This is a genomic window from Lentibacillus sediminis, assembly GCF_002763455.1.
GTDB lineage: Bacteria > Bacillota > Bacilli > Bacillales > Amphibacillaceae > Lentibacillus_D > Lentibacillus_D sediminis_A.
Genome location: NZ_NIXK01000006.1, coordinates 57,672 through 173,014, shown reverse-complemented (window position 1 = coordinate 173,014; position 115,343 = coordinate 57,672). Strand labels below are relative to the sequence as shown.

Annotated in this window: 113 protein-coding genes, 2 tRNA genes, 1 pseudogene and 3 other annotated features (1 of these 119 only partly in view); of the genes and pseudogenes, 100 read left to right on the top strand and 16 right to left on the bottom strand. The window is 44.2% G+C overall.

Annotated features, from left to right (window positions below; genetic code table 11):
• The first annotated feature begins 72 nt into the window (after window positions 1-72).
• The 13 genes from CEG13_RS11625 (at window position 73) to CEG13_RS11560 (ending at window position 11,986) form a co-directional block, all read left to right on the top strand.
• Window positions 73-768, top strand: coding sequence for a response regulator transcription factor (locus CEG13_RS11625; protein WP_100012049.1), 696 nt, complete (start codon window positions 73-75; stop codon window positions 766-768).
• Window positions 765-2,156, top strand: coding sequence for a two-component system histidine kinase PnpS (gene pnpS, locus CEG13_RS11620; RefSeq protein ID WP_100012048.1), 1,392 nt, complete (start codon window positions 765-767; stop codon window positions 2,154-2,156). Before CEG13_RS11625 ends, pnpS begins: the two co-directional genes overlap by 4 nt.
• Window positions 2,157-2,717: 561 nt before the next feature.
• The gene (polA, locus tag CEG13_RS11610) at window positions 2,718-5,363 is read left to right on the top strand and encodes a DNA polymerase I (protein ID WP_100012046.1); all 2,646 of its coding nucleotides are present in this window, start codon (window positions 2,718-2,720) and stop codon (window positions 5,361-5,363) included.
• Between the two features lie 13 nt (window positions 5,364-5,376).
• Window positions 5,377-6,201 (top strand): DNA-formamidopyrimidine glycosylase, encoded by an 825-nt coding sequence (mutM, locus tag CEG13_RS11605; RefSeq protein WP_100012045.1) that lies wholly within the window; start codon window positions 5,377-5,379, stop codon window positions 6,199-6,201.
• Between the two features lie 22 nt (window positions 6,202-6,223).
• A complete protein-coding gene (gene coaE, locus CEG13_RS11600; protein WP_100012044.1) occupies window positions 6,224-6,826 on the top strand; it encodes a dephospho-CoA kinase in 603 nt (200 codons plus the stop codon).
• A 587-nt stretch (window positions 6,827-7,413) separates the two neighbouring features.
• Window positions 7,414-7,752 (top strand): hypothetical protein, encoded by a 339-nt coding sequence (locus CEG13_RS11595; RefSeq protein ID WP_100012043.1) that lies wholly within the window; start codon window positions 7,414-7,416, stop codon window positions 7,750-7,752.
• Between the two features lie 65 nt (window positions 7,753-7,817).
• A complete protein-coding gene (locus CEG13_RS19360; RefSeq protein WP_420843799.1) occupies window positions 7,818-8,129 on the top strand; it encodes a TIGR04104 family putative zinc finger protein in 312 nt (103 codons plus the stop codon).
• A gap of 154 nt (window positions 8,130-8,283) precedes the next feature.
• Complete coding sequence (locus tag CEG13_RS11585; protein WP_239984633.1) at window positions 8,284-8,607, top strand: hypothetical protein; 324 nt, start codon at window positions 8,284-8,286, stop codon at window positions 8,605-8,607.
• Between the two features lie 378 nt (window positions 8,608-8,985).
• Entirely contained in the window at window positions 8,986-9,327 is a 342-nt protein-coding gene (locus CEG13_RS11580; RefSeq protein ID WP_143469673.1) for a GNAT family N-acetyltransferase, read from the top strand.
• 289 nt (window positions 9,328-9,616) lie between these two features.
• On the top strand, window positions 9,617-9,919 hold the full coding sequence (locus tag CEG13_RS11575) for a DUF5316 domain-containing protein (protein WP_100012040.1): 303 nt from the start codon (window positions 9,617-9,619) through the stop codon (window positions 9,917-9,919).
• Window positions 9,920-10,342: 423 nt separating this feature from the next.
• Window positions 10,343-10,837: an NUDIX hydrolase gene (locus CEG13_RS11570; protein WP_100012039.1), complete on the top strand. Its 495-nt coding sequence runs from the start codon at window positions 10,343-10,345 to the stop codon at window positions 10,835-10,837.
• Between the two features lie 60 nt (window positions 10,838-10,897).
• Entirely contained in the window at window positions 10,898-11,209 is a 312-nt protein-coding gene (locus tag CEG13_RS11565; protein ID WP_100012038.1) for a hypothetical protein, read from the top strand.
• A gap of 117 nt (window positions 11,210-11,326) precedes the next feature.
• Window positions 11,327-11,986, top strand: coding sequence for a hypothetical protein (locus CEG13_RS11560; protein ID WP_100012037.1), 660 nt, complete (start codon window positions 11,327-11,329; stop codon window positions 11,984-11,986).
• A gap of 232 nt (window positions 11,987-12,218) precedes the next feature.
• On the opposite strand, the gene CEG13_RS11555 is transcribed toward CEG13_RS11560, so the two are convergent.
• Window positions 12,219-13,079, bottom strand: a complete 861-nt coding sequence (locus tag CEG13_RS11555; protein ID WP_158234675.1) for a LysR family transcriptional regulator — start codon at window positions 13,077-13,079, stop codon at window positions 12,219-12,221.
• Between the two features lie 112 nt (window positions 13,080-13,191).
• Here CEG13_RS11555 and CEG13_RS11550 point away from each other — a divergent pair, with 112 nt between their 5' ends.
• The 19 genes from CEG13_RS11550 (at window position 13,192) to CEG13_RS11460 (ending at window position 27,314) form a co-directional block, all read left to right on the top strand.
• Window positions 13,192-14,337 carry an MFS transporter gene (locus tag CEG13_RS11550; RefSeq protein ID WP_100012035.1) on the top strand — a complete coding sequence of 382 codons (1,146 nt, stop codon included), beginning with the start codon at window positions 13,192-13,194 and terminating at the stop codon, window positions 14,335-14,337.
• Window positions 14,338-14,606: 269 nt separating this feature from the next.
• Window positions 14,607-15,095 (top strand): hypothetical protein, encoded by a 489-nt coding sequence (locus CEG13_RS11545; protein ID WP_239984632.1) that lies wholly within the window; start codon window positions 14,607-14,609, stop codon window positions 15,093-15,095.
• Between the two features lie 208 nt (window positions 15,096-15,303).
• Window positions 15,304-16,053 (top strand): 2-phosphosulfolactate phosphatase, encoded by a 750-nt coding sequence (locus tag CEG13_RS11540; RefSeq protein WP_100012034.1) that lies wholly within the window; start codon window positions 15,304-15,306, stop codon window positions 16,051-16,053.
• Between the two features lie 141 nt (window positions 16,054-16,194).
• Window positions 16,195-17,484 (top strand): FAD-dependent oxidoreductase, encoded by a 1,290-nt coding sequence (locus tag CEG13_RS11535; RefSeq protein WP_100012033.1) that lies wholly within the window; start codon window positions 16,195-16,197, stop codon window positions 17,482-17,484.
• A gap of 196 nt (window positions 17,485-17,680) precedes the next feature.
• A complete protein-coding gene (locus tag CEG13_RS11530; RefSeq protein WP_100012032.1) occupies window positions 17,681-18,217 on the top strand; it encodes a nucleoside/nucleotide kinase family protein in 537 nt (178 codons plus the stop codon).
• Between the two features lie 134 nt (window positions 18,218-18,351).
• Complete coding sequence (locus tag CEG13_RS11525) at window positions 18,352-18,678, top strand: hypothetical protein (RefSeq protein WP_100012031.1); 327 nt, start codon at window positions 18,352-18,354, stop codon at window positions 18,676-18,678.
• Window positions 18,679-18,801: 123 nt separating this feature from the next.
• Entirely contained in the window at window positions 18,802-19,749 is a 948-nt protein-coding gene (locus tag CEG13_RS11520) for an ABC transporter ATP-binding protein (protein WP_239984631.1), read from the top strand.
• 4 nt (window positions 19,750-19,753) lie between these two features.
• On the top strand, window positions 19,754-20,518 hold the full coding sequence (locus CEG13_RS11515; protein ID WP_158234674.1) for an ABC transporter permease: 765 nt from the start codon (window positions 19,754-19,756) through the stop codon (window positions 20,516-20,518).
• Window positions 20,519-21,304: an ABC transporter permease gene (locus CEG13_RS11510; protein ID WP_100012029.1), complete on the top strand. Its 786-nt coding sequence runs from the start codon at window positions 20,519-20,521 to the stop codon at window positions 21,302-21,304.
• A gap of 89 nt (window positions 21,305-21,393) precedes the next feature.
• On the top strand, window positions 21,394-21,738 hold the full coding sequence (locus CEG13_RS11505) for an ASCH domain-containing protein (protein WP_100012028.1): 345 nt from the start codon (window positions 21,394-21,396) through the stop codon (window positions 21,736-21,738).
• Window positions 21,739-21,816: 78 nt separating this feature from the next.
• Window positions 21,817-22,647, top strand: coding sequence for a DUF2268 domain-containing putative Zn-dependent protease (locus tag CEG13_RS11500; RefSeq protein WP_100012027.1), 831 nt, complete (start codon window positions 21,817-21,819; stop codon window positions 22,645-22,647).
• Between the two features lie 35 nt (window positions 22,648-22,682).
• Window positions 22,683-23,096: a hypothetical protein gene (locus tag CEG13_RS11495; protein ID WP_239984630.1), complete on the top strand. Its 414-nt coding sequence runs from the start codon at window positions 22,683-22,685 to the stop codon at window positions 23,094-23,096.
• 285 nt (window positions 23,097-23,381) lie between these two features.
• Window positions 23,382-23,825, top strand: coding sequence for a histidine phosphatase family protein (locus CEG13_RS11490; protein WP_239984629.1), 444 nt, complete (start codon window positions 23,382-23,384; stop codon window positions 23,823-23,825).
• A 95-nt stretch (window positions 23,826-23,920) separates the two neighbouring features.
• Window positions 23,921-24,106, top strand: a complete 186-nt coding sequence (locus CEG13_RS11485) for a hypothetical protein (protein ID WP_100012026.1) — start codon at window positions 23,921-23,923, stop codon at window positions 24,104-24,106.
• A 50-nt stretch (window positions 24,107-24,156) separates the two neighbouring features.
• Window positions 24,157-24,678 carry a GNAT family N-acetyltransferase gene (locus CEG13_RS11480; RefSeq protein WP_100012025.1) on the top strand — a complete coding sequence of 174 codons (522 nt, stop codon included), beginning with the start codon at window positions 24,157-24,159 and terminating at the stop codon, window positions 24,676-24,678.
• A 38-nt stretch (window positions 24,679-24,716) separates the two neighbouring features.
• Entirely contained in the window at window positions 24,717-25,049 is a 333-nt protein-coding gene (locus CEG13_RS11475; RefSeq protein WP_100012024.1) for a MazG nucleotide pyrophosphohydrolase domain-containing protein, read from the top strand.
• 88 nt (window positions 25,050-25,137) lie between these two features.
• Window positions 25,138-25,449, top strand: coding sequence for a hypothetical protein (locus CEG13_RS11470; RefSeq protein WP_192869544.1), 312 nt, complete (start codon window positions 25,138-25,140; stop codon window positions 25,447-25,449).
• 311 nt (window positions 25,450-25,760) lie between these two features.
• On the top strand, window positions 25,761-26,345 hold the full coding sequence (locus tag CEG13_RS11465; protein ID WP_275661807.1) for a RibD family protein: 585 nt from the start codon (window positions 25,761-25,763) through the stop codon (window positions 26,343-26,345).
• Window positions 26,346-26,534: 189 nt separating this feature from the next.
• Window positions 26,535-27,314 carry an HAD family hydrolase gene (locus CEG13_RS11460; RefSeq protein ID WP_100012021.1) on the top strand — a complete coding sequence of 260 codons (780 nt, stop codon included), beginning with the start codon at window positions 26,535-26,537 and terminating at the stop codon, window positions 27,312-27,314.
• A 276-nt stretch (window positions 27,315-27,590) separates the two neighbouring features.
• On the opposite strand, the gene serA is transcribed toward CEG13_RS11460, so the two are convergent.
• Together serA and CEG13_RS11450 are read right to left on the bottom strand one after the other, a co-directional pair.
• Entirely contained in the window at window positions 27,591-29,177 is a 1,587-nt protein-coding gene (serA, locus tag CEG13_RS11455) for a phosphoglycerate dehydrogenase (protein WP_100012020.1), read from the bottom strand.
• Complete coding sequence (locus CEG13_RS11450) at window positions 29,177-30,343, bottom strand: pyridoxal-phosphate-dependent aminotransferase family protein (protein ID WP_100012019.1); 1,167 nt, start codon at window positions 30,341-30,343, stop codon at window positions 29,177-29,179. The genes serA and CEG13_RS11450 overlap by 1 nt, the downstream gene beginning before the upstream one ends.
• 647 nt (window positions 30,344-30,990) lie before the next feature.
• Between CEG13_RS11450 and proB the strand changes: the two genes are divergently transcribed.
• Complete coding sequence (gene proB / locus CEG13_RS11440) at window positions 30,991-32,091, top strand: glutamate 5-kinase (RefSeq protein ID WP_100012018.1); 1,101 nt, start codon at window positions 30,991-30,993, stop codon at window positions 32,089-32,091.
• 1 nt (window position 32,092) lies between these two features.
• A complete protein-coding gene (locus CEG13_RS11435) occupies window positions 32,093-33,340 on the top strand; it encodes a glutamate-5-semialdehyde dehydrogenase (RefSeq protein ID WP_100012017.1) in 1,248 nt (415 codons plus the stop codon).
• A gap of 91 nt (window positions 33,341-33,431) precedes the next feature.
• On the opposite strand, the gene CEG13_RS11430 is transcribed toward CEG13_RS11435, so the two are convergent.
• Both CEG13_RS11430 and CEG13_RS11425 read right to left on the bottom strand, forming a co-directional pair.
• On the bottom strand, window positions 33,432-34,418 hold the full coding sequence (locus tag CEG13_RS11430; RefSeq protein WP_100012016.1) for a methyl-accepting chemotaxis protein: 987 nt from the start codon (window positions 34,416-34,418) through the stop codon (window positions 33,432-33,434).
• Window positions 34,419-34,439: 21 nt separating this feature from the next.
• Entirely contained in the window at window positions 34,440-34,826 is a 387-nt protein-coding gene (locus CEG13_RS11425; protein WP_143469670.1) for an STAS/SEC14 domain-containing protein, read from the bottom strand.
• 249 nt (window positions 34,827-35,075) lie between these two features.
• Between CEG13_RS11425 and CEG13_RS11420 the strand changes: the two genes are divergently transcribed.
• The 12 genes from CEG13_RS11420 to CEG13_RS11365 all read left to right on the top strand — a co-directional run bounded on the left by CEG13_RS11420 (window position 35,076) and on the right by CEG13_RS11365 (window position 46,212).
• Window positions 35,076-36,107: a glyceraldehyde-3-phosphate dehydrogenase gene (locus CEG13_RS11420; protein ID WP_100012014.1), complete on the top strand. Its 1,032-nt coding sequence runs from the start codon at window positions 35,076-35,078 to the stop codon at window positions 36,105-36,107.
• Window positions 36,108-36,303: 196 nt separating this feature from the next.
• On the top strand, window positions 36,304-36,690 hold the full coding sequence (locus CEG13_RS11415; protein ID WP_100012013.1) for a cytosolic protein: 387 nt from the start codon (window positions 36,304-36,306) through the stop codon (window positions 36,688-36,690).
• A 37-nt stretch (window positions 36,691-36,727) separates the two neighbouring features.
• A complete protein-coding gene (gene nrdR, locus CEG13_RS11410) occupies window positions 36,728-37,207 on the top strand; it encodes a transcriptional regulator NrdR (protein WP_100012170.1) in 480 nt (159 codons plus the stop codon).
• A gap of 31 nt (window positions 37,208-37,238) precedes the next feature.
• Window positions 37,239-38,570, top strand: coding sequence for a replication initiation and membrane attachment family protein (locus CEG13_RS11405; protein WP_100012012.1), 1,332 nt, complete (start codon window positions 37,239-37,241; stop codon window positions 38,568-38,570).
• Window positions 38,571-38,597: 27 nt separating this feature from the next.
• Window positions 38,598-39,530 carry a primosomal protein DnaI gene (gene dnaI / locus CEG13_RS11400; RefSeq protein ID WP_100012011.1) on the top strand — a complete coding sequence of 311 codons (933 nt, stop codon included), beginning with the start codon at window positions 38,598-38,600 and terminating at the stop codon, window positions 39,528-39,530.
• Between the two features lie 612 nt (window positions 39,531-40,142).
• Window positions 40,143-40,997, top strand: a complete 855-nt coding sequence (ytxC, locus tag CEG13_RS11395) for a sporulation protein YtxC (RefSeq protein ID WP_100012010.1) — start codon at window positions 40,143-40,145, stop codon at window positions 40,995-40,997.
• Between the two features lie 355 nt (window positions 40,998-41,352).
• The gene (gene thrS / locus CEG13_RS11390; protein WP_100012169.1) at window positions 41,353-43,293 is read left to right on the top strand and encodes a threonine--tRNA ligase; all 1,941 of its coding nucleotides are present in this window, start codon (window positions 41,353-41,355) and stop codon (window positions 43,291-43,293) included.
• Between the two features lie 544 nt (window positions 43,294-43,837).
• Window positions 43,838-43,960, top strand: a sequence feature (ribosomal protein L20 leader region).
• A 70-nt stretch (window positions 43,961-44,030) separates the two neighbouring features.
• A complete protein-coding gene (gene infC, locus CEG13_RS11385; RefSeq protein WP_143469669.1) occupies window positions 44,031-44,534 on the top strand; it encodes a translation initiation factor IF-3 in 504 nt (167 codons plus the stop codon).
• 26 nt (window positions 44,535-44,560) lie between these two features.
• On the top strand, window positions 44,561-44,758 hold the full coding sequence (gene rpmI / locus CEG13_RS11380) for a 50S ribosomal protein L35 (RefSeq protein WP_100012008.1): 198 nt from the start codon (window positions 44,561-44,563) through the stop codon (window positions 44,756-44,758).
• A gap of 53 nt (window positions 44,759-44,811) precedes the next feature.
• Window positions 44,812-45,168: a 50S ribosomal protein L20 gene (rplT, locus tag CEG13_RS11375; protein WP_100012007.1), complete on the top strand. Its 357-nt coding sequence runs from the start codon at window positions 44,812-44,814 to the stop codon at window positions 45,166-45,168.
• A gap of 75 nt (window positions 45,169-45,243) precedes the next feature.
• Window positions 45,244-45,516, top strand: coding sequence for a DUF1294 domain-containing protein (locus CEG13_RS11370; RefSeq protein WP_100012006.1), 273 nt, complete (start codon window positions 45,244-45,246; stop codon window positions 45,514-45,516).
• Window positions 45,517-45,639: 123 nt separating this feature from the next.
• Window positions 45,640-46,212 carry a TVP38/TMEM64 family protein gene (locus tag CEG13_RS11365; RefSeq protein ID WP_100012005.1) on the top strand — a complete coding sequence of 191 codons (573 nt, stop codon included), beginning with the start codon at window positions 45,640-45,642 and terminating at the stop codon, window positions 46,210-46,212.
• Window positions 46,213-46,260: 48 nt separating this feature from the next.
• Here the strand turns inward: CEG13_RS11365 and CEG13_RS11360 are convergent, their stop codons facing one another.
• Window positions 46,261-46,656 carry a sigma-w pathway protein ysdB gene (locus tag CEG13_RS11360; RefSeq protein ID WP_100012004.1) on the bottom strand — a complete coding sequence of 132 codons (396 nt, stop codon included), beginning with the start codon at window positions 46,654-46,656 and terminating at the stop codon, window positions 46,261-46,263.
• A 112-nt stretch (window positions 46,657-46,768) separates the two neighbouring features.
• On the opposite strand from CEG13_RS11360, the gene CEG13_RS11355 reads away from it, so the two are divergent.
• A complete protein-coding gene (locus CEG13_RS11355) occupies window positions 46,769-47,251 on the top strand; it encodes a dUTP diphosphatase (protein WP_100012168.1) in 483 nt (160 codons plus the stop codon).
• 67 nt (window positions 47,252-47,318) lie between these two features.
• Complete coding sequence (locus CEG13_RS11350) at window positions 47,319-48,404, top strand: M42 family metallopeptidase (RefSeq protein WP_100012003.1); 1,086 nt, start codon at window positions 47,319-47,321, stop codon at window positions 48,402-48,404.
• Between the two features lie 533 nt (window positions 48,405-48,937).
• On the opposite strand, the gene CEG13_RS11345 is transcribed toward CEG13_RS11350, so the two are convergent.
• A complete protein-coding gene (locus CEG13_RS11345) occupies window positions 48,938-49,555 on the bottom strand; it encodes a lytic transglycosylase domain-containing protein (RefSeq protein ID WP_100012002.1) in 618 nt (205 codons plus the stop codon).
• Window positions 49,556-49,691: 136 nt separating this feature from the next.
• Complete coding sequence (sspI, locus tag CEG13_RS11340) at window positions 49,692-49,910, bottom strand: small acid-soluble spore protein SspI (protein ID WP_100012001.1); 219 nt, start codon at window positions 49,908-49,910, stop codon at window positions 49,692-49,694.
• A gap of 100 nt (window positions 49,911-50,010) precedes the next feature.
• Between sspI and CEG13_RS11335 the strand changes: the two genes are divergently transcribed.
• The 3 genes from CEG13_RS11335 to pheT all read left to right on the top strand — a co-directional run bounded on the left by CEG13_RS11335 (window position 50,011) and on the right by pheT (window position 54,586).
• Window positions 50,011-50,757 carry a TrmH family RNA methyltransferase gene (locus tag CEG13_RS11335; RefSeq protein WP_100012000.1) on the top strand — a complete coding sequence of 249 codons (747 nt, stop codon included), beginning with the start codon at window positions 50,011-50,013 and terminating at the stop codon, window positions 50,755-50,757.
• Window positions 50,758-51,107: 350 nt separating this feature from the next.
• Window positions 51,108-52,142, top strand: a complete 1,035-nt coding sequence (gene pheS, locus CEG13_RS11330; RefSeq protein WP_100011999.1) for a phenylalanine--tRNA ligase subunit alpha — start codon at window positions 51,108-51,110, stop codon at window positions 52,140-52,142.
• Window positions 52,143-52,156: 14 nt separating this feature from the next.
• Window positions 52,157-54,586, top strand: a complete 2,430-nt coding sequence (gene pheT, locus CEG13_RS11325; RefSeq protein ID WP_100011998.1) for a phenylalanine--tRNA ligase subunit beta — start codon at window positions 52,157-52,159, stop codon at window positions 54,584-54,586.
• 1,574 nt (window positions 54,587-56,160) lie between these two features.
• On the opposite strand, the gene CEG13_RS18970 is transcribed toward pheT, so the two are convergent.
• Together CEG13_RS18970 and rnhC are read right to left on the bottom strand one after the other, a co-directional pair.
• Window positions 56,161-56,328, bottom strand: coding sequence for a hypothetical protein (locus tag CEG13_RS18970; protein ID WP_204758488.1), 168 nt, complete (start codon window positions 56,326-56,328; stop codon window positions 56,161-56,163).
• A gap of 163 nt (window positions 56,329-56,491) precedes the next feature.
• Window positions 56,492-57,427, bottom strand: coding sequence for a ribonuclease HIII (gene rnhC / locus CEG13_RS11320; RefSeq protein ID WP_100011997.1), 936 nt, complete (start codon window positions 57,425-57,427; stop codon window positions 56,492-56,494).
• Between the two features lie 148 nt (window positions 57,428-57,575).
• Between rnhC and zapA the strand changes: the two genes are divergently transcribed.
• The 12 genes from zapA to uvrC all read left to right on the top strand — a co-directional run bounded on the left by zapA (window position 57,576) and on the right by uvrC (window position 71,603).
• Window positions 57,576-57,836, top strand: coding sequence for a cell division protein ZapA (zapA, locus tag CEG13_RS11315; RefSeq protein ID WP_100011996.1), 261 nt, complete (start codon window positions 57,576-57,578; stop codon window positions 57,834-57,836).
• Between the two features lie 6 nt (window positions 57,837-57,842).
• Window positions 57,843-58,397, top strand: coding sequence for a CvpA family protein (locus CEG13_RS11310; protein ID WP_100012167.1), 555 nt, complete (start codon window positions 57,843-57,845; stop codon window positions 58,395-58,397).
• Between the two features lie 93 nt (window positions 58,398-58,490).
• Entirely contained in the window at window positions 58,491-60,209 is a 1,719-nt protein-coding gene (gene polX, locus CEG13_RS11305; RefSeq protein WP_100011995.1) for a DNA polymerase/3'-5' exonuclease PolX, read from the top strand.
• Between the two features lie 572 nt (window positions 60,210-60,781).
• Entirely contained in the window at window positions 60,782-63,133 is a 2,352-nt protein-coding gene (locus CEG13_RS11300; RefSeq protein WP_100011994.1) for an endonuclease MutS2, read from the top strand.
• A 25-nt stretch (window positions 63,134-63,158) separates the two neighbouring features.
• Entirely contained in the window at window positions 63,159-63,566 is a 408-nt protein-coding gene (locus CEG13_RS11295) for a DUF350 domain-containing protein (protein WP_100011993.1), read from the top strand.
• A gap of 437 nt (window positions 63,567-64,003) precedes the next feature.
• A complete protein-coding gene (locus tag CEG13_RS11290; RefSeq protein WP_100011992.1) occupies window positions 64,004-65,701 on the top strand; it encodes a long-chain-fatty-acid--CoA ligase in 1,698 nt (565 codons plus the stop codon).
• Between the two features lie 180 nt (window positions 65,702-65,881).
• Window positions 65,882-66,466 (top strand): TetR/AcrR family transcriptional regulator, encoded by a 585-nt coding sequence (locus tag CEG13_RS11285; protein WP_100011991.1) that lies wholly within the window; start codon window positions 65,882-65,884, stop codon window positions 66,464-66,466.
• A 46-nt stretch (window positions 66,467-66,512) separates the two neighbouring features.
• A complete protein-coding gene (locus CEG13_RS11280) occupies window positions 66,513-67,286 on the top strand; it encodes an enoyl-CoA hydratase (RefSeq protein ID WP_100011990.1) in 774 nt (257 codons plus the stop codon).
• A 17-nt stretch (window positions 67,287-67,303) separates the two neighbouring features.
• Window positions 67,304-68,077: an electron transfer flavoprotein subunit beta/FixA family protein gene (locus CEG13_RS11275; RefSeq protein ID WP_100011989.1), complete on the top strand. Its 774-nt coding sequence runs from the start codon at window positions 67,304-67,306 to the stop codon at window positions 68,075-68,077.
• Window positions 68,078-68,105: 28 nt separating this feature from the next.
• Window positions 68,106-69,077, top strand: a complete 972-nt coding sequence (locus tag CEG13_RS11270) for an electron transfer flavoprotein subunit alpha/FixB family protein (RefSeq protein ID WP_100011988.1) — start codon at window positions 68,106-68,108, stop codon at window positions 69,075-69,077.
• Window positions 69,078-69,234: 157 nt separating this feature from the next.
• Window positions 69,235-69,549: a thioredoxin gene (gene trxA, locus CEG13_RS11265; protein WP_100011987.1), complete on the top strand. Its 315-nt coding sequence runs from the start codon at window positions 69,235-69,237 to the stop codon at window positions 69,547-69,549.
• A 260-nt stretch (window positions 69,550-69,809) separates the two neighbouring features.
• Complete coding sequence (gene uvrC / locus CEG13_RS11260) at window positions 69,810-71,603, top strand: excinuclease ABC subunit UvrC (RefSeq protein WP_100011986.1); 1,794 nt, start codon at window positions 69,810-69,812, stop codon at window positions 71,601-71,603.
• A gap of 417 nt (window positions 71,604-72,020) precedes the next feature.
• Here the strand turns inward: uvrC and CEG13_RS11255 are convergent, their stop codons facing one another.
• Window positions 72,021-72,467: a YslB family protein gene (locus CEG13_RS11255; RefSeq protein ID WP_100011985.1), complete on the bottom strand. Its 447-nt coding sequence runs from the start codon at window positions 72,465-72,467 to the stop codon at window positions 72,021-72,023.
• Between the two features lie 291 nt (window positions 72,468-72,758).
• On the opposite strand from CEG13_RS11255, the gene CEG13_RS11250 reads away from it, so the two are divergent.
• The 4 genes from CEG13_RS11250 (at window position 72,759) to CEG13_RS11235 (ending at window position 76,551) form a co-directional block, all read left to right on the top strand.
• Window positions 72,759-73,379 carry a succinate dehydrogenase cytochrome b558 subunit gene (locus tag CEG13_RS11250; RefSeq protein ID WP_100011984.1) on the top strand — a complete coding sequence of 207 codons (621 nt, stop codon included), beginning with the start codon at window positions 72,759-72,761 and terminating at the stop codon, window positions 73,377-73,379.
• A gap of 86 nt (window positions 73,380-73,465) precedes the next feature.
• Complete coding sequence (sdhA, locus tag CEG13_RS11245; protein WP_100011983.1) at window positions 73,466-75,214, top strand: succinate dehydrogenase flavoprotein subunit; 1,749 nt, start codon at window positions 73,466-73,468, stop codon at window positions 75,212-75,214.
• A gap of 18 nt (window positions 75,215-75,232) precedes the next feature.
• A complete protein-coding gene (sdhB, locus tag CEG13_RS11240) occupies window positions 75,233-76,006 on the top strand; it encodes a succinate dehydrogenase iron-sulfur subunit (RefSeq protein ID WP_100011982.1) in 774 nt (257 codons plus the stop codon).
• A gap of 83 nt (window positions 76,007-76,089) precedes the next feature.
• A complete protein-coding gene (locus CEG13_RS11235) occupies window positions 76,090-76,551 on the top strand; it encodes an acyl-CoA thioesterase (protein ID WP_338033011.1) in 462 nt (153 codons plus the stop codon).
• 38 nt (window positions 76,552-76,589) lie between these two features.
• Here CEG13_RS11235 and CEG13_RS11230 read toward each other — a convergent pair whose 3' ends face one another.
• Window positions 76,590-76,814, bottom strand: coding sequence for a helix-turn-helix domain-containing protein (locus CEG13_RS11230; protein WP_092492397.1), 225 nt, complete (start codon window positions 76,812-76,814; stop codon window positions 76,590-76,592).
• Window positions 76,815-77,192: 378 nt separating this feature from the next.
• Here CEG13_RS11230 and CEG13_RS11225 point away from each other — a divergent pair, with 378 nt between their 5' ends.
• The 13 genes from CEG13_RS11225 (at window position 77,193) to yihA (ending at window position 89,804) form a co-directional block, all read left to right on the top strand.
• Window positions 77,193-77,645: a MarR family winged helix-turn-helix transcriptional regulator gene (locus CEG13_RS11225; RefSeq protein ID WP_100011980.1), complete on the top strand. Its 453-nt coding sequence runs from the start codon at window positions 77,193-77,195 to the stop codon at window positions 77,643-77,645.
• Between the two features lie 22 nt (window positions 77,646-77,667).
• Entirely contained in the window at window positions 77,668-78,492 is an 825-nt protein-coding gene (gene racE, locus CEG13_RS11220; protein ID WP_100011979.1) for a glutamate racemase, read from the top strand.
• Window positions 78,493-79,022: 530 nt separating this feature from the next.
• Window positions 79,023-80,096: a GerMN domain-containing protein gene (locus tag CEG13_RS11215; protein ID WP_100011978.1), complete on the top strand. Its 1,074-nt coding sequence runs from the start codon at window positions 79,023-79,025 to the stop codon at window positions 80,094-80,096.
• Window positions 80,097-80,215: 119 nt separating this feature from the next.
• Window positions 80,216-80,980 carry a ribonuclease PH gene (rph, locus tag CEG13_RS11210; protein ID WP_100011977.1) on the top strand — a complete coding sequence of 255 codons (765 nt, stop codon included), beginning with the start codon at window positions 80,216-80,218 and terminating at the stop codon, window positions 80,978-80,980.
• A complete protein-coding gene (locus CEG13_RS11205) occupies window positions 80,977-81,579 on the top strand; it encodes an XTP/dITP diphosphatase (RefSeq protein WP_100011976.1) in 603 nt (200 codons plus the stop codon). Before rph ends, CEG13_RS11205 begins: the two co-directional genes overlap by 4 nt.
• Window positions 81,580-81,630: 51 nt before the next feature.
• Window positions 81,631-82,140: a YfcE family phosphodiesterase gene (locus tag CEG13_RS11200; protein WP_100011975.1), complete on the top strand. Its 510-nt coding sequence runs from the start codon at window positions 81,631-81,633 to the stop codon at window positions 82,138-82,140.
• 163 nt (window positions 82,141-82,303) lie between these two features.
• Window positions 82,304-82,377, top strand: a tRNA-Gly gene (locus CEG13_RS11195).
• A gap of 14 nt (window positions 82,378-82,391) precedes the next feature.
• Window positions 82,392-82,465: transfer RNA gene (locus CEG13_RS11190), tRNA-Arg, on the top strand.
• Window positions 82,466-82,606: 141 nt separating this feature from the next.
• Entirely contained in the window at window positions 82,607-83,593 is a 987-nt protein-coding gene (locus CEG13_RS11185) for a tetratricopeptide repeat protein (RefSeq protein WP_100011974.1), read from the top strand.
• A 125-nt stretch (window positions 83,594-83,718) separates the two neighbouring features.
• Window positions 83,719-85,008, top strand: coding sequence for a trigger factor (gene tig, locus CEG13_RS11180; protein WP_100011973.1), 1,290 nt, complete (start codon window positions 83,719-83,721; stop codon window positions 85,006-85,008).
• 278 nt (window positions 85,009-85,286) lie between these two features.
• Window positions 85,287-86,564, top strand: coding sequence for an ATP-dependent protease ATP-binding subunit ClpX (gene clpX / locus CEG13_RS11175; RefSeq protein WP_100011972.1), 1,278 nt, complete (start codon window positions 85,287-85,289; stop codon window positions 86,562-86,564).
• 335 nt (window positions 86,565-86,899) lie between these two features.
• Window positions 86,900-89,230 carry an endopeptidase La gene (gene lon / locus CEG13_RS11170; protein WP_100011971.1) on the top strand — a complete coding sequence of 777 codons (2,331 nt, stop codon included), beginning with the start codon at window positions 86,900-86,902 and terminating at the stop codon, window positions 89,228-89,230.
• Window positions 89,217-89,804: a ribosome biogenesis GTP-binding protein YihA/YsxC gene (yihA, locus tag CEG13_RS11165; RefSeq protein ID WP_100011970.1), complete on the top strand. Its 588-nt coding sequence runs from the start codon at window positions 89,217-89,219 to the stop codon at window positions 89,802-89,804. Before lon ends, yihA begins: the two co-directional genes overlap by 14 nt.
• 622 nt (window positions 89,805-90,426) lie before the next feature.
• Here yihA and CEG13_RS11160 read toward each other — a convergent pair.
• A complete protein-coding gene (locus CEG13_RS11160) occupies window positions 90,427-90,909 on the bottom strand; it encodes a LiaF transmembrane domain-containing protein (RefSeq protein WP_100011969.1) in 483 nt (160 codons plus the stop codon).
• 212 nt (window positions 90,910-91,121) lie between these two features.
• Between CEG13_RS11160 and hemA the strand changes: the two genes are divergently transcribed.
• The 8 genes and pseudogenes from hemA to CEG13_RS11120 all read left to right on the top strand — a co-directional run bounded on the left by hemA (window position 91,122) and on the right by CEG13_RS11120 (window position 100,543).
• The gene (gene hemA, locus CEG13_RS11155) at window positions 91,122-92,471 is read left to right on the top strand and encodes a glutamyl-tRNA reductase (RefSeq protein ID WP_100011968.1); all 1,350 of its coding nucleotides are present in this window, start codon (window positions 91,122-91,124) and stop codon (window positions 92,469-92,471) included.
• A gap of 122 nt (window positions 92,472-92,593) precedes the next feature.
• The gene (gene ccsA / locus CEG13_RS11150; protein ID WP_100011967.1) at window positions 92,594-93,412 is read left to right on the top strand and encodes a cytochrome c biogenesis protein CcsA; all 819 of its coding nucleotides are present in this window, start codon (window positions 92,594-92,596) and stop codon (window positions 93,410-93,412) included.
• A gap of 616 nt (window positions 93,413-94,028) precedes the next feature.
• Window positions 94,029-94,958, top strand: coding sequence for a hydroxymethylbilane synthase (gene hemC / locus CEG13_RS11145; RefSeq protein WP_100011966.1), 930 nt, complete (start codon window positions 94,029-94,031; stop codon window positions 94,956-94,958).
• Window positions 94,958-95,665: pseudogene (locus tag CEG13_RS19105) on the top strand (uroporphyrinogen-III synthase); the annotation flags it as partial. The gene hemC and the pseudogene CEG13_RS19105, both read left to right, overlap by 1 nt.
• 54 nt (window positions 95,666-95,719) lie before the next feature.
• Complete coding sequence (hemB, locus tag CEG13_RS19100; RefSeq protein ID WP_239984635.1) at window positions 95,720-96,703, top strand: porphobilinogen synthase; 984 nt, start codon at window positions 95,720-95,722, stop codon at window positions 96,701-96,703.
• A 26-nt stretch (window positions 96,704-96,729) separates the two neighbouring features.
• Complete coding sequence (gene hemL, locus CEG13_RS11135) at window positions 96,730-98,019, top strand: glutamate-1-semialdehyde 2,1-aminomutase (RefSeq protein ID WP_100011964.1); 1,290 nt, start codon at window positions 96,730-96,732, stop codon at window positions 98,017-98,019.
• A gap of 413 nt (window positions 98,020-98,432) precedes the next feature.
• Entirely contained in the window at window positions 98,433-99,449 is a 1,017-nt protein-coding gene (spoVID, locus tag CEG13_RS11125) for a stage VI sporulation protein D (RefSeq protein ID WP_100011962.1), read from the top strand.
• Window positions 99,450-99,529: 80 nt separating this feature from the next.
• The gene (locus tag CEG13_RS11120; RefSeq protein ID WP_100011961.1) at window positions 99,530-100,543 is read left to right on the top strand and encodes a protein kinase family protein; all 1,014 of its coding nucleotides are present in this window, start codon (window positions 99,530-99,532) and stop codon (window positions 100,541-100,543) included.
• Here the strand turns inward: CEG13_RS11120 and CEG13_RS11115 are convergent.
• Window positions 100,540-100,728: a hypothetical protein gene (locus tag CEG13_RS11115; protein WP_100011960.1), complete on the bottom strand. Its 189-nt coding sequence runs from the start codon at window positions 100,726-100,728 to the stop codon at window positions 100,540-100,542. The genes CEG13_RS11120 and CEG13_RS11115 overlap by 4 nt on opposite strands.
• 126 nt (window positions 100,729-100,854) lie before the next feature.
• Window positions 100,855-101,094 (top strand) — a binding site (T-box leader).
• A gap of 63 nt (window positions 101,095-101,157) precedes the next feature.
• On the opposite strand from CEG13_RS11115, the gene CEG13_RS11110 reads away from it, so the two are divergent.
• Window positions 101,158-103,806, top strand: coding sequence for a valine--tRNA ligase (locus tag CEG13_RS11110; RefSeq protein WP_100011959.1), 2,649 nt, complete (start codon window positions 101,158-101,160; stop codon window positions 103,804-103,806).
• Window positions 103,807-103,857: 51 nt separating this feature from the next.
• On the opposite strand, the gene CEG13_RS11105 is transcribed toward CEG13_RS11110, so the two are convergent.
• Entirely contained in the window at window positions 103,858-104,718 is an 861-nt protein-coding gene (locus CEG13_RS11105; RefSeq protein ID WP_100011958.1) for an ATP-grasp domain-containing protein, read from the bottom strand.
• Window positions 104,711-105,631 carry an ATP-grasp domain-containing protein gene (locus tag CEG13_RS11100; protein WP_100011957.1) on the bottom strand — a complete coding sequence of 307 codons (921 nt, stop codon included), beginning with the start codon at window positions 105,629-105,631 and terminating at the stop codon, window positions 104,711-104,713. The genes CEG13_RS11105 and CEG13_RS11100 overlap by 8 nt, the downstream gene beginning before the upstream one ends.
• A gap of 55 nt (window positions 105,632-105,686) precedes the next feature.
• On the opposite strand from CEG13_RS11100, the gene CEG13_RS11095 reads away from it, so the two are divergent.
• The 11 genes from CEG13_RS11095 to rplU all read left to right on the top strand — a co-directional run.
• Window positions 105,687-106,949 (top strand): bifunctional folylpolyglutamate synthase/dihydrofolate synthase, encoded by a 1,263-nt coding sequence (locus tag CEG13_RS11095; protein WP_100011956.1) that lies wholly within the window; start codon window positions 105,687-105,689, stop codon window positions 106,947-106,949.
• 119 nt (window positions 106,950-107,068) lie between these two features.
• A complete protein-coding gene (locus CEG13_RS11090; RefSeq protein WP_100011955.1) occupies window positions 107,069-107,941 on the top strand; it encodes an SPOR domain-containing protein in 873 nt (290 codons plus the stop codon).
• Between the two features lie 244 nt (window positions 107,942-108,185).
• On the top strand, window positions 108,186-108,875 hold the full coding sequence (radC, locus tag CEG13_RS11085) for a RadC family protein (protein WP_100011954.1): 690 nt from the start codon (window positions 108,186-108,188) through the stop codon (window positions 108,873-108,875).
• A 327-nt stretch (window positions 108,876-109,202) separates the two neighbouring features.
• Window positions 109,203-110,243, top strand: a complete 1,041-nt coding sequence (locus tag CEG13_RS11080) for a rod shape-determining protein (protein ID WP_100011953.1) — start codon at window positions 109,203-109,205, stop codon at window positions 110,241-110,243.
• A gap of 12 nt (window positions 110,244-110,255) precedes the next feature.
• Window positions 110,256-111,140: a rod shape-determining protein MreC gene (mreC, locus tag CEG13_RS11075; RefSeq protein ID WP_100011952.1), complete on the top strand. Its 885-nt coding sequence runs from the start codon at window positions 110,256-110,258 to the stop codon at window positions 111,138-111,140.
• The gene (gene mreD / locus CEG13_RS11070) at window positions 111,137-111,679 is read left to right on the top strand and encodes a rod shape-determining protein MreD (protein WP_100011951.1); all 543 of its coding nucleotides are present in this window, start codon (window positions 111,137-111,139) and stop codon (window positions 111,677-111,679) included. Before mreC ends, mreD begins: the two co-directional genes overlap by 4 nt.
• Before the next feature lie 81 nt (window positions 111,680-111,760).
• The gene (gene minC, locus CEG13_RS11065) at window positions 111,761-112,447 is read left to right on the top strand and encodes a septum site-determining protein MinC (protein WP_100011950.1); all 687 of its coding nucleotides are present in this window, start codon (window positions 111,761-111,763) and stop codon (window positions 112,445-112,447) included.
• Window positions 112,440-113,237: a septum site-determining protein MinD gene (minD, locus tag CEG13_RS11060; RefSeq protein WP_100011949.1), complete on the top strand. Its 798-nt coding sequence runs from the start codon at window positions 112,440-112,442 to the stop codon at window positions 113,235-113,237. Before minC ends, minD begins: the two co-directional genes overlap by 8 nt.
• Window positions 113,238-113,374: 137 nt before the next feature.
• Window positions 113,375-114,145 (top strand): peptidoglycan DD-metalloendopeptidase family protein, encoded by a 771-nt coding sequence (locus tag CEG13_RS11055; protein ID WP_100011948.1) that lies wholly within the window; start codon window positions 113,375-113,377, stop codon window positions 114,143-114,145.
• A complete protein-coding gene (locus CEG13_RS11050) occupies window positions 114,129-114,995 on the top strand; it encodes a M50 family metallopeptidase (protein WP_239984627.1) in 867 nt (288 codons plus the stop codon). Before CEG13_RS11055 ends, CEG13_RS11050 begins: the two co-directional genes overlap by 17 nt.
• 100 nt (window positions 114,996-115,095) lie before the next feature.
• Window positions 115,096-115,166: a sequence feature (ribosomal protein L21 leader region), on the top strand.
• A gap of 13 nt (window positions 115,167-115,179) precedes the next feature.
• Window positions 115,180-115,343, top strand: the 5' portion of a protein-coding gene (rplU, locus tag CEG13_RS11045; protein WP_100011947.1) for a 50S ribosomal protein L21. Its footprint extends 145 nt past the window's final position; the window shows 164 of its 309 coding nt (coding positions 1-164); it begins with the start codon at window positions 115,180-115,182; its stop codon lies beyond the right edge, outside the window.

Below are 115,343 nucleotides of genomic sequence, written 5' to 3'. Positions count from 1 at the left end.
TTCACATTCTTTATTTTTCATTGTAAACTAAGGGTAGATACGGTGATAGCTAATAAAGAAATGGGGATATTGATGAAGAAAAAAATACTTATTGTTGATGATGAAGCATCAATTGTGACCTTATTAAATTACAATATAGAAAAAGCAGGATATCAGACTGATGTCGCCTATGATGGCCAAGAGGCCGTACAGAAGGCAGAGGCAAATGATTATGATCTGATTGTTCTTGACCTCATGCTTCCGGAAATGGACGGGATGGAAGTCTGTAAACACCTAAGGAGCAATAAGATCGATACACCGATTCTAATGCTAACCGCAAAAGATGAGGAATTTGACAAGGTGCTCGGCTTGGAACTTGGTGCGGATGATTACTTAACCAAACCATTCAGCCCGAAAGAGGTCGTCGCCCGAATTAAAGCCATTCTCAGGCGGTCAGATAAAACAACGGTGACTAATTTTAAAACATTGCAAGTGGGTGAGCTGACGATTTACCCGGAACGGTATGAAGCGGAAATGAACCGGCAAGTGATTACTTTTACAAGAAAGGAATTTGAACTCTTATATTATCTTGCCAAGCATAAAGGAAAAGTCATTTCCCGTGACCAGCTGCTGAGCGGAATCTGGGATTATGATTTTGTGGGAGACACAAGGATTGTCGATGTTCATATCAGCCATCTAAGGGAGAAAATTGAACCATCAACCAGGAATCCCTCCTATATTATTACCGTGAGAGGGCTTGGGTATAAATTGGAAGAGCCGGGCATATGAGGGCATTTTTCACTCGTCCGTTAAACGTTTATGCAGTGGCTTTTTTCTTTCTTATAGCAGGTGCCGGCATTTTATTAAGCCCGATAACCTCGAATCTGATTATCCTGGCAGCGGTACTGTTCATCCTTTATCTGCTTATCCTGGTTGTTCTCCTCATTTTAAATGATAAATACATGAAGCCGGTCGGCAAAATGTCTAATATGGTAGGGGAGATGCTAAAAGGCAATTATCAGGCGCGCATTCATCAGGCAGCAGATGGGGAAGTTGAGACACTCGGCAATAAAATCAACCAGCTGGCACGGAATTTGAGCGAACTATCCATTCAGGAACAAACCCGTTCCGAGCAGCTGACATCGGTAATTGATAATATGAATAGCGGGCTGATTTTGGTGGATGGCAAGGGATATATTCATTTGGTGAACCGTAAAATTCTGGAACAGTTTGGTGGTACGACGAAGAATTATCACGGCTATTTATACTATGATGTGCTGGAGCATGAGGTCATCCATCAAATGGTGCAGCATACCTTTTTATATGAAAAGAGTTCAAAAGAAGAATTCACCTTAATGGACGGGATCGACAAGCATTACGTGGAGATTGTCGGTGTGCCGGTGTTTAATGAGCGGAATCTCGTTAAAGGTGCTGTGCTGGTGCTGTACGATATCACCGAGATGAAAAAGCTGGAATTGACGCGCAAGGATTTTGTCGCCAATGTGTCCCATGAGCTGAAAACACCGATCACTTCGATTAAGGGATTTGCCGAGACTTTGCTGGAAGGCGACATGAAGGACGAAAAGGCAGTACAGGAATTCCTGCAGATTATCTATAAGGAAAGCCACCGCCTGCAGCTGTTGATTAATGATTTGCTTGTACTGTCGCGACTGGAAAATGAGAACTTTCCGCTCGTTCTTTCAGAAATCCATCCGGAGAAGATGCTCGAGGAAATTATGCCGGCAATAAGACAGAAGGCGGAGCAAAAACAGCTGGATTTATCCATCGACGTGGAAGAAGGCATTGTTTTTAAAGCGGACAGGGACAGAATCATCCAAGTATTCATCAATCTCTTGGATAATGCCCTCAGCTATACACCGGCTGGCGGGGAGGTCGGACTGCATGTAAACGCATTGCAGGACTATGTGCATATCCTTGTGCGGGATTCGGGCATCGGCATCGCCAAGGAAGATCAGCCGCGTATTTTTGAACGGTTTTACCGGGTCGATAAAGCCCGGAGCAGGAACACTGGCGGCACAGGTTTGGGGCTGGCGATCGTTAAGCATATTATTGAAGTGCACGAAGGGAAAATCACCATTGACAGTGAACCGGATCAGGGCACATCCATTCATATTTATCTGCCAAAAGAATCAGCAATATCCGGGCACTCCCAATAAGCGGGGGTGCTTTTTGCGCTTGCCTGTTTTTGAAAGTTTTAGCCCTCGGAGTTGATGTAAACTGTGACATGAGTGCTTGTTGATTTCCGCTACGGCCGGTCGCTTTCCGCGGGCACGGCCTCAGCCTCCTCGAGAAAACCACTCTGCGGAGTCTTCGGACTCATGCTGGGACTGCGATTACTCGCCCCATCGAAAAGATTTGTTCCCGCAGGAGTTGACCGGCCTTCGCTCCAATCAACCATATACAGAGCGGATATCTGTAGTTTAATTAACAAAATACATCGTCAGCGGAGGAAATACCCCAAGACTCCTGCGGGATGATAAGCTTAGGTGAGACCCCGCAGCGCGACAGCGCGAGGAGGCTCACCAGCGCCCGCGGAAAGCGAGGGGTATTTCCGTAGCGGCAATCATAAACCCCAACTGATTTCACGTGGTAGTTTATAGAGATTTTGTGCTATAAACAATCTTTTTTGGAAACACCCTTATACCGTCATTATTTTTCCTTTTCCTCTCCTGGAATGATAAACTAATAGCAGAAAGCTTAGAACGGAGGACATGCATATGGCAAATAAACTCGTACTAATCGACGGAAACAGCATTATTTATCGGGCATTCTTTGCCTTGCCGCTCTTAAATAACGACAAAGGTGTTTATACAAATGCCGTTTATGGGTTTACAACCATGCTATTAAGGATTCTTGAAGAGGAGAAGCCAACACATATGCTGGTGGCTTTTGATGCGGGCAAGACGACTTTTCGGCATGAAACGTATAAAGAGTACAAAGGAGGCCGGCAAAAAACCCCACCGGAGCTGTCCGAACAGTTTCCACTTTTAAAAGAGGTACTTGATGCATTTGGGATACCGCATTACCAGCTGGAACAGTACGAAGCGGATGATATTATCGGAACCCTCGCTCAAGAGACGGAGAACCAAGCGGATTGGGAAACTACCGTTATTTCCGGAGATAAGGACCTGCTGCAGCTTGCTTCCGACAACGTGACTGTTAACCTGACGAAAAAAGGAATCAGCGAGGTGGAAAAATATACACCGGCCCATCTGAAGGAAAAAATGGAGATCACACCGGAACAGATTCTTGATTTAAAAGCACTAATGGGCGACAGTTCCGATAACATTCCGGGGGTGCCGGGTGTCGGGGAAAAAACCTCAATCAAGCTGCTGAAACAATTCGGCACGCTCGAGAAATTGTACGAGCAAGTTGATGAAGTGAGCGGAAAAAAACTCAAAGAAAAACTGACAAATTACCGGGACGAAGCGTTTATGAGCAAGGAACTCGTCACGATTAACCGCACCTCCCCTGTCACCATTAAGCTGGAGAATTTGGGCTACGCAGGCTATCCGTCTCACAAAGTCAGCAGTATTTTTAAAGATCTTGGTTTCCAGTCACTAATTGGCAGGATTGATGGAGAAGCCAGTGAAGACGATGATGCTGGAGCGCTTGAACTGGAAGAGATCGATGTGACAGTTGCCGAGGAAATTCATGATGAGATGTTTAGTGGTGAAGCCGCACTTGTAGCGGAAATGCTCGGTGAAAACTATCATACAGCTAAGGTGGAAGGTTTCGGACTCGTCAATGACAAGGGTAATTATTTTATTCCGACCGACCTGGCAGTGAATTCACCTGTCTTTAAGCATTGGGCCGAGGACAGCAGTCAAGCCAAGTATGTGTTTGACGCCAAGAAAACGGTCGTTGCCCTCTTAAAGCACGGCATCCATGTAAAAGGCATCACCTTTGACATGCTGCTCAGCTCCTATTTGCTGAATCCTGCTGAAAACAACCATGATATCCCGGCAATCGCCCGCCGGATGGGAAAACATCAGGTGCTTTATGATGAAGAGGTATACGGCAAAGGAGCAAAATTAAAGCTGGCCGAAGAACCAGTGCTGGCAGAACATGTTGCCCGAAAAACAAAAATGCTCTTTTCACTGAAAGAAGAAATGGAAGAACAGCTGAAGGAAAATGAGCAGTATACCCTGTACAAGGAACTGGAGATGCCGCTTGCGCTGATTCTTGGTGAGATGGAGCATTTAGGAGTCCAAGTCGATATCAAACAACTGGAGGAAATCGGCACCGACCTGAAAGAGCGCCTGGATGAGCTGGAAAAAGGCATCTATGCCCTCGCCGGAAAAGAATTTAACCTGAATTCTCCAAAACAGCTGGGGCCGATTTTGTTTGAAGAACTGAAGCTTCCGGTAATCAAGAAAACAAAAACCGGTTATTCCACTGCGGCCGATGTGCTGGAGCAGCTGGAATCCGAGCATGAGATCATTCCAAAGCTCCTGCTTTACCGCCAGCTTGGCAAATTGCAGTCCACCTATATTGAAGGATTGTTAAAGGTGGCCGACCCGGAAACAAAGAAAATCCATACCCGCTTCAATCAGGCATTGACACAGACAGGACGGCTCAGCTCGATTGAACCAAATTTGCAGAATATCCCGATCCGCTTGGAAGAAGGCCGGAAGATTCGCAAGGCATTTGTCCCTGCCAAAGAGGATTGGATTATTTTTGCCTCCGATTATTCACAAATCGAACTGCGGGTGCTGGCCCATATTGCAGGTGATGAAAAACTTGTTGCTGCCTTCAATGAGGGAATGGATATTCATACCCAGACGGCGATGGATGTTTTTCAAGTGAATAAAGAGGATGTCACTGCCAACATGCGCCGCCAGGCCAAAGCAGTCAACTTCGGGATTGTGTATGGTATCAGTGACTACGGACTTTCCCAAAGCCTTGGTATCACAAGAAAAGAGGCCAAGCAGTTTATTGATAATTATCTGGACAGCTATCCTGGGGTGAAGGCTTACATGGAGGATATCGTTCAGGAAGCCAAGCATCAGGGTTATGTCACAACACTTATGAAGCGGAGAAGGTATCTCCCGGAAATTACAAGCAGAAACTTTAACCGCAGAAGCTTTGCCGAGCGTACAGCAATGAATACACCGATTCAGGGCAGTGCTGCGGATATTATCAAAAAAGCCATGATCGACCTGCATGGAAAGCTGAAGCAGGAAAAGCTGCAGGCACGGATGCTCTTGCAGGTGCATGACGAATTGATTGTGGAAGCACCAAAGGACGAACTGGAGATACTGAAGGAAATCGTGCCGGAAATGATGGAAAACACGGTCGACCTGGCCGTGCCGCTTAAGGCTGATTACGCTTATGGCGACAGCTGGTTTGATGCAAAATAAGGGAGAATGAACGATGCCGGAATTACCAGAAGTAGAGACAATCAAGAATACATTAAAACAGTTTGTGATTGATAAAAAAATTGCCGATGTCGCCGTTTACTGGCCGAACATTATAAAAGCTCCTGAAGATGTGGAGGAATTTAAAACCAATCTGCTTGGTCAGACGATCCGGGATATCGGGCGCAGAGGGAAATTTCTTCTGTTTCAGCTGGACGATGTGGTGCTTGTTTCCCATTTGCGCATGGAAGGGAAATACAGCATCCATCCGAAAGAGGAACCAGTGAAGAAACATACGCATGTGATTTTTTCCTTTACCAATGGGGAGGAATTGCGTTATAACGATGTCCGCAAATTCGGCACGATGCATGTGTACAACAAAGGTGAGGAATTTGCCAACAAGCCTCTCAGCCTGCTTGGGCCGGATCCGTTTGACGAGACATTTACCCTGGATTATTTTTATCAAAGGTTGAAAAAAACCGACAGGGTAGTCAAGGCTGCGCTTCTTGATCAGTCGATTGTGACAGGCCTTGGAAATATTTATGTGGATGAAACGCTGTTTAAGGCAAATGTCCACCCGCTGAAACGGGCGAGCAAATTGACGCGCAAGGAAGTCAACGCGATTCGTGAACAGGCAATCGACACCTTGGCGAACGCCGTGAGAATGGGCGGGACAACCATTCGTTCCTATGTCAACAGCCAGGGGGAGATGGGCATGTTCCAGCAGGATTTGTTCGTGTATGGGCAGGAAGATAAGGCCTGCCGCAACTGCGGGAATCCGATTGTGAAAATGAAAATCGGCGGACGGGGCACGCACATCTGCACCACCTGTCAGAAGTAGCCGGAGAAAGAGGTGTATTTAAATGACGCTTACGATTGGACTGACCGGAAGCATCGCCAGCGGAAAAAGCACTGTTTCCCTGATGTTTGATGATTTTGATATACCGGTAATTGATGCAGATAAGATTTCACGGGAGGTTGTCCAGCCTGGCGAGAATGCCTACAGGGAAATCATCGAAACATTCGGCGAGGACGTGCTGCGTGCAGACAAAACCCTTGATCGCGAAAAACTCGGCAGCATTATTTTTGCGGATAAAGAAAAGAGGGAGCAGCTGAACGGGATTGTTCATCCAGCTGTACGGAAAAAAATGCTTGAGAAGAAACAGGCCTTTATTGATGCTGGTGCAGCATGTGTGGTGCTTGATATCCCGCTATTGTTTGAAAGCAAATTAACCCATTTTGTGGACAAAACACTGGTGGTTTATGTGGACGAGAACATGCAGCTGGAGCGGTTGATGGACCGGAACGGCTACACCGAAGAAGAAGCAAGACAGCGGATCGAAACACAAATGCCGGTTAAAGAAAAGGCGGAACTGGCGGATTTTGTGATTGATAATAATGGGAGTAAACAGGAGTCTTATGAGCAGTTGGAGGAGTTGTTGAGGGAGTGGAAGGTTGCTGAATAGATAGTGTGTAAGGCTGGGATGGATTTTTATCTGTCCTGGTCTTTTTGTTTTTTTGGGGTACAGTAAGGTTGTTAAAATACCAATAAAATTTTTGGGAAATTCGTTCTTTGGATTATAATAAAACTAATTGAACAGGCTTTTTTTATGATTTCACTGACAAAAAGTTTTTTGCTGATATGGATATTGATCTTCGACTAAAGGGCCATAGTGTGGAATAAGAGTTGCGCCATTGCTTTCTATGATCCGTTCGAGGAACTAATATCTGTAAAAAGGGTAAACACATTAATTATTAACACTGCAGCGCATTAATAAGATAACTTAAAATATTTGAAACTTTATTCCTGTAGGTACGTAATAAAGGAAAGCGTTTATTTTATTTAAAGGAGCCGAAAAAATGTCTACAACCTTAATTATTACCCTAATTCTTATCGGAGGTATTTCTTTGGCAGCAATCGGTTTTTATATTATGTTTAAATTCTACAGTTGGAAATTGTGTCTGAACCAGGCCGGTTTTGATTGCTGAATAATTATTATACATGCAGTATTTGGATATCAATATAATTATCTTAAAGAAGAGGGGAATAAAAATGAAAATAGATGAATCGAATAATCACTTTGTCGCTGGTAATGCTGAAGAGCTGCTTTCTGCATTAGAGAAAAAAGAGTCATATATATTAATTCCACAGCATTTCAAAGAAGAGTTTTTGGAGAATACGCAATTACCTTTGACAGAAAAAGAGCAAATGGGTTTTGAATTAGGTTTTCGGGGTGCAGCAAACTTATCATCCAGTCCTTTTTTTCATTTCATAAACTGGCTTAGTAAAGATAGTAAACAACAAAAAAGGATAGACAGTAAAATCCGTAAGTACACACTTAAAAGTCAAGGGGACAATCTTCTTTTGTATTTGCGTCAATTAGATTATTAAGCCATCGGGAGCGATTAAGGTTATATGGATCAGCGTCCTAATTACCAGGGTCAATTTGCCGAAAGGTGGGAGTTGTATTGCAAAAATGCCAAAACTGCAATGTTTCATTTAGCTGGAGTGTAGTTTATAAGTCGTTTTGGGGATTGAGGGGATATAAACCAATTGAATGTGATAACTGTTGTGCGAAACACAAAATTACTATTCCCGGCAGGCTAACTTTTGTAGCGCTCACTATGTTGCCAATGTTGGTTTTAACAAACTTTATAAATTTCTATACATCTCTTAATAATATTATTGCAACGTTGGGAATCGGCCTTGCTATTTTGTTTATTGGCTCTTTATTTACACCATATTTGGTTAGGTTCAAGGTTGTTTAGCTTTATTTCCATGAATTTTTTTACTTTATTAAATTTGATGAAAGCCCTTTAATGGAATAACTTTTAATTGTAAGTAATAAGGAGTTTGTGAAGGATTGATCTTAAACTAACTAGGCAGGATTGTTTAAGAAGAAATATGATTGGAGGTATTCTTATGCTATTAGAACAAGGAGTAATGGGATTGTTAATTGGCGGATTTTCAATTGTTATGGGTATTACGATTTTAGTTACGGTCTTTCTTTGGATTAAAAACAAAAAGAATAGTTCAGGGTATATCTGGACATTATTGCACTTAATATCATTCTCTATTGCAGTATATTTTGCATTAAAGTCTATTGACTTTGACTATAATCATCCGATGGCATCAGAAGAAATTTCCCTTCAAATAGGTATTTTTGGTGTAGTTTGGGCATTGAGTATGCTTTGTTTAGTAATTGCATTATTTTGTTTTTCAAAGAGGAGGAATTCTGCTTCCTAAACAAACTTGTGCGTTAGTTCAATTAGCTATCTGCAAAAATCATAACCTTAATTATTCCATAAAAGGGCGCCTATCTTGAATAAGATGGATACCTTAATTTCGCGAAAATTAATGAATCGAATTACTTATTTTGGAATAATTAGTACAAAGCAATAGGCAGGATAGTGGAAGACTCATTTTCGAGATGGCAGATAGTTTGAAACTAAATTAGAGTAATGTCGTATGTAAATAAGGAGAATGAGGCGAATTGTTGAAGTTCTAAAAAAAGGAGCTCTCGTCTTATGAGCAATGTAAATCAAAAAACTAATTTTGGGGGATTTATATTTGGATGTTAAGGTTATAAGTTTTGGTGAGAAACCTATTGGAGCTATAGAATTAATGACACTATATAGGAATGCTGGTTGGTGGGAAGAACGAAATGAACAGGACATAGACAGAATGTTAAGTCAAGTAATTTCAGTTGGTGCTTGGAAAAATGATGTTCTCGTTGGGTTTTCAAGAGCAATTACTGATAGTAAATTCAGGGCATACATTGAAGATGTTGTAGTACATAAAGAATTACATCATAAAGGCATAGGTTCAAAACTTATATCAAATTTATTAGAGGAACTATCTCACATTGATGTTATTAGTTTGTTCTGTGAAGAAGAGTTAATTCCTTTTTATGAGAAAAATAAGTTTAAAAATAGTAAATCTCAATTTGTGATGCATAGAAAATAGAGTAAATGGTATTTAGGTAACGGGTGCAAGAATCGAATAGAACGTCTTTTTGAACTAGGAATGATAAATGACATAGGAATATACGATCGGGCCATTTAACAGAATACAAGGGGGCTCTTATGGAATTAAGATTAGAAGCGCTTTTATTATGTAAGATCAAGGTTAGATAAAAAAGGGGTTTCATTTAAATGATATCTTGTTTTCGCTAACGGGGAGTTTAATGGAGAAACAGAAATGTTTTTCGAAACTTACTCATCAGTTCAAATGTATAAATAAAGGGGGGATTCCTTTGCTTAAATATCTGGGTATTGGTGTATTCATAACCATTGTCGCTTTGATAGTCGGTGCCTTTACAGGTGACTGGAACTTATTTTTCATAATCACTGGGGTAGCGGCAATTGTTCCCTTATTATTATCAGGTTTGTTAACGGGGGCTTTTGTTGATGGTGACAGAAGTAGAGCTAATTATCACACAGAAACAAAAGAAGATAGACTGGGGAAAAACAAATGGGTTAGAAGATTCTTATTAATTGGTGCTCCTAACTTTTGTTTATTAATTATATTAGTAGTAATAGAATTAGTGACAAAATAATTTTGCGGAATGGTATACGGGCTGAAATTTATTAAGCAGCAATAGGACAACTGTTTTACAACCATTTAGGGAAGTATTATCCAGGGAGTCTATATCATGAAAAGAACCTTAATTGAATTTTATTTTAAGAAACTCGAAATATATTGAGGGAGGTAGTGGATTTTTGTGATTCAGATATTTGCTATTTTTGGATTTTATTTGTTGCCTATCTATTGTATTGTTTTCTGTTTAAATCTCGTATCAATCATTAAGAAGATTAAATATGAAGAGGATACGAATAAAAATACTCTATGGGTTACAATTTCTTTTATACTAATTATTTGTACCCTTGCCTCACTTACAACTTTAAACTCGTAATTAAATGACTTCTATTTCTAAATTTAGGGTGCATTGCTCGGATATATTATACGAGGGGGGGAACTCATGACCACAAAATATGTACAATGGGGAGAATCAAAAGTAAAGCTAACTTGGAAAATTGCTAAGACACTTCCTCCAGAAGAACAAATTACAAGTGTTCACGGATTCTGTTTTAAAGATGACAAGCTACTTTTAGTCAACTTAAACCAAAGAGGTTGGGACATACCGGGAGGCCATATTGATAATGGAGAAACTACTGAAGAATGTTTTAGGCGTGAGGCATTTGAAGAAGGTTATATTACAGGAAGTTGCTCTCTTTTGGGGCATATTATCGTTGATCATAATAAAAACCCAAACTGGGATGAAAATAGTCCTTATCCAAAAGTAGGGTATCAAGTTTTTTATCGTATGGACATTGACCAATTACATGTCTTTCAAGCTAAGTATGAGTCGGGTGAAAGAATACTTATAAAACCTGGTGAAGTAACAGAGTATTATCATGGTTGGAACGAGCTGTACCAAGAAGTGCTAGATTATGCTTCGAGCCAGTATTTGTAGTTAGTGGTGGGTTAGGCTATTTGCTCATAAATCTGATTTGAAGGAAGGATGAGTCAATTTATGCTTATTATCGGTGCATTGATACTACCATTTTTTATCTATGCACTTGTAACGGAGTTTAAGCTTTTAAGAAGTGATGAATCGAAGGATAAAAAAGAACAAATATTAGCTTATTCATCTAAATATGCACTTGGTGTGTTTCCAATCGGATGGGTTATCCTCCATTTATATCACAATTTCATTGCAAGCATACCGTATGAAACATACAGGGATGCGATGTGGGTATTATTATTGCTGTTAGTCACCGTTCATGGATTTGCAATCAATTTTTATAAAAAAAGAATGCAGCAATCGAATGCTATTCAGAAATAAATACTATTTAGGAATTAGAAGCTAATCTCTAATTAATTAAAAGAAGGATTAATTTTTGTTTGGATGCTGATCTTCATCTAAAGGGCCATTGTCGTAAAGTATATTGGGGGGGATAAAATGGATCAAGAAGAGCGAACAAGACCGTTTGTTATAACAGGTTTTATACTGCTCGCCTTCGCTTTTTTATTCAAGTGGAGATTTATATATAGCGAACCTGTTGGAGATCGATTGCTTGGATTTATTGGTATACCCACATGGTCCAATGGAAATATGGGCTTACATTACACAGCCATCGTTGCTATCTTATTATTGATTATAGGGTTGTTTCTTCTGGCTAAACGGTATAGTGGAAAAATGATTTTTATTTTCTTTCTTGTTTTTACGATCTTACCCTCTGATTTGTTTGCTAATGTGTATCAATCAAGTTTTGCAAAAGGTATTTATGCATTGGAATTCTATCAAGATGACAGCCATTGTGAATATGATACAAATGATTCAGGTATTCTTGTGGGCAAATGCACACTTTCCTTTAGGAACCATAGTAATCAGAGTTCGACTTTTCATGTTTCAGTCCATCCTAAATATGACAGCAAGGGTTTTAATGCTTTGGATATAATTAATCTGAAAGGCCAATTGGAAATTGAACCGCTCGAAAATAAAACGTTTGAAATTAGCTTCCGACAACCTCTTCACTCAACAATATATCAAGATGTAAGTGGCGAGATTTTTATATTTAACGTCAGAATTATTAGTGAAGATTATACAAGGGAGTTGTAAGTTAAAGAATTTGTGTGAGAGAACCCATTGAGCCTTGGAAAATACCCTGAATAGAACGTAATAGGTATTCCAAAATCGGGCCCTTTAATAGAATAATTCAAGCAGAAAATGATCAAATTTTTTTATGGAAATTCTTTTGAACGGAATAGTTTGAGAGCCTGTTTTGAACAATTTTTTCAAAACCAGGCTCCTTTTTTTCGCTAAATTAGGCTTAATTCATTTTGACAAAACCTTATTTTAAAGAAACAATATGCCTCTGAAATGATTCCGTTTTTTCCTCTTTATGTTTGTTTACTACCATATAGACATGTTGTATTGGTATATCGGTCTGGGAGATAAAAGGGATACGAGAAAGAAGACCCTTCTCTTCGTAATCACTGATAATGCTCTCCAGCATAAATCCTATGCCCTTTCTTCTTTGCATAAGACGCAGTGCCACGCCAGTGTGATCGACTCTGTACCGCATCGTTTCATGGTTTCCGATTTCCATCTCAAACCACTCAGAAAACGCAGGACCCCAATTATAGTGGATGAATGGGAAATTTTTCAGTTCTTCCCATGTAAATGAATCAAACTTCTTCACAATATCCGGAGCACCAGCCAGGAGTATAGCTTCCTTTTTTACAGTGCGGACATTGAATAAAGAAGAGGAAGGGGGATTATAAACAAACCCAATATCGATTAGCCCAATACGGATCTTTTCTATAATATCTGCAGAGTGTCCGGTGACTAAACGAATTGCTGTATTTGTATTGGCAGATTGATATTCATGAATCTGTTCAATGAGGGGAGTCTCCCAAAGAGAATTCATTCCACCTATCACCAGACGGCTGGTAAATTTCGATTGAATCCTTGCAGCCTTGATTCCCTCATCCATCATTTCCAGCGTTTGCTTGGCGTAATCAAGAAATACTTTTCCAGCCTCCGTGATCTCTACGTGACGTGTTTGTCTTCTAAACAGCTTTTCTCCAACTTCTTGCTCCAGTAATTTTACTCTTGAGGTAACGGTGGACTGCACAACGTTCATTTCCTCAGCCGTACGGGTGAAATTTTTTCTGTTAGCTAAAGAAACGAAGGTTTTTAACTGTTCCATGTCCATTGGTTTTCTCTCCTTATATTTATTCGTTTTTTGAATTAATACGATTAAAATAATTCGTTTAAATAATTAATTCCATTCTATTAATATAAAACATAGGAGGGATGGGATGTCAAAACAATCTTTTATTCTGGCGTTTTTAATTTTTATATTGTCTAGTGGGGGATATACTGCAATGCCTTTGTTCCCTTTACTGACAGATGTACATTCTATCACACTTGCACAAGCGGGAGCATTGACGGCAATTTATATTTTTTCACAGAAAGCAACACCAGTTTTTTTTGGTCCATTAGGCGATTTATATGGATATAAGCGAATAGCTATTATGGGGGAAATAATACGAGGGATAGGGTTTCTGGGAATAGGGAGCGTTTCCGATTATATTTTATTGCTGCTTTTTTCTTTTTTAGCGGGTTTGGGAGGAGGCTTTGCGGGACCATCCTTGCAATCACTAATGATGAAAAGCGCAAAAACAGAGGAAAGGACAAAAGTTTCTTCATTACGGGCAAGCGCATCAAATGCTGGCTTGCTGTTAGGTCCCATCCTTGCCGGCATAGTAATTTGGACAGGGCATTTTAATCTGATTTTTATCACAGCAGGGCTTTTGTATTTGCTTGGGGCTGTATCGCTATTGTTTTTTGTGAAACCTGTCAGCAGACCAGTAAGTATAAAAGGTATCCCTTTAAAACAAGTTGCAGAAATTCTTCGCAACAAGGGTTTCCTCCAACTACTTGTCTTTTCGTTTATGTTTTATGTATTGCTCGCCCAGTTATTTGTTACGCTGCCGGAGTATGCAAAACAATATACAAACCAGATTCAAGTATTGTTTTTGATCAACGGAATAATCGGCTTAACCTGTCAGTATCCTGCTGGGCTGTTAATAAGCAGATATAATAATGTGAGACTATTTTTGCTTGCTGGTGTAGCTTTGATTCTATCTTCTTTTCTTACGTTATCCTTGTGGCAACATTTTGCCGCATTATTTGTGGCGATCATTTTATTTACCATCGGAGAAGTTTTTATATTGCCGATTATAGAAACAGCAATTGCCAATTATTCCGATAAAACTGGGAATATGGGATTGTATTTTGGAGTCAGTAATTTAGCTGATGGACTGGGGAGGCCAGCTGGCAGTTTATTTGGGGGTTGGTTGTTTTATCTGATTTTCCCTTCCATGGTTTGGTTGATATTCGCTGCTTTCAGTGCAGTCATGCTTATTTATATTGCCATTATTTCGAGAAAAAGATCTATATAGGATTTCAGGCTGAAGGATGGAGTTTTCCACAGTAATCATCCAATTTCTTGTAAAAATAAGCAGGAATTTCCCCACCCGCCATAGAATATATTCAGTACTCTATTAATGAGGGTTTAAGGGTTTTTATGGAAAGAGTAGTATTCCGCATTGGGCCAGATTGTTTAAGAACATAGAACTGTTACGACTGAAAGAGAGGGTTTCTTGAAAGCTAAATGTCTCAAATTCAATGAATTTGGAAATCCCCATATGGCTGCCAAAAAAAGGAGGAGTTGAATCTGGATCTGTTATTGTTTATAGCTGTTTTAATTATTGTTACTCCTATCTGTCTTTTACTTCACGAGGTAGGTCATGGGATAGGAGCAATATCTTTTTCAAGATCTGATGTACATATCTATTTAGGGGTAATTGATGAGAATAATAAAGAAGACTTCAGAATTGGGAGGCTTCATTTTCACATTATATGGGGATATGAAGGGTACACCCATTGGGGAGACGGTTTAAATAAATGGCAAAGCTCAGCTGCACTTGCTGGTGGGCCCATAATGTCGCTATTTCTGGTACTTTTCTTTGAACTGTTAGCATTTTTAATTAATCAAAATGAACTTTCCCAATTGTTTACACTGTCCAAGGTAGTTTGTCTTATTCAATTCATTTTTACAATGATTCCAATCACTTATCCCCGTTGGATAAAGGGATTAGGTGGCTTTCCGTCTGATGGTTTGCAACTGTTGCGGGTATTAAGGGGTGAATATCACTAACATGTCAGTTTTAAGCAATACGAACTGGCGCGATTTTGGAAGATGGACAGCCCCAAAATGATCAAGCTTTTTTTAAAAAGGAGTTCTTCTTATTTAACGCAAAATCTGGGTTTACGAGGTATTTTTTATCATACTCTAATTCAAAGCTAAAATAAGATTATACCTGCCGGTTCAGTTAATTGAAAATAATGAAAAACGAGGTGGCTGTATGTTTGATCAATCTCCTTATGCTTGCCGTGTAGAATGGGGCAGACGTGGTGCAAGGGAGGCTTCCGAACGAGGGGATATTGTTATCATTGTTGATGTACTAAGTTTTTCATCAACTGTTATATCCGCTTTAAATTATGGAGCCATGATATTCCCTTACCCGCCTCATTTAGACGGAAAAAAGTTTGCTGAACAAGTGAACGCTGAATATACCTTAGGAAGAGCTGAGGCCGCAAAGGTTGGAAAACCAAGTTTATCCCCAGTTTCTTTTAATCAAGAACATGCTAATCGGAAATATGTATTATCCTCGCGTAACGGCTCGTTTTGTACCTGGATCGCATCTAAGGTTCCTGCTCTTTTGATTGGCGGCCTACTTAATGCCTCATCCGTTGCTTCACTGGCCAATCAATTAAGGTCACAGGTTAAAGCAAATATTACTGTTGTTCCCTGTGGTGAACAGTGGGTTGGGGTGAACAAAAATGAAGACAGTCTTCGTCCATCCATTGAAGATTACTTAGGTGCAGGGGCAATCCTTTCAGAATTAAAGGGAGATAAATCCCCGGAAGCAGAGGTGTGTATTGGTGCTTTCGAATATGGAAGACATAAGATTGGGGAGTTGGTTTGGGAATCTGGAAGTGGGAGGGAATTACGTGAACGAGGATTTGAGGCTGATGTTAAACACTGTAGTCAACTAAATGTTTATCAAAGTGTTCCGAAGTTACATAAAGATCATTTCGTAGATGCCAACTAGAAATATTGTTTTCGAAAAGGAATAGTATGGACAACGTAGGAAGTAGTAACTAAAGTTTTCTCTGCTATACCTCTACCAAGCTACACCAATAAAGATTTAATCAAGGGTGATTATGTTCTCTTGCCCATAAGGAGGGGTTTTATGAATTCGGAGGTATTAATAATTGGAGGAGGACCAGCAGGAATTGAAGCGGCTTTAACGGCTAGTCGATATACAAATAACGTAACGCTTGTAACTAAGGAGAATGTAGGAGAATGGAAGGCAGGATATACAAATATCTTCCTGTCCAATATTGATGACATAAGACAACAACGTTCTTTTTCTCTCCCGCTCGTACATAACATATATAATGATTGGGGAGAACAGCAGACGAGAAAAGTCCAGGAATCAGGGATGCAAATTTTATACGGAGAACCGTCGTTTCAAAGTACAAATTTAGTAAAGGTTGTGCAATCTGATGGAATGGAAGAGTTTATTTCCAGCAAGAAAATTATTATAGCTAATGGCTCGCGTCCAATCTTTCCAAAAAGCATACAACCTGATGGAGAAAAAATATTTTCATACCAAAACATCATGAAAATGGAGCAACTTCCAGCTACTATCATTATTATTGGAGATGGACCGATAGGGTATGAGATGGTAAATCTATTTCTTCAACTAAATGTGGATGTAACATGGTTGCTTCCAGAAAATCCCAATCAGCTACTGGATAAAGAGATTTTTGATTATATGCATTCCTATTATACGAAAAAGGGTGTAAAAATTGAAAGGGGCCCTTGGGTAAAGGAATTGAAAAATTGCGGAGACCAGGTAAAAGCAATTAGGGAAGATAATGAAGTATTTAAAGCAGAAGCAGCTTTTATCACACTAGGTTTTCGCTCCAATATTGACCAATTACATATTGAACTTGCTAATCTGAAATTGAATAGATATGGCACCGTTGACTCTAATGAATATGGTCAAACTGAAAACGAATCCATTTACATAGCTGGAGATGCACAGGCACCTCATTCTTTTACAGCAGTACAGGCTATGACGATGGCAAGAATTGCAACATTACATGCGTTAAATCTACAACCTGAAAGTGTTGAAATAAGCTCACTTCCGTTGTCCTTTAACGAGAATCCCCAAATAGCAACCGTTGGATATGTTAATACAGATGATAAAGAAGTAAACTATAAAAAAGTTCCCTATCAAAATCGCAATTTCAGATCGTTTATGTCTAATCAAAGAGAAGGATTTATTAAAATAGTTTGGAATAAGGACGGCGTTATTATCGGAGGAACATGTGTAGGATATCAAGCAAAGGATATCATAACCACAATTGAATTAATGATTAAAATGAGAACAACTATAGATCAAGCCCAATCTTTCTTCGGCAGCCATCCATCTGTTACAGAACTTCCTTTTATTGCACTACGTGAGTCTTAAATTATTAATCAAATTTTCGGAGTTAGATCACGCTCTGAAATGTGGTGAAAACATAATTGCGCTTTCATTTGTTCAATCGACTTAATTAATCAGAGTTTATCGGGGGATTTTGAGATGAATAGAGACAAGTGGTTTGGTGCAGCTGGTGTATGTGTAAAAGATAATCAAGACAAAGAAATCGGGAAGGACGGATTTTATGAGGAAAAAAGAATCCCCCTTAGTTATTGCAATTGCTGGGGTTTCAGGTGGAGGAAAAACAGCGGTTACAGCATGTTTGACTCAAGAATTACATAATTCAAAGGCTCTTTATTTTGATGATTATGATTTCGATGGTCCGGAGGATATTATAAAGTGGGTGGAGAATGGATCTGATTATAATTTATGGGATTTAACACCTCTCATAAGGGATTTCGAGGTGCTTTGCAATCAAGGGCTCAATTATATTGTCTTGGATTTTCCATTCGCCTATAAACATTTCAAAACAAGTAAATTTATTGATCTCGCTGTATTTATTGATACCCCACTGGATATTGCTTTAGCGCGCCGGATAACAAGAGATTTTAAGACAGTCCCTGCTGAAAATATCCTGTTTGATATGGAGAATTACATTTCTCAAGGAAGAAAAGGTTATATTCAAATGTTAAATGCAATTAAACCAGACTCTGACATTATTATTGATGGAACACAATCGATATCAGAGATTGTTAATCACATATGTGAACAGGTAGGATAACCTTATAAGTATATTTCTCAATTGGGCGCGATTCTTTAAACCCTTACTTAGAAAAGCGGATTAATATGACATATTAGCAGCAGGAGGCTATGATGCAAAAAAACATAATATAGCAGGCAAAAAAGGTATATGATGTGAATACCGGTAACCTTGAATTACTTGGAGGTTTTGATAATAACGTGTTTCTTAGCCGAGATAAGAGCATTGTAATTAAGTTTTTGGATGCTAAGAAGCACAGGGAAGAGGATTTGTTAAAAGAAATAGAAGTCATAAGATGGATGAGGATCCATAGCGTTAATACTCCAGCCCCTATTCCGTCACAGAATGGAAAAGTCATTGAATTGGTAACAAGTTTCAAAAAAGATTTTTATACGATTGCATTTTCGTATGTTAAAGGAAAGATTCTACTTAATTACGAGGTTCATAAAGTTGCAGGACTTTATACACCCAACGTCGAATAAAGAATTACCCTGAAAAGGCAATTTCTCGAAACCGCTTTCCCAGAGAAGGAAATTCTAGTAAAAAATGTGGGAGGTTTTGATATAGTATGATAAGTTTAAAAAATACAAAAAAAGGAGGAATTCATGTTGGATATAGTGATTGAGGTAAAGAATCTTACACGATTTTATAAATTAAAGGAAGGTAACAAAATTGCATTAGATAATGTTTCTTTTGATGTCAAACAAGGGGAGGTCTTTGGCTTATTAGGTCCAAATGGTGCAGGTAAAACGACTACGATTAAAATTCTTACAACCTTGTTGTTGCCAACAGCGGGGGAAGCAAAGGTGCTAGGGCTTGATGTCGTAACAGAAAGCCAAAAAATCCGGGATAATATTAACTTTGTTTATGGTGGCGAGCGTGGAGTCTATGGAAGATTAACCGGAAAAGAGTATATGTACTATTTTTGCACCCTTTATAAGGTTAAACATAGGGAACAACAAGCTTTAATAGAAAGATTACTAGACTTAGTTGGTTTAAAGGATGCAGAAAATCAAATAATACATACGTATTCAAAAGGGATGATTCAACGATTACATATTGCCAGAAGTCTGATTAATGAACCCAAGCTTTTATTTTTGGATGAACCAACCATTGGTCTTGATCCAGTTGGGGCAAAGCTTTTAAGGGATTTAGTTCGAGAATTATCAAATCGAGGAATAACGATTATCCTTACCACACATTACATGCAGGAAGCGGATGATCTATGTGATCGAATTGCGTTTATAAGAGATGGAAAAATTAGTACTATTGGCGAACCAATTCAGATAAAAGAAAGCTGTAATCATTTAAATCTTTATGAAGCATTCATGAGTTTAGACCAAACAAATGCACTACAAAAAGATAAGATGTTTAAAAATTTAGAGGTGGATGAATTAAAAGACCCATTTGTTCATTTAAAGTTCGAAACGGATTCACTTGCAGAAACGGAAATCACCAGTTATTTGGAACAATTTGGGCAAGTACTCAAACTTCGCAAACGAGAGATATCGTTGGAAGATGCCTATATTTATCTCATGAAGGATGCAGGGTGAGCCGATGAATATAATTTATTTACTAGTCCGGGAGATAAAATATTTTACAAACTTTCAAAACAAAATGTATCAATTTCTGCTCTTTTTTCAGCCTCTCATATTTCTCACTATCGTTTATTTTTTACAACAATTAAGAGGCGATGTGAATACAGACAGATTTGTTGTTGCTTCTGCTTTAATTAGCATGTGGAGTTATGTATTATATTCTTCTGGCTCTTCATTAGTATCCCAGAGATGGAATGACACATTGAAACTTATTATTGCTGCACCTATGTCTTTGTTTCAGGTAATTATTTCAAAAGCATTTAGCAATTCAATTATTGCGCTAATAACGATGGTATTAAGTTTTATCTATGCGAAATTTATTTTTGGGTTTTCGATTCATATTGAAAATTATTATTTGTTCTATTTATCGGTGTTGGTGCTTATCTTTTCTTTATGTGTTGTGGGATTGATTTTGGCAATTGTATTTGCCTCCTTCCAAAATGTATTTGATTATCAGAACTTAATCCACACACCAATTATTTTAATTTGTGGGGTATTTATTCCAGTTGATCAACTCCCAGCCGTAATCGAATACATTGCGTATGGAATACCAATGACCTGGGGTATTAAGGCGGTTTATGAAGCAATAGATTTAAATACAATGATGTATACATCCATGATTGTGTCTATTTTCGTTAGTTTCATCTACTTATTCTTAGCAGTTTTTATTATAAGGAAAATGGAGATGGTATTACGGCAACATGGGAAGTGGGGGGCGATGTAAATGTTTTGGATTCATAAATATGGGTTTACAAATTTATCCTATAAAGCACTTTATTCATTTCAATCAATACGGTTATTTATTTTGTTTCGGATTGTGGATCCAGTCATGCATTATTTTTTTTATGCGACGTTAGTAAGTGCAATGATTGGCTCAGACTACTTAAGCTTTGTTGTCATTGGCAACATTGCCAGTTATACCTGCCATACGATTATGATTAATTTTATGACTATGTTTCGATTTGAACGAAGGTATGGGACGCTTGAATTAAATATTGCTTCCCCAACACCAACTTTATGGATTATTATTCGCAAGGCGGTAGTACCACTTCTCGATGGGATGTTTGTTTTTGCCATAGGATTACTGATAGGCTGGGTTATATTTGGAGTTGCATTACCTTTAAATCAAATCGGAAATGTTTTTGTTTTATTTGTTGTTACGTTATTTTCGATACTAAGTTTTTCACTGCTTTTCGCTTGTTTAAGTTTGTTGTTTTCAAATGTCAATTTATTTTTAAATCTAGCACTTGCAATATTTCAGGTATTTTGCGGTGTCAATTTCTCAGTCACACTTCTTCCAAGTGGACTTGAGTTTTTTGCACGTATTTTACCATTAACACATAGTATTGAAGCATTACGTTCCATTTATGGGATTGAGTCATTTGCTATATATCCATTACTTGGTAAAGAATTACTTATAGGATTCTGTTACTTAATTGTGTCATTACTATTTGTATCAGTAATGGAAAAAGCTGCAAGAAAAAGAGGAGCTTTATTGAAAAGTATATAAGAGGATATTTAAATATTAAAGTATTTATACTGTTGGAAAAGGCGGAAAAGGATGAGTTTTAATTGCACATTTTATAGAGGAGAGAATTAGTGATACATAACATGAGCCTATTCGAAAAGCCATTTAACTCAATTAAATTAGGGCGAAAGGTAGTCGAGGTGCGTCTTAATGATGAAAAGAGAAGAAAAATAAATGTAGGTGACAAAATTGAGTTCACCAAAATTCCTGACCAGAATGAAACATTAACAATAGAAGTAAAAGATTTGAGGAAATATGATACTTTCATAGATATGTATGAAGATATCTCTTCAAAGGATTTTGATGCTGTTGGCGAATCAATTAAAGAGATGGTAAAAAGGACATACGAAATTTACTCTCCTGAGCAAGAAAAGGAATGGGGAACGTTAGCAATTACGATTAATTTAGAGAAGTAATATCTATATAGAGGGTGATGACTTTTGTTACAGAGCCCCGATTGATGGAAAATGATAAAAAATAGGTGGTGAAACCCTATGGATAATGTGGAAGTTATGAATTTAGTACCTAAGTTTTTAAGTTTTTATGAACTGGCAAACGAGCCTAATATTGATAAAGGTAAAAGGTGGAAGCTGTGGAAAGAACACTATAACTTTGCCGCTGTTCCTCCAGGTGAAGAAGGACAAAAAATGGCAATGGGGTTATTAGATGATGCTTGGGAAAAATATGGTCCAAATATATCTATTATTGAAAAATGGACCCCCGATAAGGAGAAAGTAAAAGCATATCTTTCAAAGGTTAAATCATTGCTTGGATATAATCAACCAATTAATTTAGTTGTTGTTTATTTCGTGGGAGGATTTGAGAATAATCCCTTTGTTGCTCCTTTTGACGAAGAAAAATTAGCACTATGTCTTCCTATTGAAAATGGTGATTCTGATATTTATCTTACGCATGAACTCACGCATATAGTACATTCCCATACTGCACAATTAATGGCTGGGTGGGAAAGAACAATTGCCTCTACTGTACTGCAAGAGGGTTTAGCTACTCAGGTAAGTAAATACTTAGTTCCTGGAGAACCAGATGAATCATATATTGAACGCAAAAAGGGATGGCTGCAATCTTGTAGAGAAAACAAACCAGAAATATTTAAAGGGATAATCCCTTTTTTAAATGAATCCTCATCAGAAATAGTGACGAAATTTACATTTGGAAATGGAACAACAAACAATGAAAGAGAAGCATACTTCGTCGGTTGGGAGATTGTCCAATCCCTTATAGCAAAAGGCGTAACGTTTAAAGAAATGGCAAGTATCAAAGAGGAGAATATACCAGATTATCTGTTTGAAACAATTGGTTCGTAATTCAGCTAAGGTGCTTTCAGAGAGGGAGCGTTAATATGAACAAAAAGTTGAGAATTGTTATATTGGCTGTCCTTTTTATTTTGTTATTTCTTTTTGTTGTGCCATGGCTGAGATTTGCAGCATTTATCATAATTCCTAACAATTCTTTTGGTGAACAAGATATTATGATTTCTCCGTTATATTTAGGTTATTTAATTACCCTGTTAACTGTACCCATAGCCTATTTACTTAGTATGGACAAGTCAAATAAAAGTAGATATAAGGTGTGGGGAATTGCTATTATGTTACCAATTTCTTTACCCTTAGCTTATTCAATTGGCATAACTTATTCTTTTATTGTGGGAAATCCTTGGGCAACAATACTGACGTTATATGTATTTCCGGTAATTTTTATCATAGGACTTATTATTTTATTGGTTGGTATATTTAAAAAAGATGAAGCACGATAAATTTAGAGTATATAACAATCGGGCGTAAAGATTGAACAATGAAGGTTTATTCAAGTGTTGGTGCTATTCCGGTAAAAAGATCAGTCCCTGGATTATAGGAGCTGACCATTATATGAGATATAAGTTAATTCAACTTATTGGTAGGTGGAATACATGGATCTAATTTTCATCAGGCACGGTCAGGGAAATCATACACTAAACCCTCCGGATAGCTTACATATCAAAGATCCTTCGTTGACCCATAAAGGTATAGAATAAGCTAAATTGTTAAGAAGTCATTTGTCCTTGTCTGAAAATGATCTTATTGTTGTGAGCCCTACGAGGAGAACACTGCAAACCGCCTTTATTTGGAGCAATGATATACAATGCGAAAAAATTATAAGTCCAATGGTATCGCCAAGGTTGTTTCCACAAAAAACAGAGGGACATACGCTACCCTGTGATGAAATTATGGGGATAGAAAAAATAGGAAACGAATTTTCTACCTTCATTTTAGATCAGCATTCACCTACCGACTTATGGACCAAGGGAATAAATACTATGCCTGATCAGGAATTCAGGATCCTTGTTGAACGGTTACTTAGTTGTTGTAAGCAACGATCAAAGGATAAAGTTTATATTGTATCTCACGATGGAACTATCACATCTTACCGTCAATTGATTTCTAATCTTTCGTTTTCTAGAGAAGATTTTCTTATAGAAGGTGGTTGGGTAAATGTGCAGTATTAGGCAAAGGGTGCTCTAATCGAATATCAGTGTGTCATTTAATCAGTTAGGTTGCAGAAACAAAAAAACTCAAAATAATTCAGCAAGGGGGAATCAGTATGGAAAACCAATTTTTTGTTGGCTGGGGAACTCTTAGCCTTATTAATGCAGGATTAGCACAAGGGAAAAACAGGTCGGGTCTTAATTGGTTTTTCATTAGTTTATTTCTTGGACCGATAGCAACACTTTTATTAGTGCTCTCGGAAAAGATGCCAGAAGAGGAAAATATTAATATTGACGATTAAGATTTGAGATTTCTACAATCGAGCGCAAGAATGGGATAAAAGGGGATAATATGATACATAGCAATGAAAACAGCATAATTATTCGATCTATGGAAAAAACCGATATAAAAGGTTTTGCTGATGCATTTGCAGCACAGAACTGGTATAAACCAATTGAACAGTTTAATCGTTATTATAATTTGCAAAAAAGTAAAGAGCTGAAAGTAATAGTTGCAGAAGTAAATAATGAAGTTGCAGGATATGTTACCTTATATCCTAGTGCCATAACTGGTCCCTTTGCATCTAAAAGTATACCAGAAATCGTTGATCTAAATGTGCTTATAAAATTTCAGAAAAATGGTATTGGTAATAGATTGATGAATGTTATCGAAAATGTTGCAAAAGAGGAAAGTGACTCTGTTTTTTTAGGTGTTGGATTGCATAATGGGTATGGGCCTGCGCAAAGAATGTATGTTAAACGAGGTTATATACCAGATGGCTCTGGAGTATGGTATAAGGGCGAACGATTAGAACAATATGCTGAATGTGCAAATGATGATGATTTAGTCCTTTATCTGCTAAAACAATTTTAAATAAGTTATAAAAAAACAATATTAAAGTGAGGATTAGTATGAGGCAATTAACAATTCATGAGCTACAGAGCTATCTAGCACTAAAATACAAAGAAGGACGCTCTTCAACTGCATTGTTTATGAAACTAGTAGAAGAGATTGGCGAGGTAGCAGAAGTATTAAACCAGTTAGAGGGACGAAAGGCAGATACAGGAAATACTTCTTTAGAAAAAGAGTTAGTTGATGTTATACATTACACAGTGGCCATTGCGAGCATAAATCAAATTGATTTATCAAAGGCCATTATTAAAAAAGATAAGCAAGCTGCAATTAAATACAATCAATCTCCAAATTTAGAAGAATTTTTAATAGTACAAAGCAAAGAAGGTTAACAACAGAAAATATTTATGCCTTTCTCAACGACAAAGGAGGAGTGAGCAAATGGTGTTGATGAATTAGAATTAGAAAGGGGAAATGATAATGTATGGTTGGTTAAATATCGGAAGCCTTGTGCTGGGTTTGATTGCATGGATATTGCCTATTGCTAGTCTGGCAAAGCATAATAAAGATAATAACAAAACTTGGGTTTTATTTTCGATTGCAAGTCTTAGTGCTTGTGTAATCTCGCTATGTTTTCAAATTTTATATAACGATTACTTAGTCAGGATAGAGGGTTGGGCGGCGCTTATGGACACCTCTAAAGGTGTGGTTCGTCTTTCTTTCCTGCTTTCTATAGTAACTATTGTACTTAATGTAATTACTGCAATTGTATATAACAAAAAAAGTAAATGATAGCTACTTAGGGGAGTAGTAGGAAGACTAATTGTTATTCTTTTGAGGGACTACTGTAGAATAAATAGCATAAAAAAACTATTAGGTTAGGTTGATGAATGAATAAGATTTTTTATTCGAAGCTATGACATTATTTTTTTAGAGTATTTATAATTGTAATCAAATATCTATATTAAGGATGATGGAACTTGTTAAAGAAACCAAAAATAATTCTAAATGTGTTTTCTTCCATTGATGGCAAGATTACAACAGCACCGGATCGTAATGTTTCGGAGTGGACTAAATATTGAGTTGATGGAGATGCGCATGACATCACTTATCGACTATACGATAACTTAGATTGTGATGCATTAATATCTGGCAGTGAGACATTGATGGTGTATGGAAATCACTGGGTTGAATTAGATAAACCAGTCTATCAACCAAAAAAGTCAAAGGCATATATCGTTTTCGACGGAAGAGGCCGGATTAATTGGTATCAGACGGAAGGATTGATAGTTGTAACACGGGAAGATGCTCCTGATACATATTTTAAACAACTGGAAGAGAAAGGGATAACCTATATTGTTGCGGGTAAAGGCGAGCATATTGATCTATCTTTGGCGGTTCAAAAGTTATATGAAATGGGATTTAGAACATTAGGACTAAGTGGCGGCGGATCCGTTAATGGAGCTTTCTTAAGAGCAGGATTAATTGATGAAATCAGTTTAGTTATTGCCCCACTTGCTATAGGTGGTATCGGCACACCCTCGGTTTTTGATGGGGAGGTTTTAAATTCAATTGACAACGCAGCATCTTTGGAACTCATCAATGTGAAACCTATAGGTGATAAAGGAGCTGTTTGGTTGCATTATAGAGTATGCCGTAAAAAAAAAGTAAAGGAAGAGAAGTCTTAGTGAACAAGTACCGATGCTTCATGAACTAGTAAAATAGTAAGGAACGTTTTTACAGAATCGAGCCGTATTGTATGATTGAGAGTTATGGCGAATAAGGAAAATCGGGGGGAGTACGGGGACGGTTCTCTCGCTTCCTTGTGAATTGTGAGCAAAAGAACCGTCCCAATGCTTCTTAGAGAGGGTGAGTGGATGATCAAGGCTATCCTATTTGACTTGGATGATACGCTTCTTTGGGATGAAAAAAGCATTAAAGAGGCTTTTAAAGCGACCTGTGAGCTGGCCTGGAAGAAGTATGGTATTAACCCGGTTTTGTTAGAAGAGAAGGTTCGGGAAAATGCCCAGGCGTTATATGAATCTTATGATACATACACTTTTACACAGATGATTGGGATTAATCCCTTCGAAGGGTTATGGGGTAATTTTTCAGATGAAGGAGAATCGTTTCATAAATTAAGTGAAATTGCGCCTGCCTATCGGAAGGAAGCATGGACGAACGGTTTAAAAGATTTAGGGATTGATGACCCTGCATTTGGTTATGAACTGGCAGAGGCATTTCCCATGATTCGGAAGGAAAAGGCTTTTGTATATGGGGATACATTTCGTGTGTTGGATCAGCTAAAGGGAAATTATCAATTGTTGCTGCTTACCAATGGCTCACCTGACCTGCAGCAAACCAAGTTGGATATTACGCCGGAAATTGTTCCTTATTTTGATCATATTGTTGTTTCGGGGGCTTTTGGGAAGGGGAAGCCGGATCCGTCTATTTTTGAGCATGCATTGGAGCTTCTTTCTGTTCAAAAGGATGAGGCATTGATGGTCGGAGATAACCTGATGACAGATATTCTTGGTGCATCAAGGGCAGGGATAAATTCTGTCTGGGTTAACCGTAAGCAACAAGAGCGAAATGAAGTAGTTCCGACCTATGAGATTTCGCATTTGGAGGAGCTTTTGCATACTTCCATTATATAGGGAAAACTTTGATTCTTAGAAAACGTTGCGTATCGCCAATCCTTGATGGGAAAAGGCTTATCTGGAGAGAAGTGTCAGCATAAATAAGGTTGGTTGGATAAATAGAAAAATAGTAGTCTACTAGACTTTCTGCATGCCGGTGTAAGTCTAGTCAATAATTTCTATGAAAGAAAAAGAGGAGAGGAAAACTGACAAGAGGTATTATTTAACATCCATATGAAGCTTTAAGGAAATCATAAATAAACACACAGTATAAAATCTACTGTGTGCTTATTTCTATAAGTTTATTGCCGTCACGTCATAAATTTCTTCGAGTTCTTTTAAGGTTTCCAATTCCTTTTCTTCTATATGCTTGTCAACAGTTAGCATCATGATTGCATTTCCGCCGATATCGGATCTATCCACCTGCATGGTCGCAATGTTGATATGATGCTGTGCCAGGAGGGACCCCATTCTGCCGATGACACCTGGCTGGTCTTGATGATGAATGACGACGATATGTCCCACTGGTGTTACGTCAACACTGTAGTTATCTACTTTTACAATCCGTGGTCCCATACCATTTAATAGTGTCCCTGACACCTTTCTAACATCTGATTTGGTTCTCACTTCTACCGTAAGCAGATTGGTGAAACCTTTTGTAGAGGATGTTTTGTTTTCATTTACGCTTATCCCTTTTCTTTCAGCAAGATAAAGGGCGTTGACATCATTCACATGGTCACCGAGATGGCGTTTCAACAGTCCTTTTACCGTATTTCTGGTTAATGGTGCTACTTCTACTTCAGACAAATCGCCGGAATAGAAGATGTTTACCTCTTCAGCTACTTCCCCAGTTAAATCAATAAGGAATGATCCCAGCTTTTCCGCCAGATTAAAATAAGGTTCAATTTTATTCATGATTTCTCTCGGTACGGAAGGGAGATTCACCGGATTTTTAACCGATCCGCCTGTTAGAAAGGTAACAACATCATGACTGACATCGATAGCTACATTTTCCTGTGCCTCGATGGTGCTTGCGCCAAGGTGCGGGGTAGCAATTACTTCCGGTAATTCCAATAGTTTATTATTCAGGAATGGTTCCTCTTCAAAAACATCCAGCGCAGCACCGGCTACTTTTTTGGAGAGGATTGCCTCGTATAAAGCTTCTTCGTCAATGATGCCGCCACGGGCACAATTAACGATCTGTACGCCTTTTTTCATGGTTTGAAAAGCGTCCGCATTAAGCAGGTGCTTTGTTTCTTTTAACAATGGGGTATGTACGGTGATGAAGTCTGCTGCTTGTAAAACTTCCTCAATCGTACCATAGCCAATCCCCATTTTATCAGCTCTTTCCTCTGTTAAAAATGGATCATATGCGATGATATTCATCCGTTGCCCCTTCGCTCTGGAGGCAACTTCTGAGCCGATTCTTCCAAGCCCGACCACACCAAGTGTTTTGTCTTTTAATTCAACTCCCACATATTTTTTCCGGTCCCATTGATGATTTTTTAACGCGTTGTATGCCTGGGGAATTTTTCGGGATAAGGACATGATCATTGCCATTGTATGCTCTGCTGCTGAATTGGTATTCCCGTTAGGTGCATTTACCACAATGATCCCATGTTCTGTTGCAGCATCCAGGTCAATATTATCCACCCCGACACCGGCACGGCCGATGATTTTCAGATTGGAAGCTTTACGGATGATTTCACTTGTCACTTGGGTTTGGCTGCGTACTAACAAAGCATCGAAGTCTGCAATTTTGACGGCTAATTCTTCAGGTGTTAAATCCGTATCGATGACAATATTCATGTTTTCTGTGTTGCGAAGTGGTTGAATACCTTCCTCGCTTAGTGGATCCGTAATTAATATATGAAATGGCACTATAATACCCCCTGTATTAATTGTTCGATATAAACTTCCTGAGCTGCTTGTGTTCCTGCACCAAGCTCAATCGTTTTACCAATTTTACGTAATCCGATTTCTATAATGCTGATGGTTTGCAGTATATCCGCCGGTGAACAATAACCCATATGTCCGATTCGGAAAATTTTTCCTTTCATATGTTGCTGTCCACCAGCCATCGTTAATCCGAATTCTTTCTTTACTAAATTTCGCAAATCCTCTGCTTGAAAATCGGTAGGTTCAATAGCAGTAACGGTAGGTGAAGCAGCTTTATCACTGGTGAGCAGTGGAATGTCCAGTGCTCGAAATGCCGCTCTTGTCATGTCCATCATTAATTGATGTCTAGCGTAAACCTGCGTGAGACCTTCTTCCTCGATAAGCTGGAGAGCCTGCTCCAAGCCAAATAATAGGGATACCGCTGGCGTAAATGGTGTAGAATCTTTTGCTGCATTATCCCGGTATTTTTTCAAATCCAAATAGAAGCGTGGTTGTTCGTTTCCCTCGATTACCGTCCAAGCACGGTCACTCGCTGCTACAAAGGTTAAACCGGCAGGAAGCATCATCGCCTTTTGCGAACCTGTTACTAAAAGGTCGATACCCCATTCATCAATTTTTGTTTCAACACCGCCGACACAGGAAACGCCATCCACAATGAATAATGCATCCGAATATGTATGTACCCTTTTTGCAAGTTCTTGAACAGGGTTTACTACCCCTGTAGAAGTCTCGCAAAATGTAACAAAGACTGCTTTTAGATTTGGATGTTTTTCCATGTATTCCTGAACGGTTTCAGGTAACACGGCTTCACCCCATGGAATATCGAGCCGATGGGTTTTTAGTTGATATTCATTACATATTTTGGCGAAACGATCCCCAAAGGCACCTGTTATGATAACTAACACCTCATCACCAGGCTTTACTGTATTGGCAACTGCTGTTTCCAGTCCTGCTGTTCCACTTCCTGTTAGGATGAGTACTTCTTGCTCGGTTCCGAAAATAGGCTTAAGCTTCGGTTTAATCCGCTGCAGCAGTTCCTTGGTTTCCTGACCGCGATGTCCAATCATCGGCTGACTCATGGCGCGCTGTACACTTGGAGGAATCGGGCTTGGGCCGGGGATTCTTAGTATTTGTTGTTCTGATAGCATGATTATTTCTCCTTTCTTCATCTATATAAACAGAGTCTATCATTAATATAAAATATTCCTCATCATATAAGATGCAGAATTATTGTCAATGTATTAAGGAAATTTTTAAAGAGATGTCAAATAAAATGCGAACAGTGCCTGGCACTGTTCGCATTTATCTAGGGGAAGGAGTTTTTGCTAATGAATTCGGTTAATTTCTTCCAAGACTGCTTACTTCTGAAAAGATGACGAGAGCATTTTCACCCTTGACATTAATGGATTCCCTCTTCATACTATTATTAATAGTATAATTGAACGTTAACGAAGGACTAGTATGTGAAACTTGATGTGATAAGAGAGCAGAATTTATGAGCTGAAAGATTCTGCACGCAAATAAGCCACTGAACCTGCCTTCAGAGTCCCTTGATGGGCGCTTATCTTCAGCGTTATAGAAGCAAAGCGGAATGTGTTGGTCACATTCAATAATGGTGGTACCGCGGAAGCAAAAGCTCTTTCGTCCTTTTTATACGGGATGAATGGGCTTTTTTTGGCAGTTAAGAAAGTATAACTGCTTTCTTACTGCATAAGTGCACCTAAGGCATACGCCTAAAGGCCTGGCGTATGCCAAGTTTTCTAGCGATTAAATATCTTGGCAGGAGCAATGCAAAATGGGAAAAAAACGAATCGTTGTTAAAATTGGTAGCAGTTCGTTAACAAATGATAAAGGTGAAATAGATCAGGAAAAGTTAACTGAGCATGTTTACGCAATTGCGACTCTTCGCCGTACAAATCATGACGTTATTTTAGTTTCGTCAGGTGCGGTTGCGGCTGGATTTACTGGATTAGGCTATTCCTCCAGGCCTGTAACGATTAAAGGGAAGCAAGCGGCAGCGGCTGTTGGGCAGGGACTGTTAATTCAAACATATATTGAAAAATTCAAGGAATTTAATCTTACTTGTGCGCAACTTTTAATAACACGAAATGATTTTTCGAATCGTGAACGATACAGAAATGCATTCGCCACAATCACCGAGCTGCTGGAACGCGGGGTTTTACCAATTATTAACGAAAATGACACGGTATCGGTTGAAGAATTAACATTTGGAGATAATGATATGCTTTCCGCGCTTGTCAGCGGTTTTGTCCATGCAGATCAATTGATTATTTTAACAGATATTAACGGGCTTTATGATGGCAATCCCAGGAATGACCCATTTGCAAATAGGATTGATTTTCTGGAGGATATTACGGATGATAGGCTTACAGAGACTGACGACACCGGTTCAGAAATTGGGACAGGTGGGATGAAGTCTAAGCTCCTAGCTGCAAAAACGGCCATGACACTCGGTGTTCCTGTCTTTATCGGTAACGGAAAAGGTGCTAATAAATTGCTTAAGGTATTAAATGGAGAAGGGGACGGCACTTATATTGCTAAACAGTCCCTTGGATCGGTTAACACAAGAAAACAGTGGATTGCATTACACTCGGAATCCGCCGGGAAAATTTATGTGGATCAGGGGGCAGAAGAGGCAATTTTGTATAATGGCAAAAGCTTATTGCCCGCAGGCGTTTTTAAAGTGAAAGGAACATTCCATAAAGGAGATGTGGTTAAAGTATATGGCACGAGCGGTTTTTTGGGAAAAGGTGAAATAAATTGCTCATCAGATGAATTAAAAAAAAGGCTCGAAAAAAGGGATAATACGGGTGCTGCAGCAAAGTCTGCTGAAGTTATCCATCGTGACGGCTGGGTAAAGATGGGGAGTGAATAAAATGACGGAAGTACAAAAAAAGGGAAAAGCTGCAAAAAAAGCGAGTTTTCTATTAACAGGAGTAACGACAGAAGAAAAAAATGCTGCATTAAATATAATCGCGGATCAGCTAGTCGCCGATCAAGCGGCTATTTTAGAGGAAAATGCGAAGGATATCAGCGAAGGAAAAGCCAAGGGGCTATCTGAAGCGGTGCTTGATCGGATCATGTTGAATGAAACACGGATAAAAGATATGGCTGCTGCAATTAAGCAAATAGCAGACTTGGAAGACCCGATCGGGGAATTACTCGAAACGATTGAAAAAGAAAATGGACTGCAAATTGAAAAACGCCGCGTTCCAATCGGTGTTATCGGAATGATTTATGAAGCAAGACCAAATGTGACCATGGATGCCGCAACACTCACGTTAAAAACAGGGAATGCAGTTCTTTTAAGAGGAAGTTCCTCAGCTGCATTTTCCAATATGGCACTTGTTCAAGCCATACATCGAGCACTGGAAAAAAGCGCACTTCCTGTAGATGCGGTTCAATTAATCGAGGACACGAACAGAGAAACGGCAAAAGAATTGTTTCAGTTAAATGATTATTTGGATGTGCTGATACCAAGAGGCGGGAAAAATTTAATTGATACAGTTATCCGTGAATCGACGGTACCGGTGATTGAAACAGGAGCTGGCAATTGCCATATTTTTATTGACGAAACTGCTAAGATCAAGATGGCAGAGGAAATTGTATTAAATGCAAAACTGCAACGACCATCGGTTTGTAATGCAATTGAGTCCGTTTTGATTCATGAGAAGTGGTTCGAGCTGTATGGATCCGAGGTACTGTCTAAACTCCATGAGAATGAAGTGGAGATTAACGGGGACGATAGGGTTTGTAAGATATTTCCTGAAGCAAATCCTGCAACAGAGGCAGATTGGGGAAGTGAATACCTTGGGCTTACTTTAAGCGTTAAAGTAGTAGCAAATAATGAGGAAGCGATAGCGCATATCAATAACTACGGCACGAAGCATTCCGAAGCCATTATCACAGAAGACGATCAACAAGCGGCAATTTTCCTGCAAAATGTAGATGCAGCAGCTGTCTATCACAATGCTTCTACAAGATTCACAGATGGATTTGAATTCGGATACGGGGCAGAAATTGGGATAAGTACCCAGAAACTGCATGCAAGAGGCCCAATGGGATTACCTGCATTAACGTCGAGCAAATTTTTCATACGTGGGAGCGGGCAGATTCGCGAGTGAAATAGGAACACGATAGCCATAATTAAGCAGCAATAAAATAATGAAGCTCAAAAGATTAAACCCCTCTTTTGAACTTCATTATCTCTCCCATCTATTCACCTACATGCTGCTTTTCCCTGTCAAAGTTCTTCGCCGTATCCGCAAGTTCTACCGCACGATCCCTGACCTTATTGGTAATATCCGTTAATGTTTCCATGCTTTCCGCCGATTGATAAGCGTGTTCTGCATTTTCTTCACTAATTTCCTGGATGTCAGTATTGTTTTCTGTCAGATCCTTATTTTTTTCTGTTATATCTGTTGTACTTTCCTTTACCCACGACAGGGCCCCTTTAATCTCGTCGACTGTTTCATGGATATGGTTGAAAATTTCCTTTGTTTCCAGTACAGCGGTATTTTGGGATTCTGCAATTTTTTTAGTTTTATCAATGTTTTCCATTGTTCGCTTTACTTGTTGAACGACCTCATCAAGGGTTTCATCAATTTCTACTGTAGCACTCGCCGATTGTTCCGCAAGCTTACGAACCTCATTTGCAACGACGGTGAACCCTCTTCCGTACTCTCCGGCTTTTGCGGCCTCAATTGATGCATTTAGCGATAGTAAGTTCGTTTGCTTTGCTATATTCTTAATGGATTCTGTGAAAGAGCTAATATGCTCAATCTGCTTATTCAGAGCTACGATATCTGATACAATTTGGTTGGAAATCCCCAAGTTTTCCTCAGAAATGGTTTTCAAACGAATAATTGTTTCATCCCCATCATCACTTGCCTGCTTCGTTTTCTCAATTGTTACTTCAAGGCTGCCGGTTCGATCATTAATATTGAGGATTAACTTGTTTAATTCCTCGATCAGGATCGTGTTTTGCATCGACTTTTCTGCTTGTTTAACGGAACTTTGCGTAATATTATCTATGTACGCTTTGTTTTCATTTGCTTGCGTATGAGAATCCTCAGCTAAAGCTACGAGTTTTTCCGAAAACTCATTGATGATTTCATTCATTTGGTCTTCATGACTATCGGAAACTACTTCAAGTGTTGCTTCCTCAGCAGAAGGTTCTTCTTTACGTTTAAACCAACCCATCCTTCTCCCCCCTTAGATAATTCATGATGATTTTTTTGAAGCAAGTTCTTCCAAATAAGCTAAAGCCTCTTCATAGGCAGGGAAGAAAATTTCAATTTCATCTGTGGATGATCTGCTTCCTAACTCTTTTAACTGTCTTTCAATTAATTTTTTGTCCATGACTACTGCGCTTACATGTAAGCTGGACTTTATCCATTTTTGCTGCTCGACTATTTTCTCTTTCGCATCAGGGCTGAATACTTTTAAATCCTTAACATCTACCATTAAATAATATTTTTGGTCCCCAAATTCTTTATGTAATTCTTTTAGATCAGCGGTAGCGTTATCAATTTCTGTTGCCTTGACCATGCCTTCCCATTTCAGCATTCCGATTTTCTCTTCTTTATCTATAATTTTTACTGTGTACACCGTCATCCCCCTCTTTCCTCTTTATCATACAATAACCTGGCGAAAAAGATAAGAGAAAAGTCCTTTATCTTTTTTAAAATCAGACTTTTTATTGAACGCTCTATTCTAAGTGGGGAAAAGAACGGTCCTCGCATTTAATATAATAATTATTTCAGTTTTCCTCGAAATAAAAACACATTCTTCCTCGATTGTGTTATACTAATTAATAAATAAGGATGAAAAGTATAACGCATATGGGGAGGATCCTACATGAATAAAACGAGAATCGCAATTAATGGTTTTGGTCGAATTGGCCGGATGGTGTTCCGGCAGGCGGTTAAGGATGAGACATTAGAGGTGGTGGCCATTAATGCAAACTATCCTCCGGAAACTCTGGCCCATCTCATAAAATATGACAGTGTGCATGGAATTTTTGACGAAGAAGTGGAAGCGCTTCAAGACGGTCTGGAAGTAAATGACCGGATCATTAAGCTGGTGAACGACCGGCAGCCGGAGCGGCTCCCGTGGGGGAAGCTGGATATTGATGTCGTTATCGAGGCGACGGGCAAATTTACCACGAAGGAAACAGCTGGCCGGCATGTGGAGGCAGGAGCGCGAAAAGTGGTGATCACAGCGCCTGGCAAGCAAGTGGATAATACGATTGTCATGGGGGTCAATCAATCCAGCTACCGACCGGAAACAGACGATGTGATTTCCAATGCTTCCTGTACAACCAATTGTCTGGCACCTGTGGTGAAAGTGCTGGATGATCATTTTTCCATTATTAACGGGCTGATGACGACTGTGCATGCGTTCACGAACGACCAGCGAAATATTGATAATCCGCATAAAGATTTGCGCCGTGCCCGGGGATGCACCCAGTCGATCATTCCGACATCAACCGGTGCGGCCAAGGCACTTGGTGAAGTGCTGCCGCATCTGAACGGCAAACTGCATGGCATGGCACTCAGGGTGCCGACACCGAATGTATCCCTGGTTGATCTGGTCGTTGATCTGGGAACAGACGTCACGGAAGAAGAAATAAATAATGTGTTCAAACAGGCTGCCAAAGGGGAGTTGGCTGGAATTATCCAGTATAGTGAAAAGCCGCTTGTGTCGATCGATTATACAACAACAGATTATTCGGCAATCATTGACGGGTTATCCACAATGGTCATGGAAGATAATAAAGTCAAAGTGCTTGCCTGGTATGACAATGAATGGGGCTATTCCAAAAGGGTGATGGATCTAGCTAAATACGTTGGAAGTCTGTTGCCGGCACATCAGGAAAATATTTCCTAGACTGGCCATGCAGAATCTGTGAGCCACAGATTAAAAGGCTGTTAGTCGAACAACAAACAAATATTTAATAGACTTATCACATGAGCAGCATCTGTTTTTAAACGGATGCTGCTTATTCGCTCTAGAGGAATGGAAGGAAATCTGGTAAAATAGAGAAATACATAGACGGAATACGAGTGGATGGGGCTGAGGAGACATGGCAATTCGTCATACAATCAATAAATATTTTAACAACCATGCAGAAACGATGGAGAAACATTGGGATGAGGCGCTTCAGACACGCTATTATAAAACGACCAAGGACAAGGCGATGCAGGTGCTGGAGGAGTTTTTCCGTAACTCGGCAGACTATGAGCTGCATGCCGTTTCCAAGGAACACGGCGAAATCAGCGTCTATACCGCAAAGGGGAAAAAGACATTCATTGTCACCACCGTAATTATGGTGCGGCCATACCGTACGGCGGTTGATTTTTCGGTAACAACGGAATCAGCGTTTCCCTTTGATTTCGGACACAGCACAAAAGTGATCAAAGCATTGTACACGCAAACGGGGAAGGAACTGCCGCTGATTGAGGAAAAATGAACAGCGGAGTAAGCCTTGAGAATGGGGTTGAATCATGATGAGATGTTCCAATTGCCACAATAAAAGTACCAAAGTGCTCGATTCCCGGCCGATTGAGGAAGGACAGTCCATCCGCAGACGCAGGGAGTGCGAACGATGCGGGTTTCGGTTTACGACATTTGAACGGATTGAAGAGGTGCCACTCATCGTCGTCAAAAAGGATGGGGCCAGGCAGGAATTCAGCAGGGAAAAGCTCATTCGGGGGTTAATCAAAGCATGTGAAAAACGACCGGTGCCCATGGATAAGATTGAAGAAATTGCGTTCAAGGTAGAGAAAACTCTAAGAAATGACGGTGTTTCCGAGGTTGATTCCAAAGAAATCGGGGAAATGGTTATGGAGCAGCTTTCCGAAGTGGACGAGGTGGCTTACGTCCGGTTTGCCTCTGTCTACCGCCAGTTTAAGGACATCAGTGTGTTTCTCGATGAATTAAAAGATCTGATCAATACAGACAAAGAACAACAGGAGAAATTAGAATGAACGAATTTGCAGCAGGGGAGGGGCATGATAAATGAGCTATATTGGAAAAATATTACCTGTCGAAGGTTATTATGTACGGCTGAATAACCCTCTGCCGGAGGGGTATGCAGTATCCCTTACCCATTTATATCAGCCGCTGATCGGCATTCAGGCTGTCATGCTCTACCAGACGCTGCTGCATGACATTCCCTTGCAGCAGGAAGGCAGCCCGCAGACCCATCACAGTCTGATGAATTATTCCAGCCTGCCGCTTGATGAAATCTATCAGGCCAGACGCAAGCTTGAGGGGATCGGGCTTTTGAAAACCTATAAAAAGGAAGCCATGCCGCAAAATATTTATATGTATGAACTGCAACGCACGTTTGCACCAGAGGAATTTTTTGCGGATGCCATGCTTGCCCAGCTGCTGCAGCATCATATCGGTGAGGATAAATTTGCCCAGTTGAAAAACCATTTTGCCAAAAACGAGCGAACGGATGCCGGCAGTGATGTTACAGCAGGTTTTCACGATGTGTTTCAAACGTTTACGCCGACCGTCGTGCCGACATCGGAAAATACAAATAACAAAGTAGAACAGCACAAGACAGCGGCGATTGACTTTGCCTGGATAAAACAGATGCTGAAACAGCGGATGATCCCATCAGGCAAGGTGCTGACAGCGGAAAATCGCCGGCTGATCCAGCAAATGATGGAATTGTACGACCTTGCTGCGCACGATGTGGAAAAAGCACTAATGTGGGCATTGACCGAGGATAACCGGCTGCATACGGAGGAATTTAAATCAGCCTGCCATGATCTGTTTAAGGCAGCATACGGGAACCCGCGTCTTCAGTTGTCTGCAAAGCAGGAAAAAGCCACGCAGCCGCATTCAGAGCCGGCAACAAAAGAAGAGCAGCTGATCCATGCGTTGGAGACAAGCTCGCCCAAACAATTACTGGAGGATCTGTCCAGCGGGAACCATGCGTCCGAACAGGACATGAAGGCGATTCGCGAAGTCATGGCTTCTCAAGGGTTGCCGTCTCCTGTGATGAATGTGCTGATCCATTATGTGCTCTTGCAGTCGAATATGAAGCTGTCCAAAGCCTATTTGGAGAAAATTGCCAGCCACTGGTCTCGTGCCAATCTCAAAACGGCTAAAGAGGCGATGGTATTTGCCAAACAGGAAAAGGAAAGGTTCCAGAAAGGTAAAGCCCAGCGGCAATCCAACCGTAAGCAAGCATCCAAAGAAATCGTGCCGGAATGGTTCAAGGACAGAAAAACTGCCCCTTCAGGCAGCACGGCTCAAGCGCCTCAGAACAGAGACGCATTACAGGAGCAGGAGGAAATTGCCGATCTTCTAAAACAGTTGTCGAGCAAGAAATAAAAAATAGCCATTATAAAGGTGATCCAAATGAAACCAGTCCAATCCACATTAAGAAAATGGATGCAGGATAATGAAAATTTCAAAGAAAACTACATAAAGATAAAGAAAGAGGTGCTGGCCGATCCTGAGATCAAGGCTTTTCTTTCGGAGCATCCCGGACTAACGCAAAAAGAAATCACGAAAAGTCTTATCAAGCTCTATGAATACCAGTCCCAGTCCAAGCAATGTGCCAGCTGCGCGTCATTTGGTGCTTGTCAGAACATGCTCCCGGGCTATTCTCCTGTGCTGCATGTGGAAAGCGGAGAAATTCGTATTTCTTATGAAAAATGCCATAACCGGATCATGCATGAAAAGCAACAGGCTCAGGAGAAGCTGATTCAGAGTGTCCATATGCCAAAGGATATTCTTGAGGCAACGACCGATGATATCGATTATCGTGATGCCAAACGCAATCCGGCGATCCGGGAATTGTACGCTTTTATCAAGCAGGCGGAAAAGGGACTTCCGGCAAAAGGTATTTATTTTTACGGTTCGTTCGGTGTCGGCAAAACCTATTTTCTCGGAGCGATCGCCAATAAACTGAAAGAGCTGAACATCTCGTCGATGATGATTTATATGCCGGAGTTTGTTCGGGAAATCAAGTCATCGTTTAAAGATGATTCCACGAATGAAAAGGTCGATTATTTCAAGAGGGCTGATGTATTGATGATCGATGATATTGGAGCGGAAATGCAGTCCGCCTGGTTCCGGGATGAAATTCTCGGCTCGATTCTGCAGTACCGTATGATGGAGGGGCTGCCGGTATTTTTCACTTCCAATTATAGTCTGGACCAGCTGGAGGGTTTGCTTGCTTCGACCCGGTCAGGGATTGAAACGGTGAAAGCAGGAAGGATTGTCGAGCGGATCAGACAGGTCTCAAGCGCAGTGGAGATTATCGGGGATAACCGGCGTTATTTGTGAAGTTTAGCAAAAAGGGCTGTTTTTAAAAATTGTTTTATTATCAAAATATCTATAACCGGTGACGTAATTCCTGCCGCTACAGAAATACCCCTCGCTTTCCGCGGGCGTCTGGTGAGCCTCCTCGCGCTGTCTCCACTTGAGGGGTCTCACCTATGACTATGATCCCGCAGGAGTCTCGGGGTATTTCCTCCGCTACAAGTGTGCTCTTTAAGTTCATCAATACCTAACTACTTTGTTGATGGTTGATTGGAGCGGAGGGCATCCGACTCCTGCGGGAAGAAAAGCCTAGGCGAGACACCGCCGTGCGCCAGCACAAGGAGGCTCGGCAGCTTCCCGCGGAATGCGGATGCCCGCAGCGGAAATCAACGAGCACTCTGCTGAAGAAATTTTTACAAAATCGAATTGTAGGTTAGGTCACAGTTTCCATCAACTCAAAAATAAACAACCAACAAAACTTGCGAAATGAGCTAAAAGGAAGCAAGCAGAGAGTTCAGGCGAAAAAGCCATCTCTCTGCTTTTTTTGCTATAGTTACTAGTTTCGGCGTTTATACATCTTTTCCTTTTCCCGCCCATATAATGTAACAGTTTGGAGTTGGATGAGGGTGATGTTTATTGCTGGAGGTTTATTTTGAATCAGATAAAGATGTCATTCGGTTTTGCGAACAGCTTTTTCAGTACAACAGAGAGCTGGATCTGCATTGGAGAACACATGACGAATGGGGGAATCAGCTGCAGTTTGAAAAAAGGCTTCCGGGCAATCAGCTGGAGGACACCATCGCAAAGGCAATGGCAGATGTATTTGCATTCCACCGGCTTGGAGACATGATTCGGACGATTATCCGGGACGTTTACTATTATACCGACCATGAGGAAATTGAACGGATTGTGGAACTGACGGAGTGGATTTTTGCCGGAGAGGATGAGGACAGCCTCAATGTACGGAAAACCGGCGATCCTGTTCAGCTGCTTTATGCCTTGTTTATTGCCAACACAAAAGGTCTTGCGGCGATTCATTACGATTCAATTGTGAATTTCAGGCTGCGGGTTTTCCGTGAACAGCTGATTCAGTATGTCGGACTGGCTATTGACGAGTTCAAGCGGGAGGAAGATCATCAGGCATTTGTGAACATGCTGCGGGAATACATGGTGAAGAAAGAGCCGGGAGAAGATATCATTCATGTGCTGCAGGGGAACCCCTTTCTCTTCTTTAACAGCGAGGGTAAAAAACTGTCGCGTCTGGAGCTGGCGAAGCGCATGCAGGTGGAGCCGCTGTATATCTTCGGACTGGACGAGAATGAGTGGAACCTGGCACCATTGATCGCCATGGCACCAAAAAAAGTGAAGATTTACGGGGACCACCCCTCGGAACCAAAAACGCTGACGGTAATCAATGTCTTTCAGGAAAAAGCGGATTTCCTGGCGTACAACAAATTTCCTTTTCCCTATGTCCAAAAAAAGCCTAAATAGGGCTTGCTTTTATCCAAATGAGAAGCTATAATACAGATTATATATCATACAGGATTGGATAAAGGTTAGGAAGAGGACATGATTATTTGTGCGCTGTATGGAAAAGAGAAGGAAGCCGCGGCTGAAAGCTTCCGCTGTACAAGCAGATAATTACCGCCTTGGAACCCCGCTGTGGAACCTAAGTAAACAGCGGCGCAGGTATGCTGCGTTAACAAAAATGAAGCCATTGCGGATTCGTGATGGAAATTTGGGTGGAACCACGACGTGTAAAGCGCTCGTCCCTTGCATTTTTGCAGGAGGACGGGCGTTTTTTGTTTGCACTGTTGCAATTCAACAATTAAAAGGAGTGACAATCATGGCAGCAGAAATCAGTATTGTATTTCCCGATGGAGCAGAAAAGAAATTCCCTGCCGGCATTACAGGAGAAGAAGTAGCCGGCGCGATCTCGTCCGGCTTAAAAAAGCAGGCATTGGCAATTAAGTTGGACGGAGAATTGGTCGATTTACGCCGGGAACTGCAGGAAGGCGGTAAAATCGAGATCATCACCCCCAAAAATCAGGAAGGCATTGACGTAATGCGGCATTCTACTGCTCACCTAATGGCACAGGCCATCCAGCGGATTTACGGAAAGGTGAATTTTGGCGTTGGTCCGGTGATTGAGGAAGGCTTCTATTATGATATGGATATGGAGCATAAGCTCTCCCCGGAAGACTTGCCGCAGATTGAAAAAGAAATGAAGCGGATTATCGATGAAGCGCTGGAAATCGAGCGGGTGGAAGTTTCCCGTGAGAAAGCGAAGGAAATGTTTAAAGGTGATCCGCTGAAGCTCGAACTGATCGATGCGATTCCGGATGCAGAGCAGGTTACCATTTACCGGCAAGGGGAATTCTTTGATCTTTGTCGCGGGGTACATGTTCCGTCCACCAATAAAATCAAAGCATTTAAATTGCTGAGTATTTCCGGTGCCTACTGGCGCGGAGACAGCGATAACCAGCAATTGCAGCGAATTTACGGGACTGCTTTTGCTAAAGAGAGCCAGCTGGAGGAACATCTGCGCATCCTGGAAGAGCGGAAAGAACGGGATCACCGTAAACTCGGCAAGGAACTCGGCCTCTTCACTGTTTCCCAGCAGGTAGGGCAAGGCTTGCCGTTATGGTTGCCAAAAGGAGCGACCATTCGCCGCAATATTGAGCGCTATATTGTTGATCTGGAGGAGCGGCTCGGTTATGACCACGTCTATACACCGGTCCTTGGCAGTGTCGATCTTTATAAAACAAGTGGGCATTGGGATCATTATAAGGACGACATGTTCCCGACACTTGAGATGGATAATGAGGATTTGGTGCTGCGCCCGATGAACTGCCCGCACCATATGATGGTGTATAAAAACCAATTATACAGCTACCGCCATCTGCCTGTACGAATTGCTGAGCTTGGCACCATGCACCGCCACGAGATGTCCGGTGCGCTGGCGGGTCTACAGCGGGTACGGGCAATGACATTAAATGACGCGCATATCTTTGCCCGTCCGGATCAGTTAAAAGATGAATTTATCCGGGTGGTGGAACTGGTCCAGCGGGTTTATGAAGATTTCGGCATTGAGGATTATTATTTCCGCCTTTCCTACCGCGATCCGGAAGATAAGGAAAAATACGTCGATAATGATGCGATGTGGGATAAAGCGCAAGCCATGCTGAAAGAGACAATGGAAGACATGCAGCTGGATTATGTTGAGGCAGAAGGCGAGGCGGCATTCTATGGACCTAAGCTGGATGTACAGGTGAAAACGGCCTTAGGTAAAGATGAGACACTGTCCACAGTGCAGCTGGACTTCCATTTGCCGGAACGCTTTGATCTAACTTACATTGGTGAAGACGGAAAAGAACATCGCCCTGTCGTTATTCACCGAGGTGTGGTTTCCACCATGGAGCGGTTTGTGGCCTTTCTGATTGAAGAATACAAAGGCGCATTCCCAACATGGCTCGCCCCTGTACAGGCAAAAGTAATCCCTGTATCGCCTGACGCCCACCTTGACTATGCCAGGAATGTGGAGGACAAGCTCCGCCGGGAAGGAATCCGTGTCGTGGTGGATGAGCGAAATGAGAAAATTGGCTACAAAATACGCGAAGCCCAGACTGAGAAAGTCCCATTTGCGCTTGTCGTCGGGGACAAAGAAGCAGAAGAGAATGCCGTAAACGTCCGCCGCTACGGGGAAAAGCAATCGGAAACGCTGGCCTTCAATGACTTTTTGGAACTGATTCAAACAGAAATTGGCGGGAAAAAGATGCATAGCTGAATGTGGAGGAAGGCTGTCGAGAGCGGGAACTTCCGGTCGAGAGTGGGAACTTCCGGTCGAGAGATAAAACTTCCGGCCAAGAGCGGGAACTTCCGGTCGAGAGTGGGAACTTCCGGTCGAGAGCGGGAACTTCCGGTCGAGAGATAAAACTTCCGGCCAAGAGCGGGAACTTCCGGTCGAGAGTGGGAACTTCCGGTCGAGAGCGGGAACTTCCGGTCGAGAGATAAAACTTCCGGCCAAGAGCGGGAACTTCCGGTCGAGAGTGGGAACTTCCGGCCGAGAGATAAAACTTCCGGCCGAGAGCGAGAACTTCCGGCCCAGAGAAGAAACTTCCGCCCAAGAGAGAAACTTACAAGAAGAACTTAGACCCTGAATAATGCATTCAGGGTCTTTTCATCGACTATTTCATTGTACAACTTCCATGGATCTATGCTATATTGTCATTAAGAGGAATAGCATGAAAAGAAAACTTTGCCGAACGCCGCTGTTGACAAGAAGTCAGCACCGTGCTATACTGTAAAAGTTGAATAAAACTTCATGATCTTACGACAAGCAGAAGCACCCGCTTCTCACCTGATCGACGCCCTTGGGCAGTTGACTGGTTCCGAAATCTTTCTAAACAATGGAGACGTGTGGGTGCAGTATGTGCCGACACTATTTTTGTGTGAAATCACTTGTCCAAATAGATCAGTATTTTTTCCAAAATCTTACGGAGGTGGCTGAATATTAGCAGAGATATGAATGTAAACGAAAAGATTCGCGCTCGGGAAGTACGTCTGATTGATTCAAACGGGGATCAGCTTGGTGTGAAATCCCGCAATGAAGCATTGGATATAGCGCAGAAACGGAATCTTGATCTCGTGCTTGTTGCACCGAATGCGAAACCGCCCGTATGCCGGATTATGGACTATGGGAAATACCGCTTTGAGCAGCAGAAGAAAGAGAAAGAGCAACGCAAGAATCAAAAAGTGGTTAACGTGAAAGAAGTCCGCTTTACACCGGGCATCGGGGATCACGATTTTGAAACCAAACTGAAGAATGCAAGAAAATTCCTGGATAAAGGCGACAAAGTAAAAGCAGCCGTTCGTTTCCGGGGTCGTGCCATTACGCATAAAGAGCTTGGCAGAGAAGTGCTCGATCGCTTCGCTGATGAGGTGAAAGACATTGGCACGATAGAAAGCAAGCCGAAAATGGAAGGCCGCAACATGTTCATGATGGTCGCTCCAGTAAAAGAAAAGTAATTGGACTATTCAAGGAGGAACTCGACATGACAAAAATGAAGACTCATAAAGGTTCACAAAAACGCTTCAAAAAAACCGGGACAGGAAAACTGAAACGTTCCCACGCATACACGAGCCATATGTTTGCTCATAAATCACAGAAACAAAAACGCAAACTTCGCAAAGCTGCTCTTGTATCTTCCGGAGACTACAAGCGCATTAAGACCATGCTTCCTTATAAATAAGGATCACAACGAAGATTACTATATTGATTTATATGTTCTAGGAGGGAATTATTATGCCACGTGTAAAAGGTGGAACAGTGACGCGCAGACGTCGTAAACGTATATTAAAGTTAGCTAAAGGATATTATGGTTCGAAACGGACGCTATTTAAAACAGCAAAACAGCAAGTGATGAAGTCAGGGCAATATGCTTACCGTGACCGCAGACAGAAAAAACGTGATTTCCGCAAATTGTGGATCACACGTATTAATGCGGCAGCACGCGTAAATGATATTTCTTACAGCAAACTCATGCACGGATTGAAAGTAGCGGGGATCGACATTAACCGTAAAATGCTTTCCGACATGGCGATCCATGATGAACAGTCATTTGCACAATTAGCAGACAAAGCAAAAGCAGCACTTAAATAAGAAATGAAAAAGAGGGTCGAATCCGAACAACTACAGCGGGTTTGGCCTTTTCTTTCAGGATAAAGGAGCAGCATCATGAATGAATGGGATACGATTCTGTTTTACATAGTGGGAGTAAATGCTATCACATTTTATTTGATGGCGAGAGATAAGAGCAAAGCAAAAAAACAGGAGTACCGCATTCCGGAGCGGACATTCTGGCTGCTCGGGGTGCTTGGCGGCGCGGCAGGATGCTATTTGGGAATGCGGGTCTTTCGCCATAAGACCAAGCATCGTTCCTTTATGATTGGCATGCCGCTTATTCTTATGATTCAGCTCATTGGACTTGTCTTTTTCTTCCTGTCGTAGTGAGGGATAATTTGAACAGAAAACATCCATAAACTCTTCCCCGCTTGTCATAAAGGCTCGTCTCCTGTCATATAGATGGAGGTAGGGATTGTTCATGAGCTACTTGCAAAAAGGAGGCATGTCATGGAACTGTTCGGCAACTATTTGATGGCGTTTATTGAAACAGGGGGACTTTTCGCGCCGCTCTTGTTCATCAGCTTTCATTTATTGCGCCCGCTGACGTTTCTGCCAGTGGTCTTCATCTGCATTAGTGGTGGGATTCTATTCGGTACGTTAGCGGGAACTGTTTATTCGATTATCGGCATCACATTATCCAGTATTCTTTTCTACTATATTATTAGATGGATGCCGAAAACGTTCGCGAAGCTGGTAGGGGTAAAAAAGAAACTGATTGGCAGCCACTCCAGTTTGACCACATCGCAGATTACTCTGTTGAGACTTGTTCCGTTTATCCATTTTCACTTGCTATCCCTATGCTTAATCGAAATCTCCGATGGCTTTAAGGATTATACCAAATCATCCTTGCTGTCCAACATCCCGCTGGCTGTCGTGTACACATCCATCGGAGGATGGATTTCCAATTTAACCCCACTTCATATCTTCGGTTTTATGGTCGCACTGCTCCCGCTCATCTATCTGCTGAGAAGAAAAGAAATTATTATCAAATGGCAGGAATTTTTCCAGGTAAGCACATAAGAAAAAACCATTCCTCTGTTTTTACGCGGAGGAGTGGTTTTTTATGGTTCACTCGATACTGGTCAGAAGCAGCTCGCTGATCGGATGCTTCCATTCGATTTTGGCATCCGGATAGCGGATCAGTATCTCCTTCTCGAGGAAATATAGGTCATCCCTAGTCATACCGCGGAGATCCAGTGGGTCGGAAACCGAGACGTGAATATTGACCACCTCAAACGAACGCTCTGTTGTTCCGAGGTATTTAACCCCTTCAAACAGACAGCCTTTATAGACAAACTGCATATTCTTTTTGCTGTTTTCCGCATCATCAAGAAAGTAAAATGACTCTTTCTCCCTGGCCCGCCTGAGCCGGCGCTCCGGCTTGCGGAAATACTGAACAGCTGTGTAAATCAAGAGAGCAATTGCAATAATAATCAGGATGCGAAACAAAATGACAACAACCATATTCATCCGTCTCCCTGTTGTGTATATTATTTCTTTATACGATACAGTTCCCCTAAAGGTTTCACTCTTTTTTAAAAAACATGATACAATCGAAACGAAAAGGGGGAAAACCATGGACTGGAACAAGCTGTATGCCATGCAAAAGAAATTGGATTCCTATATCGAAGCCAACCACGAAACGGAAAACGACAAATTTGCCGATAAATGCCTGGCACTCCTCGTAGAAGTCGGCGAGCTGGCAAATGAGACAAGATGCTTCAAATTTTGGAGCACCAAGCCGCGAAATGAGCAATCCGCCATCTTGGAAGAATACGTGGATGGACTTCATTTCATTTTATCATTAGGACTGGATAAGGGCTACCGGTTTGCTGAAGAGGGATCAGTGGCTGCTGCATCGGGCGAGACGCAGCAGTTTCTTCAAGTTTTTCAAGATTGTACTGTATTTCGCGAGAATCCAACGTCTGATAACTATCAAAAATTGTTTGCGAATTACTTGCAGCTCGGGAAACTGCTTGGCTTTTCAGAAACCGATATGGAAGCATCCTATGAAGGAAAAAATCAGGTCAATTACGAAAGACAGGACACAGGGTATTAATATTTTGTCATTTCAAACAAAAACGTTATAATGGAAGAGCACTATATCAGAAGGAGGACACATACATATGGCAAAAATGGATGAAACACTGACCATGCTGAAAGATTTGACTGATGCAAAAGGCATCCCGGGCAATGAGAAGGAAGCCAGGGAGGTAATGGAGAAATATGTAACCCCATATGCAGATGAGGTAACCACGGACAACTTGGGGAGTTTGATCGCCAAAAAGGAAGGCAATGCAAGCGGCCCTAAAATTATGGTGGCAGGCCATCTGGATGAGATTGGATTTATGGTAACCCGAATTGATGAGAAAGGATTTGTCTATTTTCAGACCGTCGGTGGCTGGTGGAGCCAGGTCATGCTGGCACAGCGAGTGACCATCATGGGCTCTAACGGCGATGTAACCGGGGTGATTGGTTCCAAGCCGCCGCATATTCTGTCCGCAGATGCGCGCAAAAAACCGATGGACATCAAGGATATGTTCATTGACATAGGCGCTTCCAGTAAGGAAGAAGCAGAGGAGTTCGGGGTGAAGCCAGGCAATTCGGTTGTTCCTTATTTTGAATTTACCCCATTAAAAAATGATAAAATGCTCTTGGCAAAAGCTTGGGATAACCGAATCGGTATTGCTATTGCAATTGAGGTGCTGAAACAGCTGAAAGGTGCAGACCACCCGAATGTGGTTTATGGTGTTGGAACGATTCAGGAAGAAGTAGGCCTGCGCGGTGCGAAAACTTCTGCCAATCAGATTCAGCCGGACATCGGTTTCGGTGTGGACGTTGGGATTGCCGGAGATACGCCGGGCGTCAGTGATAAAGACGCGGACAGCGAACTGGGCAAGGGTCCGCAAATCGTATTGTACGATGCATCGATGATTTCTCATAAAGGTTTGCGCGATTTGGTTGTTGATACAGCAGATGCGAGTGGTATTCCTTATCAGTTCGCTTCCATGGCTGGAGGGGGAACCGATTCCGGGTCCATTCATGTGACAGCAAATGGCGTGCCGTCGTTGTCAATTACCGTTGCGTCCCGCTACATCCATACCCATGCAGCCATCATTCATCGTGATGATTTTGAAAATGCGGTGAAGCTAATTGTGGAAACGATCAAGAAACTGGATGCGGATACGGTGAAGGAACTGATCTTAGCATAATTTGCATAATAAATAAAGACTCTTTTCGTAAGTTTTGTTGCTTATTAATTTCTTAGTTGGTGGAAATTGCGACATAACCATCGCTCCCGCCGCTGCGGAAATACCCCTCGCTTTCCGCGGGAAGCTGCCGAGCCTCCTCGCGCTGTCGCGCTGTGGGGTCTCGCCTATGCTTTTCATCCCGCAGGAGTCTCGGGGTATTTCCTCCGCTGATTGCTGTGTCTTTCCATCTTTTAACTACTGTGTGTTTAAACAGCGAAATTAACCATCAACTTGTGGGCGCTGTTGTTTATTTTTAAACACTCTTACCAGCGAAGGAAATACATGGAGACTCCAGCGGGAGGATAGGCACAGGTGAGACACCGCAGTGCGACAGCACAAGGGGGCTCACCGGCCGCCCGCGGAAAGCGGAATGTATTTCCGTAGCGGTAGGTTAAGTCACAGTTTAAGATATAATGATAAAAACAACATTCTTTTAGAAAACAAAAAAGGGATCAAACGGCATTTAAGCCATTGATCCCTTTTTTGTACTTTAATCAAGCCAAATATGAATTCATTACTTTTTTCACATAGTTTTGTGTTTCTTCAAACGGCGGGATTCCCTGATAGTTATCTACATTGCCTGGGCCGGCATTATAGGCAGCCAGTGCCAGTTCAAGGTGGCCATTGTAGCGGTCCAGCATTTGCCGCAAGTATTTGGTGCCGCCCTCAATATTCTGAGCTGGATCATAGGAATTGATGACACCAAGGCCTTTGGCCGTTGCAGGCATAAGCTGCATCAATCCTTGTGCGCCGGCACCGCTTTTGGCATTTGGATTATAATTGGATTCTGTCTGGATAACAGCATGGATCAGCTTATCATCAATTCCGTATTTGTGAGCCGCATCAGCGATATATGTATTAAATCCGATCTGTGACGGAACCGCCGCACTGTTTTCCGAAACGGGCATCATTTGATGGGCTGGCGAAAACGGATTGCTGGTTGTGATGGAGGTGTTTGGCATCGTATTAAACATGGCAGCTTGATTAATTTTTTGCTGAAGAAGCTGTTTAAAAAGGCTTTCACCAAGTGTATTGGAAAAAGGAGCACCGCCTGTGGTCATAGTATTCATCGCCTGATGCTGGATCAACATCTGTAACTGTCTGACTTCCATTTTCTCTCCCCCTCTGCCTTCTTCTTCTATTGTATGTCGGCTTGTCCGGGAAAGCAAGACCAGTCTGGAAATATTTGTCGGGAAAACGCGAAAAAAGATAGACGCTAAGGAGCATCTATCTTATAGGGAATGCTGTTTATTCAGCTGTCTGTTTTACACCTTGTTCCAGGGCTTCCACCATTTCCTGTTTATCCTGGTCATTGGAATGGTTCCAGATCAGTTCAAACAAAACGCCGAGCCCGGGAAGCATTTTTTCCTCGCCATTTTGCACAGCATCAACAATTGTTGCTTCCAACTGCTCTTGGTCATTGTTTGATATATTGCTGAGAATTGCTTTTCGCAGGTTTAAATTCATTTTCTCCACCTCTTTATGATAAGATTTACTTGACTGTAGTTTGACCTGATACGGAAAGAATATGTATGAGCAATAAAGAAGTCGGGATGGAGAGTTAACGATGATTACGTCACGCAAGAATGAACAAGTAAAAGCATGGAGAAAACTACATAAGCGAAAAGGCCGCTTGGATTCAGGGACTTTTTTAATTGAGGGCTATCACCTTTTGGAAGAAGCACGGAAGAGCGGCTGGCCGATTCAGGAAATTATTGTCCGGGAAGGTGCTGAACTGCCGGAATGGACAGCGGATTTCCCGGTAGAAGAGGTCAGCAGGGAGGTATTTCAGCATCTGTCTCAGACGGAATCACCGCAAGGAATTGCCGCTGTGGCTGGCATTCAGCAAGTTTCCGAAACCAGTGGAAAAACGGTGTTGCTGATAGATGCCGTTCAGGATCCCGGTAATTTGGGAACCATGATCCGCACAGCTGATGCGGCAGGGTTTTCCGGGATTATTTTGGGAGAGGGAACGGTGGATGTGTACAATGACAAGGTGGTGCGCGCCACTCAAGGGTCGCTGTTTCACATTCCTATCCGGGAAGCAAGTCTAGGTGAGGCAATTCCGGATTTGCAGAGGGCAGGCTTTACAGTGTGGGCAACTGCGCTGGAAGACGCGAAAAATTTTCAGGATGCGGGCACCAAGGAAAAGCTGGCGGTTATCGTTGGGAATGAGGGAGCCGGTGTGCAGGAAGCATGGCTGGAGCTGGCAAATGAGCGGGTACATATACCAATTTACGGAAAAGCAGAGTCGCTCAATGTCAGCATTGCCGCCGGGATTCTGATGTATGAGGCAGCAGGACGATTGCGCTAACAAAGGAAACCAACCTTGCATGCGGCGGGCAAATTCTTTATAATAATAATCAAATACGATGCGCGTTGAAAGAGCCAGGTAGCATTTTAATAAGCGGGAAAGGGAAGAAATGCCTCAGACTGAAAGCATTTCTGCCGCGGGAAATGATATCTTTTCACTCTGGAGCAGACACTGGGACCTTGCGTGAGCAAGTAAAGGTGTTCCGGATTTTTATCCGTTATCAAAGCAAGTTGGGCACGGAATTACTGTGCCAACAAGGGTGGTACCGCGACATCACAGCCTCGTCCCTTTACAGGGGACGGGGCTTATTTTTTTGCATAATTTTTTTAATCAAAAAGGAGGCAATTCACATGAAGGAGCAATTAGAGTCGATTCAAACCGAAGCGCTGGAAAAAATTGCTTCAGCCGCGGAACTCCGCGAGCTGCAGGACATAAAAGTAGCTTATCTTGGCAAAAAAGGTTCCTTGACAACGGTATTGCGGGGGATGGGCAAACTTTCCAAAGAGGAACGCCCAGTCGTCGGAGAAATCGCTAACCAGGTGAGAGAAGCAATCACCGAAGCACTGAATCAGAAGACAGGCAAGCTGGAGCAGGAAGCAATGGATAAGCAGCTGGAATCCGAAGCGATTGATGTCACACTTCCGGGACGCCCGGTGAATGTCGGCGGACCGCATTTATTAACAAGCATTTTACAAGAAATAGAGGATCTGTTTATCGGCATGGGATTTGAGGTGCGTGAAGGCCCCGAAGTGGAAACCGATTATTTTAACTTCGAGGCGCTTAATTTGCCAAAAAATCATCCGGCAAGAGATATGCAGGATACCTTTTACCTGACAAATGAACTCTTGCTGCGTACCCATACATCGCCGGTTCAGGCACGGACGATGCAGGAGTATGGTGGAAACAGAGCCGTGAAAATGATCTGTCCCGGTAAAGTTTACCGCAGAGATACCGATGATGCTACTCACTCACACCAGTTTACGCAAGTCGAGGGGCTGTATGTGGATAAAGATGTACGGATGAGTGATTTGAAAGGGGTACTCGACAAATTTGCCAAAAAGATGTTTGGCGAGGACCGTGAGATTCGCCTGCGTCCAAGCTTTTTCCCATTCACCGAGCCTTCTGTGGAAATGGATATTTCCTGCAAGGTCTGCGGCGGGGATGGCTGCTCGGTGTGCAAACAGAGCGGCTGGATTGAAATACTTGGAGGCGGAATGGTTCACCCGAAAGTATTGGAAATGGCCGGCTATGACCCTAAAGTTTACAGCGGTTTTGCATTCGGCATGGGGCCGGAGCGGATTGCCATGCTGAAATATGGCATTTCGGACATCCGCCAATTTTACACAAATGACATTCGATTCCTGAAACAATTCCATCATGCATAGGGAGGGAGATAACAATGCTTGTATCATTAAACTGGTTAAAAAATTACGTTGATATAGGAGATCTGACACCGGAAGAGCTTGCCGAAAAAATCACCAAAACGGGAATTGAGGTGGACGGCATTGAGTACATCGCAGAAAAAAGCAGCGATGTTGTTGTGGGCTATGTAACTTCGTGCGAAAAACATCCAAATGCCGACAAACTTAATCTCTGCCAGGTAGACACTGGAGAAGAAACACTGCAAATCATATGCGGCGCACCAAATGTTGCCAAGGGGCAAAAGGTTGCTGTTGCCAAACCGGGAGCAGTCCTTCCGGGTAATGTGAAAATTAAGCGGGTGAAACTGCGGGGAGTGGAATCAAATGGCATGATCTGCTCGCTTCAGGAACTCGGCTTTGCAGAAAAATTTGTGCCAAAAGATATCGCGGACGGCATTTATGTGCTGCCAGAGGACGCCATTGTCGGCGGGAATGTCGCTCCACTTTTGAACCTGGACGATGCTATTTTGGAACTTGACTTAACACCAAACCGTGCCGATGCGCTCAGTATGATCGGTGTTGCCTACGAGATTGCCGCGATTCTGGATGTGCCAATCTTGCTGCCTGACGAGGAAATTGAACAGACCGAGGAAACAGCTGCCGATGAGTACGTGGAGGTGGAAGTGGAAGATACGGAATTGAATCCGTATTACGGGGCGTTTATCGTTAAAGATCTTGAAGTGAAGCCGTCCCCGCTTTGGATGAGCAATTATTTGATGGCTGCAGGCATTCGTCCGATCAATAATATTGTGGATATTACAAACTATGTCCTGCTGGAATACGGCCAGCCGCTGCATGCCTTCGATTATGATAAATTGCAGTCCGGAAAAATCGCCGTCCGCCAAGCTCGTGAAGGAGAAAAACTGGTGACACTTGATGAGGTTGAACGCAACCTTTCCAATGGTCAGCTTGTAATTACGGACGGAGAAAATCCGGTAGCACTCGCCGGCGTGATGGGCGGCGCGAGCACGGAGGTCAGTGCGGATACGAAAGCGGTGCTCTTGGAGGCGGCCTATTTTGACCCGGCTTCAGTTCGGAAAACGGTGAAAGCTACAGGCCTGCGCAGTGAATCCAGCACCCGTTTTGAAAAAGGCGTGGATCCTGACCGTGTGCGCCGGGCAGGAATGCGGGCCTGCCAGCTATTGCAGACGTATGCCGGGGGAAAAGTGCTTGCTGGTGCTGTTGAGGTAGATAAGCTGGATCGTTCAGAAAAAATTGTGGAAATGGATTCAGACGAAATCAATAAACGGCTGGGCACCTCTATTTCCACCAATGAAATGGTGTATATCCTGAATAAACTCCGCTTTTTCTTTGAGCAAAATGGCACGGTGTTTACTGTGCAGGTTCCGACCCGCCGCCAGGATATTACGATTTTTGAGGATATGCTGGAGGAAGTGGCCAGGGTTTATGGGTATGACAATCTGCCATACACACTTCCAGAAGGCGAGTCTCATGCCGGAGCACTCACAGAAACCCAAGCGCTGAAACGAAATGTTACCAGCTATATGCAGGGGGCCGGTCTTTTGGAGACAATTACCTACTCTCTGACCGATGAAGAAGCTATTGGCTCATTTATCACTCCGGAAATCGCAGCGGAGGAGCCTAAACCTGTTTCCTTAGCTATGCCGATGAGTGAAGATCATAAGTATCTCCGTCTGAGCATGCTGCCTGGCTTAATTCGTTCACTTGGTTATAATCAGGCAAGAAATCAGCCGGATATTGCCTATTTTGAGCTTGGAAAAATCTTTGTTTCCCATGAGGATGTGCTGGAGAGTCAGCCGGATGAACGGCTTCGTCTGACCGGGGCACTAACAGGCAAATGGCTGGAAAATCCGTGGCAGCAGGAGAAAAAGGAAGTAGACTTCTATGTTGTCAAAGGCATCCTTGAAGGACTGTTTGAACATCTGGATATTCCTGTGGAGTTCGAACAGGCAAAGCTTGACCAAATGCATCCGGGCAGGTGTGCAGTGATCAAGGTGAACAACAGGACAGCCGGGTTTATCGGGCAAATTCATCCATTGCTTGCAAAAGGTGAGGATTTGGGCGAGACTTATGTGTTTGATGTGAACATGGAGGAAGTCATTGCTGCTTATGATCCGGAGCCGTCTTACCAGCAGATCCCGAAATACCCATCCATCACCAGGGATATTGCTTTTATTCTTGATGAAGATATTGCAGCAGGTGATGTGCAGCGGGTGATTGAAGAGACTGGCGCACCACTTGTTAAACGTGTGCGAATCTTTGACGTCTACCAGGGCGAACATGTCCCAGATGGGAAAAAGTCGATTGCTTACAGCCTAATGTATCAGCATCCGGACAAAACACTGACGGATGATGAGGTTGAAGCGTCTTATCAGAAAGTTGTCGATACGGTCAATGCGCAATTTTCTGCATATGTCCGGTCATAAATAGAAAAACTGCAGCTCGCCTAGGTGGTGAGCTGCAGTTTTTTGTTGATAAAAATGAGTCGTGATCACCGCTGCGGAAATATACTACGCTTTCCGCGGGAAGCTGCCGAGCCCCCTTGTGCTGGCGCACTGCGGGGTCTCGCCTATGCTTTTTATCCCGCAGGAGTCTCCGTATATTTCCTCCGCTAGGTGTTGAGCCTTTGTTAAATTAAACAACAGCTATCCACTCGTAGGCGCTGATTGGAGCAGGAGGGTGGAGGGCAATTTCCGATTACTACATTTACGATTTTTGAGTAAATCCCGAAGTTCACAGAGCAAATGCCGAAGCGATACAAGTTCTAAAATTCATAACAAAGATGCCAAAGTTTACAGTGAAAATGCCAAAGATAATCTTTAAGACCCCTTTCATTGTTTGCAGGTGGGGCAACATGGCTTATATCCTCTCTCATGCTTAATAACGACTTTGGTTCAAATGATATTCAAAGTGTGTTGAATAGTTCTACTGCAGACTTTTTCTATAGTATCTCTTGAATATGATCGGGGTAACTGAGGACAGGTTTGGCGGTATGTGGTTGAAGATATAACCATCTCTCCAACCTAAAGATATTTTATAATATACGATCAAGAGGTTTACAAGGCTATTAAGAAAATCTTAACAGCCTTCTTTTATATCAGTTTCGCCTCCAAATAAATACCTCAAATACAAAAAGATTAATAATAGCAATTACTCCTATAATGATGAAGCTACTTATTTTGGGTAAATCAAAAATAAATATTACAAGCGAAAAGATAATAAGTACTAGAAGCAATTCCAAATAACCTTTTTGTCTTTTAGTCATAATTTACCTCCTCTTTCTATTTTATGTTTAAAGGTTTGTAGGAGTTTGTTATCAAGCGTTTATTATGATTTTAATTAAGGGTGTTGCCATTTGAAGGGTTATTTAGTGTGCGGTCATGGTGTCCACAGTTGCGTGAAACAATGGTATCAGATTTTTTGAAATGAAAAGTAATGCGTATATCCATATTTGTACTGGCTTCAAATATACCTCCATGCCCTTTCATTTTCTTAGTCCGAAGGGAGGGGTGGCTAAAATCATCTAATGGTAAAATTTAGGCTTTATCAATAGTTTTTTAGATAATTGATCTAATAGGGAGTAAGATTTTGAATCTTAATTCTTCGCAAGCAGTAGGTACTGCAATATCAATGTGTAAAAACTGATGCGTTATCGTTTTTTTTTCGTATTTTTTTATTGAAATAAATGAAGTTATAGAGATAATAAATAAGATAATAGCTATTACAAGGCTAATATCTTCTATAGCAAATATTGAAGAATTATTATTTTTATATACAATAAAAAACGCTATTACTAATATTGGCATTGAAACCATTGTTGTAATTATACTTTTATTACCCGATAAGGATAAGGATCTAATTTGTGTTCATGCTCTAGGACAATGGACGCATGTATTTTTCTGTTTCCTTTTGCCATGCTTTTAAAGAAGCCAACGTCATCAACTTTGATTTGGTTTTCTTTAATTTGATTTTGGGAAGATGAGATCTCCCATAATTGATGCTAGATTACTTTGAAGTCCTGATCTTTTTGCTCTTCCTGACGTATCTTCTCTTGTTCTACCTGTTGTTTGTCTTTACGATATGTATGCAAGTTCCCAACAGTTTGATTATAGGGCTCAACTTCACGGTTATAGTTGTCACGATTTGTTTGAATACCGTCCTTTTCCATAACACTAACTTTATACCCTAAATATTGGTTAGTCGAAACTCTACCCCCCTTTCTTCATGGGGATGGTGGTCAATGCGTTCATTCATGCCTTCACGTTCCAATATCTTGTTGGTATGATCACTATACCTCAAGCGAGTTTTTTCACCAACCGTTACTTCATAAACTACAAGTACTTTTCCGCCTTCCTGCTGTTGGCAAAATGCACTTTTGCACAGCTATCCAGCGTCTCTCTGCCGTGCTCGCGGATGACCTTGGCAATCGTCTGATCAACTTTCTGTGAGGCTCCTTTTGGCAGAGAAATCTCAAGCCGCTCCGATAGTTTATCCATTTCTTTCAAAAAGCTGGTCCGGGCGATGATCGAACCGGCAGCAACGGCGATCGAGTAGCTTTCTGCTTTGGTCATAAAATAGGTATTCGCAGCGAGACTTTCTTTCTCCGCGGCAATATGTTTTTTGTATACTGCCGGCTCGCAGAACTGATCGATTAAGATGCCCTCCAAAGGTAGGCTATCAATTTTTTTCATAAGCTTTTGGATTACATGGTGGTGAAGCATTGCCTTCATTTTCCCCTGGGACCAGCCTTTTTTCTGCAGCTGATTGTATTTGTTGTTCGGCAGCACCATCAGCGAATAAGGCAGCTCAAGTTTAACGATTTCTTTGGCAATTGAGCGGATTCGTGCATCTGTTAAATGTTTGGAATCTTTTACTCCCAGTTCCTTCAACTGATGGATCTGCTCTGCCTCTACATAAACACCTGCCACGGTGATCGGACCGAAATAGTCCCCGGTTCCTGCTTCATCTGTACCGATATGGCTGGAGGCAAACAAACTCTCCGGAGGGTGGTAAGAGCTGGCGGCCTGCTTTCTGGCTGGCAGACTTTTCTTCCCCGCTGAAGCTGTCTCCCCAGCCCACTTCTTCGCTTCTGCTTCCGGATTGCTTCCCTGGAAAAGTACTTTTCCCGACCGGTAGGCCGTGATGACAGCATCACCCGTCTTGGCACGGAAAACAGCACCCTGCGGCGGGGTCTGAGAAGAATCGGCATAGAATTGTTTCATATCATTTATCACAGTTGCTGATAAGGTATGTACGGTTTGGGGCATGACTCTCTCTTCCTTTCAATTTGTTCCTTCAACAACTATAGCAAAATCTACTGGTAAATGAAATTACAGAACGTATAATTATTTCAGTATTGCCCGCGTTCGTGTTAAGATAAAGTGAATAATTTTTCGCTGGCAGGAGGGAAACAAGGTGACCGAGAACGATAAGCAGCGAATTACAGTGGAAATCAATCATAAACAATACACCATCGTCGGGAAGGAGTCAGCCAGCCATGTTCGCCTGGTGGCGGAACTGGTGGATCAGAAAATGAAAGAAATCTATCAGGCAAATAAGAACCTGGATACGACCAGACTGGCTGTCCTTACCGCTGTTAATACAATGAATGATTATCTGAAACTCAAAGAAGACTATGCGAAATTAGCAGGTTCTATCTACAAGAAAGAGGATTAATTGAATATGGCTGACATTATTTTATTGATTTTATTTGTTTTTGGGGTATTGATGGGACTGAAAAGAGGATTTATTCTGCAGCTGTTTCATCTTGCGGGATTTATTGTCGCGTTCATTGCCGCAGCCCTTTATTATGACGATTTGGGGTCGCGCTTCGCTTTGTGGATCCCTTATCCGGAATTGCCGGAGGAGCATACATGGAGCAGTTTTCTGCAAAACATGCCTTTGGAAAACGGCTTTTATAATGCCGTGGCTTTTGCGGTGATCTTTTTTTCTGTGAAAATAATTATGCAGATCATCGCGTCAATGCTGGATTTTGTGGCTTCGCTTCCGATTCTGCGTTCAGTGAATAAGCTGCTCGGTGGGGTGCTTGGATTTCTGGAAGTTTATTTGATCTTATTTGTTGTACTCTATATTTTAGCTTTAACCCCGCTTGTGCCGATTCAGGAATTTATTAATGGCTCATCAATTGCATGGTTTATTATTGAGCACACCCCGTACTTTTCCGAAAAACTGACTGAATTATGGTTTACCCATGGGGCTCCTTTATTGGGAAGCTGATTTGGCGAAGAGACTGATTCCGCCTGTGAGGTGTTCTCACGCATGGATCAGTCTTTTCTCGCGGCAGGAAATTTACAATAATGAGGTGAGAGAATGGCGATTAATAAAAAAGATGTCGTAAAATTACTTGAAAAAATTGCGGTGTATCTTGAGCTGAAAGGGGAAAATCCGTTTAAAATATCTGCCTACCGGAAAGCTGCCCAGGCGCTGGAAACCGATGATCGCTCCCTGACGGATATCGATGATTTTACCAAGCTGAACGGGATTGGCAAAGGCACGGCCACCGTCATTGAAGAATATATCGAACAAGGCGAGTCACCCTCACTCAAGGAATTGGAGAAGGAGGTGCCGGCCGGGCTGGTGCCGCTTCTCAACCTCCCGGGACTTGGCGGCAAAAAACTGGCCAAGCTTTACAAGGAGCTTGGAGTGACCGATGCCGATTCCTTGAAATCTGCAGTGGAAAATAAACAGGTAGAGGCTTTGTCCGGTTTCGGAAAAAAATCTGCCGAGAAGATTCTCGAAAGCCTAAACGAAGCGGGGAAACAGCCGGAGCGCCTGCCGATCGCTTTCATGCATCCAGCAGCTGAAAAAATTGAAATCTTTGTAAGCAAGATTAAAGAAGTGGAAAACTATTCGCGGGCAGGCAGTCTGCGCCGGATGCGGGAAACATCCAGAGATATTGACTTTATCATTGCAACCGAAAAACCGGAAGCAGTCCGTGATGCCCTCTTAGAGATGGATGACCTGAAAGAAGTCATCGCCAAAGGGGACACCAAGGTCTCGGTTGTGCTGGACGATGTATATGATATCCAGGTTGACTTTCGGTTGGTGAAGTCAAATGAATTTGCCACCACCCTGCACCATTTTACCGGTTCCAAGGATCATAATGTAGCTATGCGCCAGCTCGCTAAATCCCGCGGGGAAAAAATCAATGAATATGGTATTGAAAAAGATGAAAATGGGGAAATCCTCACTTTTTCGAATGAGGAAGAATTCTTCGGTCATTTCGGGCTGGCTTACATTCCGCCAGAGGCGCGGGAAAACACCGGAGAAATCGAGGAATTCACCACCAAAAAGCCGCTGATTGAAGCCTCAGACATCCGCGGGGATCTGCATATGCACACTACCTGGAGCGACGGTGGCCAGTCACTGGAAGAGATGGTCAACCAGGTCCGCAGTAAGGGCTATGAATTTATGGCGATCACCGATCATTCGAAAAACCTAAGGGTAGCAGGCGGCCTGGATGAGACAAGACTGCGTAAGCAACGCGAGGAGATTGAACGGTTAAAAGCAAAATACAATGATATTCATATTTTTGCCGGAGTCGAAATGGATATTTTGCCGGACGGCCGGCTCGATTACTCCGACGATATGCTGAAAGAAATGGATCTGGTGATTGCTTCGATCCACTCCAGTTTCACCCAGAGCCAGGATAAAATCATGCACCGGCTGGAAACAGCGCTGGAAAATCCGTATGTGTCACTAATCGCACACCCGACTGGAAGACTGATCGGGAAGCGCAAAGGCTATAGTGTGGATTTTGATAAGCTGATAAAGCGGGCAAAAGAGACCGATACAGCACTGGAAATCAATGCAAACCCGAACCGCCTCGACCTGTCCGCGGAGTGGGCGAGAAAAGCGCAGGATGCTGGGGTGACTTTGGCTATTAACACCGATGCCCACAGCTATCAAATGCTCGACCATATGCATTATGGGATTGGAACAGCGAGAAGAGGTTGGATCGAAAAAGAAAATGTATTAAATACTTGGCCAAAAAAGAAACTTATTGACTACCTGAATCGTAATAAATAATGGCTCTTTTCGTAAGTTTTGTTGTTTGTTTATTTCATAGTTGATGGGAAACTGTGACCTAGCCTTCTGGCCGCCGCTGCGGAAATACCCCTCGCGCACCTTAGGGTGGCTGGTGAGCCTCCTCGCGCTGTCGCGCTGTGGGGTCTCACCGATGCCATTCCTCCCGCAGGAGTCTCGGGGTATTTCCTCCGCTAGTAGTGTGTTTTTACTTCCATTGCTGAAGGTAGTCCACTATAGCACGGTTTCAGTTTTCTCGTGAAAAACCATCGCTCAGGTATAGCTACAATAATGTAGGCTTGTGTGATTAATTTTAAAAAACAACACAACCAGCGAAGGAAATACATGTAGACTCCTGCGGGAAGAAAAGCTTAGGTGAGACCCCGAAGTGCGCCAGCACAAGAGGGCTCACCAGCTTCCCGCGGAAAGCGGAATGTATTTCCGTAGTGGCAGGAGTTATGTCACAGTTTATAGTGTTAAGTAAGCATTTTTTAGAAAACAGCCTAAATAATTAAGTGTTTCTGCATGTTGCTTTGATTAAGGCCAAACACCGTAAGACTAAAGGAGTTTTATCTATGAACGAACGAATTCTCCGTGTACTGGAATATCATAAAATCATTGACCAGTTGAGTGCGCAGGCAGCTACTACGCTCGGAAAAGCACTCGTATCCCAAGTAAAACCCTCTACCGATGCTAAAGAAGTCATCGAACTGCAGAAGGAAACCGATGAAGCAGCCCAGGTCGTCCGCTTGAATGCAGCGGCACCATTTGGCGGGATTGCCGACATCCGGGCAAGCATTAAACGCAGTGTCATCGGCGGGGTGCTTACGACAGAGGAATGCCTGGACGTTGCCGGCACTATTTACGGCGGGCGCCAGCTGAAATCGTTTGTGGAAAACCTGGAAGAAGAGCGTCCGATCCTTGAGGGACTGGCTGAACGGATTACACCATTAAGAGAGCTGGAGCGCGAGATTAAAAGCTGTATCGATGATCACGGGCATGTCATGGACAGTGCTTCCCAGAAACTGCGCAGCATCCGGTCTTCCATCCGCACGCTGGAAAGCAGGGTGCGCGACCATCTCGACAATTACACGAAAACAAAAGGGAATATGCTGTCTGACGCGATTGTGACGATCCGGAATAACCGCTACGTGCTTCCGGTCAAACAGGAACATCGCGGTTCAATCGGCGGTATTGTCCATGACCAGTCGGCATCGGGACAAACCCTGTTCATGGAACCAAGAGCGGTCGTGGACTTGAATAACCAGCTGCAGGAATCAAAAGGAAAAGAAATCCAGGAAATTGAGCGGATTTTGCGCGATTTAAGCGATCAGATTGCTGGGCAGGAAGCGTTTCTTCAGGAAAATGTTGAAGTTCTTGCAAAAATGGACTTTATGTTTGCCCGTGCCAAATTGGGGCAGACCATGCGGGCGGCCATGCCGAAAATTAATGAAAGAGGGTTCATTAAGCTGGAGCAGGCTCGTCACCCGCTCATCCCTGAGGATGAGGTCGTGCCCAACGATGTAGAAATTGGCGGGAACTATACGGCAATGGTGATTACCGGGCCCAATACCGGCGGGAAGACCGTCACCTTAAAAATGGTGGGTCTCTCTATTCTGATGGCGCAGTCCGGGCTGCAGATTCCTGCCTTGGACGGCTGTGAAATTGCTGTATTTGATCAGGTATTTGCCGATATTGGGGATGAGCAGTCGATTGAACAGAATTTAAGCACCTTTTCTTCACACATGACGAACATCGTTGAGATCCTTAAGCGTGTTGATCATAAGACCTTTGTCATGTTTGATGAACTGGGCGCAGGAACAGATCCGCAGGAAGGCGCTGCCCTGGCGATGTCCATCCTCGATGATGTCATAGCAAGAGGGGCCCGCGTGATCGCAACCACGCATTATCCGGAATTAAAGGCATACGGCTACAACCGCGAACATGTGATAAATGCGTCCGTGGAATTCGATATTGACACACTGAAACCGACATACCGCTTGCTTACCGGCGTACCGGGCAGGAGTAATGCATTTGAAATTTCCCGCCGTCTGGGGCTGGATGAGTCAGTGATCAGCCAGGCGAAAAGCCAAGTAGGTGTCGAATCCAACAAAGTGGAAACCATGATTGCCTCTCTGGAAAAATCCCAGCTGGACGCCCAGAAGGATTATCAAGAGGCCCACGAAAATCTTCTGGAAAGCGAAGAACTGCTCCGTGATCTGGAAAAACAGTGGAAAAAGCTGGAAGATCAACAGGAAGCCTTGTATAAAAAAGCTGAAGAAAAAGCTGACAAAGCGCTGCAGAAAGCGCGGGAAGAAGCAGAGGAAATCGTTGAGGAAATCCGCTCGATGAAAACAAACACCCAGTTGAAAGAACACGAATGGATTGAAGCAAGGAAGATGCTGGAAGAAGCAAGACCGGATCTTTCCGCTAAACGCGGGGATAACAAAGAAAAACCATCCGAAACAGGTGCTTCCAAAGAATTGCGGCCTGGCGATGAAATCAAATTGCTTACGGCAAATCAAAAAGGAACCGTTTTGGAAAAAATCAGTGACAAGGAATACCTGGTGCAAGTCGGCATCATGAAGGTCAAAGTAAAACGGCAAAATCTGCAGGCGCTCGGCAAACAGGAAAAACAGCAGACAGAACGCCAGGTAGCTACTATCAAAGGCTCCGGTTTCCATGTGAAAACTGAACTGGACCTCAGGGGAGAGCGATTTGAGGATGCCCTCGCCCAGTTGGAAAAATATGTGGATGATGCACTGCTGGCCGGTTATTCCAAGGTCTCAATCATTCATGGAAAGGGCACTGGTGCACTCCGAAAAGGCGTTCAGGACTTTGCCAAGCAGCATCCGAGCATCGTCTCTGCCAGACCAGGCGGATCCGGGGAAGGCGGCAGTGGAGTGACTGTCATTGAATTCCGTTAAATAAGAAGAAAGGATGTCGGAGTATATGACCGGTTTCTGGGAAAATATTATCGTATTAACCACAGCCAGGTACAGTATTGTCATTTTATGCACCCTTGTCTTTATGGCCGTGTTCGAACTTGTTACTTCCTATAAAAATTGGACAGAAATCAAAAATGGAAACATGGCGGTGGCGATGGCAACCGGCGGGAAAATCTTCGGCATCACCAATATTTTCCGCTATTCAATTGAGCATAATGACAGCCTGCTGCAAAGCATCGGCTGGGGAACATTTGGGTTTGTGCTGCTTTTGCTCGGCTATTTAATATTTGAATTTTTGACACCAACGATTAACACCGATGAAGAAATCGGTAAAGGAAACCGGGCAGTCGGCCTGATTTCCATGATTATTTCCATTGGTCTGTCGTTTGTAATCGGTGCAAGTATTTTATAGAGGATGTTCAAAAAGTCCGGTAACAATGACACATCGAATTTCTTCGTTGGCTTGGTTCTCCGTTCCTTGGAAAAGAAAACCACTTTTCCTGCGTGCGAAATCGTCTGCTCATGTATCTAAATGCATACATTCCGCTACTCGAACCTGCGCCGCGATCTGAACTTCTCGGTCCTTGTTATCCTCTTTTTTGAACCCACACTTATAGTAGATGTTCACACACGTATAGGGGGAAGAATCATATGCTGGAAACCTTGGCAAAAATAATGATTGCGGTGGCTGTCGTATTTTTGATCGTCGGGGTCGTTTATGTGCTGTAATTTCACCGCCTGGTTTCGGGCGGTTTTTCATCATGTTGAAAAAAATATGCAGAATTAATTCTAAAATATAGAAATTAATGCGTACTATGAGTATAATATAGTACATAAGGAGGGGAAGGAATGGAAATGACGAAAAATTGGCAATCCCTGTACCCGGAAGAAATTCCCACAAGCATCGCATATGACGAGAAGCCGCTGCATGGATTTTTGCAAGAAAGTGCTGAAGCAAACCCGGAAAAGAAAGCGCTTCATTTTATGGGGAAAGAGCTATCCTATCAGGAACTCTACACCCAGGCAAGGAAAATGGCGCATTATTTACAGGATCTTGGGGTCAAAAAAGGTGACCGTGTGGCCATCATGCTGCCAAACTGCCCACAGGCCGTGATCAGCTATTATGCGATTTTGCTAACCGGTGGTATTGTCGTGCAGACCAACCCGCTGTATAAGGAGCGGGAATTGGAATACCAGATGAAAGATTCCGGAGCTACTGTTCTTATATGTCTTGATATTCTCTTGCCGCGGGTGACCAATGTACGGGACAACACAGAACTGAAGCATGTAATTGTAACCGGTATCAAAGACTATTTGCCGTTTCCGAAAAACCTCATCTATCCGTTCATCCAGAAAAAACAGTACAATATGGTCGTTAAGGTGGAGCAAAGCGAGGAAACGCATGTCTGGCAGCATATGCTGGAACAAACATCACCGGATTACCAAAAAACCGAAGTAAATCCCACGGAAGATCTTGCGTTATTGCAATATACCGGGGGAACGACGGGCTTTCCAAAAGGGGTTATGCTCACCCATTACAACCTCGTGGCCAATGTCCAGATGTCCAAAGCCTGGATGTATAAAATGAACGATGGCGAGCAAACCGTGCTCGGAGTGCTGCCGTTTTTCCATGTGTACGGAATGACAACTGTCATGAACATTGCGATCATGCAAGGATCAAAAATGGTGCTTATGCCGAATTTTGATCCGGAAAAAACGCTGCAGGCTATTCACAAACATAAGCCGACACTGTTTCCGGGTGCCCCAACCATGTATATTGCGCTCTTAAATCATCCGAATCTGGGGAAATATGATCTTTCGTCCATCGAGGCATGCATGAGCGGTTCAGCCCCGCTTCCAAAAGAAGTTCAGGAACAGTTTGAATCCATTACCGGCGGAAAACTGGTTGAAGGGTATGGACTCACGGAAACTTCTCCGGTAACACATGCCAACTTTATCTGGGGAGACCGGGTGAATGGAAGCGTGGGTGTCCCATGGCCGGATACCGATTGCAAAATTGTGGACATGGAAACAGGTGAGGAGGCAGATACCGGAGAAGTTGGCGAGATTGCGGTGAAAGGTCCTCAGGTAATGCGCGGCTACTGGAATAATCAGGAAGAGACCGAGCAGGTGTTAAAAGATGGCTGGTTCCACACGGGAGATATCGGCTACATGGACGAAAAGGGTTATTTCTATATTGTGGACCGGAAAAAAGACATGATTATCGCCAGCGGGTTTAATATTTACCCAAGAGAAGTCGAAGAAGTGATTTACGAGCATGAAAGCGTCCAGGAGGCAGTGGTAGCCGGTGTGCCTGACCCATATCGCGGAGAAACGGTCAAAGCATATATCGTGCTCAAGGAAGGCCATCAGGTGACAGAAGAAGATTTAAATGAATTCTGCAGGAAGCATCTGGCCGTTTATAAAGTACCAAAACTATATGAGTTCCGCAGTGAATTGCCGAAAACAGCAATCGGAAAAATTCTCAGAAGACAGCTGGTTGATGAAGAGAAACAAAAACTGGAGGCCGAGAGCAGTAAAGTCTGATAGGTATTTCCCTTTTGGATGACCCAAATAAACTCAGAAAAACCGGGCGATCAGCCAAGTTTTTCTGTTTCAATCAAATGGACAGGCTTCCGGTTGACAGACAGGAGATGGGCAGGTAGAATAAATTATGAATGAACAATCATTCATAATTTATTGCTCTCTGGACTAAAGGAGAATACCATGAACAGGAATAAACCGAAATATAATCAGATTATCGAAGCGGCAGTCGAGGTCATTGCCGAAAACGGCTATCATGCTTCAAGGGTTTCCAACATCGCCAAGAAAGCAGGAGTGGCGGACGGGACGATTTATCTTTATTTCAAGAACAAGGAAGATATCCTGATTTCCGTCTTTGAAGAAAAAATGGGGCAGTTCATCGGAAGAATCGCTGAGGGGATCAGTGAAAAACAGGGTGCAGATGAGAAATTGCTGACACTGATTGAACTGCACTTCCGCCAGCTTACAGAAAATCATTACCTTGCTATTGTGACACAGCTGGAACTGCGTCAGTCCAAACAGGATTTGCGCCTGGAGATCAACCGTGTATTAAAACCATACTTGGGCGTGATTGATGAAATCATTCGTGAAGGAATCGAATCAAATCTGTTCCGGGACGACCTGAATGTCCGGCTTGTAAGGCAAATGGTATTCGGCACACTGGATGAAGTGGTTACCAACTGGGTAATGAAGGAACGAAGGTATAGCCTTATGGAGCAGGCTTCTGATGTTCATGCTTTATTAACAAGAGGTCTTCTAGTATCATAGATTGTGAGATTAAATATTCTGTGCAAATGGATGAGGAGGAGTATTCTTGGGAAATATCGCATATGAAGTGAAAGGTCAGACTGCCTGTTTGCAGATCCAGAGTCCGCCGGCAAATGCCCTGTCCGAACCGCTTTTTCAAGCACTGGCAAAACGTCTGGACGAAATAGAAGCGGATACAAATGTCAAGGCAGTCATCCTTAGAGGTGAAGGGAAGTTTTTTTCCGCCGGAGCGGATATTAAAGCGTTTTCCAAATTGCAGGAAGCCGCTGACTATCAGGCATTGGCAGAAAGCGGTCAGCAGTTGTTTGACCGGATTGAAAACTTTTCCATTCCGGTGATTGCTTCCATTCACGGTGCTGCTTTAGGCGGGGGACTGGAGCTGGCGATGGCTTGTCATATCCGGATTGCCGCAGAAACTGCAAAACTCGGCCTGCCGGAACTGACGCTTGGCATTATTCCGGGATTTGCCGGAACGCAGCGGCTGCCGCAATATGTCGGAACAGCCAAAGCATATGAAATGCTGTTGACCGGGGACGCGATTTCAGCGAAGGAAGCCGCAGAACTTGGGCTTGTCAACCGTGTGACCCAAGAAGAAACGCTTGAAGAAGAAACGTGGAAACTGGCAGATAAGATTGCTGAAAAAAGCAGACTGTCCATCAACCGGATTATGCAGCTTGTCCCATATGCAAAAACAGAGCAATTTTCCATTGGTGTGCAGGAAGAAGCAAATGCCTTCGGGGAAATTTTCGGTTCCGAAGATGCAACAGAGGGCGTCCAAGCGTTTATGGAAAAAAGGAAACCTCAATTCCGAGACAGATGATCTAAGGAGGAGAATAAATGAATATCTACGTATTACTGAAAAGAACATTTGACACCGAAGAAAAAATCGATGTTTCCAATGGCCGGATAGAAGATGAGTCAGCGGAATTCATTATTAATCCGTATGACGAGTATGCCGTTGAAGAAGCGATCAACCAACGGGACGCACATGGCGGGGAAGTAACCGTTGTCACCGTCGGGGATGAGGAGTCGGAAAAACAATTGCGTACGGCTTTGGCCATGGGTGCCGATAAAGCAGTGCTGATTAATACCGAAGATGACCTGGAAGATGGGGATCAGTATACCACAGCGAAAATTCTCCATGCCTTCTTTGCTGAAAAAGAAGCGGATCTGATTTTGGCCGGGAACGTAGCGATTGATGAAGCCAGCGGCCAGGTCGGTCCGAGACTGGCAGAAGCACTGGGCATTCCATTTGTAACAACGATCACCAGCCTGAAGATTGAAGACAATACGGTGACGATTGAAAAAGACGTCGAGGGCGATGTGGAAATCGTAGAAACATCGCTGCCCCTTTTGGTTACCTGCCAGCAGGGACTGAACGAACCGCGCTATCCTTCCCTCCCGGGGATTATGAAAGCGAAAAAGAAACCGCTTGAGGAACTGGAGATTGACGACCTGGATCTGGAAGAAGATGACGTGGAACAGAAAACAAAAACGATTGATATTTACCTGCCACCGGAGAAAGAAGCAGGAAGGGTGCTGGAAGGCGATGTCGACGAGCAAGTGAAAGAATTGGTATCTCTCTTAAAAAACGAGAAAAAAGTACTGTAGATCAATTGTAAGGAGAGGAGAAAACAGCATGAGCGAAAAAATAATTGTAATAGGCGAAAATAGAGACGGCACTTTGCGTAATGTCACATTTGAAGCAGTCGCAGCCGCGAAGAAAATCAATCCGGATGCGGAAATTGTCGGTGTAATTTGCGGCGCCGAAGATTTGGCGAACCAGGGACAGGAACTGATTTACTATGGTGCGGACCGTGTGATCACGATTCAGCACGATAACCTGAAAACTTATACATCAGAAGGGTTTGGCCAAGCCGTGCTTGCCGCTGTGAATGAGGAGTCACCGGATGGCATCGTCATGGGCCATACATCAATCGGGAAAGACTTGACTCCCAAACTTGCGGCAAAACTGGACAGCGGCCTGGTTTCCGATGCGGTGGATATAGAGAATGAAGGAGATCAGCCAGCATTTGTCCGTCCGATTTATTCCGGAAAAGCGTTTGAAAAGAAAATTATCACGGATGGGCTGACATTTGTCACGATCCGGCCGAACAACATTCCGCCGTTGGAACGTGATGAATCACGTTCAGGTGATGTAATAGCCAAGGATGTCGATGTGACGGACATTCGCACCATCATCAAAGATGTGATCCGCAAAGCATCCGAAGGCGTGGATCTTTCCGAGGCTAATGTGATTGTTGCAGGCGGACGCGGCGTGAAAAATGCAGATGGTTTCAAGCCGCTGTATGAGCTTGCCGACGTGCTGGGCGGCGCAGTAGGAGCTTCGCGTGGTGCTTGTGATGCAGAATATTGTGATTATGCCCTGCAGATCGGTCAGACCGGGAAAGTGGTAACACCGGATTTATATATCGCTGTCGGCATTTCCGGAGCCATTCAGCATCTTGCCGGGATGTCGAACTCAAAAGTGATTGTCGCAATCAACAAAGATCCGGAAGCCAACATTTTTAACATTGCTGATTATGGCATTGTCGGTGATCTGTTTGACATTATCCCGAAATTGATTGAGGAAATTAAAAGCGTAAAATAAGGCAAGAGATCTGGCACACTGGTGTCGGATCTCTTTTTAGCATGACCTCAGCAGGAACCCGCAGGCTGAACGGTTTTCAACAACAAGCAAAGTATTAGCCAGCATATGCTGGCGGTGATATACTTTGGATTAGATACAATGAAAAGGAGGAAAATCAATGGCTATCAAGAACGTTACGGATCAAAACTTTACAAACGAAACAGCTGAAGGCTTAGTCTTGGCTGATTTTTGGGCACCATGGTGCGGACCTTGCAAAATGATCGCTCCTGTCCTGGAAGAAATAGATGGTGAAATGGAAGATAAAGTGCAAATCGTAAAACTGGATGTCGATGAAAATCAGGAAACAGCCGGTAAACATGGTGTGATGAGCATCCCGACACTGCTCTTGTTTAAAAACGGAGAAGTAGTCGATCAGGTTATCGGTTTCCAGCCAAAAGAAGCCCTGGTTGATTTAATTAACAAACACGCGTAAAACCAGTATAATTGAATGTACGGAATTGACGGTCCCTTGTTGCAGCTTGTAACAAGGGATTATCTTTGGCAGATAAGAAAGTATAATACTTTCTTATCCTGCATAAGTGCAACTAAGGCTTTCGCCATAAAGGCTTGGCGATAAGCCAAGTTTTCTAAACAGCAGGGAAAACAAAGGTTCGCTAGTGGAGCTAACAAGAAGTCACTGCCTTCTGCCGTGCATTCTGAAATAGCAAGCTTGTTTAACAAGGGATGAGAAAAATGAATCAGGCAATACAGGAGAAACTGGCGGTGCTGCCGGCACAGCCAGGATGTTACTTAATGAAAGACAGGCATAATACCGTTATTTATGTGGGGAAATCCAAATTGCTCAGGAACCGGGTTCGCTCTTATTTCAGAGGAGCCAATGACAAGAAAACACAGCGGCTCGTCCAGGAAATCGAGGATTTTGAATACCTTGTCACCTCCTCAGAAATAGAAGCACTCATACTGGAAATGAATCTGATTAAAAAATACGATCCGAAATATAATGTGATGCTGAAAGACGATAAGAGCTATCCCTATATCAAAATCACAGCGGAGAGACACCCGCGTCTCTTGATCACAAGAAGGGTAAAAAAGGACAAAGGAAAATATTTCGGTCCATACCCCAATGTGATTGCAGCGAGGGAAACCAAGAAACTGCTTGACAGGCTTTATCCGCTCCGGAAATGCAAGAATCCGCCGGGAAGACCATGCCTGTATAATGATATGGGACAGTGTCTGGCCTGCAATGAAACGCCGCCGCCACCGGAGCGCTACCGGAAGATCATTCAAAATATCAGTTCTTTTTTGCATGGCGGGTATAAGACAATAAAGAAAGATTTAACGAGAAAAATGCAGGAAGCGAGCGAGCAGCTCAATTTTGAACGGGCAATGGAATTCAGGGATCAGATTCAGCATATTGAGGCAGTCATGGAACAGCAGAAAATGACCCTGAATGACAATGCGGACAGGGATATTTTCGGCTACAGTTATGATAAGGGCTGGATGTGCATTCAGGCGTTCTTTATCCGGCAGGGAAAATTAATCGAAAGGGATGTAGCGATTTTCCCGTTTTTTGATGAAGCGGAGGAGACATTTATCAGTTATATCGGCCGTTTTTATCTGCATCAGCATCATCCCAAGCCAAAACAGATTCTGCTCCCGATCGGCACCAATACGGAACTGGTCCAGGATCTTTTGGAGATTGATGTCCACACGCCTTACCGGGGACGAAAAAAGGAACTGGTGGAGCTGGCTATGAAGAATGCGAAAATTTCTCTGGAGGAAAAGTTCTCCCTGATCGAGCGGGATGAAGCGCGAACCGTTCTCGCCGTGGAGCAGTTGGGGGACATGCTGCAGATTGAGATGCCGCACCGGATCGAGGCTTTTGATAATTCCAATATCCAAGGGACAGATCCTGTATCGGCGATGGTCGTGTTTATCGATGGCAAGCCGAATAAAAAAGAATACCGCAAGTACAAAATTAAAGATGTAGAAGGCCCGGATGATTATGAAACAATGCGTGAGGTGGTTCGCCGCCGCTATACACGGGTACTGAAAGAAAATCTGCCGCTGCCGGATCTGATTATCGTTGATGGCGGGAAAGGACAGATGGGGGCTGCTCAGGACGTGCTGGAAAATGAGCTCGGTCTCAACATTCCTTTATGCGGATTGGCTAAAGATGACAAGCATAAAACGAGTGAATTGCTGTATGGATTTCCGCCAGAGGTCGTTCCTCTGTCAAGAAAGTCGCAGGAATTTTATCTCGTGCAGCGGATCCAGGATGAAGTTCACCGTTTTGCGATCAGCTTTCACCGCCAGCTCCGGGGGAAAAGCCTGTTTCAATCGAAGCTTGATAAAATTCCCGGTGTCGGCCAGCAGCGGAGAAGGCTGCTGCTGACACATTTCAAATCGATCGGTGAGATAAAAAACGCACCGCTCACGGAAATTACCAAACTGGGCATTCCGAAAAACACAGCGGAAACCATTCTGAGTCATTTGCAGGAAGAAGAACAGAAAGAGGACAAATAAGCTGCAATCCTGTTCGCCAGGGATTGCAGCTTTGTTTTTTGGAAGAATGTTTTTTACCAAAATCTATAAAATAAGACGTAACCTGCCGCTGCGGAAATACTCTTCGCACCTGCTGAGCGCTGGTGAGCCTCCTCGCGCTGTCTCCGCTTGAGGGGTCTCACCTATGCTTACCATCCCGCAGGAGTCTTCGAGTATTTCCTCCGCTGTTGTTGTGCTTTTTAAAATTAAACAATGCTAAACACTTTGTTGATGGTTGATTGGAGCGGAGGGCAGTCGACTCCTGCGGGAAAAGCACGAGTCTGAAGACCCCGCAGGAAGTGGTTTTCTTCCGAGGAGGCTGAAGCCGTGCCCGCGGAAAGCGGCTGCCCGCAGCGGAAATTAACAAGCACTTATGTCGGAATTTATAGGTATATATAGTTAATCAGTATAAATCACAGAAAACTCAATCTGGCCGATTCGGCGGTTGGTAGTCTCGGTGCATTCGCAATCGGTCTGTTTCATTGTCTGGACAGCTTCAGCCAGAAAACCTGCCTCCAAGCGGAATTCCGTGTCAAACGGGGATTCCAAGCGGCGCACGACAGCATCCGACATGAGCTGAAAGACGAGTTCTTTCCGTTTTTCTTTGACCAGCTCCAGTTTGCCCCAGCCGAATACGTCAAAAGCAGAAACGATTTCTTCCATGGAGTTGATATCTATTTTTCTGGCGAGGTTTCTTCCCATAAAGTAAAGGATGGAAGAAGACTCATCACCCAGAAGCTCGGGGAGGCAAAGATGCCGCAGTATATCATAGCCTGCCCCATCTGTATGTAATTCGGCAAATTCTGAGATGGTGAATATTGATTGTTTTTGTGGCACGGATGTCATCCTTTCAAAAGCAGAAGAGCTGAATCGCTCTACTTATCTGTTAGTCACATTATCTATTTATTTGCGCACAAGTGCAAGTCTCTCTTTCAGATTATCGCGGAAAAACCTGTCTAAGCTGTCGCAAAATATTCAAAGATGAAATCCTTTTCTTGACGCTACATTTAGTTAGAAGTACAATAAATATGTTAGAAATTGTACATAATACGCGAATAAAGAAAGTGAGCTTTATTCTGTCTGGTGTACAAATGTACAAAAAAAATCCATCGCAGATCAAACTAAGGGGGGTAACACATGGCAGAACACCGTGATTTTTTCTACAGGAGATTACATTCCCTGCTGGGCGTCGTGCCAATTGGGATATTTTTGGTTCAGCACTTGGTGGTGAATCATTTTGCTGTGTACGGTGAAGAAAGTTTTAATACGGCAGCAGGTTTTATGCATGATTTACCATTTCGACTCATGCTGGAAATATTTGTGATTTACCTGCCGCTCCTGTTTCACGCAATTTTGGGTGTTTATATTGTATTTACCGCGAGAAACAACGTAAAAAACTATGGGTATTTTCGCAACTGGATGTTCCGTTTTCAGCGAACTAGCGGCGTTATTACGCTTGTTTTCCTTGCATGGCATGTTTTTGAAACGCGCGTGCAAATTGGGCTTGGCAATGCCGATCTGGATTACAGCCTGATGGAAGGCATCCTGACCAATCCATTTATGTTCTGGTTCTATGTTGTCGGCGTTATCGCAGCCATTTTTCACTTCGCAAACGGGCTGTGGAGCTTTTTGGTGACATGGGGCTTTGCACAGTCGCCAAAATCGCAAAAAATTGTTACATACGCAACGGTTCTTGTTTTTCTTGGTCTCAGCTACGTTGGGATTAGAACATTAATTACATTTGCATACGGTGTTTAATTCGGCAGATAAGAAACTTTCTTATTCTGCAAGCGTTACGAAGCTTGCTAGACTAACGTTTTCTAAGTAAAAAAGGAGTGAGCAATATGAGCAATCGCAAAGTCGCAATTGTCGGCGGAGGGCTTGCCGGACTGATGGCAGCCATTAAAGCTGCTGAGGCAGGAGTCAAGGTAGATCTGTTTTCCATCGTGCCTGTAAAACGCTCTCACTCTGTGTGCGCCCAAGGCGGAATTAATGGTGCAGTAAATACCATGGGGGAAGGGGATTCTCCTTACCTCCATTTTGATGATACGGTGTACGGCGGGGACTTTTTGGCCAATCAGCCGCCGGTCCAAGCAATGACAGAGGCAGCTCCCAGCATTATTCATATGCTTGACCGCATGGGCGTCATGTTTAACCGCACACCCGAAGGCCTGCTGCACTTCCGCAGGTTTGGCGGGACGCAGGTTCACCGCACTGCCTATGCCGGGGCGACTACAGGGCAGCAGCTGCTATATGCACTGGATGACCAGGTTCGCCGCTTTGAGGTAGAGGGTCTTGTGACCAAGTATGAGAGCTGGGAATTTATAGGTGCAGTTATTGATGATGAGGGCATCGGAAGAGGAATTGTTGCCCAGGATATCAAAACCCACGAAATCAAATCTTTCCCATCGGACGCGGTGATTATGGCCACCGGCGGACCGGGGATTATTTTCGGAAAATCAACCAATTCCATGATTAATACCGGCGCTGCGGCGAGTATTTTATACCAGCAGGGTGCCAAATATGCCAATGGTGAATTTATCCAGATTCACCCAACAGCCATTCCTGGTGATGACAAACTGCGCCTGATGAGTGAATCAGCAAGAGGGGAAGGCGGCAGGGTCTGGACCTATAAAGACGGAGAGCCATGGTATTTCCTTGAAGAGAAATACCCGGCATACGGAAATCTCGTGCCGCGTGATATTGCCACACGTGAAATTTTTGATGTGTGCGTGAATCAGAAGCTCGGCATCAATGGCGAGAATATGGTCTACCTTGACCTGTCCCATAAAGATCCGAAAGAGCTGGATGTTAAGCTCGGCGGGATCATTGAAATCTATGAAAAATTCGTCGGTGAAGATCCGCGTAAAGTACCGATGAAAATCTTCCCTGCGGTGCATTACTCCATGGGCGGTCTATGGGTCGACTATGATCAGATGACCAACATTCCGGGAATTTTTGCGGCAGGTGAGTGTGAGTATTCCCAGCATGGTGCGAACCGTCTTGGAGCTAATTCATTGCTGTCCGCGATCTATGGCGGATCGGTAGCCGGACCAAGTGCAATTAAATACATCGATGGGCTTGATAAGCACGCAGACGATATGCCGTCCGAGCTATTTGACGGGCGAGTAAAAGAGGAAGAAGAAAAGTTCGAAGCAATGATGCAAATGAAAGGCGAAGAAAATGCCTACCGGCTGCATAAAGAGCTTGGGGAATGGATGACCGACAATGTGACCGTGGTTCGGGATAATGAAAAATTGCTGAAAACGGATGAAAAGATTCAGGAGCTGCTCAAGCGCTGGGACAGCATTAATATTAACGATACTTCCCGCTGGCACAACCAGGGTGTTATGTTTACCCGTCAATTGAAACATATGCTTCATCTGGCACGGGTCATCACCATGGGGGCTTATAACCGGAACGAAAGCCGCGGGGCACATTACAAACCGGAATTTCCTGACCGCAATGATGAGGAATTTTTGAAAACAACCATTGCAGCGTATGACAAAGAGAAAAATGCTCCGGTAATCAGTTATGAAGAAGTGGATGTATCACTGATCGAGCCCCGGAAGCGCGACTATACGAAAAAGTAATGAAGGGAGTAAGAATTAATGGCTGACGAACAACAAACCGTGACATTTATTATCACAAGACAAGACAGCCCGGACTCCGCTCCTTATGAAGAGACGTTTCATGTTCCTTACCGCCCGAACATGAATGTCATCTCAGGTTTAATGGCGATACGGGAAAACCCGGTAAATGCCAATGGAGAAAATACGGCACCTGTCTATTGGGACATGAACTGTCTGGAAGAGGTGTGCGGAGCCTGTTCCATGGTTATCAACGGAACAGCTCGCCAATCCTGTGCCACACTGGTAGATAAACTGGAACAGCCGATTCGCCTGGCACCAATGGATACCTTCCCGGTCGTGCGTGATTTAATTGTTGACCGTGAGCGCATGTTTGATGCGTTGAAACAGGTGAAAGCTTGGATCCCGCTGGACGGCACGCATGATCTGGGACCGGGACCTAGAATGCCTGAGAAAAAACGCCAATGGGCTTACGAATTATCGAAATGCATGACTTGCGGCGTTTGTCTGGAAGCTTGTCCGAACGTTAATGATAAATCGGATTTCATTGGACCTGCTGCACTTTCCCAGGTCCGGTTATACAATGCTCATCCAACTGGAGAAATGAATGCGAGCGAGCGTCTGGACGGACTGATGGAGGAAGGCGGCATCGACGGCTGCGGCAATTCGCAGAACTGTGTGCAAGTTTGTCCAAAAGGAATTCCGCTAACGACTTCCATTGCTGCAATGAACCGTGCCACCAATATTCAGGCATTCAAAAACTTCTTTGGAAGTGACAATGCCCATACATCGTAATACGTAACTAAAAGGAAAATGACCCTGCCAGCTAACGGGCGGGGTCATTTTTTTATGAAGAAGAGGTGTTTTAATTGAAATCTGTGAGTTATATTGAAGATCCTGCTGCATGGCGATCCGGCTTCAGCTTTTCTGTCCCGATTAAAATACGTTTTTCGGAAACCGACATGTTAGGTCATGTGAACAATGTATCGCCATTTATCTACTTTGAAGAAGGCCGGATTGAATTTCTGAAATCCATCGGCTTCTGGCAGGAATTTGAACAGGAAAACGGGTTGATTCCGGTGGCTGCTGATATACAATGTGACTACCACAAACAAATGTTTTTTGGGGATGCTGTCCGTCTGTATGTAAAAGTGGCTTACATTGGAACAACGTCTCTGGACATTCATTACATGATCGTTAAGGATCAGGAAGAAATTACGGTGACCGGCCGCGGCCGATTGGTCTGTGTGGATACTAAAACCGGCAAGCCTCAAGCCTTAAGTACGGCGGCAAAAGCAAAACTTCATGAAAGTCATCAAGTCGCAGCGCTAAAAAGATGAAAATATAAAAACCGACTTCGATTAGAAGTCGGTTTTTATTAAAGCTTTAATTCCCCCATGCGAAGGAGCTCTACAACGGCCTGTGACCGGCCTTTGACTCCCAGCTTTTGCATAGCATTTGAAATGTGGTTTCGGACAGTCTTCTCAGATATAAAAAGTTCCTGGGCAATTTCTTTTGTTGTTTTGTCCTGTACTAGATGTTCAAACACTTCTTTTTCCCGCTTCGTTAATAATTGCTTCGGTTTATACTCGTTGTCCTTCAAATGTTAACCCCTCCTTGCTGTCATAGAGCTGCAGATTGAAGGGAAATTATTTAGTCTTTATAGCTTATGAAGAAAGTGCATTTCGGTGCGTGTATTTCCGTGAAATGGATCGGTGTACCGGATTAAAAAGAGGTTCTACAAAAAAACTGACTGGACGGACAGGAAGAAAGGTGCAGTGCTTTTCAACCACAGGGCTTGATTTTTTGCTATAATAAGGGACAGGTTAAAGAAAATTTGGCTTAAGCGCCATGTCTTAGGCGTGCAGCCTTAGTTGCATTTATACAGTTAGAAGTATTTTTATTGTTAAGTACACACCTTTCCTTTCAGGCATACGATGTTACAATAATACACGCAGGATAAATCAAGGGGGATATACGGTTGAACAACGAGGAAGCAGCACCGGCGATTGTGGATGTGGAAAAGAGACTTCGCTACATCTCCGGGATTATTAAACAAAATGGACGAAAAATACTAAACAACTATCCGATCACTTCACCCCAGTTTGTTGCATTGCAATGGCTGCGGGAGGAAGGTGATTTAACAATCGGGGAGCTGTCGAATAAGATCAGCCTTGCCTTCTCAACGACTACCGATCTGGTGGACCGCATGGAACGAAATGAACTGGTGGAACGGGTACGGGACACGAAAGACCGTCGTGTGGTCCGCATCCATGTACTGGAAAAAGGCAAAGTAATTATTGAGGAAGTTGTCAAAAAGCGGCAGGAATATCTAGGTGAAGTATTGGAATCATTTTCCAGTGAACAGAGAGAGATGTTAAGAGAATTACTGGACGTATTGTATAAAGAAATGAAATACGTGCATGAAAAATAACAGCTAAGAAGAGGCGATAGGTTTGGAGCGAGCAATCGGAGTGATTGATTCCGGGGTTGGCGGGCTGACGGTGGCCCATGAATTAATGCGCCAGCTGCCGAAAGAGAAATTAATTTATTTAGGGGATACAGCGAGATGCCCATATGGCCCACGGTCAAAGGAAGAGGTCCGGCAATTTACCTGGGAGATGGTGGACTTTCTTCTGGAAAAAAATATAAAAATGCTGGTGATAGCCTGCAATACGGCTACGGCTTTTACATTGAACGAATTAAAGGAAGAGCTGGATATTCCGGTGATCGGGGTGATTCAGCCGGGTGCCCGTGCCGCGATTAAATTCACGAAAAATAATCATGTCGGCGTGATCGGGACAGAAGGAACGATCCGTAGTGAGGCCTATACTCAGGCATTGAAAGGGATTAAGACCGATATCGAGGTAGCCGGTCTTGCCTGTCCTCTGTTTGTTCCGCTGGTGGAGCAGGGCATCCTGTCCGGCACCCGGGCATTAAACGTTGTGGAAGATACATTAAAGCCAATGAAGCGAAAAACTCGGATGGATACACTGATTCTCGGGTGCACCCACTACCCCTTGCTGAAAGAAACAATTCAAAAGGTGATGGGCGAACAGGTGACAGTCATTTCTTCCAGTGAAGAAACGGCAAGGGAAACAAGCACAATCCTCGATGTGCACAAACTGGCAAACACCGTGGAACAGATTCCCATCCATCAATTTTACACAACAGGTGAACTGGATATTTTTATGCAGATTGCCAAAACCATTTTTGACCGGGAAAAAGCGTTGATGCTGACAATCAAAAAGGCAAAATTAGCCCAAAAACAGGAGATCTGATTGATATCAGGCTCCTGTTTTTTTAATGGGATTAGGTAATGGTATTCATGCTTATTATCTCGCAGTTGATGGAAAATGTGACATAGGCTGCCGCTGCGGAAATACCCCTCGCTTTCCGCGGGAAGCTGCCGAGCCTCCTCGCGCTGTCTCCGCTTGAGGGGTCTCGCCTATGCTTTTCATCCCGCAGGAGTCTCGGGGTATTTCCTCCGCTAAAGTTGTGCTTTTTAAAAGCAATCAATAGTTACCCACTCTGCTGGTAGTGGTTGGGCCTGACGGCAGTCGACTCCTGCGGGAGGAATGGCCTCGATGAGACCCCGCCGTGCGACAGCACAAGGGGGCTCACCAGCCACCCTAAGGTGCGCGTAGTATATTTCCGCAGCGGCGATCATGAAACCCACTGATTTACGTCGCACTTTATAGATTTCCCAACAAAACTCAACCAGCCAACCCAAGTTTTCTTACTTTCTTTGGTCTATTTCTGTTATAGGCTCGTATATATAAAAGTACAAACCATCATAGGGGGGAACGATATGCGTAAGCGCGGATTTCTGCTGGCGGGAACGTTAACTTGTACAATTATATTGGCGGGCTGTTTTCAAGGGGAAGAAACTTTGGAGGACATAGATGCACCGCCTAATGAAGCGGAGGAAGTGGATAGCCTGGAGGAAGTTGGAACAGAGGAAGAGGCCGGAGAAGAAGCAGGGGAAGAAGGTAATGCTGCTGAAACGGTCGCCAGACAATTATATTTGATTGATGCAAATGGAATGGTAGCTTCGCAGACGGTAGAGCTGCCAACTCTCGAATCTAAGGAAGTTGCGACACAAGTAATGGAGCATCTGGTGAAAGGCGGACCAGTTACCAATTTACTGCCAAACGGGTTTCAGGCTGTTTTGCCCGAGGGCACAGAAATTAATGGGTTGAGTTTGCAGGAAGACGGCACCATGATTGTCGATGTCTCCGAGGAATTTAAAAATTACCGGGCAGAAGATGAACTGAAAATCTTGCAAGCGGTCACTCACACCTTGACGCAATTTGACAGTGTAGAAAATGTAAAACTAAGGATTGAAGGTGTGATGCTGGAGGAAATGCCAGTGAACGGAACCCCAATTGGTGACGGTTATTCCAGGGCAAATGGCATTAACCTTACCAATACAGGGGCTGAGGATCTGATGAACGCAACACCGGTCACGATGTATTATCCTGCAGAGCATGAGGAGAACCAGTATTATGTTCCGGTCACCCAGTATGTGGAAGGCTCCAGTGAGGATATCTACCAGTCGGTTGTCCAGTCATTGATTGATGGACCGAGCCTTGACTCCAATTTGACCCAGGTGTTCAGTCAGGAAGTTACCCTGGTCGAGGAACCAACACTAACGGACGGGGTGCTTGAACTGAATTTTAATGATGAAGTGCTGACAGATAGAGAGCAGGCGGTCATTTCCGATGAGGTCATGCAGACACTGGTTCGCACATTGACAGAACAGCGGGCGGTGGAAGCAGTAAGCGTTGAAGTGGAAAACGTAGAGCAGCTTGTCAATGAAAGCGGCGAAGCGTATGAAGAGCCTGTCACCAAACAGGCCCTGGTCCCAACAGGAGAACTTTAACAAAAGAGGCTGGCTGACAGCCTCTTTTTAATTTTGTCCCCTTTCTTATCAAGGGGTATTAACGTGCTTCTTTAGCAAAGAATATGTTAAGCTAATGGATGAAATAAGGAGGAATCTTGATGAACGACAGTCAACGTGCAAGCAATCGTTTGCGAACAATAAATATTACACCAGACTATATCACCCACCCCGAAGGATCCGTATTGATCGAAGTCGGTAATACAAAAGTAATCTGCAATGCCAGTATTGAAGACAGAGTTCCTCCATTTATGCGCGGCCAGGGAAAAGGATGGATTACAGCAGAATATGCCATGCTCCCACGGGCAACAGAACAGCGGAATATCAGAGAATCGTCGAAAGGAAAAGTCAGCGGGAGAACGATGGAGATCCAGCGTCTGATCGGCAGGGCATTGCGCTCGGTAGTGGATCTTGATACGATCGGTGAGCGCACTGTCTGGGTTGATTGTGACGTCATCCAGGCAGACGGCGGAACAAGGACTGCCTCGATTACCGGAGCGTTTGTAGCGGTTGTGCTTGCGTTTGGCAAACTGCTGGAGGCTAAAACGATCTCTAAGATGCCTGTCACTGATTTTCTGAGTGCAGTTTCTGTCGGGGTTTTGCCTGATGGCACGGAAATTCTTGATCTCAATTACCAGGAAGATTCCTCTGCCCATGTGGACATGAATATCGTAATGACCGGTGCAGGTGAATTTGTGGAAATTCAGGGAACCGGAGAAGAAGCGACTTTTTCTCATCAGCAGCTGATCACTATGCTGGAGCTGGCCAGGGAAGGTTTGGATCATATTACCAAAAAGCAGCAGGATGTTCTTGGGGAGCTTGCTGGACGCATCGGAGAAACGGTGGGAAAAGGAGATTCGCTATGAAACAAATTATTATAGCTACGAGAAATCAAGGGAAGGCAAGAGAGTTCAAAGATTTCTTCTCCCCTTTTGGCATCCAGGCGCTATCTTTGCCGGAACTGGAAAAAGATTTGCCGGATGTAGAAGAAATCGGAACGACATTTGAAGAAAATGCGGCATTAAAAGCGGAACAGATAGCTGAAATGCTCAATAAACCAGTACTTGCCGATGATTCGGGGCTTGTGGTGGACGCTTTGGATGGCAGGCCTGGTGTTTATTCGGCCAGGTATGCCGGGAAAGAAAAGAATGATCAGGCCAATATGGAAAAGGTGCTGGAAGAATTGGCGGATGCCCCCAAGGAAAGCCGCACAGCAAGATTTGTATGTGTGCTGGCTATCGCTATACCTGGGGAAGCAACGATTTTTCGAAAAGGAACCTGTGAGGGAAGCATCGCCTTCTCGCCAAGAGGAACAAATGGTTTCGGCTATGATCCGATATTTATACCAAACACATACAGCCAGACATTGGCCGAACTGCCAAAAGAAGAGAAAAACCGGATCAGCCATCGCAGTGATGCAGTGAAACAGCTGAACGATTGGGTGAGCCGTTTGGCAGTAGAGTAGAGGTTATCTTTTTTTAAAGCACCTTAAAAGATGACAGCAAGGAGGATGGCAATGACGAAGGTACTCATTTTAAGCGACAGTCACGGACTCACAGAAGAAGTAACTGCAATTAAAAATCGCCACAGATTAGAATATATGATCCATTGCGGGGATTCCGAACTGGAGATGGATGCCCCGGAATTGCAGGGATTTTTCAAAGTTGGCGGCAATACTGACATGGACACACGATTTCCTAATGAGCAGCGGGTGCAAATCGAAAATCTGACGTTTTTTGTGGTACATGGGCACCTGCATCAGGTGAAAGCTGGTCTTGCCCCCCTTTCTTATCGCGCAGAGGAAGAAGGAGCTAAAGTGGCCTGCTATGGCCATACCCACGTTGCCGGTGTGGAAAAAGTGGGGAACCAGCTATGTATTAACCCTGGAAGCATCCGTCAGCCGCGCAGCCGCCCGGAGAAAACATATGCGATTATCGAATGGGATAACAGCAATCAGGTGGACGTTACTTTTTATACGACAGATGGGGAACCGGTTGAGGATCTGCATTACCGCGGCACCTTGTAATGAAACTGTTTGATAGTTTCTAAAAAGCTTGGATTTTTGGTCACCAAGCTTTTTAGAGTCTGGCTGATAAAAAAAGATTGACAAAACCTCTGAGGTTGCATATAATAATTTTTGTCCGCTTAAAAGACGCACAACTAATTTTCATTTTGATGCAGCACCACATGCGGGTGTAGTTTAGTGGTAAAACCTCAGCCTTCCAAGCTGATGATGTGGGTTCGATTCCCATCACCCGCTCCATACATAACCTTTATGTCCCAGTAGCTCAGCAGGATAGAGCAACAGCCTTCTAAGCTGTGGGTCGCAGGTTCGAATCCTGCCTGGGACGTCCAGCAAACAAAAGGAGCCAATCGTTCTGCGATTGGTTCCTTTTTCATATACCACTACCATTGTAAAAACGTGTTTACCAAGAATTATATTAGGGAATGGATAAAATATTGCTATCTGCGATTTAGAAGGGGGTGAATAAATGGAAAAACAGGATACCAGCGGAAATGTCATTCTTTTCCCTAAATGGAAAGACACACTGGAAGAAGAAAGTTTGCAAGCGTTGAAAGAAAAACGATATGAAGAAGCATTGACAAAATTAAACAAATTAATCAGCTATCAGGCAGAGAGTTATGAAATTATTGTAGGCAAGATGATGTGCTTAATGGAGCTTGGGTATTACCAGGAGGCGCAGGATATCTGTGAACTGGAGATGCAGAAAAAAGATGAGCACTATTACCATTTTATACATATGTATGTGACCATCTTGTTTCAGACACATCAGTATGACCTGCTGCTGGAACAAGCAGGTTATGAATTGGCCTCAGACAGCCTGCCTCCGGAGCTAAGGGAGCAGCTGCAGCAGCTTTATCACCTGAGTGAAAACATGAGAAATGATATTGCAGAGAAAGAAAATCAAGCATACTTGGCAGATTTTCAAGAGGCCGTAAAAAAAATGGATCACAGGAAGCAGTGGCGTCTCGTGGAGAATCTGCGAAAACGAAAAGAGACTCCACCGGCAGAAATGGCCGATTGCCTGATTAGCAGCGATATTCATCCTGTAACAAAAACAGCAATTTTTAACTGGTTGAAGAACAGCGGGAGCATAGCAGAGACTTCTGTACATAAAATGGATCAGTATTTGAGCATAACACCTGCCTCGGCCCCGGATCTTTGGGACAATGAAACAAATCGGCAGATTCTTGCTCACATCAGTTTATGGGAGCAGGAAAACCCAACCCTGTTTCAATTAATGGAGAAATTGCTGTACCGTTATACATATGTGTTTTACCCGATTCTGCCGCCTGCCGGGGATGCAGAGAAAATAGCCGAGGCGCTCGCCCAGATTGCAGCAGCATACATGAATTTATATACAACTGTAACAGAGACAAACGACCCTTCCGTCGGCAGCTATATGGAAACTATCCAATTATGTGAAGCGCTGTACCTGGGTATAATAGAAGATTAACAGGCGAATACCGCAAATGCTTGAAGAAAAGAGCAAGTATGTTATAATGAGATGGTTGTAAATTTGCATATTTACTAAGAACGTGACAAATGAAAGGGAAACAATAGATTTTGGAGGGAATAGTTATGACAGCAAAATGGGAAAAGCAAGAAGGCAATCAAGGAGTTCTGACCTTTGAAATCCCGCCGGAGGAATTTGAGCAGGCACTAGACCGTGCGTTCAAAAAAGTATCCAAAGATGTACAGATTCCCGGCTTCCGCAAAGGGAAAATTCCGCGCAAGATCTTTGAAAGCCGTTTTGGTGCGGAATCACTTTATCAGGATGCTATTGATATGATTCTTCAGCCGGCTTACCGGAATGCGATTCAAGAAACCGGTATTGAGCCAATTGAGCAGCCTGAGGTGGATATTGAAAACATCGAACGGGGCGAGCCGCTTGTATTCACTGCGGAAGTGCAAGTGAAGCCGGAAGTGACCCTTGGTGAATATAAAGGGCTGGAAGTGGAAGAGGAATCTACGGAAGTAACCGATGAAGAAGTCGAAGAAACGCTGGAGAACCTGCGTCAGGAGCAAGCAGAACTGGTTGTCAGAGAAGAAGGCACGGTAGAAGAAGGCGACACGGTTGTCATGGACTTTGAAGGCTTCTCAGGTGGAGAAGCGTTTGAAGGCGGCAAGGGAGAAAATCACTCCCTGGAAATCGGCTCCGGCCAGTTTATCCCTGGGTTTGAAGAGAAGCTGATCGGCAAAGAAGTGGATGCTGATACAGAAATCGAAGTTACTTTCCCGGAAGAATATCATGCCGAGGATCTTGCCGGCAAAGACGCCGTTTTCAAAGTGAAAATCCATGAAGTAAAATACAAGGAACTGCCGGAATTGGACGATGAGTTTGCAAAAGATGTCGATGAAGAGGCAGAAACCCTTGACGAACTGAAAACGAAGAAAAAAGAAGAATTGGAATCACAAAAGAAACAGGAAGCGGAAAACCAAAAACGGGAGAGCCTCGTGAATCAAGCTTCCGAAAACGCAGAAGTGGATATTCCGGAAGTGATGGTCGATACGGAACTGGATCGTATGGTGCAGGAATTCGAACAGCGTCTGCAAGCGCAGGGGATGACCATGGAAATGTATGAGCAGTTCTCCGGACAGGACAAAAATGCATTAAAAGAACAAATGAAAGATGATGCGGAAAAACGCGTGAAAACCAACCTGACACTGGAGGCAATCGTCGAGGCGGAAAATCTCGAAGTATCTGATGAAGCAGTCGATCAGGAACTGGAGAATATGGCTGCGATGTATGGAGCAGAAAAAGAGCAGCTGGTACAAATGCTTGGCGGGAACACCGACATGCTGAAAGATGACCTGAAATTCAAAACAGCAATTGATTTTCTGGAAGAACAAAGCAAAGTTGTCTCCTAAACAATTCGTCAATTGAATAAGGAGCAAGAGCAAGGTGCGGGGGCCCTCCGCACCTTGTTTCCATATTTCTGCAGAAAAAAACTGCTGGCATAACGATTTTATTTACGTATGTAACATATAGTATTAAGAATGCAGCTTTATCTATCCATCAGCTGGTGAAGTTGACCCTGAAAGTATATTGTTTTGTTTTTTAAATTTCATCTGATATGATGACTATAAGTTAGAATCCTAAAGATAAAGTGATGGGAACAGGTATAAACATTTAGGGGTGAAAATGAATGTTCAAATTTAATGAAGAAAAAGGACAGTTAAAATGTTCTTTCTGTGGAAAGAGTCAAGAACAAGTTCGCAAGCTGGTTGCCGGACCAGGTGTATATATATGTGATGAATGCATTGAGCTTTGTACAGAGATCGTGGAGGAAGAACTTGGCACAGAGGAAGAAACCGAGCTGACGGAACTCCCAAAGCCGAAAGAGATCATGGAAACGCTGGATGATTATGTCATCGGCCAGGATAATGCAAAGAAGAATCTGTCGGTAGCTGTATACAATCACTATAAGCGGGTCAACACGCAAAGAAATACGGATGATGTGGAAATATCAAAAAGTAATATAGCAATGCTTGGGCCGACCGGAAGCGGGAAGACGCTGCTTGCCCAAACGCTTGCACGCATTATCAATGTACCATTTGCTATGGCGGATGCGACTTCACTGACCGAAGCTGGCTATGTCGGCGAGGATGTGGAGAACATTCTGCTTAAATTGATCCAGGCAGCGGATTATGATGTGGAAAAAGCGGAAAAAGGCATTATCTATATTGATGAAATTGATAAAGTTGCGCGTAAGTCGGAGAACCCGTCGATCACCAGAGACGTTTCCGGCGAGGGGGTTCAGCAGGCGCTTCTGAAAATTATTGAAGGAACCGTAGCCAGTGTCCCTCCACAAGGCGGGAGAAAACATCCGCATCAGGAATTTATTCAAATCGATACAACGAACATCCTGTTTATCGTAGGCGGAGCTTTCGACGGCATCGATCAAGTAATCAAACGCCGTCTTGGTGAAAAAGTCATCGGTTTTGGTGCAGACGTTGAACAGCAAAATATGAAGCCGGCGGAATTGCTGCAGAAAGTATTGCCGGAGGATCTGCTGCGCTATGGACTGATTCCGGAATTCATCGGAAGGGTCCCGATTGTGGCGAGCCTGGAGCCATTGGATGAAGATGCTCTGGTGCAAATTTTGACCCAGCCGAAAAATGCGTTGGTAAAACAGTATGAAAAGCTGTTCCAAATGGATGATGTAGAATTGGAATTCGAAGAGGATGCGCTCACAGCCATTGCCCATAAAGCGATCGAGCGGAAAACCGGTGCACGGGGACTGCGCTCGATTATCGAGGGGATTATGCTTGATGTGATGTTTGAACTGCCATCCAGAGAAGATATTGACCAGTGCATTATCACACAAGATACCGTGGAAGACGAAGATGGCAGTCCGAAGCTCATCTTCACAGACGGAACGGTGAGAAAAGGAACCAAAACATTTCCGAAAGAAAGTGCTTAAGCGACAGCAGTAAATTGCACGGCAAATTTTTCATTAAAGACTGACTTGGGTTTGTATCCTGCCATGGCTCCGGGTCATGGCAGGGGAGACGTGAGTCAGTCTTTTGATATTTGTTGGGAAAAATAAGTCAGTGAAACTTTAAGCCGCAAATCCAATAAGTAATTCTACATAGAAAAGGCAATACTAACCCTGACTGCCAGCTATTAATTTTTTTCTTATAGGCAAAACTGCGCTCCACAAGCGCGGCTAAGCCAAGATTTCTTTACAAACGCCCGGAATTTATATAAACTTTAATGGCAGAATAGGAAAAATTCACCAAGAGGAGGTACATACACATGACAAAAGAGACCATACAGCTTCCCCTCCTTCCATTACGCGGACTGCTCGTATTCCCGTCCATGGTGCTTCATCTGGATGTAGGCCGAGACAAATCGGTGGCTGCACTGGAGAAGGCGATGATGGACGATCAAATAATATTTTTGGCTGCCCAGAAGAAGGTCAATCTGGATGAACCGGAACCTGAGGATATTTACCATATAGGCACGGCTGCCAAAGTGAATCAAATGCTGAAACTGCCAAATGGCACATTAAGAGTCCTGATTGAAGGTCTGTACCGCGGAGAGATCACCCGCTACACGGAGCAAGATGAATTGTTTCAAGTAGAAATCACCGAAATGGAAGACGTGCATAGCGATCCGAACGAAGAAGAAGCATTAATGCGATCCCTGATGGAACAGTTTGAGCAATACACGAAACTGTCCCGTAAAATTTCCCAGGAGACGTTTGCTACCGTTTCTGACATTGATGATGCAGGCAGACTCGCAGATATCATCACTTCTCATTTATCATTAAAAATCAAAGATAAACAGGAACTGCTGGAGATTCAGAAGATCAAGCAGCGCCTGCAGTATCTGATTCGGATTATTTCCAATGAGCAAAAAGTGCTGGATCTGGAAAACAAAATCGGCAAGCGGGTTAAAAACTCAATGGAAAAAACGCAAAAGGAATATTATTTGCGTGAACAATTGAAAGCGATCCAGAAAGAACTTGGCGAAAATGACGGAAAAACCGGCGAGGTCGGTCAGTTGCAGGAAAAAATAGAGCAGTCGGACATGCCTGAATCTGTCAGAAAAGTAGCGGAAAAAGAGCTCGGCCGATATGAGCAGGTACCGCAAAGTTCGGCGGAGAGTTCGGTTATCCGCAACTACCTTGAGTGGCTCTTGGCTCTGCCATGGACGGAGAAAACCAGGGACGCAATTGAGATTGAGCAGGCGGAGAAAATCCTTGATGAGGATCACTACGGCCTTGATAAAGTAAAGGAGAGGATACTCGAGTATTTGGCGGTGCAGAAACTGACCAATTCGATCAGAGGACCGATCCTTTGCCTTGTCGGACCACCAGGGGTGGGAAAAACTTCTTTGGCCAAGTCGATTGCTCGCTCGATTAACCGAAAATTTGTCCGTGCCTCTCTTGGCGGCGTGCGGGATGAAGCGGAGATCCGCGGTCACCGCCGTACTTACATTGGCGCAATGCCAGGCCGGATCATTCAGGGCATGAAAAAAGCAGGCACGATTAATCCGGTATTTTTGCTGGATGAAATAGATAAAATGTCCAACGATTTTCGCGGAGATCCATCTTCTGCCATGCTGGAAGTGCTGGATCCGGAACAGAACAGCAATTTCAGCGATCATTTTATTGAAGAGACATATGACCTGTCGAACGTGCTTTTTATTGCCACGGCAAACTATGTCACGAATATCCCCGGTCCGCTGCTTGACCGCATGGAGCTTATTTCAATTGCCGGCTATACGGAAGTGGAGAAGCTGCATATTGCCAAAGAGCATTTACTGCCAAAGCAGTTGAAAGAAAACGGGCTGAAAAAAAGCAATCTGCAAATCCGCGATGAAGCATTGCTGAAGCTGGTACGCACATATACCAGGGAAGCGGGTGTCCGGAATCTGGAGAGACAACTGGCGACTCTATGCCGAAAAGCAGCAAAACTAATTATTGGCGAAGAGAAAAAACGGGTAATTGTAACCGAGAAAAGCCTGGAAGAACTGCTCGGCAAGCCGCTCTACCGCTATGGCATGATGGAGCGGGAGGACCAGGTAGGAGCAGCTACCGGACTTGCCTATACTTCAGCAGGCGGAGATACCTTGTCAATTGAAGTCTCGCACTATCCAGGCAAAGGCAAGCTGACACTTACGGGAAAACTTGGCGATGTCATGCAGGAATCCGCCAAGGCTGCATTCAGTTACATCCGCTCCCGAGCTGAAGAACTGAATATTAATCCGTCCTTTCATGAAATTTACGATATACACATACACGTTCCGGAAGGCGCTACACCGAAAGATGGCCCTTCCGCAGGGATAACCATGGCAACCGCTCTCGTATCTGCGCTCACAGGCAGACCAGTGAAGAAGGAAGTAGCCATGACCGGAGAAATTACTTTGCGCGGACGGGTGCTGCCAATCGGCGGGCTGAAAGAAAAATCATTAAGCGCCCACCGTGCAGGAATCTCGACGATCATTATCCCGGCAGACAATGAAAAAGATATTGATGACATTCCTGAAAGTGTGCGCGCAGGACTTACCTTTATCAAAGTAAATCATCTTGATCAGGTTTTGAAACATGCATTGGCGGTGGGGAAAAATGAAAATAACTAATGCAGAAATCGTCATCAGTGCGGTCAGCCCAAAGCAATACCCGGAAGACCACCTTCCGGAGATTGCCCTGGCCGGCCGTTCTAATGTCGGAAAGTCTTCATTTATCAATAAGCTGATTAACCGGAAAAACCTTGCCCGTACATCATCCAAGCCGGGAAAAACACAGACACTGAACTTTTATCGGCTTAATGACCGGTTTTACTTCGTTGATGTGCCGGGATACGGGTATGCGAAAGTGTCCAAGAAAGAGCGGGAAAAATGGGGCCGGATGATGGAAACATACTTTGAAGAAAGGGACACATTAAAAGCTGTCGTCCTGATTACCGATGTACGCCATGAACCGACCGTTGCCGATGTACAGATGTATGATTTTCTTAAATACTATGAACTTCCCGTCCTGGTAGTAGCGACCAAGCTCGACAAAGTGCCGAAAAATAAGCGCGCGAGCCATTTGAAACGGACGAGGGAAACACTGGAGATGGAGCCTGAGGATAATTTACTTCCATTTTCCGCCGAAACCGGAGACGGCAAAGAAGAAGCCTGGGGGGTTTTACGAAAGTACCTAGGCATTTGATAAGACCTTTTATTTGTAAAGGTTATTTATTTCGCAGTAGATGGAAGATGCGACATAGCTTGCCGCTCCGGAAATACCCCTCGCTTTCCGCGGGCGCTGGTGAGCCTCCTCGCGCTGACGCGCTGTGGGGTCTCACCTATGCTTACCATCCCGCAGGAGTCTCGGGGTATTTCCTCCGCTAGTAGTGTGCTTTGTTATTTTACTGCTTGTTAAACTTATAAAACAACATCTATTTTTGGTGGTTAATTTCCACTGAGGGCAGTCTCTTCCCGCGGGACGACTTCTGACTGCTCACGGAAAACCGCCTGGACTCAGGTCTAGACTCGTGATATTCCAGCCGTAGTCGGCTGCCTTTTGCTCCAATCAACCATCAATGAGGTAGGCTAGTGTAATTGATTTTAAAAAAACAACACCACCAGCGAAGGAAATACATGGAGACTCCTGCGGGAAGAAAAGCCTAGGTGAGACCCCGAAGTGCGACAGCACAAGGGGGCTCACCAGCTTCCCGCGGAAAGTGGAATGTATTTCCGCAGCGGTAGGTTATGTCACAGTTTATAGATCCTGGGATAAAAACAACATTCAAAGAAGCCGCCTGAAAGGAATATTCTTAGGCGGCTGGGTGCTATTTTTTCTTCTTCAGGAAATAGAAGCCGACCAGAATCAGGGCAATCGGCCAGTATTGTTCCAGAAAGTCAATCACCGTGTAGATCCAGTCCAGCCATGCGGGCAACTCAATCGAGAAGATAAAGATCAGCGACAGACCGATCAGCAGCAACCCCGGCAGCAATCCGTCTTTCGTCTGTAAATAGCGGATAATGAAGGCAATGCCGATAATCAGCAGATAGACGGCCCAATGATCGATCCAGAAACTGTAGGACTTCAGACCATGAAGGTGAATGCCAATTCCTAAAATGATGGTCCCTGCAAATAAGTTCTGATAACGTTTTGCCGTGTAGCTGTAAATAACGAGCACGAGCCCGGAAATAATCAATAAAGTAGGGAGCGAATAAAAGTCCGTAACGATCGGTACCCTGAGCTGCCGCAGCAAAAAGAAGATACCGATGACAATAAATAGATAGGCCAGCAGTTTATGTTGTTTTTTCAATGCGGTTCCTCCCTCTTCAAACCCCGATTTCTTGCTTCTTCTATTTTGATATGATAAAGTACATTCGAGTTGATATAATAAATACGTGAAAACCTATTATATTGTTTCAGATTCTGTTCACATTTTCAAAAATAATGTCCGGACAGATATGGTAAAATAAAAAGGAAACGTGCTAAAATTGACAGCTGTTACGTAATTTGGGGGTAGATGATGTGCATATACTGAAGGTTGGATTTAACTACAAAACAGCCCCTGTTGATATTAGGGAAAAGCTCGCATTTTCTGAGGAAACGCTGCCCGAAGCAATGAACGAACTCAAGCAGCGCAAAAGCATCCTTGAGAATGTCATGATTTCTACATGCAATCGGACAGAAATTTATGCCGTGGTGGATCAGCTTCACACCGGCCGTTATTACATTAAGCAATTTTTGGCTGACTGGTTTCAGCTGGACAAAGAGGAATTTTCCCCTTATTTGCGGATCACGGAAGAAGATGGAGCGCTCGAGCACCTATTTCGTGTGACTAGCGGACTGGATTCCATGGTGCTTGGGGAAACACAGATCCTTGGCCAGATGAAGCAGGCATTTTTGTCTGCCCAGAATCAAAACACCACAGGAACGCTTTTCAATGAACTATTCAAACAGGCGGTCACATTTGGAAAAAAAGTTCATAAGAATACGGCGATTGGTACCCATGCTGTTTCCATCAGCTATGCAGCGGTGGAGTTGGCAAAGAAAATCTTTGGAGATCTGCAGAATAAGCGGACAGTGATTCTCGGTGCCGGAAAAATGGGCGAGTTGGCTGTGAAAAATCTGCAGGGATCTGGAGCCACAGAGATTACCGTCATTAACCGCACATTTGAAAAGGCGGAAAAGCTGGCTGCGCAATTTGATGCGAAAGCGGCGCCGATGGATGACTTGCTGGAAGTGCTCGAGAATGCGGATATCCTGATTAGCTCTACCGGCTCGAAGGAAGCTGTTTTGACCAGAGATGTGGCCGAGCAGCTGCAGAAAAAAAGGAAGGGTCGCCCGCTTTTCCTTGTGGATATTGCGGTCCCCCGGGATATGGATCCGGAAATCGCCAGTCTGGAAAATGTTTTTCTTTATGACATTGATGATCTGCAGCATATTGTCGATGAAAATCTGGAGTCGAGAAAAGCGGCAGCTGAGGAAATTGAATTGATGATAGAGGGCGAGATTGTTTCCTATAATGAATGGCTGAAGACACTTGGCGTCGTGCCGGTTATTTCCGCACTGCGGCAAAAAGCACTGGCGATTCAGGGGGAGACGATGAAGAGCATTGAGCGGAAGATGCCGGATTTAACCGAGCGTGAGAAGAAGGTATTGAACAAGCATACGAAAAGCATCATCAATCAGCTGCTGAAAGAACCGGTCACTCAGGCGAAAGAGCTGGCTGCCGGGAAGAAACCCGATGAAGCACTCCGGCTGTTTGTCGATATTTTCGGCATTGATGAAGAAGTGAAAGCGGAACTGGAAAAACAGGCAGACAATGAGTCCCTGACAAAATTGAAAACCAAAAGCAAAAGCGCCCTGACAGGCTGATTATAGCCTCCCTCGTCTACTCTTGAGGAGGGCGCTCTTTTGCGGTTTGCAGGGTTTACCTGCGATGACCCTTTCCTGATCGAAAAAATAAACCAGTATGCTAGTGGGAGAGGATTTTCGGGATGTTTGAATTGAAATGGCTTTCCGAATTCACACTGATCCTTTACGGTGTCAGTCTGCTTGGCTATTTTATTGATTTTATTCAGACCAACCAGAAGGCAAATCGGGTTGCTTTCTGGTTGCTTTGTATGGTTTGGGTGATTCAAACCATACTTTTTATTGATCAGATATTTATTGAGAACAGTTTCCCGATCGCCAATTTAAATGACAGTTTGTTCCTGTATGCCTGGGTGCTGATTACGCTCTCGCTGATTATCAACAAGCTGTTTAACGTGCAATTTATTGTATTTTTTATTAATCTGTTTGGTTTTTTTCTGCTTCTTTTATACATTTTAACGATCGCGCAATTTCAGATGGCCGCGAGCGGAATTCAGCTTGTTCATGAAGTTCTGATTACGCATATCGTCCTGGCAATTGTCTCTTACGGTTTTTTTACCTTGTCCTTTTTGTTTTCCCTGATGTATGTGATCCAGTATCGCTTTTTAAAGGAAAAAAGGGGATTAAAATGGATGTGGCGCCTCGGGGATCTGAAGCAGCTGGATGGCTTTTCCTTTCTGGCTGTCACGCTCGGTGTGCCGCTGCTCTTATTGAGTATTGTTCTTGGTGTGGTCTGGGCATATGTTACCGGCGCGGAATTCTACTGGCTGGATTTGAAGACGATCGGCTCGATTCTGGTATTGGCTGTGTATTGTTTTTATCTGATTCTGCGTGTGCTGAAAGGATACCAGGGAAAGACGCTGGCGCTTTATAATACTGCCGCCTTTTTAATATTGTTGATTAATTTCTTTTTGTTTAGTGTATTATCGAATTTTCATTTTTAATGAAGGTTCTCTTTGTAAGCTTATTTGTTTCGGAGTTGAAGGAAAATGCATTTTACCCTGCCGCTGCGGAAATACCCCTCGCTTTCCGCGGGAAGCTGCCGAGCCTCCTCGCGCTGTCGCGCTGCGGGGTCTCCCCTATGCTTTTCATCCCGCAGGAGTCTCGGGGTATTTCCTCCGCTAATGGTGTGCGTTTTAAAAGCAATCAATAGCTATCCACTCTGTTGGTTGATTGGGGCTGACGGCAGTCGACTCCTACGGGGAAGCACGTGTCTAAACCTGAGCAGGAAGCACTTTTAAACCGTGCTTGCGGAAAGCCACTGCCTGTAACAGAAATCAACTATCAAAAGTAGGGTTGATTTAAACAGCAGTAGAGTCGCAAACCACATCAGTCAGCGGAGGAAATATACGGAGACTCCTGCGGGAGGAATGGCCTCGGTGAGACCCGCGTGCGACAGCACAAGGGGGCTCACCAGCCACCCTAAGGTGCGCGTAGTATATTTCCGCAGCGGCGATCATGAAACCCACTGATTTACGTCGTAGTATAAATATATTGTGAAAAAAGAACATTCTTTTAAAAATACAGTTTTAACAAAAGAAAATAAATAGGAGGAAAATGATGCGGAAATTTGTTATCGGTTCACGGAAAAGCAATCTGGCCATGACCCAGACGGAATGGGTGGTGGAGAAATTGAAAGAAGCAGGCGTCGAGAATGAGTTTGAAATAAAAAAAATCGTAACCAAGGGAGACCGCATCCTGGATGTCACCCTCTCTAAGGTTGGCGGCAAGGGCTTATTCGTCAAAGAAATTGAGCAGGCGATGTATGACAAGGAAATTGATTTTGCCGTCCACAGCATGAAAGATATGCCGTCCGAGATGCCGGAGGGGCTGGTAATTTCCACGATCCCGGTAAGAGAGGATCACCGTGACGCCTACATTGCCAAGAATAATACACCTCTGAAAGATTTGCCGTCAGGTGCCATCGTTGGAACAAGCAGTCTGCGCCGGTCCGCCCAGATTCTTGCAGAACGGCCGGATGTGAAGATTCAGTGGATCCGGGGAAATATTGAAACCCGTATCAGAAAGCTGGAAGAAGAAAATTATGATGCGATCATCCTGGCTGTTTCCGGCTTGAAACGGGTTGGTCTCAGTGAAGAGCGGATAACTGAATACCTGGAGCCGGATGTTTGTGTGCCTGCTGTCGGACAGGGAGCATTAGCAATTGAGAGCCGGGAAGATGATACAGAATTGCACGAAATCCTGGCGAGAATTAATGATGCTTATACAACGCGAACGGTTACAGCAGAGCGTACATTCCTGCATCTTTTGGAAGGCGGATGTCAGGTGCCAATTGGCGGCTATGCCTATTTGGACAAGGAGAACATAGTACTGACTGCCCTTGTCGGGACGCCGGACGGGAAAACTATTTTGAAAGAAACGGTAAGCGGCACTGATCCGGAAGCTGTTGGAAAGGAAGCGGCCGATAAGTTAATCTCGCAGGGAGCAAAAGAAATTGTGGACCAGGTAAAAGAGGAGCTTGACCAGTAATGTCCGGCACGTTAGAGGAAAAGAAAATCCTAATTACGCGGGAGGAACAGCAGGGAAAGCGTTTTGCGGAGATGGTAGAAACAGAGGGCGGTGTACCGGTTTCTGTTCCGCTTTTGCGGATCTCCTGTAATCCATCTGCCCTGAAGCAGGACTTTACCAGCTTTCTCGATTATAAATGGGTGTTTTTCACGAGTGCCAATGGGGTGGAATGTTTTTTCCGTCTGGCGGTGAAACAGGGCATGGAACCGAAAGATTTTAGTCGTCTCAAGATTGCCACTGTCGGACCGAAAACAAAAGCAGCCTTGAATCCGTATGGACTGAAGGCAGATTTTGTTCCCTCCGAATACAGCGCAGCGGTAATGGCTAATGAATTTTACCCGAAGCATGCAGGTGAGGAGCCGGTTTTGCTAGTGCGCGGAAACCTCTCGCGGGAGGTGTTGCCGGAATTTTTCACAAAACATCATGTGGACTTTGATACCATCGAAGTATATGAGACAGCGCCGTATCATGCGAATGCTAAAAAGCTCCGGGAGAAGCTGCAAGAAGGAATCGATTACCTCACATTTGCCAGCCCGTCCGCTGCGGAAGCTTTTGCTGCTTACACGGAGGAGCGGGGCCTTCCCGCGGTTTGTATTGGTACAACAACCGGACAGCGGGCAATAGAGCTGGGCTTTCACTCTGTCTTGATGCCGGAAGAGTTTTCCCTTGATGGTATGCTTGGATTAATAGATAAGGATATTACGACGAAAGGGCAGATATATATGGAAATCAATCAGCAATTTAAGCGTCATCGCAGGCTGAGATCGTCTGCTTCGATGCGTTCGCTTGTACGGGAAAATCATTTGCGGACAGCGGATCTGATTTATCCTATTTTTATTATCGAAGGAGAAAATATCCGCAATGAAGTGCCATCAATGCCTGGGGTGTACCAGGTGTCGCTTGATCTGCTACACGAGGAACTAAAGGAAATTTACTCACTCGGCATCCGGGCAATGATGCTGTTTGGTGTGCCGAATGAAAAAGATGAAGAGGGCACCGGTGCCTTTGTGGATAGCGGGATTGTACAGGAAGCAACCCGGGTGATTAAACAGATGTACCCGGATATGCTCGTGGTGGCGGATACTTGTCTTTGCGAGTACACCTCCCATGGACATTGCGGCGTCATTCATAACCATGATGTTGACAACGACGAATCCCTGAAACTGCTGGCCAAAACAGCGGTATCACAGGCTAAAGCAGGCGCAGATATTATTGCACCATCCAATATGATGGACGGATTTGTAACGGTCATTCGTCAGGCACTTGATGAAGCGGGCTTTCACAACATACCGATTATGTCCTATGCGGTGAAATATTCCTCTGCCTTTTACGGACCATTCCGGGATGCGGCCGACTCCACCCCGCAGTTCGGTGACCGCAAGACCTATCAGATGGATCCGGCAAACCGGCTGGAAGCGTTGAGAGAAGCATCCTCTGATGTGGAAGAGGGAGCCGACTTTCTGATTGTGAAGCCGGCGCTTTCCTATTTGGACATTGTCCGTGAAGTAAGGGATCGCTTTAACGTGCCTGTCGTCGCCTATAATGTCAGCGGCGAATATTCCATGATTAAAGCTGCTGCCATGCAGGGTTGGATCAATGAGAAAGAAATCGTGATGGAAAAACTCACGTCCATGAAACGTGCAGGCGCCGATCTGATTATCACATATTTTGCAAAAGACGTTGCGAAATGGTTGAATGAAGAGTAACAATATCTTTCGTTAGGGTGATAGAAATGGGAAATTTTGCTAATTCAGCGGATGCGTATAAAGAGGCAGTCAATTTAATGCCAGGCGGGGTAAATTCCCCTGTGCGTGCATTTAAATCGGTGGGAATGACGCCGCTGTTTATGGAGTCCGGGCATGGATCCAAGATAAAGGACATTGACGGAAATGAGTACATTGATTATGTACTAAGCTGGGGGCCGCTGATTTTGGGCCATGCCGATGAGCGTGTTGTTGAGCGGCTGCAAGAGACGGCTGCCAAAGGGACAAGCTTTGGCGCCCCAACACATTTAGAAAATGACTTGGCCCGTCTGGTTATCGACCGCGTGCCGTCGATAGAAATGGTGCGGATGGTGAATTCAGGTACGGAGGCAACGATGAGTGCCTTAAGGCTGGCAAGAGGCTATACGGGCCGGGATAAAATCTTAAAATTTGAGGGGAATTACCATGGCCATGGCGACTCCCTGTTGATTAAAGCGGGTTCCGGGGTCGCTACATTGGGACTGCCGGACAGCCCCGGGGTTCCGAGTTCCGTAGCAGAGCACACGATTACTGTACCGTATAATGACATGGAAAGTGTACGCTATGCGTTTGAGCAATTCGGGGAAGAAATTGCAGCTGTGATTGTGGAACCTGTCTCTGGCAATATGGGAGTGGTTCCGCCGAAAGGATCCTTCCTGAAAGATTTGCGCCAGGTGACAAAGGAGCATGGCAGTCTGCTCGTGTTTGACGAAGTGATGACCGGCTTCCGTGTCGGTTACAACTGTGCACAGGGACATTTTGGGGTTACACCTGACCTGACTTGTCTCGGCAAAGTTATCGGTGGCGGTTTGCCTGTCGGCGCGTATGGTGGCAAACGGGAGATTATGGAGCAAGTTGCCCCGACCGGAACGATTTACCAGGCGGGCACATTGTCAGGGAACCCGCTGGCGATGACAGCAGGATTTGAAACTTTGAATGCGCTGAATGAAGCGTCCTATGAGGCGATCAATGAGAAAGTGGACCGGCTGACAGAAGGGTTCAGGGATTCAGCGCGTGCTTATGACATCCCGCTGACCATCAATCGTGCCGGTTCGATGGTTGGGGTTTTCTTTACTGATCAGGATGTCATTAATTACGAAACGGCGCAGGGTGCTAATCTTGACTATTTCGCCCAATATTACCGGGCGATGATAGAGGAAGGAATTTTCCTGCCCCCGTCCCAGTTTGAAGGACTGTTCCTCTCCACCGCGCACAGTGATGAGGATATAACTCGGACAATTGAAGCTGTTCATACTGCTTTCTCAAAAATTGAAAAGTAACAGTTTAGCCATCCTTGCTTGACGAGGGTGGCTTTGTTTTATGGCAGTTTTTTTAAAAAGGTTTATTAAGACAAAGTCTATAAACTGAGACATCTCCTGCCGCTGCGGAAATACCCCTCGCTTTCCGCGGGCGCTGGTGAGCCTCCTCGTGCTGTCGCACTGCGGGGTCTCACCTATGCTTACCATCCCGCAGGAGTCTCGGGGTATTTCCTCCGCTAACGATGTTGCTTGTTATATTAAACATCAACTAGCTCTGTCACAGATATTTCCGCAGCGTCGGGGCAGAGACCGTGGCACATTTTTCATCAACTATGAGGATTTTCGTTGTTCACGCATATCCGCCAATCTCCCTTCATATAGATAATTTAGATGTATAAGCACATGGAAGATGCTTGTAGAAGGGAGGAAGTCACTTGTCTGCTGAGCAATCAGTGTTCCGTTTTGAGCTGAATGAATCACTTTACTTTGAAAAGGGACAGGAAGTTGGCGAAATCAGAGGGATTTCCCTCGACCCGGAAATCGGTATACAGCCATTTAATGATTACATTTCCATCCGTGGTGTGATTGAACTGCGCGGGGAGTATCAGAAACTGCCGTCCGAGGAAGAGGAATCTCCGTCGGGTGAGTTTGAGGATTTTCATGCCCGCCGCTATGTCGAGAGTGTGGTCGATCAGGAAGCTGGTTATGCGGAATTTGCCCACCGCTTTCCTGTGGAAATTTCCGTACCGGCCTATCGGGTAAGCGATATTGAAAACGTAACGGTTAATATTGAATCCTTTGACTATGAAATTCCTGCAGAGAATCATTTGAAGCTGTACTCGACCATTGAAATTAATGGGATCGACAATAGTGCAGCGGAGACACCAGTGGAGCCGGAAGATTACGGGCAGGAAGAAGAAGCATTTGCGAGAAACGAAGCAGATACATTCGAATTTGACTGGAAAGAAGAGCAGGAGCCTGCCCCCCCAGAGCTGGCAGAAACACCGGCGCCGCCTGATATTCCGGCCATTTCCATGGAGCCGGAAGAGGAAGAAGCGCAGAAAGACCGCTGGAAATACAAACAAACGCAATCGTTAAAAGAGTTCTTTGATGACAGCTCATCATCGTCCCAGGAGGAAGAATCCTCCTCGAGTGATGAAGAAGAAGCCATCTTGGAAACGGATGAATCCAGCAGTTATGAGGAAAGCTCGGAAAGCCGTGATGAAGCACAGGCAGAAGATGTCAGCTATCTGGCAGATATGTTCCGGAGTTCCGAGGAGGATTCCTACTCAAAAATGCGGCTCTGCATTGTCCAGAGCAAAGATACCATTGATACCATTGCCGAACGTTATCAGGTTCCGGCATTGCAGCTTATCAAACAAAACCAGCTGGAAGAGGACTATGATGTTACCGAAGGACAGCTTCTGCGTATTCCAGCTAAAAATTCCTGATCCTGTTCCCCTTGTCCATCAAGGGGAGTCTATTTTTTATCCTTTTTAAGCTAAATCTCTCACGCCAGGTGGTGAATACAATGGAAATGCTGAAAAAAGTACTGAACTCCTACTCAGTTCAGCCGCTTGATATCGAGGAAGTAACTCCTCGCCTGTACCGCATCCGGGACGTCCATCAGGAATACGCCCTAAAACAAAGCTTTTTGTCAAAAGACTCACTCAACGATTGGGAAGCGGTATACCATCAAGCCTTTTCCCGGCATCTGTCTTCCGTTGTTCCCGTTTACCTGACAAAACAGCGGAACCTGTATGTGGAAATGGGAGAGTCCATTTACTATTTGTCACCCTGGATTGAAAGCAATGCCAGGTTTAAGGACCGCCCGGCAATCGAAGGTTTTTATCAAAGCCTTGGCATGGTGCATGCACAGACAAAGCAAACACTTGAAATTGACACCGGGAAATTGGAAGCATCCTTTCATACATATCAGACCTTTTGCGAAGAAAGCGGGAAGGAATTGCTGGCAGTGGTCGAGCAATTCGAACAGCGTCACTACATGTCTCCATTCGAACTATCCGTCTGCACCCATTACCGGGACTTGGAATTCAGCATCAGAGAAATTTCCCGGCGAACCTCTCTGCTGCTGGATGAACTGCAGGGTGAAGTCAGGTGGAACTACAGCCTTTGTCATGGCAATCCCCGTCTGTCCCATTCCTTGAGCGGGTCAGTTCCTTATCTGATCAACTGGGAAAATGCCCGCTATGACAGTCCGGTTATGGATTTGGCCGATTTTTTTAAACAGGAAGTCCGCTATTATGATTACCCGATGGATCAATTGGTCGAATCATTTTCTGTTTACCACCAGGAGAATGAGCTGACCACGCTGGAACTGCAGCAGCTCACCATTCATATGCTGAACCCGGCCAATTATATGAAAATCCTAAGGCATTATGTGAATGACCCCCAGGGTTCTCCAGAAGTTCAGCAAGTGAGCCGTCTCCAGCAGGCATATCGCCAGCTGCGGTTTGGGTTGCAATTTTCCCGTTATGTGGAAGACGAATATGAAGCGATTGCCTTTGATGAGTCAGAAAGCTAAATCCATTCCAGATAAAAGGCGATGAACACACCGACCAGAATCCCCAGCAGGAAAACGTCCAAAGTTGTCGGGAAAAACAGGGTTCGCACCAGCTGGAAAATCAGGATCGGCAAGGTTACTTTTTCCGCTACATAAATACAGTTTCTCGCCCAGGGCGGCAATTTATACCGGTAATAACGTGCCATAATGCCTCACCTCTTTTTTACATGTATTTGCATTATTGTATGTATAGAATACAGGCATTTGTGCAAAAACTGGAGTATTAGTTGACGCCACGCGTGAATATGGATAAAATGTATAGTAATCAATAATCAAATGTAATGACAGGGAAGAGTAAGGACAATACCGCCAGATCAGAGAGGGAAAGCACCGGCTGAAACTTTCCCGGAACGGTTACTCCCGAAGGTCGCCCTTGATACAGCTTCTCTGAAACGTTAATCAGTAGGAGAATGCCGGTCACAGACCGTTATCAACCAATGAAGTGTATAAGTTTGCCGAATAACTTATAAACAAAGGTGGTACCACGGAAGCACACCCTTTCCGTCCTTTTATTTAGGATGGGAAGGGTTTTTTGTTTTATCTAATTTCTGAACAATAACAGGAGGCTGATTAACATGAGTGACAGCAAGCAACAACCTTCACTGCCCCCGAAATACCAGCCGCAGACAGTGGAAAAAAACCGTTACCGCTTCTGGCTGGAGGGCAAATATTTTGAAGCGGCAGGGGACCCGGATAAGGAACCATTTACGATCGTTATCCCGCCGCCGAATGTAACCGGCAGACTGCATCTAGGGCATGCCTGGGACTTGACGATGCAGGATACCATTTCCCGAATGAAGCGCATGCAGGGCTATGATGTTCTCTGGCTGCCTGGCATGGACCATGCGGGCATTGCCACACAGGCGAAAGTGGCTGCAAAATTAAAAGAACAGGGTACAAATCCTCATGAACTGGGCCGGGAGAAATTTCTCGAAAAAGCTTGGGAATGGAAGGGAGAATATGCCGACTTTATCCGTTCCCAGTGGGAAAACCTCGGGCTTGGACTCGATTATTCGAGAGAGCGGTTTACCCTGGACAAAGGATTGTCTGATGCTGTTAACGAAGTGTTTATCAACTTGTATGAGAAGGGTCTAATTTACCGCGGCGAGTATATTATCAACTGGGATCCGGCGACACAGACGGCGCTCTCCGACATTGAGGTGATCTACGAAGAGGTAGAGGGTAAATTCTACCATATGCGTTATCCGATCAAAGATAGTGAGGAAACGATTGAAATTGCGACAACCAGGCCGGAAACGATGCTCGGCGACACTGCGGTTGCGGTGCATCCGAAAGATGAGCGCTACCAGCATCTGATCGGAAAAACGGTTATTTTGCCGATTACCGAAAGAGAAATTGAAATCGTGGCAGATGACTATGTGGATATGGAACTCGGCTCCGGGGCGGTGAAAATTACGCCAGCACATGATCCGAATGATTTTGAAATCGGCAACCGCCACCAGCTGAAGCGTATCCTTGTGATGAATGAAGATGGTTCGATGAATGAAAATGCCGGTAAATACGCAGGGCTGGATCGTTTTGATTGCCGCAAACAGATTGTCAAGGACCTTCAGGAAGAAAGCGTCTTGTTTAAGATTGAAGACCGTACGCATCAGGTGGGCCATTCCGAGCGCAGCGGTGCCGTGGTGGAACCTTATCTCTCGACCCAGTGGTTTGTGAAGATGGAGCCGCTTGCCGAGCAGGCGATTAATTTGCAGCAGCAGAAAGACAAAGTAAATTTTGTGCCGGAACGGTTTGAACGGACCTATTTGCACTGGATGGAAAATATCCGCGACTGGTGTATTTCCCGCCAGCTGTGGTGGGGCCACCGGATTCCTGCCTGGTACAATAAGGAGACCGGTGAAATCTATGTCGGCAAAGAAGCGCCGGCAGATCCGGAGAACTGGGAGCAGGACGAAGATGTTCTTGATACGTGGTTCTCTTCCGCACTGTGGCCATTTTCCACCATGGGCTGGCCGGATGAAGAAGCGGAAGATTATCAACGCTTTTTCCCAACCAATGTGCTGGTCACAGGCTATGACATTATCCCTTTCTGGGTAGCAAGGATGATTTTCCAATCGAAGGAATTTACCGGGAAACGGCCATTTAAGGATGTACTGATCCATGGACTGATCCGTGACGCGGAAGGAAGGAAAATGAGCAAATCCCTTGGAAACGGGGTAGACCCAATGGATGTGGTGGAGCAGTACGGGGCCGATTCCCTGCGTTATTTCCTGCTGACCGGGTCGACACCAGGCCAGGATCTGCGTTTTCATTGGGAAAAGGTGGAAGCGACGTGGAATTTTGCCAATAAGGTTTGGAATGCTTCCCGTTTTGCCTTAATGAATATGGAAGGATTTACCTATCAGGACATTGATCTGACAGGAGAAAAAACACTGGCGGATAAATGGATCCTCACCCGGCTGAATGAAACGATTGAGCAGGTGACCAGGAATACCAATAAATATGAATTCGGGGAAGCTGGTCGCCATCTGTACAATTTCATTTGGGATGAACTGTGCGACTGGTATATTGAAATGGCAAAACTCCCACTGTACGGTGAAGATGAAGCAAGAAAGAATACAACCCGCTCTGTGCTCGCCTATGTATTTGACCGGACCATGCGGATGCTCCATCCTTATATGCCGTATATCACGGAAGAAATCTGGCAGCAGCTGCCGCACGAAGGTTCTTCGATCACAGTTGCCGCCTGGCCGGAAGTGGAGAATTCCTTCCATGACGAAGCAGCGTCAGCGGAAATGAAGCGTCTTGTTTCGATCATCAAATCCGTGAGAAATATCCGGGCAGAAGTGGATACCCCGATGTCTAAACAGATCAAGCTGCTGATTCAGGCAGAAAATGCGGAGGTTGTCCAAGAGCTGGAGGCAAACCGCGACTACCTTGAACGATTCTGCAATCCAAGCGAGCTGACGATTGCACTGGATGTGGATGTGCCGGAAAAAGCCATGTCTGCGGTAGTCACCGGTGCGGAGGTTTACCTGCCGCTTGAAGGGCTGATTGACATTGGCAAAGAGGTGGAGCGGCTGGAAAATGAGCTGGAAAAATGGAACAAAGAAGTGACCCGGGCGGAGAAAAAGCTGGCCAATGAAGGATTTGTCAGCAAAGCGCCCCAGGCAGTTGTTGATGAAGAAAAGAACAAACTGCAAGATTATCGGGAGAAACAGGCAAAAGTAAAAGCCCGGCTTGCAGAATTAGACCAGTAAAACTAAAGCGGAATTTCACGGGATGGAAGCCCGTGAAATTCCGCTTTCTGTTTAGGATTCCAGTTTTCGTTTAATATGACAGATATACCTGCGGACAATATTAATATCACTGACCGCACTCAGTGTCCGGGAGCCGACCACATCCTCAAGCTCATTAAAAAGAAGCTCCCCATCGTAGCCTATCAAAAAATCAATCCCCGCCATATCCGCTGGGAAATGCTGGATAATTGTATCGACCATTTGCCGCTCATGGGGTTTTAGCTCATATAAACGGGCCGTACCGCCAAGTTTATAGTTGGCTCGAAAATCGCTCATGTTCTCCCTGAGTACCGCGGCGATGATCTCACTCCCTATCACAAATACACGGACATCTTTTCCCAGCTGCACATCACAGGCCTGCAAGAGGTAATCTTCATGAATAGGAGCGTCGCGAAACTCCTGCCAGTCATTTGCACCTCCTATCCATTTTACCTGCTTCCCGCCCCTTCCCGTTGTTCCTTTCCATACAAATGGAAAGAAAAGCGGAGGAATATCCGGTTTGATTGCTTTTGGATAAAAGAACGTGGCGACCATCGGGATGCCGAGATTGAGCATATAGTGATGGGTGAGTGCCTTGTCATTGGCGATCCGCGCGAGCACGCTTGAGTTAAAAACAGGAATCCCAGAAGCTTCCAGATGCTGACTCAAGAACGGGTCCACCGTGCGGACAATTGCAAAGTCTGCTGGTTCTTTGCCGGGAACGCTCGTCTCACGCTCCCCGCCGCGGATCCCAATGGTCATCTCTTCTCTCAGCACCAATTCAAGCGACAGTTCTGCACGCTCTGCTTCTTCGATCATCCAGGTAATGTAGGAGGCATTATCAGCGGCATCTTTTTCCTGGTAAATCAGCCAGCCATGTTTTCTATTATACATGCACATCTTCCTTCAATACGGCAAGGATATAATTCATGATGGCATCAGCCACATTGATCCCGGTGCATTCATACATGTTGCGGATATGGGCGTTGGAATTGATTTCACAGATGATCGGCTCACCATCCGGCCCAAACAATAAGTCCACTCCGGCAATGTCCGCTCCTACCGCTCGCGCTGCAGAAATCGCGATATCCGTTTCAGCCTGAGTAGGCGTATAAGCCTCCGTTATTCCGCCTGCGGTTACATTCGCCCGGAAATCATCTCTTGCCCGGCGTTTCATGGCAGCTGACACCTCGTCCCCGACGACATGCAAGCGGATATCTTTTCCATAACTGGAGACCATGAATTCCTGGAAGACAAATGCCTTCCCGCGCAGCTCATGGACTTTTCTCTGCAGCTCGTCTTCCGTATTTACCAGATAAACCTGCTGCCCGAAGGATCCGAATGCCTCTTTTAGAATCATCGGCAAGCCCAGCTGCCGGACGGCTGTCTGTATTGTCTGATCATCCATGCTGCCGCGCGGAAAGACTTTCGGTGCAATTAGCGTTTTAGGGACTGGCAGCTTACGTGCGGCGAGCAATTGATAGCTGGTGATTTTATCATCGCTATTGGCAATGGCATCTGCACTGTTAAATACTCTCACTCCTATTGCTTCCAGTTGTCTGGCCAGGTAAATGTCTTTATCGGCAAAAAACACATAATCGGGCAATTGATGAGGGAGGCCGGGGCCCCCATCTTGCAAGAGACTGCGCCCGCTCGTTTGCAGAAGGCTGAGCAGCTGATTGTTCTTATAAATCACGGCCTCGCTGTTTTTTCTAGCAGCTGCCCGCTGAATCCATTCGGCAAAATCAAGAAATTTGCCGCCGCTGGATAAATTGCCGTTATAAATGATCCATCCTAATTTTTTCATGTCATGGTGTCCTTTCTGCTATACTTGGCTTTGGTTAATGAAAGGGCTGAGTGCAATGTTTGAACAGTATGATGAAGCAGAACGTTTTTTTGCAAGCAGAAAATTGCTGGGGATAAAACCAGGCCTGGAGCGCATCAGGAAACTGCTGCAGCTGGTGGATAACCCGCAGGATAAACTCCGTGCGGTCCATGTTGCCGGGACAAATGGCAAAGGCTCCACGGTGAATTTTATCAGTCATGGTTTCATGGCGAATGGCTACCAGGTTGGTGTTTTTACTTCCCCGAGTTTGGCCGGACTCCCTGGGCATATTCTGCTTAACAATCAGCCGATTGCAGAAGAAGCGTTTCTGCAATGTCTTAACGAACTGCTTCCCGCCATCCGACATCTGGATGCGGAAGACTCGGCGCCGACGGAGTTCGAAATTCTTACTGCGCTCGCTATCCTTTATTTTTCCCGGTACACCGATATTGCGCTGATCGAAGCGGGTATGGGCGGCCGGGAAGATACGACAAACTGTTTCGTGCCCATTTTGTCTATTATAACAAATATCGCCAAGGATCATAGCAGCTTTTTAGGCGAAACAACATCAGAAATTGCTTCCCATAAAGCAGGGATTATCAAGCCTGATGTGCCGGTGATTGCAGGAAAGATGGATAAAGAGGCGCGTGATGTGGTGGAGCAGGAAGCGAAACGCCAGGAAGCGGTATGCTGGCAATTGGGCAGTGATGTCTATTTTCAACAAACAGGACGAGGACGAGCGATATGGGGAGCAATCGGATATCCGAAACAGGAGCTGGTTATTGGCATGCAGGGGGAGCATCAGCTGCATAATGCTAGCCTTGCTTATATGGCACTTACCTTGCTTAAGGAGCAGGGACTTCGGTTGAATATGGAACTGGTGCGTGCATCCTTCAGGCGTGCAGTTTTGCCTGGCAGATTCGAAATGCTGAAGCAGCAGCCGCTTGTTATTGCCGACGGGGCGCATAATCCCGCTGGAATCGAGGCGTTTATTAAAGCGGTAAAGGAGCATTACCCAGAGAAGGAACACCATGTGATTTTTGCCGCGTTTGCCGATAAAGAGCTGGACCCAATGCTGGCAGCACTCAGCAGGAATTTTTCTTCTGTGACGCTGACAACATTTGACCACCCGCGGGCAGCCAGTGCTGAAGAGCTGTATCAGCGCACTCCTGGACAGAGAAAGTATGCCGTGTCCGACTGGCGCGAAGCAATCAAGCAGACGATTTGTCATCCTCAGCACGGTTATTTCCTGACAGGATCGCTTCATTTTCTTGCCCGGGTGCGGAGCTTATTTTTTTAACCTGAGAAAAACAGCATATCCTGTTGAACGATTTTCTCTTGCAATGACAGCATTCGTCTTACTTTTTATACTTCCTGTGCTAGAGTGAAGCTAGAATTGGCACAGGAGGGGATCCCAAGATGGATAAAGAAATCAAACAGGAAAGCGAACATGTGAAACTTTATGAAAACAAAACAAAAGATGAACAGGCAGCAGCTGTGGAGGGGGCAGGGAAAATAACGATCCCCAGCTTCATGCGTAAGTTAGGAAGCAAAAAAGGCTTAGGAAAAAAAGGGAAGGACCAACGTCCGATCGTTCCGGTGTTGGTCGCTGTATTTTCCGCAATTATGACAGGTACTGTCCTCGGTGTGATTATGTTAAACATGTTTGTCAATATGGATGAAGATTCGGCCCAGGGTACCTCCGGTGAAGTGCCTGCATTAACGGGAGGAGATGAAGCGTCTGGTGCAGCTGCCGGGGAAGGGACGTCAGCAGCTATAGAAGCGATCGAAGCATTTGTACTGCAGGCCGGTGTCTTTTCGGGCATGGAAAATGCCGAGGAGTGGGCAGGCAAATTCGAAGCTGCCGGTTTACCGACGGTCATCTGGGAACGCGATGGGCAATTCTTCCTGCTTGCCGGCATAGGAGCAACAGAAGAACAGGCAAAACAATCAGCTCAACAGCTGGAAACCTATGAATTTGATATTTATGTGAAAGAATGGGCTACACCTGCCCAGGAGATAGAGTTGACTTCCAGTGAGCAGGAATGGCTGCAGGGCTTCCGCGAGAGCTGGGAAACTTCTCTTCAGGGACTGGGTAGTGAAGAGGTGTTTACAGGAGCCGGCTGGGAAGAACTGATGGAAACGTATCCGCAAGACAGTGAGCGGATTACAGGCCTGTATGAAGCTACAGCCGATGCTCAGGCACGAATGCAGCAGGCAAGCGGTCTCGAAGCCCAAAATGTTCTGCTTCAGTTATGGCAGCAGTTTAAGCAATCAACCATGGCGGAATAGAGTGAAACCTCATTTAGTGGGTCCCACCCTCGCATGGGGCCTACTATCTGTTAATCCGCGAAAAAATCCTCAGAAATAGATAATTTTGCATTTTAACAAGTATTTCCTTTCAGAAAACAGCATTTTTCCCAGAAGGTTTTGCCGTAATAGAGTGTGCTGACAAGCGAAAAATACAATTTTAGTGATTTGTCACTTTCTCTCCTGCACGCTAAGCTATTATTTAGTATAGCGAAGGAGGGCAAATATGGAAGTATCATCGATTATGATTAAGGATGTACCAAAAGAGGACCGTCCCAGGGAGCGTCTCTTAAAAAACGGCGCTGCTCATCTGTCAAACCAGGAGCTGCTGGCCATCCTTCTGGGTAGCGGCACCAGAGAAGAACCGGTCACCGCTTTGTCCCATAGGGTGCTGATGCATTTCGAAGGCCTGAAACTGCTCGGGGATGCCACGATTGAGGAACTGATGGCAATTAAAGGAATCGGCAGTGCCAAAGGGGTTCTCCTGCTGTCGGCAATTGAGCTTGGCAAGCGGATGCATCAGTACAGACCCGATGACAGTTATGTAATCCGCTCACCGGAAGACGGGGCCGACTATATTATGGAAGAGATGCGCAGTCTTAATCAGGAGCATTTTGTCGCACTGTTTCTCAACACGAAAAATCAGATTATCCACCGTCAGACAATTTTTATTGGCAGCCTGAACGCATCCATTGTTCACCCGCGTGAAGTGTTCCGGGAAGCGGTAAAACGCTCCGCTGCTTCAATTATCGTTGCCCATAATCACCCTTCCGGAGACCCTTCTCCATCCCAGGAAGATATCCATGTAACCCGGCGCCTGTCCGAATCCGGAAAAATGATCGGCATCGAACTTTTGGACCATTTAGTCATCGGCAACAGAAAATTTGTCTCTTTAAAGGAAAAAGGCTATCTGTAACACTATCTATTTTGCTTTTTTTTTCGTATAATTATATAGGAGACTTCCACAAGTCAGCGCCATTTTTCGATAGTTCATTGAAAGTGGCGCTTATTGGACTTTCTGTGATAGATTAGAACAAAAGCGGAAGCACCCGGTTAGCGACGTATGGGCTGGACTGAGCCAGCCCAGCGAGCCGATGTAGACTTATCGTACAGAGGTGAGGGAAGTCCACACAGCTTTAGCGCTGGAGCTGGCCAACAAAAGCGAAAAGTAACTGTATAGATTTCATTTACATAAAAAACTTACCGATGATAAACGAAACGCGTCCGGGAGAGGGAGATATTTTTGGGGATCTTTAATTTTTCACAGGATTTAGGAATTGATTTGGGAACGGCTAATACCCTTGTTTTTGTAAAAGGAAAAGGAGTTGTGCTGAGAGAGCCGACGGTTGTTGCCAAAAACAAAGAGACCGGGGCAGTTGAGGCAGTGGGAAAGCAGGCCAGGAACATGATAGGCAGAACACCGGGGAATATTTCAGTGATCCGGCCGATGAAAGACGGGGTCATTGCCGATTATGATACGACCGCGGTCATGATTAAATATTATATAAAAAAAGCTATGCGGAACCGCTCTTTCTTTGCCAGAAAGCCCAATGTGATGGTTTGCGTGCCTTCAGGAATCACGATGGTGGAAGAACGTGCCGTGGTGGATGCATCGAAACAGGCAGGGGCCAAGGACGCATTTCCGATTGCCGAACCATTTGCCGCGGCGATTGGGGCTGGTCTGCCGGTCTGGGAGCCAACAGGCAGTATGATTGTTGATATCGGAGGGGGAACCACGGAGGTCGCGGTGATTTCGCTTGGCGGAATTGTCACCAGTCAGTCGATCCGCACTGCCGGGGATGAAATGGATGAGGCTGTCACCAGCTATATCCGCAAACAGTATGGACTGATGATTGGTGAACGCTCAGCGGAATCCATTAAAATGGATATTGGTTCAGCTGGCGATGTGACGGGTCTTCAAGAGCTGGATGTCCGCGGCCGCGACTTACTGACAGGCTTGCCGAAGACCATCACCATCACCCCGGAGGAAGTTGCCGGAGCGGTAAAGGATACCGTTGATTCGATTGTAGAAGCAGTGAAAAATACCCTGGAAAGCACACCTCCTGAACTGGCGGCAGATATTATGGACCGCGGCATAGTACTCTCAGGCGGCGGTGCCCTTTTGCGAAAGATAGATCAAGTTATTAGTGACGCGACGAAAATACCAGTATTTGTAACGGATGAACCATTGGACAGTGTAGCGATCGGAACAGGAAAATCTCTGGATTATGTACAGCATTTCCGTGCACATCCCAATGTTTCATCCCGTCCGTCCATCGATTAAGTAGGTGCAGAAATGTCATTTTTACGAAAAAAACGCTTGTTTGTTTTACTGATAGGATTTATTGTACTTGTCGTACTGATCGGATTTTCTCTCAGAGACAGGGAAAATCTTACGGCGGTGGAAGATTTCTTAAATGATTCCGTCGGTTTTGTTCAGAACATCATCCATACTCCGGTGAATTATGTAACAGGTTTTTTCTCCAATCTGGATGATATTCGCGATACGTACGAACAAAATGAACTTTTGAAAGAAAAAATTGCTGAATACAGCGGATTAATTTACGAGGTGCAGGAACTAAGAGAAGAAAATGATGAATTGCGCAGCACCATGGAAATGATTGATTCCGAATCGATCCGTGATTTTAATCCGATCCAGGCGACCGTGATTTCCCGTTCGCCGGAGCAATGGGTGGAGCAGATCACCATCAATAAAGGGGAACAAGACGGTGTGAGATCCAACATGGCGGTAATTACTGCCGAGGGGATGGTTGGCAAAATCCAGACCGCTTCAGACTACACAGCGAATGTGCAGCTGCTTACCGGGTTTGATCAGCTGAACCGGATATCTGCTACGATCTCCCGGGAAGAAGGTCAGGATATAAACGGCATGATCGAAGGATATGACGAAGAGAGCAGTTCACTTATGTTCCGGATTATTGAAGAATCAGAGGATGAGCTGCAAGAAGGTGAGCTGGTTGTTTCTTCCGGCATGGGCGGTGTTTTTCCGGCTGGTCTGCAAATTGGCACGGTAAAGGAAGTGGTGCCTGATCAGTACGGTTTGACACGTACAGCCCTGGTGGAGCCAGCTGCTGATATGTATGATATCAATCAGGTAATCGTAGTGGACCGTGCGCTTGCCGAAGATGACAATACCCAAACGGAGGAGGAAGAGGAATGAAGCGGATTTACTTGCCTCTGATTCTCTTTCTGCTTCTCCTCTTGGAAGGGGTGGCGCTTAAATTGCTGCCACCTGGTCTGGTGATAAGCGACTTGCTGATTACCCCGCATTGGGTGCTTGTTTTTCTTATATTGGTCTCCATTTTTTATGACAGGGAAGATACATATTACTCCGTTCTCTATGCGCTTCTATTCGGGCTGCTTTTTGACATTGTATATACAGGGATTTTGGGTGTGTATATGTTCTCCTATGCATTGGTGGTTTATATCGTACACGGGCTTAGGCGGATGCTTCATGGCAATATTTTTGCCAGTCTCCTCTTGGGTGCTGTCGGGATTGTGATAGCCGATATCTTTATCTATATGGTGTACACCGTAGTCGGAATGACCGAAGTGGTTTGGGCGGATTACCTGATGACCCGGCTGCTGCCAAGCCTGCTGGCCAATTGGCTGTTTCTCGTTATTATCTACCCGCTGACGGTCAACAAACTAACGGACTGGGGAGAAGAGCAATTAACCGGCAGTAAGTCAATCCTCTAAAAGTGGGTTCAAAAACGAGGATGAACCGGATTTTTTTGAACATCCTCTAAGGAGCAGGTAAGTGGAATGGGGTGAGGAAGATTGCAGGAAAAGAGACAATTAATCACAATTAAAGGGACCAGAGACGGTTTTTCTCTGTTCATAGATGACAGCTGCACATTTGACACAGCTCTGAAAGAACTGAAAGAAAAAATAGCGGCAGCCCGTCCGAATAAAGAAGATCCGATGGTCGCAGTAACGGTGAAAACGGGAGACCGTTATTTAGATGAAGTACAGAAAACGCAGCTCAAGGAAATCATCAGTGAAGAGAACCGATTTACCATCCAGGCCATCGAATCAGATGTTATCCGAAAAGCAGATGCGCTTCAGTGGAAAGAAGAAAGTGAAATAAAAGCAGTCAACCGTACCATCCGATCCGGGCAGGTGCTGGAAGTGACTGGTGATCTTCTTTTAATCGGTGATATTAACCCGGGAGGAAAAGTGGTTTCCACAGGGAATATTTATATTATGGGAAACCTGTATGGTATTGCTCATGCCGGCTCCGGGATGGATCAGAATGCTTTTATTGCAGCATCTTTTATGAAGCCAAGCCAGCTTCGCATCGCTGATTATATCAGCCGTGCTCCGGATTATGAATCCAGCGGCGTGTATATGGAATGTGCCCTGATTGACAAAAATGAGGACAAAATTATTATTGACCGGCTAAAAAGACTTTCACATAAAAGAGACCACTTGAGCAGTTTTGAGAGGAGAATGAAAAATGGGTGAGGCAATTGTTGTTACTTCCGGCAAAGGCGGCGTAGGAAAAACGACTACCACAGGCAATATCGGTACAGCTCTGGCATTAATGGAGAAAAAAGTTTGTCTGATTGATACTGATATCGGACTGCGCAATCTGGATGTTGTCATGGGACTGGAGAACCGGATTATCTATGATATTGTAGATGTCATCAAGGGGAGCTGCAAGTTAAAACAGGCGCTGATCAAGGATAAACGTTTTGATTACCTGGCCTTGCTCCCTGCCGCCCAGACGAGCGATAAAACAGCATTGACTCCAGAAGGAATGAAAAAAATAATTGCGGAACTGAAGCAGGAATACGATTATATCATCATTGATTGTCCGGCAGGCATTGAGCAGGGTTTTCAAAATGCGATTGCAGGCGCTGACCGGGCAATCGTTGTTACGACACCGGAAAAATCAAGTGTGCGTGATGCCGATCGGATTGTTGGTCTCTTGGAACAAGAAGAGATGGACCCGCCAAATCTTGTAATTAACCGTATCCGCAGCCATATGATGAAAAGCGGTGAAATGCTTGATATAGATGAGATTGTCCAAGTGCTTTCCATTGATCTGATCGGGATTGTTGTCGATGACGAGGCCGTGATAAAAGCAAGCAATGACGGGGAGCCTGTGGCGCTGAAGTCCAATTCCAAAGCGTCGGTCGCTTACCGGAATATTGCCAGAAGAATTCTTGGTGAGAATGTTCCGCTGCAGTCACTGGAAGATGAAAAAGGTGTATTGCAGCGATTGAAGAAATTTATTGGTATGCGAACCTGAATCCGCTCCTCCTAACGGGATATAATAAACGGCCTTGTTCATTATATCCCTGCTTGTTTTTCCCTCCTTTTCCCAATCATATCCGGCCTGCTTTGTTCATAGACTTGTACAAATGCAGATGAAGGAATGTGAGGAGAATGGATAAACGCGGGATAAAAAAAGTTCGCCGTTCGATTGAACAAAGGAGAAAAGAGCGTGGATTGCCAACGCAGCACGGGACGAAAAAACATATTTATCCGGCATTTCCGGAAGAGGAGGAAAAGCACGGTTATTTTCCGAGTTTTTCCAACAGTGATCCAGGCACTGCAGGAGGAAGGCTGATTTCGCCGGCACTGGTGTTAAAAGCATTTATTTCTGCGATCCTTTTTCTTGGGGTTGCTTTGCTTGGGCAAACAGAGGCCGCCATGTTTCAGACGCCAAAAGAATGGACGAGCCAGGCTCTCACAGAGGAATTTCCGTTTGCCAGGGTGCATCTCTGGTATCAGGAAACATTCGGCAGTCCGCTTGCTTTGACTCCGACTGAACCGGAAACAGCTGACGAAGGAGTGCGTGCGGCACTGCCGGTCAGCGGAGATATTACGGAATCCTTCCAGGCAAATGGAACAGGAATCATGATTGCACCCGGGGAAACGACGGAGGTCCAAGCACTGGAAGATGGCGTAGTGGTATTTGCCGGGAATGATCGGCAGACAGATCAGACAGTGGTAGTGCAGCATGCGGATGGCAGCACATCAACTTATGGCCACTTGAATGAGATTAATGTGCACCTTTACCAGTTCGTCAATGGCAGTCAGACGATTGGCCAGTTTACCCCGGATGCCGAGAATAAAACCGTTTATTTTTCTATTGAAAAAGATGACAGCTTTATCGATCCGGTCCAGGTGATTGAAGTTGACGATACGCCGTAATTTTTTACCCGACATCCGCATTCATCCGGTATTGATGATTTTCCTGGTGATTTCGTTTTTTACAGGAACATTTATGCAGCTGGCAGTAATTTTAGGGATTGTCCTGTTTCATGAGATGGGACATTACCTGACAGCAAGGCTGTTCGGCTGGCGGATCGGCACTATCATGCTTTGGGTGTTCGGCGGGGTAATGGACACCGATGAACATGGCAACCGGCCGATCCGGGAAGAAGCACTGGTGACAGCGGCAGGGCCTGCGCAGCATTTGATTATATGGCTCGCCTTAACACTCTTGCCAGTCGAAGCATGGTTTCCGCCTTCTGTCATCGAAGTTATCTTCTACTACAATACGGTTATTCTCCTATTTAATCTGCTGCCGATTTGGCCATTAGACGGGGGAAAACTGCTGTTTCTGGGATTGTCCGCCTTTATGCCATATAAAAAGGCCTATCATAGCGTGCTGCTGTTTTCCATGACAGCCAGTGTGGGATTATTGTTGGGACAATTGCTGTTCTACCCGTTCACATTGAGTGCGTTCTTTGTCATGATCTTTCTGTTTATGGAAAATAAAACGGAATGGAAGCAGCGCTATTATGTGTTTATCCGCTTTTTGCTGAAGCGCTATGAAGGAAACGCACCGGTAAGGCAGGTCCGACCGATCACGGTGCCTTCCGACAGCAGTCTGATGGAGGTGTTTTCTCGCTTTATGAGGGATAAGAAGCATCCTATTTATGTAACATTTCCCGACCGGACGCGTCAGGCGATCGATGAAGCGGATTGTCTCAGAGGCTATTTTCATGAACGGCATTACCGTCATGCGATTGGTGAACTCCTCAGCAGCCGGTTGTGATACTATGGAAAAGTCAAGAGATCCTCATCAGACGGAAATCTCTCTGTCCATCTTGACAAACGCGCCTCTGCCATGATAATATCAATACGTTATCGTAGCACCAGTGCTACAACCGCACAGAACAGGTTAAAATCCTTAAAGGATGCCTGTATGGCGAGTCTTAGTTATTAAGGAGGTGCCAAGTATGTACGCAATTATTGAAACAGGCGGCAAGCAAATCAAAGTGGAAGAAGGCCAGGAGATTTACGTAGAAAAACTGGCTGGAGAAGCGAATGATTCTTTTACATTTGACAAAGTGCTTTTTGTAGGCGGAGATGACGTAAAAGTCGGTGCTCCATATGTGGATGG

Bases quoted from the DNA above. Each gene is read 5' to 3' on its own strand.
- mutM (WP_100012045.1), top strand. From the start codon at position 5,377: ATGCCGGAATTACCAGAAGTAGAGACAATCAAGAATACATTAAAACAG.
- CEG13_RS11360 (WP_100012004.1), bottom strand. From the start codon at position 46,656: ATGGTTGTTGTCATTTTGTTTCGCATCCTGATTATTATTGCAATTGCT.
- CEG13_RS11415 (WP_100012013.1), top strand. From the start codon at position 36,304: ATGGCAATTCGTCATACAATCAATAAATATTTTAACAACCATGCAGAA.
- CEG13_RS11115 (WP_100011960.1), bottom strand. From the start codon at position 100,728: ATGGCACGTTATTACCGGTATAAATTGCCGCCCTGGGCGAGAAACTGT.
- CEG13_RS11335 (WP_100012000.1), top strand. From the start codon at position 50,011: ATGATTACGTCACGCAAGAATGAACAAGTAAAAGCATGGAGAAAACTA.
- CEG13_RS11480 (WP_100012025.1), top strand. From the start codon at position 24,157: ATGATACATAGCAATGAAAACAGCATAATTATTCGATCTATGGAAAAA.
- CEG13_RS11420 (WP_100012014.1), top strand. From the start codon at position 35,076: ATGAATAAAACGAGAATCGCAATTAATGGTTTTGGTCGAATTGGCCGG.
- CEG13_RS11520 (WP_239984631.1), top strand. From the start codon at position 18,802: ATGTTGGATATAGTGATTGAGGTAAAGAATCTTACACGATTTTATAAA.
- hemB (WP_239984635.1), top strand. From the start codon at position 95,720: ATGGAAATCAATCAGCAATTTAAGCGTCATCGCAGGCTGAGATCGTCT.
- sdhB (WP_100011982.1), top strand. From the start codon at position 75,233: ATGGCTGACGAACAACAAACCGTGACATTTATTATCACAAGACAAGAC.
- CEG13_RS11570 (WP_100012039.1), top strand. From the start codon at position 10,343: ATGACCACAAAATATGTACAATGGGGAGAATCAAAAGTAAAGCTAACT.
- CEG13_RS11510 (WP_100012029.1), top strand. From the start codon at position 20,519: ATGTTTTGGATTCATAAATATGGGTTTACAAATTTATCCTATAAAGCA.
- hemL (WP_100011964.1), top strand. From the start codon at position 96,730: ATGGGAAATTTTGCTAATTCAGCGGATGCGTATAAAGAGGCAGTCAAT.
- CEG13_RS11500 (WP_100012027.1), top strand. From the start codon at position 21,817: ATGGATAATGTGGAAGTTATGAATTTAGTACCTAAGTTTTTAAGTTTT.
- CEG13_RS11565 (WP_100012038.1), top strand. From the start codon at position 10,898: ATGCTTATTATCGGTGCATTGATACTACCATTTTTTATCTATGCACTT.
- pheT (WP_100011998.1), top strand. From the start codon at position 52,157: ATGCTTGTATCATTAAACTGGTTAAAAAATTACGTTGATATAGGAGAT.
- CEG13_RS11585 (WP_239984633.1), top strand. From the start codon at position 8,284: ATGCTATTAGAACAAGGAGTAATGGGATTGTTAATTGGCGGATTTTCA.
- CEG13_RS11370 (WP_100012006.1), top strand. From the start codon at position 45,244: ATGAATGAATGGGATACGATTCTGTTTTACATAGTGGGAGTAAATGCT.
- CEG13_RS11450 (WP_100012019.1), bottom strand. From the start codon at position 30,343: ATGCTATCAGAACAACAAATACTAAGAATCCCCGGCCCAAGCCCGATT.
- rplT (WP_100012007.1), top strand. From the start codon at position 44,812: ATGCCACGTGTAAAAGGTGGAACAGTGACGCGCAGACGTCGTAAACGT.
- CEG13_RS11055 (WP_100011948.1), top strand. From the start codon at position 113,375: ATGGATAAACGCGGGATAAAAAAAGTTCGCCGTTCGATTGAACAAAGG.
- CEG13_RS11255 (WP_100011985.1), bottom strand. From the start codon at position 72,467: ATGACATCCGTGCCACAAAAACAATCAATATTCACCATCTCAGAATTT.
- CEG13_RS11300 (WP_100011994.1), top strand. From the start codon at position 60,782: ATGAACGAACGAATTCTCCGTGTACTGGAATATCATAAAATCATTGAC.
- dnaI (WP_100012011.1), top strand. From the start codon at position 38,598: ATGAAACCAGTCCAATCCACATTAAGAAAATGGATGCAGGATAATGAA.
- uvrC (WP_100011986.1), top strand. From the start codon at position 69,810: ATGAATCAGGCAATACAGGAGAAACTGGCGGTGCTGCCGGCACAGCCA.
- lon (WP_100011971.1), top strand. From the start codon at position 86,900: ATGACAAAAGAGACCATACAGCTTCCCCTCCTTCCATTACGCGGACTG.
- CEG13_RS11495 (WP_239984630.1), top strand. From the start codon at position 22,683: ATGAACAAAAAGTTGAGAATTGTTATATTGGCTGTCCTTTTTATTTTG.
- CEG13_RS11270 (WP_100011988.1), top strand. From the start codon at position 68,106: ATGAGCGAAAAAATAATTGTAATAGGCGAAAATAGAGACGGCACTTTG.
- CEG13_RS11205 (WP_100011976.1), top strand. From the start codon at position 80,977: ATGAAACAAATTATTATAGCTACGAGAAATCAAGGGAAGGCAAGAGAG.
- CEG13_RS11475 (WP_100012024.1), top strand. From the start codon at position 24,717: ATGAGGCAATTAACAATTCATGAGCTACAGAGCTATCTAGCACTAAAA.
- CEG13_RS11285 (WP_100011991.1), top strand. From the start codon at position 65,882: ATGAACAGGAATAAACCGAAATATAATCAGATTATCGAAGCGGCAGTC.
- clpX (WP_100011972.1), top strand. From the start codon at position 85,287: ATGTTCAAATTTAATGAAGAAAAAGGACAGTTAAAATGTTCTTTCTGT.
- CEG13_RS11310 (WP_100012167.1), top strand. From the start codon at position 57,843: ATGGCTGACATTATTTTATTGATTTTATTTGTTTTTGGGGTATTGATG.
- proB (WP_100012018.1), top strand. From the start codon at position 30,991: ATGGGAAAAAAACGAATCGTTGTTAAAATTGGTAGCAGTTCGTTAACA.
- pnpS (WP_100012048.1), top strand. From the start codon at position 765: ATGAGGGCATTTTTCACTCGTCCGTTAAACGTTTATGCAGTGGCTTTT.
- infC (WP_143469669.1), top strand. From the start codon at position 44,031: ATGAATGTAAACGAAAAGATTCGCGCTCGGGAAGTACGTCTGATTGAT.
- CEG13_RS11560 (WP_100012037.1), top strand. From the start codon at position 11,327: ATGGATCAAGAAGAGCGAACAAGACCGTTTGTTATAACAGGTTTTATA.
- thrS (WP_100012169.1), top strand. From the start codon at position 41,353: ATGGCAGCAGAAATCAGTATTGTATTTCCCGATGGAGCAGAAAAGAAA.
- rph (WP_100011977.1), top strand. From the start codon at position 80,216: ATGAACGACAGTCAACGTGCAAGCAATCGTTTGCGAACAATAAATATT.
- polX (WP_100011995.1), top strand. From the start codon at position 58,491: ATGGCGATTAATAAAAAAGATGTCGTAAAATTACTTGAAAAAATTGCG.
- CEG13_RS11535 (WP_100012033.1), top strand. From the start codon at position 16,195: ATGAATTCGGAGGTATTAATAATTGGAGGAGGACCAGCAGGAATTGAA.
- CEG13_RS11540 (WP_100012034.1), top strand. From the start codon at position 15,304: ATGTTTGATCAATCTCCTTATGCTTGCCGTGTAGAATGGGGCAGACGT.
- CEG13_RS11405 (WP_100012012.1), top strand. From the start codon at position 37,239: ATGAGCTATATTGGAAAAATATTACCTGTCGAAGGTTATTATGTACGG.
- trxA (WP_100011987.1), top strand. From the start codon at position 69,235: ATGGCTATCAAGAACGTTACGGATCAAAACTTTACAAACGAAACAGCT.
- CEG13_RS11215 (WP_100011978.1), top strand. From the start codon at position 79,023: ATGCGTAAGCGCGGATTTCTGCTGGCGGGAACGTTAACTTGTACAATT.
- pheS (WP_100011999.1), top strand. From the start codon at position 51,108: ATGAAGGAGCAATTAGAGTCGATTCAAACCGAAGCGCTGGAAAAAATT.
- CEG13_RS11095 (WP_100011956.1), top strand. From the start codon at position 105,687: ATGTTTGAACAGTATGATGAAGCAGAACGTTTTTTTGCAAGCAGAAAA.
- CEG13_RS11295 (WP_100011993.1), top strand. From the start codon at position 63,159: ATGACCGGTTTCTGGGAAAATATTATCGTATTAACCACAGCCAGGTAC.
- sdhA (WP_100011983.1), top strand. From the start codon at position 73,466: ATGAGCAATCGCAAAGTCGCAATTGTCGGCGGAGGGCTTGCCGGACTG.
- CEG13_RS11120 (WP_100011961.1), top strand. From the start codon at position 99,530: ATGGAAATGCTGAAAAAAGTACTGAACTCCTACTCAGTTCAGCCGCTT.
- CEG13_RS11105 (WP_100011958.1), bottom strand. From the start codon at position 104,718: ATGTATAATAGAAAACATGGCTGGCTGATTTACCAGGAAAAAGATGCC.
- CEG13_RS18970 (WP_204758488.1), bottom strand. From the start codon at position 56,328: ATGGAAAAGGACGGTATTCAAACAAATCGTGACAACTATAACCGTGAA.
- ccsA (WP_100011967.1), top strand. From the start codon at position 92,594: ATGTTTGAATTGAAATGGCTTTCCGAATTCACACTGATCCTTTACGGT.
- CEG13_RS11090 (WP_100011955.1), top strand. From the start codon at position 107,069: ATGGATAAAGAAATCAAACAGGAAAGCGAACATGTGAAACTTTATGAA.
- mreC (WP_100011952.1), top strand. From the start codon at position 110,256: ATGTCATTTTTACGAAAAAAACGCTTGTTTGTTTTACTGATAGGATTT.
- CEG13_RS11355 (WP_100012168.1), top strand. From the start codon at position 46,769: ATGGACTGGAACAAGCTGTATGCCATGCAAAAGAAATTGGATTCCTAT.
- CEG13_RS11430 (WP_100012016.1), bottom strand. From the start codon at position 34,418: ATGGGTTGGTTTAAACGTAAAGAAGAACCTTCTGCTGAGGAAGCAACA.
- tig (WP_100011973.1), top strand. From the start codon at position 83,719: ATGACAGCAAAATGGGAAAAGCAAGAAGGCAATCAAGGAGTTCTGACC.
- CEG13_RS11100 (WP_100011957.1), bottom strand. From the start codon at position 105,631: ATGAAAAAATTAGGATGGATCATTTATAACGGCAATTTATCCAGCGGC.
- CEG13_RS11345 (WP_100012002.1), bottom strand. From the start codon at position 49,555: ATGGAAGTCAGACAGTTACAGATGTTGATCCAGCATCAGGCGATGAAT.
- rnhC (WP_100011997.1), bottom strand. From the start codon at position 57,427: ATGCCCCAAACCGTACATACCTTATCAGCAACTGTGATAAATGATATG.
- hemC (WP_100011966.1), top strand. From the start codon at position 94,029: ATGCGGAAATTTGTTATCGGTTCACGGAAAAGCAATCTGGCCATGACC.
- yihA (WP_100011970.1), top strand. From the start codon at position 89,217: ATGAAAATAACTAATGCAGAAATCGTCATCAGTGCGGTCAGCCCAAAG.
- CEG13_RS11470 (WP_192869544.1), top strand. From the start codon at position 25,138: ATGTATGGTTGGTTAAATATCGGAAGCCTTGTGCTGGGTTTGATTGCA.
- CEG13_RS11350 (WP_100012003.1), top strand. From the start codon at position 47,319: ATGGCAAAAATGGATGAAACACTGACCATGCTGAAAGATTTGACTGAT.
- sspI (WP_100012001.1), bottom strand. From the start codon at position 49,910: ATGAATTTAAACCTGCGAAAAGCAATTCTCAGCAATATATCAAACAAT.
- radC (WP_100011954.1), top strand. From the start codon at position 108,186: ATGGAAGTATCATCGATTATGATTAAGGATGTACCAAAAGAGGACCGT.
- CEG13_RS11435 (WP_100012017.1), top strand. From the start codon at position 32,093: ATGACGGAAGTACAAAAAAAGGGAAAAGCTGCAAAAAAAGCGAGTTTT.
- CEG13_RS11200 (WP_100011975.1), top strand. From the start codon at position 81,631: ATGACGAAGGTACTCATTTTAAGCGACAGTCACGGACTCACAGAAGAA.
- mreD (WP_100011951.1), top strand. From the start codon at position 111,137: ATGAAGCGGATTTACTTGCCTCTGATTCTCTTTCTGCTTCTCCTCTTG.
- coaE (WP_100012044.1), top strand. From the start codon at position 6,224: ATGACGCTTACGATTGGACTGACCGGAAGCATCGCCAGCGGAAAAAGC.
- CEG13_RS11530 (WP_100012032.1), top strand. From the start codon at position 17,681: ATGAGGAAAAAAGAATCCCCCTTAGTTATTGCAATTGCTGGGGTTTCA.
- CEG13_RS11275 (WP_100011989.1), top strand. From the start codon at position 67,304: ATGAATATCTACGTATTACTGAAAAGAACATTTGACACCGAAGAAAAA.
- nrdR (WP_100012170.1), top strand. From the start codon at position 36,728: ATGAGATGTTCCAATTGCCACAATAAAAGTACCAAAGTGCTCGATTCC.
- CEG13_RS11185 (WP_100011974.1), top strand. From the start codon at position 82,607: ATGGAAAAACAGGATACCAGCGGAAATGTCATTCTTTTCCCTAAATGG.
- CEG13_RS11460 (WP_100012021.1), top strand. From the start codon at position 26,535: ATGATCAAGGCTATCCTATTTGACTTGGATGATACGCTTCTTTGGGAT.
- CEG13_RS11365 (WP_100012005.1), top strand. From the start codon at position 45,640: ATGGAACTGTTCGGCAACTATTTGATGGCGTTTATTGAAACAGGGGGA.
- CEG13_RS11110 (WP_100011959.1), top strand. From the start codon at position 101,158: ATGAGTGACAGCAAGCAACAACCTTCACTGCCCCCGAAATACCAGCCG.
- CEG13_RS11290 (WP_100011992.1), top strand. From the start codon at position 64,004: ATGGAAATGACGAAAAATTGGCAATCCCTGTACCCGGAAGAAATTCCC.
- CEG13_RS11595 (WP_100012043.1), top strand. From the start codon at position 7,414: ATGAAAATAGATGAATCGAATAATCACTTTGTCGCTGGTAATGCTGAA.
- CEG13_RS11515 (WP_158234674.1), top strand. From the start codon at position 19,754: ATGAATATAATTTATTTACTAGTCCGGGAGATAAAATATTTTACAAAC.
- CEG13_RS11555 (WP_158234675.1), bottom strand. From the start codon at position 13,079: ATGGAACAGTTAAAAACCTTCGTTTCTTTAGCTAACAGAAAAAATTTC.
- CEG13_RS11580 (WP_143469673.1), top strand. From the start codon at position 8,986: ATGACACTATATAGGAATGCTGGTTGGTGGGAAGAACGAAATGAACAG.
- minD (WP_100011949.1), top strand. From the start codon at position 112,440: ATGGGTGAGGCAATTGTTGTTACTTCCGGCAAAGGCGGCGTAGGAAAA.
- CEG13_RS11485 (WP_100012026.1), top strand. From the start codon at position 23,921: ATGGAAAACCAATTTTTTGTTGGCTGGGGAACTCTTAGCCTTATTAAT.
- polA (WP_100012046.1), top strand. From the start codon at position 2,718: ATGGCAAATAAACTCGTACTAATCGACGGAAACAGCATTATTTATCGG.
- CEG13_RS11550 (WP_100012035.1), top strand. From the start codon at position 13,192: ATGTCAAAACAATCTTTTATTCTGGCGTTTTTAATTTTTATATTGTCT.
- CEG13_RS11625 (WP_100012049.1), top strand. From the start codon at position 73: ATGAAGAAAAAAATACTTATTGTTGATGATGAAGCATCAATTGTGACC.
- CEG13_RS11250 (WP_100011984.1), top strand. From the start codon at position 72,759: ATGGCAGAACACCGTGATTTTTTCTACAGGAGATTACATTCCCTGCTG.
- rpmI (WP_100012008.1), top strand. From the start codon at position 44,561: ATGACAAAAATGAAGACTCATAAAGGTTCACAAAAACGCTTCAAAAAA.